Source organism: Bradyrhizobium sp. Leo114 (assembly GCF_055229415.2).
In genome coordinates, this window is the sequence record NZ_JBUYEN020000008.1 from 1 (window position 1) to 112,378 (window position 112,378).

Genomic DNA, 112,378 nt, shown 5'->3' on the forward strand with positions numbered 1-112,378 from the left:
TACCAGGTTGCGGGGGCTGCTGCGCAGCAGCCCCGCAACCTGGCCGTAACCCATCAACCCGCCCTGCCGCCTCAAGCGGCGGGCACCTGTCCCTGATTATCGTGTCTCACGATAAGGGTGCACTTCACTCTTCGCGGATAAAGTGGCCCCAGATTGCGCGGAGCCTGTCATCGGGCGCGCGTTCGCGCGACCCGCTGGCTCTCCGGGCTACGGGACCTTCCTCCGCCGTTCCCGCTTGCGCCACTCCGCAACGAACGCCACGAACGCGGCGAGCGCGGGCGGCGTTTGGCGGCGGCTCGGATAATAGAGAAACGGGCCCGGGAACGGCGCGCACCAATCGTCGAGCACGCTGACCAGCGCGCCGGATTTGACGCCGTAGCGCACATATCCCTCGAACGTGGCCCAATATCCGACGCCGTCATGGACGGCGCGCAGCGCAAGCCCGAGATAGGTTGCGATCAGCTTGGCCGGCGGCGACACCTTGACGACGCGTCCTGCTTTTTCGAACTCCCAATCGTACATCGCGCCGCTGCCGAAGCGGGTGCGGATACAGGGATGGTCGAGCAGATCCTTTGGCTGCGTCGGCCGGCCATGCTGCGCGACATAGTCGCGCGAGGCCACGACTGCGTAGCGTTGCGGCGGCCCAAGCGATACCGCGATCATGTCCTGCGCGAGATGCTCGCCATAACGCACGCCGGCATCGAACCCTTCCGCGACGATGTCGACGAACGCGCTCTCGGCGATGATTTCCAGATCGACTTGCGGATGTTTTGCCAGGAACGGCGCCACCATCGGCGCCAGCACCAGGTCGATGGCCGGCGGCGGCGCATTGATGCGCAGGCGACCTGACGGCACGCCGCGTAAGCCGCGCACCTGATCGAGCGCCGCGCCGACCTCGCGCATCGCAGGGCCCACGCGCGCGAGCAACAATTCGCCGGCCTCGGTCAGCGCCACGCTGCGCGTGGTGCGGTTCATCAGGCGCACGCCGAGCCGCTCCTCCATGTCGCGCAGCCGCTGGCTGAGGCTGGAGACCGAGACGCGCTGCTCCAGCGCCGCGCGCCGAAAATTCTGCGTGCGGGCCACAGCGAGGAAGGCTCTGAGGTCGCGAAGGTCGAAATCCTGCATTGTTCGCTATAGTGAACAAGCTATTCTCAATTGTCCAGCTTATCGAAATAATCAACGTGGCGCATATCCGCCTCGTCACGCGCGGCATCCATCCGCCGCCCATTTCGAGGAGAAGCTGCCATGGAAAAACGCAAACTCGGCTCAACTGGCCCCGAGGTCTCGGCCATCGGCCTCGGCTGCATGGGCATGTCGGATTTCTACGGCCCCGCCGACCGCAACGAGAGCATCGCGACGATCCATGCGGCGCTCGATGCCGGAATCACGCTGCTCGACACCGGCGACTTCTATGGCATAGGCCACAATGAGATGCTGATCGCCGAAGCGCTTGCCGGCCGCAGCCGCGACAATCTGCAGATCTCGGTCAAGTTCGGCGCGCTGCGCGATCCCAACCGGGGTTTTCTCGGCTACGATAGCCGGCCAGTCGCGGTGAAGAACTTTGCCGCCTATTCGCTGCAGCGGCTCCGCACCGACCATATCGACATCTACCGGCCGGCGCGGCTCGATCCCAGCGTGCCGATCGAAGAGACCGTCGGCGCGATCGCTGACCTGATCAAGGCCGGGCACGTCAGGCATATCGGCCTTTCGGAAGTCGGCTCGGAGACCATCCGCCGCGCGCACGCCGTGCATCCGATCGCCGATCTGCAGATCGAATATTCGCTTGTAGCGCGCGGCATCGAGGACGACATCCTGAAGACCTGCCGCGAGCTTGGCATCAGCATCACGGCTTACGGCGTCCTGGCGCGCGGCTTGATCAGCGGCCACTGGTCGAAAGAGCATTCCGGCCCGCAGGATTTCCGCCTGCTGAGCCCGCGTTTCCAGGCCGGCAATATCGACACCAACCTGGCGTTGGTGGATTCACTTCGCGCCATCGCCAAGGAGGTCGGCGCATCTCCGGCGCAGGTCGCGATTGCCTGGGTCGCCGCGCAGGGCAAGGATATCGTGCCGCTGGTCGGTGCCCGCCGCCGCGACCGTCTCACCGAGGCGCTCGGCGCGCTCGAGGTGAAACTGACGGATGCGCATCTCGCCGCGCTGGCAAACGCCTTTCCGCCCGGCGTCGCCGCCGGCGGCCGCTATCCGGAGGAGCACTTGAAGCACATGGACAGCGAGAAGCGCGCTTCGTGACACTCAAAGATGCCCGCTCAGATCGGTGATGACAGGGTTGTCACCGTTGAGCGGATTGGCCGGATCGCGCGCGTAACGCAGGGTCTCGAAGCGCATCGCGCGCGCATCCACCATCAAGAGGCGCCCGACCAGGCCCTCGCCGAAGCCGACGATCTCGCGGATCGCCTCCAGCGCCATCATAGAGCCCAGCATGCCGGCGAGCGCGCCCATCACGCCGGCTTCCGCGCAGGCCGGCACCGTGCCGGGCGGCGGAGGTTCGGGAAACAGGCAGCGATAGGTCGGATTGAACTCGCCGGCGGCATTCTTCTCATGCGCGCGGATCGTGGTCAGCGAGCCGTCGAATACGCCGAGCGCGGCCGTGATCAGCGGCTTGCCGGCGAGGAAGCAGGCATCGGAGACGAGATAGCGCGTCTCGAAATTGTCGGAGCCGTCGAGCACGAGGTCATAGCCGCCGATCAGCGACATCACGTTATCAGCGTCGAGCCGCACCGTATGCGCCTCGAAATTGACATGCGGGTTGAGCGCATGGATCTGCTCGGCGGCGCTGTCGACCTTGCGTTTGCCGATATCCGGCGTCGCATGGATGATCTGGCGCTGCAGATTGGAGAGCGACACGATATCGTCATCGACGACCCCGAGCGTGCCGACGCCGGCCGCCGCCAGATACATCAGCGCCGGCGCGCCAAGGCCGCCGGCGCCGATCACCAGCACCGAAGCCTCCTTCAGCGCCGCCTGCCCGGGCCCGCCGACTTCGCGCAACACGATGTGGCGGGCGTAGCGTTCGAGTTCGTCAGCAGTCAGCATTGTTGCTTACATCCTTATCGCCACCGCCAAACCCTCATGGTGAGGAGCCGCGAAGCGGCGTCTCCTGACGATGCTATCGCATCGCCGGGCGAACCATGAGGCCCGGACCTCGCCCGTGGCCCATCCTTCGAGACGGCCGCTTCGCGTCCTCCTCAGGATGAGGTCGGAGTCGTGAACCCAGGTGTGGTTGTTGCCGACCAAGCAGATGTGCATAATCGACCCACCGCGCAATAACCTCCCGGATTTGTCATGAGATCGGTGCTTTCGGCAACATTGATGGTCGTGACAATGGGGAGCGCACAGGCGCAGATGACCCCGCCGTCCACCGCCGGCGCCAAACCGAAGACAGTCGCGACCGTGCCGGTCCGCCCCGCGCTGCAGAAGCCCGAGGAGACGGCCAACGGGATGGCGCAGGCCGAGCGGCTCGCGCTGCAATCCGATCTCGCCTGGGTCGGCCAGTACAATGGCGCGATCACGGGCGATGTCAGCGAGCGCATGGTCAACGCGATCAAGGAATTCCAGAAATCGCGCGGCGGCAAGCCGACCGGCGTGCTCAACCCGCAGGAGCGTGGCGTGCTGGCCGAGACCGCGCGGCGCAAACAGGAGAGCGTCGGCTGGCGGATTGTCACCGAGCCCGGCACCGGAGCGCGGCTCGGCATTCCCTCAAAACTGGTTCCGCAACTCGCAAGCGGTGTCGACGGCGCCAAATGGACGTCACCGACGGGGACGATCCAGGTCGTGCTGGCGCGCCGCAAGGAGGCGAGCCCGACCACTGCAAAACTTGCCGAACGCGAGAAGAAGGAGCCGGGGCGGACCGTCGACTATACCGTCGTCAAGCCGGATTTCTTCGTGCTGTCGGGCCTGCAGGGGCTGAAGAAATTCTACATCCGCGGCACGTTCAAGGGCGACGAAGTTCGCATCCTCACCATCCTCTACGACCAGGCGACTGAAAATACCGTCGAGCCGGTGGTGATCGCGATGTCGAGCGCGTTCAACCCGTTCCCATCAGGTCCCCAGGTTGCAGGCCCCCCGCCGCGCAAGACGGTGGAATATGGCACTGGCGTTGTCGTCAGCGACGACGGCGCGATCGTGACCGACCGCTTGGCCACCGACGAATGCATCGCGATCACGATTGCCGGTCACGGCAATGCCGACCGGATCGCCGAAGACAAGGAACACGATCTCGCGCTGCTGCACATCTATGGCGCGCGCGGATTGAAGCCGCTGAATATCGGCGCCACTGGCGCAAAGCCGGCGCTCGACCTCACCGGCATCGCCGATCCGCAGAATCAGGGCGGCGGCAACGCCGTGAGCAGCGCCAAGGCGACAGCCATGGCTGTTGGCAGCGATGTCACGCTGACGCCGGCGCCCGCGATCGGCTTCTCCGGTGCCGCGGCGCTCGATACCGACGGCAAGTTCGCCGGTCTCGCTTTGCTGAAGCCGGTGGTCGTCGCCGGTCCGGCGAATGCGGCACCCGCGTCGCAGGCGATGCTGGCGCCGGCCGAGACGGTGCGCGGCTTCCTGAAAGCCCATGGTGTGACCGCGAATGGCACATCGACCGACGCAAAGGCCGCCGTGGTGCGCGTGATCTGCGTGCGGAAATAGCGCTCGCTCCTCCCCTCGCCCCGCTTGCGGGGAGAGGCCGGATGCGTCGGCAGATGCAATCCGGGTGAGGGGCTGACTCCGCGAACTCATCTCTTACCGAATTTGCGGAGACAGCCCCTCACCCCAACCCTCTCAGGGCGAGTTCTGCTCGTCCCGCCCCCGCAAGAGCGGCGAGAGGGAGCCGACGTCACGCCAATCTGAACCTTACCCCCGCACGCGCCAGCCCACCGGCGATCCCGATCGGCGTGCCGTCGGCGCGCCAGCAGGCGGCGCCCAGCATGCGGCCATCCTCATCAAACTCGATCGCGTTCATGCCGCCGGCGACGGAGGATACCGGCGCGACCGTGTGACCTAGGCTCGCGAGTTTCTCGCGCACGCTCTCGGGAACGGCGAGTTCGACTTCGAGCGCATTGCCCTCGGTCCATACCCGCGGCGCCTCGACCGCTTCCTGCAGGCTCATGCCGTGATCGATCAGGTTGATCAGCGCCTGCATTGCGCTGGGGAAGATGCGTTTTCCTCCGGGCAGGCCGAGCGCATATTTCAGTTTGCCATCGCGCAGCGCCATCATCGGCGACATCGAGGTGGTGACGCGCTTGCCGGCCGCCAGCGACAGCGCGTGGCCGGGACGCGGATCGAACAGATGCATGTAATTGTTCGCGATGGCACCAAGGCCGGGGATCAGGATCTTGGCGCCGAACAGATTGTTGATGGTTTGCGTGGTCGCAACCACATTGCCGAACGCATCCGCCGCCGTCAGATGCGTGGTATGCGCGCCTTCGAGCTGCGCAACGCCCGCGCCCCAGGCTTGCGCCCGATTGGGATCGATCGCACGCCGGCGCTCCTCGGCATAGGCTTTCGACGTCAGCCGCTCCACGGGCACGTTGACATAGGCGGGATCGCCGCTTGCCGCTGCGCGATCGGCGAAGGCGATCTTCAGCACTTCGGCGAGATAATGAATCGTCTCGGCGCTGCCGAAACCAAGGCTCGCGATGTCGTAGCCTTCGAGGATGTTCAGCATCTCCGCGATGTGTACGCCTGATGCGGCCGGCGGCGGCGGTCCCAGGATGGCCCAGCCGCGATAATCGGCGCGGATCGGTTGGCGCTCGACGGTCTTGTAGGCCGCGAGATCGGCGCGGCGAATGTATCCGCCATTCTTCTCCATGTAGTGGACGAGGATATCGCCGAGCGAGCCCTGATACAGCGCGGCCTCGCCGTGCTCGGCGATATGGCGCAACGTCTCCGCATATTCGGCCTGCACCACGCGTTCGCCGATCTTCAGCGGTTCGCCGTTCGGAACGTAGATCGCGGAAATCGGCTTGTCCTTGCGCATATCGGCAGCGCTCTCGCGGATGCATTCGTGCAAGTAAGGCGTCACCGCATAGCCGCGGGCGGCATGCTTGATCGCGGGCTGCATGACATCGGCAAGGCTCATGGTGCCGAATCGCCGCAGCGTCTCGCACCAGGCCATCAGCGAACCCGGCACCGCCACCGCCTTCGCACCCACGCAATTCTCATCGCCGACGGTGTCGAACACGTCATGCGCCGAACCCGGCTTCGAACTGTAGGTGTCGGGACGGACCGCGAGCGGCACGGTGCTCTGGCCGTCGATGAAGCGATGCGTGCCGTCAGCGAGACGGATATGCGCCATGCCGCCGCCGATGATGCCGACCATCATCGGCTCGACCACGGTTAGCGTGAACAATGTCGCGATCGCCGCATCGATGGCATTGCCGCCAGCGGCCAGCATCTCGGCGCCCGCGCTTGAGGCCAGCGGATGATTGCTGACCACCATACCGCGGCTGGAGATGGCTGGTTGCTTCTCGCACTCGAAATGTGTCGCCGCGCGATCTCGCCAATTCTCGCTCATGACGTCGCTCCCATTATTGTCGGTTATTTTTGGCATTTCGGGCACCAGAACGTCGAACGACCATTCTGGGTGAAGCGTTTCACGGTGCCGTCGCAGCCCAGAGTCGGGCACTTCTCGCCTTCGCGGTCGTAGACCTGGAACGAATGCTGGAAATAGCCGAGTTCGCCATTGGTCTGGCGATGGTCGCGCAACGATGAGCCGCCGGCCTTGATCGCCTGGTTCAACACATCGTGGATCGCAGTGACCAGTCGTTCTGCGTGCTCCGTCGGCTCCGCCGTCTTCTTCCTGGCAAGCGTTGCCGCCAGCCGGCGCGGCGACAGGCGTGCGCGAAACAGCGCTTCGCAGACGTAGATATTGCCGAGCCCTGCGACCACGCGCTGGTCGAGCAGCGCCGCCTTCAGGCTGGTTTTCTTGTTGGCGCAGGAGTGCGCCAGCATCGCGGCATCGAATTCGTTGCCGAGCGGTTCGGGGCCGAGGCCCTTCAACAGCGGCTCGTCCTCGATCGCGTTGCGCGCGATCACTTTCATGTAGCCGAAGCGGCGCGGGTCGTTGAAGATGATCGCAGCCCCCGACGACATGTGGAAGATCACATGATCGTGCGCGCGGTCCCGATTGCGCTCGTAATGGAAATGTCCCGGCGCGGCCTTGTCATCGTCCTTGAGCACGCGGAACGAGCCGGACATGCCCAGATGCATCAAGAGCACGTCGCCCGAGGTCAGGTCCGCCATCAGATATTTCGCGCGACGGCCGAGACCCGCGACAGTTTGCCCTTCCAGCCGCGCGACAAAGTCTTTTTGAAAGGGAAACCGCAGGTCCTTGCGGCGGGCTTCCGCTTTCAGGATTTTCGCACCCTCCATGGACGGCTGCAGGCCGCGGCGGACGGTCTCGACTTCGGGGAGCTCGGGCATGGAAAGGTCATTCACGCGGGGCGGGATCGGCAAAAGTGTAAGCGGTTTTGCGCCCCTTCGCCCGCCAAATTAACAATTTGCCAACAATCCGCCAGATCACAGCCGGTTTGGCGGATTGTGCGCGGAGGTGCTGACGTGATAGCGCCATTGCGGCGGGCGCGCTATGGTCGCGCTCCTTAAGGTAATGCGTTGATGGATCGGCGGGACCAAACCACCCATTTCGGCTACAGGGACGTTCCCCTGGGCGAGAAACAGACGCTGGTGAACGAGGTGTTCCACAGCGTGGCGTCGCGTTATGACTTGATGAACGATCTGATGTCGATCGGCCTGCACCGGGTCTGGAAGGACATCATGATCACCCAGCTCAATCCGCCGAAGAGCGAAGCGCCGTTCGCGCTGCTCGACGTCGCGGGCGGCACCGGCGATATCTCTTTCCGGGCGGCGAAGGCGGGCGGTCCCGGTTTCCGCGCCACTGTCTGCGACATCAATGCCGACATGCTCGAGGTCGGCCGCAACCGTGCTCGCGCCCAGCATCTCGATGAACGGGTCTCGTTCGTCGCCGGCAATGCCGAGGCGCTCAGCTTTCCGGACCGTTCGTTCGACGCCTACACGATCGCGTTCGGCATCCGCAACGTGCCGCGGATCGATGTCGCGCTGCGCGAGGCCTATCGCGTGCTGCGACCCGGCAGCCGCTTCCTCTGTCTTGAATTTTCCACTGTCGACGTGCCCGGCCTCGACCGGCTCTACGACATGTTCTCGTTCAGGGTGATCCCGCCGCTCGGCCGCGCCGTGACCGGCGACGCCGAGTCCTATCAGTATCTCGTCGAATCGATCCGCAAGTTTCCACGGCCCAGCGCCTTTGCCGAGATGATCACTGCCGCCGGCTTTGCGCGGGTGAAATGGGAAATCCTCTCGGGCGGCATCGTGGCGCTGCATTCGGGCTGGCGTTTGTGATCTCTGCAACAACACACATCGCGCGCCTCGCCCGCGCCGCCTACGTCTTCGCGCGCGAGGGCGTGTTCGGAGTCGTCGATCCGGCCCTGGTGCCGCCGCCGGCACAACTCCTGGTGAAGCTCGCCCGCTTGGTCGAACGGCGCGGCGCCAAATCCGGCCCACGATTGTCGCGCGCGCTGACGCGGCTCGGGCCGGCCTATCTCAAGCTCGGCCAGTTCCTGGCCACACGGCCCGACGTGGTCGGCGTAGTGTTGGCCAAGGATCTGGAGAGCCTGCAGGACCGGCTGCCGCCGTTCCCGCAGGCCGAAGCCGAAGCTGTGATCGTGCAGTCGCTGGAACGCCCGCTGGCGCAGAGTTTCGTACGGCTCGGCCCCGCAGTCGCCGCCGCCTCGATCGCGCAGGTGCATCGCGGCGAGATCGAGCGCAACGGCGTGCGCCAGCAGGTGGCCGTGAAGGTGCTGCGGCCGAACGTCGCCTCCCGCTTCCGCCGCGATCTCTCCGATTTCTTCTTTGTCGCGCACAAGGCGGAAGCCCATTCGGCCGAAGCGCGGCGCTTGCGGCTGGTCGAGGTCATCAACACGATGTCGCGCTCGGTCGCGATGGAGATGGACCTCCGCCTGGAGGCTGCCGCCCTCTCCGAGATGGCGGAAAACATCAAGGACGATCCGGATTTCCGCGTGCCGGCGGTGGACTGGGACCGCACCACCCACAACGTGCTGACGATGGAATGGGTCGACGGCATCCCGCTGAACGACCGTATCAGGCTGGAGCAAGCCGAGGTCGATCTGCCCGATCTCGGCCGCAAGGTGATCCAGAGCTTCCTGCGTCACGCGCTGCGCGACGGCTTCTTCCATGCCGACATGCATCCCGGCAATCTCTTCCTCGACGATAACGGCCGGCTGGTGGCGGTCGATTTCGGCATCATGGGCCGGCTCGGGCAGAAGGAGCGGCGCTTCCTCGCCGAGATCCTGCTCGGCTTCATCACCCGCGACTATCGCCGCGTCGCCGAGGTGCATTTCGAGGCCGGCTATGTGCCGGGGCATCACTCGGTGGAGAATTTCGCGCAGGCCATCCGCGCCATCGGCGAGCCGATCCACAATCGCACCGCCGAGGAGATCTCGATGGCGCGGCTGTTGACGCTGCTGCTCGAGGTCACCGGCCTGTTCGACATGCAGACGCGTCCCGAATTGATCCTGCTGCAGAAGACCATGGTGGTGGTCGAAGGCGTGGCGCGCGGCTTCGACCCCAAGCTCGACATCTGGAAGATCGCCGATCCCGTGGTGCGCGAATGGATCGAGCGCAATCTCGGACCGGTCGGGCGCATCCAGGGCGCGATGTCAGGGGCCGGCGAACTCGCCCGCGTGCTGGCGCATCTGCCCGACATCGCCTCGCGCGCAGTGGCGGTGCTGGGTAGTCTGGAGAAGATGACGCGCGAGGGCGTCACGCTGTCCCCGCAGACGATCGCAGCGATGGGACAGACCGAGGGCCGCAAGAACCGCTGGCGGACCGTCGCGCTCTGGATCATCGCGGCCACTTTCATCGGAATCCTGATTGCGGTCCGGAATCTCTGATTGCAATGACAGCGCGTCTGATGCTAGCATTGCTGTCAAATCGATGGTGCGGCCATGGCCAATCTGACTATTCGCAAGCTCGATGACGCCGTTCGAGACGAACTGCGCCTGCGCGCCGCCCGTAACGGGCGCTCGGTCGAGGATGAGGTACGGGTCATCTTGGGCGAGGTGGTTGCGGGGCAGCCCTCCGAGGTCCCGCTCGCAGCTTCCGCGCGCCCGCAGGCCGCTGTAGCATCGGCCAATGGCCTCGCTCGCGTCACCCTGATCATCGGCGGCGGCATCGCCGCCTACAAGGCGCTGGACTTGATTCGGCGGCTCAAGGAGCGCCAGATTCACGTCCGCTGCGTGCTGACCAAGGCGGCGCAGCAATTCGTCACCCCGCTTGCCGCCAGCGCCCTGTCGCATGAGCGCGTCTATACTGACCTGTTCGATCCCGAGAGCGAATTCGATGCCGGCCACATCCGCCTGGCACGCGAGTGCGACCTGATCGTAGTGGCGCCGGCGACCGCGGACCTGATCGCTAAAATGGCGCATGGCCATGCCGACGATCTCGCCTCCGCGATCCTGCTCGCCGCCAACCGCCCGATCCTGCTGGCGCCGGCAATGAATCCGCTGATGTGGAACAACGCCGCCACCCGCCGCAACGTGCTGCAGCTCCGCCGCGACGGCATCCTGACCGTCGGCCCCAACGCCGGCGAGATGGCGGAGGCGGGCGAAGCCGGCGTCGGGCGGATGGCCGAGCCGACGGAAATCGCCGCCGCTGCCGAACATGTCCTGCGCCCGCCGCATCGGCGCCCGCTTCAGGGCAAGCGCGTGCTGATCACCGCAGGGCCAACGCATGAGGCGATCGATCCGGTGCGCTATATCGCCAACCGCTCCTCTGGCAAGCAGGGCTTTGCCATCGCCGCCGCCGCGCGAGATGCCGGCGCCGAAGTCGTCCTGGTCTCGGGGCCGGTCGATCTCGCCGATCCCCCCGGCGTGTCGGTAATCTCTGTGGAATCCGCGCGCGACATGCTGCACCGGGTGGAAGCGGCGCTGCCGGTGGATGTCGCGATCTTCGCGGCCGCGGTCGCCGACTGGCGGGTCGCCAATGAAGGCGAGCAGAAATTGAAGAAGACCACAGCCGGCGTGCCGTCGCTGCAACTGATCGAGAACCCCGACATCCTCGCCACCATCGCCAAGCTGCAAGACAAGCGCCCGCCGCTGGTGATCGGTTTCGCGGCCGAGACCGAGCATCTGATCGACAATGCGAAGGCAAAGATCGCCCGCAAGGGCTGCGACTGGATCGTGGCCAATGATGTTTCGCCGGCCACCGGCGTGATGGGCGGGGACCGCAACACCGTCCATCTGCTGACGCGCGAGGGCGAGGATATCAGCGTCGATTCCTGGCCGGTCATGACCAAGGAACAGGTCGCCACAGAACTGGTGGCGCGGATCGCGAAGGCTGTGGAGGCGAAATCGTGAGTGCGACAATCAAGGTCGATGTCAGGCAATTGCCGCATGGCGAAGGCCTTCCGCTGCCGACCTACCAGACCGCCGATGCCGCCGGGCTCGATCTGCTCGCCGCAGTGCCCGAAGAAATGCCGCTGGTGCTCGCATCAGGCAAATATGCGATGGTTCCGACCGGGCTGACGATCGCGCTGCCGCCGGGCTATGAGGCGCAGGTGCGGCCACGCTCGGGACTTGCCGCCAAGCACGGCGTGACCGTGTTGAATTCGCCTGGTACCATCGACGCCGACTATCGCGGCGAGATCAACGTGCTCCTGATCAATCACGGCGAGGCGCCATTTTCGATCCGACGCGGCGAGCGCATCGCGCAGATGGTGATCGCACCGGTCGTGCAGGCGGAACTGGTTCCCGTGACCGTGCTGTCCAGTACCGAACGAGGCAGCGGCGGCTTCGGCTCGACCGGGCGATAAGCCATTCGAATGCGGATAAAATTTGCGCTGGCGCATGAATTGAGCCCCGCATTTTTCACAGCGTGTCTTGCGTTCACGATCTGGACTCTTACTCGCTGAGTCAGCTTGAGGATATGCTTCCTCGATTCGTGAGCACGGCGGGGGTCTGACGCCGGGCTGAAGTCGTGCGTTCTGGGGCAATTTATGTCAGGCGTGGTCGCCGCAATGCGTCGAAGCCTGCTGTCGTGCACCTCACTGGCGCGCGACGGCCTGATGGGGCTCGCCGCTACATTGGCGCTGCCCACGGGATCGGCGCGCGCCGGTGACTGGCTGTTCGAGCCGGCGATCTCGGCGTGGTTCGACCTCGATCACCAGGAATTCGTTCTTTTCACCGCCGCGGTTGCGTTGCTCGGCTTTTCCGTGGTCGCCGCGATCCTCTTGATGCGCACGCGCGCTCGCGCCAGCCGGAGCGAGGGGCGCCTGCGCGCCGAGATCGCCGATCTGCAGGCCCAATCCGATCGTCTGCGCGCGCTGCTGTTTGCCGAACCGCAGGTCCTGATTTCCTGGGCGGCCGGCAACAATCGCCCCGAGATCAGCGGCGACATCGCATTGCTGACCTCGCAGGAGGCGACCCAGACCTCGCCCCAGCGCGTGCTGGCATTCGGAACCTGGCTGCCGCCGGAACCGGCGCTGCAGATGGACCACGCCGTCGACGCGCTGCGCGAGGCCGGCCAGGGCTTTCTGCTCAACCTCACGACCGCGAACGGCCGCGCGATCGAGGCCATGGGTCGCGCCATCGGCGGCCAGGCGATCGTGCGGATGCGCGAGCTCGGCGGCTTGCGCCGCGAATTGGCCGAGGCCAATCTGCGCTACAAGATGCTGCAGGAGGAAACCGAGCTGCTGCGCGATTTCGCCGCCGCCGCACCCTGGCCGATCTGGGCCAAGAATGCGCAGGACGATCTGCGCTATGCCAATACGGCCTATCTGCGGGCGACGGAGGGCGCGAGCATCGCGGATGCAATCACCCGCAATCTCGAGCTCCTGGAGAACGATCAGCGGGTCGAGATGGCCAAGGCGCTGCACGAATATGCAACCTATGCCGCGCGACTGCCGATCGTGGTCGGCGGCGAGCGGCGGATCTACGACGTGCAGGCGATGAAGCTTGCCGGCGGCAGCGCCGGCATCGCCATCGACGCCAGCGAGGTTGCCGCCCTTCGCGCCGCGCTCACCCGGATGGCGGAAGCGCATCGCCGCACCCTCGACCAGCTCTCTTCCGGCGTCGCCGTGTTCGACGCCGACCGGCGGCTCGCCTTCTACAACGAATCCTATCGCCGCCTCTGGGATCTCGATCAGGCATTCCTCGATAGCAACCCGGACGATTCCAGCGTCCTCGATCGGCTGCGCGCCGCGCGCAAGCTGCCGGAGCAGCCGGACTTCCGCGCCTGGAAGGCCAAGCTGCACGAAGCCTATCGCGCGGTCGAATCGGAGAGCTACACGTGGTTCCTGCCGGACGGCCGCGCGGTCAGTGTCGTCACCACGCCGAATCTCGAAGGTGGCGTCACCTATCTCTTCGACAACGTCACCGAAAGCCTCGATCTGGCGCGTCGCTTCGACGGCCTGATCCGGGTCCAGCACGAGACCCTCGACAATCTGAACGAAGCAGTCGCGGTGTTCGGCAGCAATGGCCGGGTGCAGTTGTTCAACCCGGCATTTGAGAAGATGTGGCGGCTGCCGGCGGATGCGCTGCGCGAGCAGCCGCATATCGAGACCGTAGAAGCGCTGTGCAGGCCGCTGTTCGACGATCCGATCGTCTGGCGCGCGCTGCGCGAGGCGATCACTGCGATCGAGAACCGGGCCCAGGTTGCGCTGAAGCTCGAGCGCAAGGACGGCAGCGTGCTGCATTGCATGACCATGCCGCTGCCCGACGGCGCGACCATGCTGACGTTCCAGGACATCACCGACACCGAGAATGTCGAACGCGCGCTGCGCGAGCGCAACGAGGCGCTGGAAGCGGCCGACCAGATGAAGGTCGATTTCGTCCACCACGTATCCTACGAATTGCGCGCGCCGCTCACCACCATCATCGGCTTTGCGCATTTCCTGTCTGATCCCTCGACCGGACCGCTCAACGCGAAGCAGGCCGAATATCTCGACTACGTCACCAAATCGACCAACGCGTTGCTCGCGCTCACCAACAACATCCTCGATCTCGCTACCATCGATGCCGGCGCGATGACGCTCGAGCTCGGCTCCGTCGATATCGGCAAGACGATCGAGGCCGCGGCCGAAGGCATCCAGGACCGGCTCGCGACCGACCGCATCACGCTCAAGGTCGACATCGAGCCCAATATCGGCGAATTCATCGGCGACGAACGGCGCGTGGTGCAGGTGCTCTATAACCTGCTCGCCAACGCCGTCGGCTTCTCCCCGCATGACGGGACGGTCACGATCTCTGCGCGACGTGCCGACCACAGCGTCGTATTCGCGGTGACCGACACCGGCCCGGGCATCGCGCCTGAGGTCAAGGACAAGGTATTCAACTGGTTCGAGAGCCATTCCCATGGCTCGCGGCACCGTGGCGCCGGCCTCGGCCTGTCGCTGGTGCGCTCCTTCGTCGAGTTGCATGGCGGCAAGGTCCGCGTCGATTCGACTGTCGGCAACGGCACGACCGTGACCTGCATCTTCCCGGTCGACCAGAACGCGCATCGCAACGCCGCCGAATGATTGTCACCAGCACATTCTCGGTCGCACTCGCCAATGAGGCGGCGACCGCGCATCTGATGGCGGATCTCGCGCTCTTGATCGGCCCCGGCGAAGTCATCGCGCTCTCCGGCGATCTCGGCGCCGGCAAGACCGCCGCGGCCCGCGCGCTGATCCGCTATCTCGCCACCGATGATACGCTGGAAGTGCCGAGCCCGACCTTCACGCTGGCGCAAACCTACGAGTTGCCGGCGTTCCCGCTTGTTCATGCCGATCTCTACCGCATCAATGACGCGAGCGAACTCGAGGAGATCGGGCTGTCGCCTTTGCCTGACGGCGCGGTAGCGCTGATCGAATGGCCGGAGCGCGCACCGGATGCCTTGCCGCCGGATCGTATCGACATCGCGCTGAGCCACCGGCCGGCGCTGGGATCGAACGCGCGGGCGGCCGAGATCACCGGCCACGGCAAGGCCGCCGCCGTCGTCACGCGGCTGAAGGCGCTGCGCCAATTCCTCGACAATGCCGGCTACATCGACGCGCGGCGCGAGCGCATGCCGGGCGATGCCTCGACCCGCTCCTACGCCCGGCTGTTCGACGACAATGGCAGCGTCATCCTGATGAATTCGCCGCGCCGCCCCGACGGGCCGCCGATCTATGACGGCAAGTCCTACAGCGCCGCCGTCCATCTCGCCGAAGACGTCAAGCCGTTCGTCGCCATCGACAACGGACTACGCGAGCGCGGCTTCTCCGCACCCGCGATCCGCCACTCCGACATCGATCTGGGATTCCTGATCACCGAGGATTTCGGCAAGGACGGCGTCGTCGAAGGCAACCCGCCGGCGCCGATCACCGAGCGCTATGAAGCCGCGACCGACATGCTGGCAGCCTTGCATCGCGAGAAGCTGCCAGAGGAGCTGCCACTGTCGCCGCAGCTCACCTACGACATCCCCGTCTTCGACATCGATGCATGGCTGGTCGAGCTGGGCTTGATGATCGAGTGGTACCTGCCGCAGCGCGGCGTCACCCTCGCATCGGGTTTACGCAATGAATTTCTCGCGATGTGGCGAACGCTCCTGGAAAAGCCGGCCGCGGCGCCACGGACCTGGGTGCTCCGCGACTTCCACTCGCCCAACCTGATCTGGCTCGGCGAGCGCACCGGCATCCTGCGGGTCGGCCTGATCGACTTCCAGGACGCGGTGCTGGGACCTGCCACCTATGACCTGGTGTCGCTGCTCCAGGACGCGCGGATCGATGTGCCCGAGCAGCTCGAGCTCACACTGCTCTCCCGCTACATCAAGGCGCGGCGGGCCACCGAGGAGCATTTCGACGCGGCCAGCTTCGCCGAGCTCTACGCGATCATGTCGGCCCAGCGTAACACGCGTCTGCTCGGGACCTTTGCGCGGCTCAACGGGCGGGATGGCAAGCCGCATTATCTCAAGCACCAGCCGCGGATCTGGACTTACCTCACTCGTTCACTGGCTCACCCGGCACTGGCCGGCCTCCGCGAATGGTACGCGGCCCACGTTCCGCCGCCGGTTTCCTGATTTACCCCCTGTTAGCCCAAGCCGCCCTAGTGTGACACACGCTCGGGATGCAGAGCGGCTGGATCATGTTCAGGATCATGATCGAGGTTAAGGATTGAGTCGGCCATGAAAGCAGAACGGCGCCGCGGCGAGCGTGTCACCTTCGAACGCGGCATTCCCGCGCACATGATGGGGATCGATGGCACGTGGCGGCGCGACTGCACCATGGAAGACGTTTCCGAGACGGGCGCCAAACTGACGGTCGAGGGCTCCGTGGAGGGCCTGCACCTGAAGGAGTTCTTCCTGCTGCTGTCATCGACCGGGCTTGCCTATCGCCGCTGCGAATTGTCCTGGGTCAACGGCGATCAGATCGGGGTCAATTTCCTCAAGCAAGGCGACAAGAAGAAGGCGGGCAAGCGCGGCTCGCAACCCGCCGAGGTCTGAAAACTGCTGTTTTGCAGCATGATCCGGAAAAGTGGAGACCGGTTTTCCGAAAAGATCATGCTCAAACAAAGAGATGAGATCATGATCCCGATTTTGTCGAATCGGATCATGATCCAGGACGTTTTCTTTCCCGTCGCACGGGCGTCATGTCCGGCGACTATCGCGTCGACCTTATGCGCGCCCCAAATCGGCGTGATAGGATAGCGCGCGTCACGATTTGAACGGTTCGAGAGCCCGGAAGAATGTCCGTCACCCCCCGTAGAGCCATGGTCCTCGCCGCCGGTCTCGGCCTGCGCATGCGGCCTTTGACCGACCATATGCCGAAGCCGCTGGTAAGCGTGGCGGGCCAGCCGCTGCTCGATCATGTCCTGGACAAGCTTGCCGCTGCCGGCGTGAGCGAGGCCGTGGTCAACGTGCACTATCTGCCCGACCAGATCATCGAGCACGTCAAGACGCGGAAGCAGCCGCGCGTGATCATCTCGGACGAGCGTGACAACGTGCTGGGCACCGGCGGCGCGGTCGTGAAGGCGTTGCCGCTGCTCGGGCGTGAGCCGTTCTTCCACGTCAACGCCGACACCATGTGGATCGACGGCGTGCGGCCGAACCTGGCGCGGCTCGCGGAGACCTTCGATCCTGCGAAAATGGATATTCTGCTGCTGATGGCGCCAACCGCGAGCAGCATCGGCTATGGCGGCCGCGGCGACTATTCCATGCTGCCGGACGGCGCCTTGCGCAAGCGGCGGGAACAGCAGGTGGTGCCGTTCGTCTATGCCGGCGCCGCCATCATGTCGCCGTCGATCTTTGCCGACGCCCCCGCAGGCGAGTTCTCGCTGACCAGGCTGTTCGACCGCGCCAACGAGCAGGAACGGCTGTTCGGGCTCAGGCTCGACGGTGTCTGGATGCATGTCGGAACCCCCGACGCCGTGCAAGCCGCGGAAGAAGCGTTTTTGGAAAGCGTGGCCTAGGCTAAGCCAACCCCAGCAATCGTCATGCCCCGCGCAGGCGGGGCATCCAGTACGCCGCAGCCTCTCGACTTATTCACTGGTGTCTGTGGAATACTGGCTCACTCGCCTTCGCGGGTGATGACCGGTGAACGGCGGTTCGACCGCGCGGCGATGGCCGCCTATATTATTGCCTGATTCCGAATCAGGCTCCTCATGCGCGTTTTCAGCGTCCCCCTCTCCGTCCCGTTCCTGCGTACCGTCATCGCCGCGCTGGTTGACGGTCGCCTGGTCAGGGGATTCGACGCGCGCGGCAATCCCGAACGGCTGGCTGACGCGACGCTCTATCTGCCGACCCGGCGCGCGGGCCGGCTTGCGCGGGAGATGTTCCTCGATGTCCTGGACACGGATGCCGCTGTGCTGCCGCGCATCATTGCGCTTGGCGACATCGACGAGGATGAACTCGCTTTCGCGGAAGAGGCGGAACAATTCAGCGGCGCAGCGCCGCTGGAGATTCCGCCCAAGCTTGGCGAGCTCGAGCGGCGGCTGACATTGGCGAGGCTGGTCGCGGCCTGGGCCAAGAGCCCGGTGACCGCGCCGCAGGTGGTCGGCGGCCCCGCATCGACGCTGCAGCTCGCCGGCGATCTCGCGCGGCTGATGGACGACATGGTGACGCGCGGCGTCGAGTGGAGCGCGCTCGACAGGCTGGTGCCCGATCAGCTTGACCAATATTGGCAGCATTCGCTGGATTTCCTGCGGATCGCGCGCGTGGCTTGGCCAGCCTATCTCGCCGAGGTCGGCCGTATCGAGCCGGCGGCGCGGCGCGACCTCTTGATCTCGGCCGAAACCGCGCGACTGACCGCACAATCCGATGGTCCCGTGATCGCGGCGGGCTCGACCGGTTCGATGCCGACGACCGCCAAGTTTCTCCACGCGGTAGCCAAGCTGCCGCACGGCGCGGTCGTGCTGCCCGGGCTCGATACCGATCTTGATGAAGAGTCCTGGGAGACGATCGGCGGCATGCGCGATGCCAAGGGCAAATTCACCACGCCGCCCGCATCGAACCATCCGCAATTCGCCATGCACGCGCTGCTCGATCGCTTCGCGATCAAGCGCGACGAGGTGGAGATTCTGGGCGCGCCGGCACCACGCGGGCGCGAGATGCTGATGTCGGAAACGATGCGGCCGTCCAGTGCCACGGCGCAATGGCACGACCGGCTGGAGCAGCCCGAGATCGCCGAGAAGATTTCCGCCGGCACGAACGGCATCGCCGTGGTGGAGGCGCCGAATCCGGAGATGGAAGCGCTCGCCATCGCCATTGCCATGCGCGAGGCGAGGCATCTCAATAAATCCGCCGCACTGGTCACGCCGGACCGCGCGTTGGCGCGGCGGGTGATGGCGGCACTGACGCGCTGGAATCTCGAATTCGACGATTCCGGCGGTGAAGCGCTGATGGACACGCCATCGGGCGTTTTCGCCCGCCTCACCGCGGAAGCCGCGACCAAGGGATTGGAGCCACCGACGCTGCTCGCGCTCTTGAAACATCCGCTGTTCCGGCTCGGCGCCGCGCCGGGCGCCTACCTTCGCGCGACCGAAGTCGTGGAGCTGGCGCTCTTGCGCGGCACGCGGCCGCAAGCCGGCAGCGAAGGCCTTGCCCGCGACTTCGAACGCTTCCGCAGCGAACTCGCCAAGCTGCGCCGCGGCGAGACCTCATCGCTTCATGCCCTCGAACAACGGACCCGGCTCCGCGACGTCGAGCTCGACCAGGCGCAGTCGCTGATATCAAAGCTGAGGGCCGCGCTTGCACCGCTTGAAAGTCTCAGCGCATCCAAGCCGTACGATTTTGCCGAGTTGGCGCTCCGTCATCGCGAGGCTCTCACCGCGTTGTCCTGCGATCAGCACGGCATCGCCGTCGCCTTCGAAGAGCAGGCCGGTTCCGTGCTCGCATCCGCGTTCGATGATCTCGTGGGCGCCAAGAAGCTGAGCGGCGTGATGGTCCCGCTCTCCGATTATCCCGACGTCTTCCAGACTGCGTTTGCCGACCGCATGGTGCGTCGCCCGGAATCGCCGCGCGCGCAACTGCACATCTTCGGCCAGCTCGAAGCGCGACTGACGGAAACCGATCGCGTGATCCTCGGCGGGCTCGTGGAAGGCGTCTGGCCGCCGGCGCCGCGGATCGATCCCTGGCTCAGCCGGCCGATGCGGCACGAGCTCGGGCTCGACCTGCCGGAACGGCGTATCGGCCTTTCCGCCCACGACTTTGCGCAACTGCTCGGCACTGACGATGTGATCCTCACCCACTCGGCCAAGGTCGGCGGCGCGCCGGCGGTGGCCTCGCGCTTCCTGCACCGGTTTGAGGCGGTCGCGGGCGAGGCGCGCTGGAAGGCTGCGAAAGCAGCGGGCGAGACATACGTCCATTACGCCGCCGAGCTCGACCGGCCGGACAAGGTCGAGCCGATCGCACAGCCCGCGCCGAAGCCGCCGCTTGCGACCAGGCCGCTCAAGATGTCGGTGACCGCGATCGAGGACTGGCTGCGCGATCCCTATACGATCTACGCAAGATATATCCTGCGGCTCGATCCGCTCGATCCCGTCGACATGCCGCTGTCGGCGGCCGATCGCGGCTCGGCAATCCACGCGGCGCTCGGCGAATTCACGCAAAGCTTCGCCGCCGCGCTGCCGGACGATCCGCTTCGCGCCCTGCGCGAGATCGGCGGCAAGCATTTTGCGCCGTTGATGGAGCGGCCGGAAGCACGGGCGCTGTGGTGGCCGCGCTTCCAGCGCATCGCGGCATGGTTTGCCGAATGGGAGACCGCGCGGCGCGGCGCTATCGCGGCGATCAATGCCGAGATCCGTGGCGAGATCGGCATCCCCCTCGACAATGCGCGCACCTTCACGCTTTCGGCGCGCGCCGACCGGATCGAGCACCACGATGACGGCTCTTTTGCGATCCTCGACTACAAGACCGGGCAGCCGCCGACAGGCAAGCAGGTACGCATGGGGCTGTCGCCGCAGCTCACGCTGGAAGCCGCGATCCTGCGCGAGGGCGGCTTTGAGGGAATTCCGGCCGGTGCATCCGTCGGCGAGCTCACCTATGTCAGGCTCAGCGGCAACAACCCGCCGGGCGAGCAGCGGACCTTGGAATTGAAGATCAGACCAGGCGATACGCCGCAATCGCCCGACGATGCCGCCGACCACGCGCGGAAGGAGCTGGAAAAACTGATCCGTCAATTCGAGGACGAGAACCAGGCCTACACCTCGCTGAATCTCTCGATGTGGGCCAACCGCTACGGCACCTATGACGACCTCGCCCGCATCAAGGAATGGTCCGCGGCCGGCGGCCTGGGAGTAGAGGAATGGTGAAAGCGCCGCGCCCCATTCCCGACGCGGTGCGCGCCACGCAGGCGCGCGCGTCCGATCCCAAGGCGTCCGCGTTCGTGTCCGCCAATGCCGGTTCAGGCAAGACCCATGTGCTGGTGCAGCGCGTGATCCGGCTGTTGCTGGAGGGCACACCGCCGGAAAAGATCCTCTGCATCACCTTCACCAAGGCGGCCGCGGCCAACATGGCCGAGCGGGTGTTCTCCACGCTCGGCCATTGGGTCACCCTCGACGATACGGCGCTGGACGCAGCGATCCGTGAAGCCGGCATTGCCCATCCCAATGTGAGGCTCCGACGGGAAGCGCGAAAGCTGTTCGCCTGCGCGCTGGAGACGCCGGGCGGGCTGAAGGTGCAGACCATCCACGCGCTTTGCACTCGCCTGCTGCAGCAATTCCCGTTCGAGGCCAATGTGCCGGCGCGGTTCGCCGTGCTCGACGAGCGCGACCAGAACGAGATGATGGAGCGCGCCAATCTCGCGGTGCTGCTGGAAGCCTCGCGCAATCCCGATAGCGCCACCGGGCGTGCGTTGATGGTGGCGATGGCGAGCGCGGCCGACGTCACCTTCAAGGACGTGGTGCGCGAAGCCTGCCTCAGCCGCGATCATTTCATGGCCTGGACCGATGCCGCGGGCAGCGCGGTGGCCGCCGCCGGCCAGATGTCGGCAGCACTTGGCGTCGCCGCTGATGATTCGATCGAGGACGTCGAGCGCGCGATCCTGGATGGTCCCTATCTGCCACGCGCGCGCTGGGAGGACATTGCGCTCGTCCTCGACACCGGCAACAAGTCCGACCAGGACCAGGCGTCACGCCTGCGTGAGGCGCTGGTCTTCACCGGCAGCGCGCAGGTCGATGCCTATCTTGGCGTCTTCCTTACCGACGCCGACCGCACGCCGCGCAAGTCGGTGGTGACGAAGAAATTCTTCGACAACAATCCCGCCATCGGTCGGCTGTTCGAAGCAGAAAGCCAGCGCATCCATCCGCTGATCGAGCGCCGCCGCGCCGTAACGATCCGCGACCGCACCGAGGCGCTGCTGCATATCGCGACTGCGGCGGCCGCGAACTACCGCCGCGAAAAGCTGGAGCGCGGGCTGCTCGACTATGACGACCTCATCGACAAGACGCTCGAGATGCTCGACCGCGTCTCCTCGGGTTGGGTGCACTACAAGCTCGACCGCGGCGTCGATCATGTGCTGATCGACGAGGCGCAGGATACCAGTCCCAAGCAATGGGACATCGTCGCGCACATCATCTCCGAATTCACCTCCGGCGCCGGCGCGCGCGACGGTGTGGTCCGCACCGTGTTCGCGGTCGGCGACGAGAAGCAGTCGATTTTCTCGTTCCAGGGCGCGGCCCCGCATGAATTCGATCTGCGCCGCCGGGAGCTGAAGAAGAAGTTCGAGGATGCCGGGCTGAAATTCGATCCTGTTTCCTTCACCTATTCGTTCCGTTCCGGGCCGGCGATCCTGCAATCGGTCGACCACGTGTTCCGTGAGCAGGAGATCTATCGCAGCATCCATGCGGTCAAGAACGGCTATCCGCTCCACAATGCGCTCGCCGACGCCGGTCCCAGCATGATCGAACTCTGGGAGCTCGCGGAAGCCGACGACAGGCAGGACATCGAGGGCTGGCGCGCGCCGTTCGACGGCGTCTCCGTCACCAGCCCCGAAGTGAAGCTAGCGAAGCGCATCCAGGCCGAGATCAGGCGACTGGTGGAAAGCGGCACCATGACTGGCAGCCGCGGCAACCGCCGGCCGCTCGCCTACGGCGATGTGCTGGTGCTGGTGCGAAGACGCGGCAACGCGTTTGACGCCGTGATCCAGGCGCTGAAACACGCCAATATCCCGGTCGCCGGCGCCGACCGGCTGAAATTGACCGAGCACATCGCGATCATCGATTTGATGAACCTCGCGGACGCGCTGCTGCTGCCGCAGGACGATCTGGCACTGGCGGTCGCGCTGAAGAGCCCGCTGTTCGGCCTCGACGACGACGATCTGTTCAAGCTGGCCTGGGAGCGCAAGGGATCGCTGCGCCACGCGCTGGCGCTGCATGCGGCGACCGATGAGCGCCTCGCGGGCGCGCTGAAACGGCTCGAACGATGCGAGCGGCGCTTTGCGGACTCTACGCCGTTCGCCTTCTATGCCTGGCTGCTTGGCGGCGAAGGCGGGCGGGCGCGCATCCTGCGTCGCCTTGGCCATGAGGCCAATGATGCCCTCGACGAATTCCTTGAGCTTGCGCTGGCCTATGAGCGCAAGGCACCCAGCTCGCTGCAGGGCTTTGTGGCCTGGCTGCGTGCCGCCGACACCGAGGTGAAGCGCGACATGGAGATTTCGCGCGACGAGGTGCGCGTGATGACCGTGCACGGCGCCAAGGGGCTGGAAGCCTCCGTCGTGTTCCTGGTGGACACCACCACCTCGCCCGCGGACACGCAACGGCTGCGGCTGATCCATCTGCCACAGGGCAACAGCGCGCCGCACGGGCCCGGCGTCGTGGTCTGGGCCGGCCGCAAGGCCGAAGATCCCGGTCCCGTCGCCAAGGCACGCGAGGCGATGCTGGAGGAGACGGAAGACGAATATCGCCGCCTGCTGTACGTCGCGATGACCCGGGCCGCCGATCGATTGATCGTTGGCGGCTGCCTGCCCGGCAACATGAAGAAGGTCCGGACCTCCTCCTGGTATGACCTGATCGACAAGGGCCTCGCCAATTCCGACCTCAGCTTGCAGGAGATCGAGACCCCGGCGGGCCTGGTGAAGCGTTATTTCCGGCCCGATGATGCCGATGCGACGACCGGCGTCACGGTGTCGGGGGCGCCGCAGCCGATCGAACTGCCGTCCTGGCTGCAGCGGCCGGCGCCGACTGAACTCGCCGCCGACAGCCGGCTGCGGCCATCCGACCCCAGCGACGACAGCCGCCGCGTCCGGAGCGGCGAGCAGCTCGTGCTGCGTGCCCGCGCCATCCAGCGCGGCACGCTGGTGCACCGGCTGTTGCAGTCGCTGCCGGATATCGCACCCGAGCGCCGACGCGGTGCGGCGCTGGCCTATCTCGAACGCAATGCCGAGGATTGGACCGCCGAGGAGCGCGCGGCGCTGGCCGAAAGCGTGCTGGCCTTGATCGGCGATCCGCGTTTTGCCGCGGTGTTCGCCGCCGGAAGCCGGGCGGAAGTCTCCATTGTCGGCCGGCTCGAACGGCTCGGACAATCGCCGGCGCTGGTATCCGGCCAGATCGACCGGCTGGTGGTGACGCCGAACGACATCCTGATCGTCGATTTCAAGACCAACCACGCCCCGCCGAAAACTGCGGCCGAGGCCCCAAGGGGCTACATCCGGCAGCTCGCGCTCTACCGGGCCGTGCTGCGCAAGCTTTATCCCGGACGTCCTGTCCGTGCCGCCCTGCTCTGGACCGAAAGTACTGAAATGATGGAGATTTCTGCCTCCTCGCTGGACAGGGAGCTGGCATCCCATCATGCTGGCGTGACCGAGCTTGACCCGGCAGGGGTGCGTTCATAAGTTTGTCGTACGATTCCGGCGCGACTCAAATCCCGCCTTTTTCTTCCAACCGAACGAGGTACCCCATGGCCGTTGGCAAGGTTTCTGACGCCAATTTCGAAGCCGAAGTGCTCAACGCGACCGGACCTGTCGTGGTCGATTTCTGGGCCGAATGGTGCGGCCCCTGCCGCATGATCGCGCCCGCGCTGGACGAGATCGCGGGCTCGATGGGCGACAAGGTCAAGATCGTGAAGCTCAACGTCGACGAGAGCCCGAAGACGGCTTCCAAATATGGCGTGATGTCGATCCCGACCCTGATGATCTTCAAGGGCGGCGAGATGGCCTCGCGCCAGGTCGGCGCGGCGCCGAAGGCGAAGCTGCAGCAGTGGATTTCCGCTGCGGTCTGATCCGTCTCCTTAGAATAATTTTCGACAACGGCCGGCGGATAGCCGGCCGTTTGCGTTGAGGGGGGTGTGTTGCGTTTGAGCATGATCCGGAAAAGTGGAAACCGGTTTTCCGAAAAGATCATGCTCAAACAAAAGGATCTAAAGGCCCTCGCCCGTGCCGTCTCCCCGCCGAAAGACTGCTTCCAAATCCACCGCGCTGGTCGCGATGGAGGCCCGTTCGGTCGATGCGATCCCGCGCGGCGACGAGTGGCAATATGAACCGAAATGGGACGGCTTCCGCTGCCTGGTCGCGCGTCAGGGCGAAAACGTCGACCTGCGCTCCAAGTCCGGCGAAAATCTCGGCCGTTATTTCCCGGAGCTGATCGCCGCCGCGCTCGAGTTGAAGGCGACTTCGTTCCTGCTCGACGGCGAAATTGTCGTGCCGCATGGCAAGACGTTCTCGTTCGACGATCTGCTGCAGCGGATTCATCCCGCTGCCAGCCGCATCAAGAAGCTGGCGCACGAAACCCCGGCGCTGTTCATCGCCTTCGACCTGCTCGCGACGGCCACAGAGAAGAAGCTTTCCGCCGAGCCGTTGAGCCAACGACGGCCAACGCTCGAAACCTTCGCCAAAGCGCACTTCAAGTCCACTCCAACATTTCGGCTATCGCCCGTCACCACAAGCTACGCCACGGCGGTGAAGTGGCTGAAGCAATCGGGCGGCGGGTTTGACGGTGTGATCGCCAAGCGCATCGACCTGCCCTATCAGGCCGGCAACCGCGAGGGCATGCAGAAGATCAAGAAATTCCGCAGCGCCGATTGCGTCGTCGGCGGCTTTCGCTACGCGAGCAACAAGATCGACGGCCGGAACGTCGTCGGCTCGCTCCTGCTCGGCCTCTATGACGATGACGGCCTGTTGCACCATGTCGGCTTCACCTCGGCCATCAAGCGCGAGGAGAAGCTGGCGTTGACGTCAAAACTGGAGACGCTGATCGCAAAGCCCGGCTTCACCGGGAATGCGCCTGGTGGCCCGAGCCGCTGGTCGACCGACCGCTCCGCGCAATGGTGTCCGCTGAAGCCGAAACTGGTGATCGAGGTCTGCTACGATCATTTCAGCGGCGAGCGCTTCCGCCACGGCACCTCGATCCTGCGCTGGCGCCCGGATAAGGCGCCGCGGCAATGCACCTTCGAGCAGTTGAAGCAGACGGCCGTCGATCCGATGAAGCTGTTGAAGGCGCAGGAATCGTAGCCCGGATGAAGCGCAGCGCAATCCGGGGCTTTCCGCACGTGGACAGACTTCCCCCGGACTACGCTCCGCTCCATCCGGGCTACGGCATCGTGCTAGCGGATCCACCCCGTCGCCAGCGCCGATGCCAGTTCCAACTGGCCATTCTCGCGCGCCAGCGCGGCCATGGCGTCGTGATCGTAGGGCACATGGCGGAACGTCACCCGCCAGGCACCGTCGGCTAATTCCAGGATCGCGTAGCGCGCGTCGGGCGTGCCCGCCTCCACGACATGCTTGTACGGATGGACGTCGCGATAGCCAGGAGAACCGACGCTGCCAGGATTGACGATCAGGCGGCCGTCACGAAGCCGCACCGCACGCGCGAGATGGCTGTGGCCGCAGAGCATGAGCGGCTGGCTGATGCCGCCGGCAGCTTGCTCGATCGTCTCCAGCGATGCCATCCGCACCGTGCCATCAGGCCGCACTGTCTCCAGCCAATAGACTTCATCGTCGGCAGGCGTCGCATGGCAGAGAAAGACCTGATCACGGAACACCCGTGTCGGCGGCACGGTACGCAGCCAGTCGAGATGGCTTTGATCGAGTTGCGCGTACGCCGGCCGGTCCCACGAGCCCATCTTCTCCGGCGGCCGATCGATGAGATAGCGATCGTGATTGCCAAGTACGTGAACGGCACCGAGCGCCATCAGCGTGTCCATCGTCCGCCGCGCGTCCAGCGGACCGCTCGCCATGTCGCCGAGATTGACGATATCGGCAATCCCCTGCGCGCGGATATCAGCAACCACAGCTTCCAGCGCCAGATAGTTGCCGTGCACGTCGGCGATGGCGGCAAAGCGCAGCGTCATGCCGGCGGCGTGCCGTTCACGTCGAGCACATGGCCGGCGAGATAGAGCGAGCCGGTGATCAGGATGCGCGGCGGCACCTCGTAAGCAAGCTGCGAAAGCGCATGCAGCGCGGCCTCCACGCTCGCTGCGATCTCGACGCGCATGCCGAACGCGCGCGCCGCATCCGCCAGCCGCTCCGGCGGCATCGCGCCCGCACGGCCCGGAATCTCGACCGCGATGATGTGGCGCGTCAGACCGGCGAAATTGGCCAGGAAGCCGGACGCATCCTTGTTCGCCATCATGCCGGCGATCACCACCAGCGGACGCGACACGCGCTCTTCGAGATCGCCGACCGCAGTGGCCGCCACGCGCCCGCCTTCGGCATTGTGTCCGCCATCGAGCCAGATCTCGGAGCCCGGCGGCGCCAGATTGAGCAGCGCGCCCGACGCCAGACGCTGCATTCGCGCCGGCCACTCGGCATTGACGATACCGGCCTCGAACGAGGCGATCCCGATCTTGAACGCGTCGATCGCACGCAGCGTCGCGATCGCCAGCCCCGCATTGTCGAACTGGTGACGGCCGAACAGTTTTGGCGCTGCCAGATCCATCAGGCCGCGGTCATCCTGATAGACCAGCCGGCCGCGCTCGACCCCGACATGCCATTGCTGTCCGGCCACGTGCAGCGGCGCCCGTCGGCGCGCCGCCTGAGCCTCGACGACGGTCATCGCATCAGGCGACTGCTCGGCACAGATCACCGGCACGCCGCCCTTGATGATCGCGGCCTTCTCGCCTGCGATCGCGGTCAGCGTGTCGCCGAGGAATTCGGTGTGATCCATGCTGATCGGCGCGATGACGGAGGCGAGCGGCGTCTCAATCACATTGGTCGAATCCAGCCTGCCGCCGAGACCGACCTCCAGCAGCGTGACGTCGGCCGCATGCTGGGCGAACAGGCAGAACGCCGCCGCGGTCTCGATCTCGAAGATCGTGATCGGCTGGCCGTCGTTGACGCGTTCGCAATGTTCGAGCACCGCGCGCAACTCGTCGTCGCCGACCAGCGCGCCGCCGCCGGCGCGGCCAAGGCGATAGCATTCGTTCAGTCGCACCAGATAGGGCGAGGTGAAGACATGCACACGCAAGCCGGCCGCTTCCAGGATCGCACGCAAATAGGCGATCGTGGAGCCCTTGCCGTTGGTGCCGGCAACATGGATCACCGGCGGCAGCTTGCGCTCGGGATGATCGAGCCGCGCGAGCAGGGCGTGCATGCGATCGAGGCTAAGGTCGATCGTCTTCGGATGCAACGCCGACAGGCGCGCAACCAACTCGCCGAGCGGCGGCGATGGCTGGGCGGCCGGTACGCTCACGCGTGCGGCGCTGCCGGCACGGTTTCTGGTGCCGAGACGATCTGGGTGGGTGCCGTGACCTCCGGCGCAGGTTTCGAGGGCACCTGCAGCGGCGGCGATTTGGTGAGCAGGCGGCACAGCCGTGCCAGCGTCGCGCGCATGTCGTGGCGATGCACGACCATATCGACCATGCCGTGGTCGCGCAGATATTCGGCGCGCTGGAATCCGTCCGGCAGTTTCTCGCGGATGGTCTGCTCGATCACGCGCGCGCCGGCAAAGCCGATCAGCGCGCCGGGCTCGGCGATATGCACGTCTCCCAGCATCGCATAGGAGGCGGTGACGCCGCCGGTGGTCGGATTGGTCAGTACGACGATGTAGGGCTGCTTGGCTTCGCGCAACATCTGCACGCCCACGGTCGTGCGCGGCATCTGCATCAGCGACAGAATGCCTTCCTGCATCCGCGCGCCGCCCGAGGCGGCGAACACGATGAAGGGCGACTTCTTCTCGACCGCGAGCTCGAGCCCGCGCACCATCGCCTCCCCGGCAGCCATGCCGAGCGAGCCGCCCATGAAGTCGAAATCCTGCACCGCGATCACGACGCCCGCGCCCTCGAGCTTGCCGTATCCGACCTTGATCGCGTCATTGAGACTGGTCTTGGCCCGCGCATCCTTGATGCGGTCGACATATTTGCGCTCGTCGCGGAACTTCAGCGGATCGGGTGTTACGTCCGGCAGCGCCACGTCGAACCAGGTCTCATTGTCGAAGATCGACTTCAGCCGCGCCACCGCGCCCATGCGCATGTGGTAATTCGAACCGGGGATGACGAACTGGTTGGCCTCGACGTCCTTGTAGAACACGAGCTGCCCGGAATCCGGGCACTTGATCCAAAGGTTCTCCGGCGTCTCGCGCCGCAGGATGCTGCGGATCTTCGGCCGGACGACATTGGTGAGCCAGTTCATGCTTCGCTCCGAAATGCGGTCGGTTCCGCATTGGCTGAATATATGGCGGGCCGGGTAACGCCCGGCAAGCCGCCTGCAACGACGATTGCAGCCTATTCGGCCGCTTGTTTGGCGCCCCGTACGCCCTGTGACAGCGCGGCGGCAAGGTCGGCCACGGCGGTCACAGTCTTGGCGGTAGCCCGCCCCTCCGCGTCGAGGCTGCCGCGCAAGGCATCGACCAGCGCGGTGCCGACCACCGCACCATTGGCGCTTTCGGCAATGGCCCGCGCGGCTTCCGGGGTGCGGATGCCGAAACCGACGCAGACCGGCAACTTGGTATGCCGCTTGATGCGCGCCACCGCTTCGCCGACCGCCGTAGCGTCCGCCGCCGCGGCACCGGTGATGCCGGTGATCGAGACATAATAGACAAAGCCCGAGGTGTTCGCGAGCACCGCCGGCAGGCGCTTGTCGTCGGTGGTCGGCGTCGCCAGGCGGATGAAATTGAGCCCGGCGTTCATCGCCGGCAGGCACAGCTCGGTGTCCTCCTCCGGCGGCAGGTCGACGATGATCAGGCCATCAACGCCCGCGGCCTTGGCATCGGCGAGGAACTTGTCGACGCCGTAGATGTAGATCGGGTTGTAATAGCCCATCAGCACCAGCGGCGTGGCGTTATCATCCTTGCGGAAGCTGCGCACCATTTCGAGCGTCTTCTTCAGCGTCATGCCGCCCTTGAGCGCGCGCAGCCCCGCTGCCTGGATCGACGGCCCATCCGCCATCGGATCGGTGAAGGGCATGCCGATCTCGATGATATCAGCACCGGCATTCGGCAGAGCCTTGAGGATGTCGAGCGATGTCGCAGGGTCGGGATCGCCGGCCATCACGAAGGTGACAAAAGCGGAGCGGCCCTGCTTCGCAAGCTCGGCAAAACGTGCATCGATACGGGTGGTCATGGCGCGGCATTCGCTGTGCTATACCTCTCCCCTCCGGGGAGAGGTCGGCTGCGCAGCAGCCGGGTGAGGGGGATGGAGAGGTTCAAGGCAAGAGCACGAAGCCTCCGCGCGTCGCAGACCAGCGCCGAGGCCAAACTTTGGCAGGCATTGCGCAACAGGAAGCTGGCGCGATGGAAATTCCGCCGCCAGCATCCAATCGATCGGTACATCGTCGATTTCGTCACGCTCGATGGGAAATTGATCGTCGAGGTCGACGGAGCGACCCATTCCAGGGACTCAGAGATCAAGTACGACGAGGCGCGAACAAAGGTTCTCGAAGCCTGCGGCTTCCTCGTCGTGCGCGTCTCGAATACGGACGTATATGAGAATCTCGACGGGGTGCTTGAGATGATCGAAACCTCACTTCGGTTCGAGTGAGCGGAGAGACCCCTCACCCGGCTGCTGCGCAGCCGACCTCTCCCCTGCGGGGAGAGGTCAGAAAGGGAGCGGCGGCGAGAGGTCACTTGTTTCGGCCCTTCAAGATGTCGCCGACTTGCGGCACGTCCTTGTCGCCGCGGCCGGAGAGGTTGACCACCATCAGGTGATCCCTGGGCCGCTTCGGTGCGAGCTCCATCACCTTGGCGATGGCATGTGCGGGCTCGAGCGCCGGGATGATGCCTTCGAGCCGCGACAGCAACTGGAAGGCTTCCAGCGCTTCCTCATCGGTCGCCGAGAGATAGTTGACGCGGCCGGTCTCGTGTAGCCAGGCGTGCTCGGGGCCGATGCCGGGATAGTCCAAGCCGGCCGAGATCGAATGTGCCTCCTGGATCTGGCCGTCTTCGTCCATCAACAGATAGGTGCGGTTGCCATGCAGCACGCCGGGCCGGCCACCCGCGATCGACGCCGCATGCAATTGCGTCAGTCCGTGACCGGCGGCTTCGACGCCGAAGATCTCGACCGAGGGATCGTCGAGGAAGGGATGGAACAGCCCCATCGCATTGGAGCCGCCGCCGATGCAGGCGACGAGCGAATCCGGCAGGCGGCCCTCGACCTCCTGCAATTGCTGGCGCGTTTCGATGCCGATGATCGACTGGAAGTCGCGCACCATCATCGGATAGGGATGCGGGCCAGCCACCGTGCCGATGCAGTAGAATGTGTCGTGCACATTGGTGACCCAATCGCGCAGCGCATCGTTCATCGCATCCTTCAGGGTGCGCGCGCCCGACTGCACCGGGACCACCTTGGCGCCCAGCATCTCCATGCGGATCACGTTGGGCTGCTGCCGCGCGACATCGACCGCGCCCATATAGACCACGCATTCGAGCCCGAACCGCGCGCACAGCGTCGCGGTGGCGACGCCGTGCTGGCCGGCGCCCGTCTCGGCGATGATACGCTTCTTGCCCATGCGGCGCGCCAGCATGATCTGGCCAAGCACATTGTTGACCTTGTGCGAGCCGGTGTGGTTGAGCTCCTCGCGCTTGAAATAGATTTTTGCGCCGCCGAGATGCTCGGTCAGCCGCTCGGCGAAATAGAGCGGCGACGGCCGCCCGACATAGTGCTTCAGATGGCCGTCCATCTCCTTCTGGAAGGCAGGATCGGCCTTGGCCTCGGCATAGGCTTTTTCGAGGTCGAGGATCAGCGGCATCAGCGTTTCCGCGACGAAACGTCCGCCGAAAATGCCGAAATGCCCGCGCTCGTCGGGACCGCTGCGGAAAGAGTTGGGTAGTGCTGGGCTCATCGAACCATCAATTCTTCTGTGGCGCGCGCGGGCGCGCTGTCTCTACTCCCTCGCCCCGCTCTTGCGGGGAGAGGGTCGGGGTGAGGGGCTCTCGCCGCAAATTCGCTAGCAGTTGTGATCGCGGAGACTCCCCCTCACCCGGATCGCTAACGCGATCCGACCTCTCCCCGTGAACGGGGAGAGGTGAAGGGACGCCACGCGCGGCGCGGATGAAAGCGCGGATCAGCTCGGGATCCTTGATGCCGGGCGACCGTTCGACGCCGGACGAAATATCGACGCCGCCGGCACGGGTGACACGGACGGCCTCAGCGACATTGTCGGCATTGAGCCCGCCTGAGACCATGAAGGGCAATGCAAGCTCGAGCTGTTCCAGCACGTGCCAATCGAACACCGCCCCGAGCCCGCCCGGCCGGGTCGCGCCCTTCGGGGCCCGCGCGTCGAACAGGATGCGGTCGGCGACGGCGGCATAGCCTGCGAGCGGCGCGAGATCGGCCGCCGTTTCGACGGCGAGCACCTTCATCACTTGCAGGCCGAACCTCTGCTTGATGTCGCGCACGCGCGCCACCGTCTCCTTGCCGTGCAGTTGCAGGATGTCGGGCTGCAGCGTCTCGACGATGTTTTCGAGGGTGGCGTCATCCGCATCGACGGTGAGCGCCACCTTCACGGCACGGCCTTTCGCCTGCCGGCCGAGCTCCCGCGCGGTCTCGAGCGAGAGATGCCGCGGCGAGGGCGGAAAGAACACGAAGCCAACCATGTCGGCACCGGCATCGAGCGCGACGTCGAGCGTCTCGCGCGTGGACAGGCCGCAGATTTTGACGAGCAGGGACATGGTCTCTCAGGAGCGCTGCAACGGCCGAAACTTGCAGCTCCGGCACGGACGGGGCGGGTTCTACAACGTCGCGCCCTGCTTGTCTCGCCCGACGACCCCCGCTGAACCGCCATTTGATGGGGCTGTGAGGCGACGCCGTTCGGCTTGAGCTGCGGCCAAGGTCGCCCGCAGATCGGCCAGCTCCGCCCGGGCCTGCCGGGCGTCAGCCTCATGCTGTCGCGCCGCGCGGCGCCAGCGATGCTGCTGGAACCAGGTCGCCACCCCGCCCGCGAGCACGCCCAGGATCGCCACGATAATGAGCACGAGGAACAACGGCAGCGTTATCGCCACCGTCGGAGTGGTCGAATTGAACGGATCGAATGAAACCGTCACCAGGTGACGGTTCGCAACAGCGAAGATGATGAAGAACAGGCCAAGCAGGATGACGAGCAGCGTCGTGAAGAACTTTCGCATCACCATCCCTCGCATCGGCCGACAATCGCGTGCCGATCTATAGCAACCGGAGACGCGGATGCGCCAGCGAACTCCGCGAGATCAGGCGCTCGATTCCGGCGAGTTGCCGCCGCTGGCATCGCTGTCGCGGTTCAGGCGCTCGCGCATTTCCTTGCCGGTCTTGAAGAACGGAACGCTCTTCTGATCGACCGGCACATGCGCGCCCGTTCGCGGATTGCGGCCGGCCCGCGCCGGACGATGCTTCACGGAGAATGCGCCGAATCCACGCAGCTCAACCCGATCGCCGCGCGCCAGCGCAGCCACGATCTCATCGAGGATCGCATTGACGATGTTCTCGACATCCCGCTGGTAGAGATGCGGGTTGTGCTCGGCGATACGCTGAACAAGTTCGGATTTGATCATCGAGAGTGTGGCCCGGGACCTTGCGGATATCCATTTCCGTGAAAATGCCTTGAACTGTCAAGACGCTAAATCACTTTTGGCGCCGATGAAGAGCCGTGACAAATGGCCCGGGACCGGCTTTTCGCGATTCCCGCAATACGGGAGTGCGGCCGGAGACCGATTGTGCGCATCTCAATTGCTCCCCGACGGCTGCCAAAGCGCCAGCAAGCCATCCATGCCGAACCGATCGACTGCCTGGACCAGGCCGGCCTGCTCAATGCGGCGCGCAATCGCGCTCAAACCAAATGCATCAAGCGTGACCGAAGCGGCCGTGCGCAGGAATGTCAGATCACCGAAGCGCGGATTGAGCTTGTAGTCGCGGACCGGCAATTCGCTCTTGATCTTCTTCTCCTGAACCAGCCAGGCGACCGCAGCCCTCTCATCGCCGAGCTGATCGATGAGCTTCAATTCCACCGCCTGCCGGCCGGTGAAGACACGCCCGTCCGCAACCTTTTCAAGCAGGGCATCATCCATGCCGCGTCGCTCCTTCACGAGGCCGCGGAACCAGGCATAGGAATCCTTCACCAGCGCATCGATCGCGGCGCGCGCTTCCGGGCTGGTTGGCTCGAAGCCGTTGGGCGCGGCTTTCAGCGGCGAGGACTTTATCTCCTCGACCTTCACGCCCACGGTTTTCAGGAGTTCGCTGACATTCGGGAACTGGAACAACACGCCGATCGAGCCGACCAGCGAGCTCTGCTGCGCGACGATGTGGTCCGCGGCAATCGCGGTAATGTAACCGCCGGACGCCGCCAATCCCTCGACCACGACGACCAACGGCTTCTTCGCCTTCAGCCGCGTCAGCGCGTCGTAAAGCTGCTCGGAACCGGCGGTGGTGCCGCCGGGCGAATTGATATGGACGATGACGGCCGCAGCTTGCGACTTCTCGAGCCGCTCCAGCGCCTCGACACGATCCTGGTCGCTGCGGATCAGGCCCTCGATATTGATGCGCGCGATCGATCCCGCCGCCGTCAGCGAGCCGCGCCCACCCGCGACGATCACGCCGACGCCGACAAGGGCCGCGATCGCAACCACCGCGGCCGCGACGCGCCAGAAGGTCAGCTTGCGGCGAATCCGACGACGATCGACGATCACGTCTGAATCAAGCGACATCGAAAATCTCCAAAAGAGCTCAACGCGTTCTTGCAATCACAGGATGACGGAGAGGTTATCAAAATACATCAATTGCGGTGCAATATGAAGAAAACAAGGCTGGCATAGAGTTACAAGCGTAGCACGGATGGAATACGCCGAGATACGCGGCCGTAGCCCCTGAACAAAAAAGCCCCGGCCGAAGCCGGGGCTTGATGATGCGACGAAGAAAGCAAGTGCTCACTTCTCGTTGGCACGATTCTTGAGTGCAGTGCCGAGAATGTCGCCGAGCGTCGCGCCCGAATCCGAGGACCCGTACTGCGCGATGGCTTCCTTCTCTTCGGCCACTTCCAGCGCCTTGATCGAGACCTGCACCTTGCGGGCCTTCTTGTCGAACTGGATCACCCGCGCATCGACCTTCTCGCCGACGGCGAAACGTTCGGCGCGCTGATCGTTGCGGTCGCGGGCGAGTTCCGAGCGCTTGATGAAGGTGGTGAAGTCGGTGCCGGAGATCTTCACCTCGACGCCGCTCTCCTTCACTTCGAGCACTTCGCAGGTCACGACCGCGCCCTTCTTAACGTCGCCCGGCTCGGCGAAGGGATCGCCCTCGAGCTGCTTGACGCCTAGCGAGATGCGCTCCTTCTCGACATCGACGTCGAGCACGACAGCCTTCACCAGGTCGCCCTTCTTGAAGTTGTCGATCACCTGCTCGCCCGGAAGCTTCCAGTCGAGATCGGACAGGTGCACCATGCCGTCGACATCGCCTTCGAGACCCAGGAACAGGCCGAACTCGGTCTTGTTCTTGACCTCGCCCTCGACCACCGAACCGACCGGATGCTTCTCGACGAAGACTTCCCAGGGGTTGCGCATGGTCTGCTTGAGGCCGAGCGAGATGCGGCGCTTGACCGAATCGACTTCGAGCACCTGCACCTCGACTTCCTGCGAGGTGGAGACGATCTTGCCGGGATGCATGTTCTTCTTGGTCCACGACATCTCGGAGACGTGGATCAGGCCTTCGATACCAGGCTCGAGCTCGACGAACGCACCGTAGTCGGTGATGTTGGTGACGCGGCCGGTGAAGCGGGCACCAAGCGGATACTTCGCCTCGATGCCCTGCCACGGATCGTCCAGGAGCTGCTTCATGCCCAGCGAGATGCGGTGCGTCTCGTGGTTGATCTTGATGATCTTGACCTTCACGGTCTGGCCGATTGAGAGCACCTCGGTCGGGTGATTGACGCGGCGCCATGCGATATCGGTGACGTGCAGCAGGCCGTCGATGCCGCCGAGGTCCACGAACGCACCGTAATCGGTGATGTTCTTGACCACGCCGTCAATCACCTGACCCTCTTCGAGGTTCTGCACCAGCTCCTGGCGCTGCTCGGCGCGGGTCTCTTCCAGCACGGTGCGGCGGGACACCACGATGTTGCCGCGGCGGCGATCCATCTTGAGGATCTGGAACGGCTGCGAATTGTTCATCAACGGCGCGACGTCGCGGATCGGACGGATATCGACCTGCGAGCGCGGCAGGAAGGCCACCGCACCGTCGAGATCGACCGTGAAGCCGCCCTTGACCTGGTTGAAGATGACGCCGGTGACCTTCTCGTTGTTCTGGAACGCCTTCTCGAGCTTGCCCCAGCTCTCCTCACGCCGCGCCTTGTCGCGGGACAGCACCGCTTCGCCCAGCGCATTCTCGATGCGGTCGAGGAACACCTCGACCTCGTCGCCGACCTTGAGATCGCTTTCGCGGCCGGGGCCGGCGAATTCGCGCAGCGCCACGCGGCCTTCGGTCTTCAGGCCGACATCGATGACGGCCATGTCCTTTTCGATGGCAACCACCTTGCCCTTGACGACCGAGCTCTCCTGCAGATTGCCGCCGGCAAAGGATTCATCGAGCATCGCGGCGAAATCGTCGCGGGTAGGACTATAGGAAGCAGCAGTATTCGAAGCCATATGTTCTCCAGATGCGGGTGTCTTGCCGGCCGTTCGGGTTAAGGGCGCACCGCGCATGTGGTGTCAGGTCCGCAAATCCTGACGACCGCTCCTTGCGCGAGTGCGCAAAAGCGGGCCGGCAGCAAGCCACATGTTCGATACGTTGATGGCGCGCATTCCGCAAAAGTGGAAACCGGTTTTGCGAAAGAATACGCGTGACGTAGATGTCCGAGCCCGGAAACGAAGGATCGACATCAGGAACCGATGGAGCGGGCGCTCCTCCAATATCGGCCGGGACTCATACCCCGCTGCCGGCCCGCTCGGGCGGCCCCGACATAGTCGATGGCGGCACGGACCCTGCTGATATAATATCCACCGCTATTTTCGGCAAGCCGGAAATGCCCGATTTGCGGGGCTTTAATGCTGACACAAGCCTTAACAATGCCGGACTGCATTTGAACAATAATTGACTGTGTTGCGCGAAAGGCATCTGGCAGGGCTTGTGGCGGAACCCGGGCTTAAGTGAGCCCGCGCATAGTGCCGGCCCACCCAAGAGACAGGGGAACGACCATGAAAAGCGTGATCGCCCTGGCCGTCGTTGCCGCGTTCGCACTCGGCCATGCCATCGCCGCGATGCCTGGCGCGGCGGCGTCGATGCGGACCTTTTCGGCTGCACAGTCTTCCTCCGGCCTGGCTGACCAGGAATCCTCGACGCGCTAGACCAGTCCACGCGCCGCGCGCACCGCTTCGACAATGTCGATCGCGGCGCGCACGCCGGCCTCGATATCGAGATCGGAATTATCCAGCGTATGCGCATCTGGCGCCGCCTTCAGTGGGGCCACCGGGCGGTTCTTGTCGCGCTCGTCGCGCTTGAGAATATCGGCCAGCACCGCGGCCTCGTCAGCGTCCTCGCCGCGCGCGCGGGCCTCCAGCGTCCGCCGCCGCGCCCGCACACGCGGATCGGCGACGACAAAGATCTTCACATCGGCATGCGGGCAGATCACGGTCCCGATGTCGCGCCCGTCAAGCACCGCGCCGGGCGGATCGGCGGCGAACTGGCGCTGGAAATTGACCAGCGCCTCGCGCACTTTCGGGATCGCCGAGACCACGGAAGCCGCATCGCCGATCCGCTGCGTCTTCAGCTCGGGATGGCCGAATTTCTCGGGGTCGAGTTCCATCGCCGCCTTGATCGCCCGCGGCTCATCGGTGAGATCGGCACCGGCATCAAGCAGCGCCTTCGCCACTGCGCGATAAATCACCCCGGTGTCGAGATGGCGGTAGCCATAGTGGGCGGCGAGCCTCTTTCCCAGCGTACCCTTGCCGGATGCGGCCGGCCCGTCGATAGCGATGATCATGAAAACTCCGCGCCGAGCGAGCGCATCATCGGAATGAAATCCGGGAAACTGGTGGCGATGAAGGCGGTGTCGTCGATCGTCACCGGCCGGTCGGCGGCGAGCCCCATCACCAGCGCCGACATCGCGATGCGATGATCCATGTGGGTGGCGACCACGCCGCCGCCGGGCACATGGCCCTTGCCCTCGACGATCAAATCGTCGCCGGAAATCTCGACCTTGACGCCGTTGACACGCAGCATGTCGGCGGTGGCTTCGAGGCGATCGGATTCCTTGACGCGCAATTCCTGCAGGCCGCGCATGATGGTGGTGCCCTCGGCGTAAGCGGCCGCCACCGCGAGCACCAGATATTCGTCGATCATCGACGGCGCGCGTTCCGGCGGCACCTCGACCCCGCGCAATTTGGAAGCACGTACGCGCAGGCGCGCCATCGGCTCGCCGCCGTCCATGCGCAACTCGTCCTCCTCGATCGAGGCGCCCATCTCGCGCAGCGTGGTGAACAGTCCGGTGCGCAGCGGATTGGTCATGACGTCGGGCAGCACGATATCGGAGCCGCCAACGACCAGCGCCGCCACGACCGGGAACGAGGCCGAGGAGGGATCGGCGGGAACGACGACCTCGGCGCCGTGCAGTTCGCCCTGGCCGGTCAGCGCGATCCGGCGGCCGTGGCTACCTTCCTTGCTCGAGGTGAGCACGGCGCCAAAATGCTTCAGCATCAGCTCGGTGTGATCGCGGCTGGCCTCCTGCTCGATCACCGTGGTGACACCGGGCGCTGCCAGCCCCGCCAGCAGCACCGCGGACTTGATCTGGGCCGAGGCGACAGGGGTCTTGTAGACGATCGGCACCGGGTTGCGGGCGCCATGCAGCGTTAATGGCAGCCGGCCGCCCTCTCTCATGTCCCCCGCCCTCGCGCCCATCAGTTCCAAGGGATCGAGGATCCGCCGCATCGGCCGCGAGCGGAGCGAGGCATCGCCGTCGAAGATCGCCGTGATCGGACAGCCGGCAACCGCTCCCATCACCAGCCGGCAGCCGGTGCCGGAATTGCCGAAATCGAGCGGCCCGGCAGGCTCCGCGAAGCCCCCGACACCGACGCCCCGGACTGACCAGGCAAACGGGCCGGTACGCTCGACCTCGGCTCCGAGCGCCCGCATCGATTTGGCGGTATTGAGCACGTCCTCGCCCTCAAGCAGCCCGGAAATCCGGCTTTGGCCGACCGCCAGCGCGCCCAGGATCAGGGCCCGGTGGGAGATCGACTTGTCGCCGGGGACGCGGGCCTTGCCGCTCAGGGGACCGCTCGCGCGGGCCTCCAGGGGGGTCTTGGAGGGGGTTCTTTCGGGGTTCTGGTGGTCGGAATGGGCCAAGATAACGTCCTCTCGCGGCGCGGCAGGTAACATATCGAACCCCCGGCGTCACCCGGTGACAAATGCCCGCAAACCGCTATTGACAGCGGCCCCTCAACTAGCCAAGTGAAGCACCGCTTTTCAGAAAATTCCTGGGATCACCACGTGGCCAAGTCCGACCTCGGAACCAAACGCATTTGCCCGACCACGGGCAAGAAGTTCTATGATCTGAACAAGAACCCGGTTATCTCGCCTTACACCGGCGAAGTCGTGCCGATCGCCCCCGTGGCGCCGCCGCGCACAACCCGTGGCGCCAGCGCCGCTGCGGCCACCACCGCTGCGGATATGCCGGAGCCCGCGGAGGCCGAAGAATTGGTCTCGCTCGAGGAGGCCGACGCCGAGGAGAACACCGGCAAGGTCAAGGCCGTCGTTCCCGAATCCGAGGACGACATCGAGATCGACGAGACCCTCGAAGACGATGACGATGATGATTCCACCTTCATTGCCGACGAAGAAGAAGGCGATGAGGACGTCACGGACATCATTGGCGACGTCGGAGGCGATGAAGAGACTTGAGATCGATCCAGAACTGTGTTCTGGGTCTCTCCGCGCGAGTCGGATGCGGCTCGCGATCCCTTAAGGGGCCATAGCTCAGCTGGGAGAGCGCTTGCATGGCATGCAAGAGGTCGGCGGTTCGATCCCGCCTGGCTCCACCACGCTTCGCCCTTCGGGCTACGCGTGGCGCAGCCGCGCGAAGCCCGAAGGGCGAAGACGGGCTGCCCAGGACGCCGCTCGTAGACCTCCTACCAGACATTCCTGATGTGGTACGTCTACATCATCCGCAGCATCAATTTCCCGGACCAGGAATACATCGGCGCCACTGCGGATTTGAAACGGCGCTTTCCGGAACACAATGCCGGCAGGTCCGCGCACACCGCCAAGTTCAAGCCATGGCAACTGATCTGGTACTGCGCCTTCCCCGATAAGTACAAAGCGCTCGCCTTCGAGAAATATCTCAAGTCCCACTCCGGCCGAGCCTTCGCCAAGAAGCGCCTCTGATCCCCCTCACTCCCCCACCGCCGCATTCAGCCTGTCTCGCAGCGCGACGATCTCGTTCTTCATCGCCGAGAGTTCGGGGATCGAGCAGGCCGAAGCAACCAGGACCTGCTGCGGCACTGCTCTCGCCTTTTCCTTCAGCGCCTGCCCCTGCGGCGTCAGCGCGATCAGCACCTGCCGCTCGTCCTCCTTGCTACGTGTGCGCTTGATGAACTGCGCCGCTTCCAGCCGCTTGAGCAGCGGCGTCAGCGTGCCGGAATCCAGGAACAGCCGCTCGCCGATATCCTTGACCGGAACACCGTCCTTCTCCCATAGCACCAGCATCACCAGGTATTGCGGATAGGTCAGGCCGAGCCGGTCCAATAGCGGCTTGTAGACGCGGTTGAACGCGTGCGCGGCCGAATAGATCGCAAAGCAGATTTGATTGTCGAGCCGTAGCGGCTGGTCCGCGACCGCCAATTGTTTCCGTGCCATTTCTCAGCCTCGTCAGAATCTAGGTTCATTGTGGGCCGGTGCGGCCGCACATTCAATTGCGAACAATTAAATGTGAGGCCATGCGTTTTATATTGTGCGCAATCTAATTGTCTGCAATATAAGTGGCGTCGAAACCATTGATGAGGGAGACACCCCATGTCCGTGAACGTGCTCTACAAGACCAGCGCAAAGGCCACCGGCGGCCGCGACGGCCATGCCGCAACGCTCGATGGCGCGCTCGACGTCAAGCTCACCACCCCGAAGGAGCTCGGCGGTGGCGGCGGCGCCGGCAACAATCCCGAGCAGCTCTTTGCGGCCGGCTACGCCGCCTGCTTCATCGGCGCGATGAAGTTCGTGGCCTCGCAGGGCGGCCCGAAGGTGCCCGCCGACGCTTCGGTGACCTCGACGGTCGGTATCGGACCGCGCTCCGAAGGCGGCTTCGGCCTCGATATCGCGCTCGACATCTCCCTGCCCGGGCTCCCGCGCGCGGATGCAGAGGCGCTGGTGGAGAAGGCCCACCAGGTGTGCCCCTATTCCAACGCCACGCGCGGCAATGTCGATGTACGCCTGAACGTGGTGTAATCCGTATGGCGGAATAGCCCGCTGATTTTTCGCGGCGGGCTATTCGCGTTGCGATCGGTGACGGCATGCCCCCACGCGCGATAGGGCATTGCCGCCGCGTTCGAAGACCGCTAGCTCTGGCGAGCCCTCCATCTGTTTGACTTGAGGTTTCCCATGAGTTCAGAAGCGGTCGCAGGCGCGATGGCCGGCCTGCGCGTGATCGATCTGACGCGCGTGCTCGGCGGTCCCTATTGCACCCAGATTCTCGCCGACCACGGCGCCGACGTGATCAAGGTCGAGCCGCCCGCCGGCGACGAAGTGCGCGACTGGGGCCCTCCCTTTCATGAGGAGGATGCGGCCTATTTCGTCGGCATCAACCGCAACAAGCGCTCCATCGGGCTCGACCTTGCCTCCGAAGGCGGCCGTGCCGTGCTGATGAAGCTGCTCGAAGGCGCCGACGTCCTGATCGAGAATTTCAAGCCGGGCACGCTCGACAAATGGGGCATCGGCAACGACGTGCTACGCGCGAAATTCCCACGCCTGGTGCATTGCCGGATTTCCGGCTTCGGCGCCGACGGCCCGCGCGGCGGCAATCCCGGCTATGATGCGATCATCCAGGCCATGACCGGCATGATCGCCGCCACCGGCTCGCCGGAAAGCGGCCCGATGCGGATCGGCGTGCCGCTGGTCGACATCACCACCGGGCTCTATGCGGCGATCGGCATCCTGATGGCGCTGTCGGAGCGGCAGCGCTCCGGCCTCGGCCAGTTCCTCGAGACCACGCTGTATGAAACCGGCCTTGCGATCATGCATCCGCACACGGCCAACTATTTCATGCACGGCAAGCCGCCTGGCCTCACCGGCAACGAGCATCCCAATCTCGTTCCTTACGCGATCTTCCCGACCAAGACCGACAACATCTTCATCGGCGTCGGCAATGACGGCACCTTCCGCAAACTGGCCAAGGAGATCGGCAAGCCCGAGCTCGGCACTGATCCGCGCTTTGCCCGCAATAAGGATCGCATCGCCAACCGCGACGCGTTGCGTGCCGAGCTTGCCGCGGTGTTCAGCCAGTATGAGGCCGAGCCGCTGTGCAACCGCCTGCTCGCGGCCGGCCTGCCGGCGGGCCCGGTGCAGAAGATCGACCAGGCGCTGACCAACCCGCACACGATCTATCGCGGCGATATCATCGAGAAGGATTGGTACAAGGGCGTCGCCTCGCCCGTCCGGCTGGAACGCACCAAGCCCAGCCTGCGCCGCACTCCGCCGAAGTTCAGCCAGCACGCCGCCGAGGTGCTCGGCGAGTTCGGCTATTCGCAGGCAGAAGTCGAGGAGCTCATCGCCAAGGGCGTGGTCTGCGGGCCCGAGCGGAAGCGCTGATCTGTCCAGGCTACGTGCTCGTCATTCCGGGATGCGCCGAAGGCGCAGCCCCGGAATCCATCGGGCCACAAACGATGTGGATGAATGGATTCTCTGATGTGCAATTGCACATCATAGCTCACGCAGAGCCTGTCATCGGGCCGCGCCTTGCGCGGACCCGTTGGCGTGCCCAGGAATGACGGCTAAAGCCAGCGCCGGCCCCCGACGTTCGGGGCGCCGTCATCGGCGCTGTTAGTGGTTTCTACCTTTCGCCGGCTTCCCCGGTACCCTGATCTTCGCTTATAGGTCATTTGCACGTCATTCCGCGCTGTTAGCGCAACCGGCGGAGATGGCGGCTCAATGGGAGGGGTTTTGATGGCTTTTCGACAGTTCGGCGCTGCAGCGGCAATCGCGGTCGCACTGGCATTCGGCGCTTCGCCGGCATTTGCGGTGACCGAGATCCAGTGGTGGCACGCCATGACCGGCGGCAACAACGACGTCGTGGTCAAGCTCGCCAATGACTTCAATGCATCGCAAAGCGAGTACAAGGTCGTTCCGACCTACAAGGGCGGCTATGCTGATACAATGAATGCCGGCATTGCCGCGTTCCGCGCCGGCAACGCGCCCCACATCATGCAGGTCTTCGAGGTCGGCACCGCCACCATGATGGCGGCCACCGGCGCGATCAAGCCGGTCTATAAGCTGATGCAGGAGGCCGGCGAGAAATTCGATACGAGCAGCTACCTGCCTGCGATCACCGGCTACTACTCGACCTCGAAAGGCGAGATGCTGTCCTTCCCCTTCAACTCGTCCTCGACGGTGATGTGGGTCAATCTCGACGCCCTGAAGAAGGCTGATATCGCCGAGATTCCGAAGACCTGGCCGGACGTGTTCGCCGCCGCAAAAAAATTGAAGGCCGCCGGCTACAGCAATTGCGGCTTCTCCAACGCCTGGGCGACCTGGGTCAATCTCGAGCAGCTCTCGGCCTGGCACAACGTGCCGCTGGCCAGCAAGGCCAACGGGCTCGACGGCTTTGACACCGTGCTGCAGTTCAACGGACCGCTGCAGGTCAAGCATCTCGAAAATCTGGTCGAGCTGCAGAAGGACAAGACCTACGACTATTCCGGCCGCACCAACGCCGGCGAGGGCCGCTTCACGTCGGGCGAGTGCCCGATCTTCCTGACCTCGTCGGCCTTCTTCGGCAATGTGAAGTCGCAGGCCAAGTTCAACTGGACCAACGCACCGATGCCCTACTATCCCGACGCCAAGGGCGCGCCGCAAAATTCGATCATTGGCGGGGCCTCGCTGTGGGTGATGGGCGGCAAGACGCCTGCGGAATACAAGGGCGTCGCCAAGTTCCTTGCCTTCCTCTCCGATACCGACCGCCAGGTCGAGATCCACAAGGCCTCCGGCTATCTGCCGATCACCAAGGCCGCCTACGAGAAAGCGAAGGCAGAGGGCTTCTACAAGGATCAGCCTTATCTGGAGACCCCGCTGAAGGAGCTCACCAACAAGGAGCCGACCGAGAACTCGCGCGGCCTGCGCCTTGGCAACATGGTCCAGCTTCGTGACCTCTGGGCCGAAGAGATCGAGCAGGCGCTGGCCGGCAAGAAGACGGCCAAGCAGGCGCTCGATGCCGCCGTCGAGCGCGGCAACCAGATGCTCCGGCAGTTTGAAAAAACCGCTGTACGCTGAGATCTCTCGCTTCATTCTGATATCGTCGTCCCGGCCTTGAGCCGGGACGACGGCGAATCTGGGGTGTCATGCAGAAGCAGTCGGTTTTCCAGTCGAAGCTGTTGCCTTTTGCGCTGGTCGCGCCGCAGCTCGCGATCGTCCTGATCTTCTTCTATTGGCCGGCCGCGCAGGCCGTGGTGCAATCCTTCCTGCTTCAGGATGCGTTCGGGCTCTCGACCAGTTTCGTCTGGTTCGAGAACTACCAGGACATCCTGAGCCAGCCGGATTATTGGGCGGCGATCGTCAGGACTTTCGTTTTCTCCTTCGCCATCGCGTTCTCGTCGCTGTCGTTTGCGCTGCTGCTGGCTGTGATGGCCGACAAGCCGCTGCGCGGCGGAACGCTGTATCGCACGCTCCTGATCTGGCCCTATGCGGTCGCTCCGCCGGTGGTCGGCGTGCTCTGGGTGTTCATGCTGCACCCCTCGCTCGGGATCCTGGCGCGGGGATTGCGCAGCATGGGCATCGACTGGAATCCGCTGCTCGACGGCAATCAGGCCGCGCTCCTGATCATTCTCGCCGCCGCCTGGAAGCAGCTTTCCTACAATTTCCTGTTCTTCCTCGCTGGCCTGCAGAGCATTCCGAGAAGCGTGCTTGAGGCGGCCGCGATCGACGGCGCGCGCCCGATGCGGCGGTTCTGGACGGTGACGTTCCCGCTGCTGTCGCCGACCATCTTCTTCCTCCTGGTCGTCAACATCGTCTACGCCTTCTTCGACACGTTCGGCATCATCGACACGATGACGCGCGGCGGACCGGCGAAGGCCACCGAGACGATGGTGTACAAGGTCTATGTCGACGGCCTGCTCGGCGGCAACCTCGGCGGCTCGGCGGCGCAGTCGGTGATCCTCATGATCATCGTCATCGGCCTCACGGCAGTGCAGTTCCGCTTCGTCGAGCGCAAGGTGACCTACTGATGGTCGAGCAGGAAGGCATCCAGCGCTACGTCGCGCATGCGATCCTGTGGATCGGGATCGCGATCGTCGCGTTTCCGGTCTATCTCGCCATCGTTGCGTCCACCCAGGAAAACGCCGCGATCGCCAACGGCCAGATGTCGCTCCTGCCCGGCGGACATTTCCTTCAGACCTACTACCAGACCATTTTCGTCGGCACGAGCGGCTCGACCCGCGAGCCGGTCGGCACCATGCTGCTCAACTCGCTGGTGATGGCGCTCTTGATCGCATTCGGCAAGATCGCGGTCTCGATCATCTCGGCCTATGCCGTCGTCTATTTCCGCTTTCCGTTCCGGATGACGATGTTCTGGCTGATCTTCATCACGCTGATGCTGCCGGTCGAGGTGCGGATCTATCCGACCTACAAGACCGTCGCCGACCTGCATCTGCTCGACAGCTATGCCGGCCTCGCGCTGCCGCTGATCGCATCCGCCACCGCGACCCTGCTGTTCCGCCAGTTCTTCATGACCGTCCCCGAGGAGTTGCTCGAGGCGTCGCGGATCGACGGCGCAGGGCCGCTCAGGTTCTTCTGGGATACGCTGTTGCCGCTGTCGCGCACCAACATGGCGGCGCTGTTCGTCATCCTCTTCATCCTCGGCTGGAATCAATATCTCTGGCCGCTGTTGATCACCACGCGCGACGACATGCAGACGATCCAGATCGGCATCCGCAAGATGATCACCACCAGCGACGCGCTGACCGAATGGCCCGTGGTGATGGCGACTGCCGTGCTCGCGATGCTGCCGCCGGTGTTCGTGATCGTAGTGATGCAGAAGCTGTTCGTACGCGGACTGGTGGAGACGGAAAAGTGAGACATGGCTAACGTCACCCTCCGCAGCGTCCGCAAGACCTATCCGGGCGGCTTCGAAGCGATCAAGGGCATCGATTTCGAGGTCGGCGACGGCCAGTTCTGCGTGCTGGTCGGCCCGTCCGGCTGCGGCAAGTCGACGCTGCTGCGCATGGTGGCGGGACTGGAGACCATCACCGGCGGCGAGATCGACATCGGCGGCCGCGTGGTCAACCGGGTCGAGCCCGCCGATCGCGACATCGCCATGGTGTTCCAGAACTACGCGCTCTATCCGCATATGAGCGTCTACAACAACATGGCCTACGGCCTGCGCAACCGCCGCATGCCGGAGGCGGAGATCAGGACGCGCGTCGAGGAAGCCGCGCGCATCCTCGAGCTTGCCGCGATGCTCGACCGCAAACCGCGGCAGCTCTCCGGCGGCCAGCGGCAGCGCGTTGCGATGGGGCGCGCGATCGTGCGGCAGCCGAAGGTGTTCCTGTTCGACGAGCCGCTGTCGAACTTAGATGCCAAGCTGCGCATCGCGATGCGTGTCGAGATCCGCAAATTGCAGCGCCGGCTGAACACGACCTCGATCTACGTCACCCATGACCAGCTTGAGGCGATGACGCTCGCCGATATTCTCGTCGTGATGAACGGCGGCTTGGTCGAGCAGATCGGCAATCCGCTCGAAATCTACCAGAAGCCGGCAACGACCTTCGTGGCCGCCTTCATCGGCGCGCCGCCGATGAACCTGATGCCGCTGGCTTCCGAAGAGCTCAGGTCGCAGCTCGCCGGCGATATCAGTGCCGGCAAGGCCGGCATTCTCGGGATCCGGCCCGAAGACTTCGTGATCGCGAACGAATCGGTCGCCGGCGGCATCGCGCTTGGCCTCACCGTGGAGGCGATCGAGCATGTCGGCGCCGAGACCTTCGTCTACGGCACCCGCCAGCGCGAGGAACAGGGCGTGGCCGCCAACCCCGGCGAACTGCCGCCCGGCGAGGTCATCGTCCGGGTTCCCGGCGCGACCGGCCCGGCGATCGGCGAGCGCATTCGGGCGGTCGCCCCCCGCGACAAATTGCACCTGTTCACGGCCGATGGCCGGAAACGGATCGGCTGAGGCTTGGGCCGAGGTCCCCTTCCGCCGTCATTCCGGGGCCCGCGGCGGGAACCCGGAATCCATTGGGCCACGAGCCTCGCGGTGAAATGGATTCCGGGTTCATCGCTTCGCGATGCGCCGGAATGACGGCGTTTGAGGTTGGCACTGGCCCGATTAACCCCGATTCCACAGGTGCTTGAACCCACCGCGAATCGCCCCCATATTCGCTCATGACCGGAGGGCAAGAGGCCCATCGGTTGCATGGGGTGCCGCAAGGGCCCCTCAAAGTCGCTTCGAGAGGACTTTGGATGTCTCGTGTTCCAACGTTGTCCAGTCCGTTCCTTTTGGGATTCGACGAGATCGAGCGTGCGCTCGATCGGGTCGTGAAAGGCGCCGACGGCTATCCTCCATACAACATCGAGCGGTTTGACCGGTCCAACGGCCAGCCCGAACGCCTGCGCATCACGCTGGCAGTGGCGGGGTTTACCCGCGACCAACTCGATGTGACGGTTGAGGAAAACCAGCTCGTGATTCGGGGCCGCCAACAGGAGGACAAGGCTCGGCAATACATCCATCGCGGCATTGCCGCGCGCCACTTCCAGCGCACTTTCGTGCTGGCGGAGGGGATGCAGGTGCTGGGCGCCGATCTGAAGAACGGGCTGTTGTCGGTCGATCTGGCCAGGCCGGAACCTGAAAGGGTCATTAAGACAATCGCCATCAACGAACACGAATAATGGAACGAGGAGCGGACTCGACCGCTTATTCGACAGAGGAGTCGAGACCATGAGTGAAGTGAGTACGACGTTAGAACGCGATAGCGTGTCCCCGGAGGCGCTGGCCCATCTGGGCGAGGGTCATATTGCCTATGTGAAGCAGGTCCGTTCCGAGGATGTACCGGATCTCTTTCCCCAGGCGCCGAAGATTGCGCCGGGACTCAAACTCTTCGCGCTCCATGCCGCCGACGGCACGCCGATGATGCTGACCGATAGCCGGGAAGCCGCGGTCGCCAACGCCTGGAGCAACGAGCTGCAGGCCGTCAGCGTGCACTGACGCGTTGATGTCATGGCTGACTGAACGCGGCAAAATACGAATTCAAATGCGCGGGCTGTCTTCGATCGAAGATGGTCCGCGTATTTTTTTGTCTCGTGGAGAATGCGTGCGAGCGCTAAGCCGCGCTTGCCGGTGGCAGCGCGAGCACCGAGTAGATTGCCTGCGCGTCGCGGGAGGCACGCAGCTTCTTGGCGACGTCCTGATCGCGTAACAGGCGGGCGATGCGCGCCAGGGCCTTGAGGTGATCGGCGCCGGCGCCTTCGGGGGCGAGCAGGAGGAAGATGAGGTCGACCGGCTGACCATCCATCGCCTCGAAATCGATCGGGCGCTCCAGGCGCGCGAACAGGCCGAACAGCTTTTCCAGCTTCGGCAATTTACCGTGGGGAATGGCGACGCCGTAACCGACTGCGGTGGTGCCCAGCTTCTCGCGCTGCAGCAATACCTCGAAGATCGAGCGTTCGTTCTGCCCCGTAAGAGTTGCGGCCCGCGCGGCGAGCTCCTGCAGCGCCTGCTTCTTGCTGATAACTTTCAACGCCGGGAGAATCGCCTCCGGTGCGACCAGATCGGTAATCGTCATGGGGCGTTCCGAGGGTGAAGTGAACCGTCAAGTTGCGAAATAGGTTGTCAGGCGCAGGCGTCAAGAAGATGAATCGGGAAGCGGCTTTTTGGCCCAAATCCCGATCGGGCGGCTTCTACTCCAAGGCATGAGCCGTGCCAACTCCCGCCGGCTAGTTCCCTTGAGCCTATGCTTAAGGGCGGCGGACCATAGGGACGGCCACGGGGCGCGTCAATGCGGAACGGCATAACCATCATGGATTAACCATGGGGGGATCGACCCAGCCCACATTGCCGTCCGCCCGGCGGTAAATGATGTTCACACGGCCGCTCCCACCGTGCTGGAAGACCAGGCAGGCTGCGCCGGTCAGGTCCAATTCCAGCACCGCCTCGCTGACCGACAGCCGCTTCAGCGAAGTGGTCGCCTCGGCGATGATCACGGGACTGTATTCGGTGACTTCCCCTTCGCCTTCCGCCGGCGCCTCGATCACATAGCTTGGCGCATCCAGGGGGACGCCGTTGAGCTCGGCAAGGGCGGCGGAGGCCGCGTAGGCCTTGCGGGCCGAGCGGTCCTTGAGCCGGCTCTTATAGCGGCGCAGGCGCTTCTCGATCATCAGGAGCGCGGCGTCGGCGCTGGCATAGGCGTCGGGGGCGTTCGAATCCGCCTCCAGCGTGATCCCGGAATCCAGGTGCAGCGCACAGTCGGTGCGGAAGCCGAAGCCGTCCTTGCTCAGCGTGATATGGCCGGAATAGTTGCCGTCGAAATATTTCTTCAGAACCTCATCGGTGCGCTCGTTCACGCGTGCGCGAAGCGCCTCGCCGATTGAGATGCTCTTTCCCGAGATTCGAAGGGTCATTGCGTGCCTCTATGCCTATGAACCCCCCGATCGCTTCGGAGGGGTGCCAAGACTAGCGCGATTTAACGCGAACGCAATTACACCGGTGCGGTATCGCGCGACCGGTCAGGAGAGGAAGCAGGTGCTGAAAGGGCGTTTCCAAGCATGCTCTGTTTGTCGCGGCGGCGCTGCACCGAGGAAGGAATTCGCATCGCTTCGCGATACTTCGCGACGGTGCGGCGGGCGATATCAATGCCCGACGCGCGCAATCGTTCCACGATCGTATCGTCAGAGAGGATCGCGGACGGCGATTCGGCGTCGATCAACTGCTTGATGTGATGACGCACGGCTTCGGCAGAATGCGCCTCGCCGCCGTCGGCGGAGGCGATCGACGCCGTGAAGAAGTACTTGAGTTCGAAAGTGCCGCGATTGGTCGCCATATATTTGTTGGCGGTCACACGCGACACCGTCGATTCGTGCATCTGGATCGCATCCGCCACGGCTTTCAGATTGAGCGGCCGCAGGTGCGCCACGCCGTAGGTGAAGAAGCCGTCCTGCTGGCGCACGATCTCGGTTGCAACCTTGAGGATGGTGCGGGCCCGCTGATCGAGGGCGCGCACCAGCCAGGTCGCGTTCTGCAGGCAATCCGTAAAATAGGACTTGTCGCCGTCCTTCCGGATCGTCTTGGACAGTTCGGCATAATAGGTCTGGTTCACTAGGACGCGTGGCAAGGTGTCGCTGTTGAGCTCGACATGCCAGCCGCCATCGGGTCCCGGCCGCACATAGACGTCCGGCACCATGGTTTGCGTCCGCGACGTGCCGAACTTCAGGCCCGGCTTCGGATCGAGCCTGCGGATCTCGCCGATCATGTCGGTGATGTCTTCGTCATCCACGCCGCACAGCTTCCGCAGCGATGCGATGTCACGCTTGGCGAGGAGATCGAGATTTTCGACCAGGGCTTGCATCGCCGGGTCGTAGCGATCGAGTTCGCGGAGCTGGATCGCCAGGCACTCGCTCAAGTTTCGCGCGCAGACGCCGGGGGGATCGAATTTCTGCAGCACCGAGAGCACTGCATCGACCTCCTGCTGCGGCGCACCGAGCCGCTCAGCGGCCTGTCCGAGGTCAGGCGGCAGGTAGCCGGCCTCATCGACGAGGTCGATCAGATACTGCCCGATCATACGCTGCGAAGGCGAGGCGAACGCGACCGCAAGCTGCTCGGCGAGATGGTCGGCAAGCGTCAGCTCGGCGGCGACAAAGGCTTCAAGGTTGTAGTCCTCGTCGCTCGAGGCACCGCCGCCCCATTCGGTATAGGCGGTCGGAGCCGCGTCTTTTGCGGCACGTTCGGCAGCCTCCGCCGGCTCCTCGGAGAAGACATTTTCGAGCCCGGTATCAAGCGTCTGCTCGATCTCGGCGCGGCTGCCGAGATCACGATTCAGCCATTCTTCCTGGCCCGGCTCGAAGCCGTCGGCGGAACTCGCCGCCTCGCCACCGGCTTCGCCATAGCTGGAACCGTCAGGATCAGAAAATTCCTGCCGCTCCATCGCAGGCTCGCCCGGCACCGGCGGTTCCGGACCGTCGCTGCTGCGTTCCAGCAGCGGGTTCCGTTCCAGCTCCTCCTCCACGAAGGCCGAGAGGTCCAGGTTGGACAATTGCAGCAGCTTGATCGCCTGCATCAACTGCGGCGTCATTACCAGCGACTGCGACTGGCGGAACTCTAGTCTCTGGGTCAGTGCCATGGAGGCAAGAACGGTCCAAAAAAGAAGTTGGCTCGATTCTTGCTTAGCCTAGTCCAAGGCCAATGTACACGGCTTGACGGATCGGAAAGAAGGACTAGAGGCGGAATTCTTCGCCAAGGTAAAGCCGGCGGACATCCGGATTGTTGACGATCTCATCCGGACTGCCTTCCGTCAAGATTTCCCCGGCGTAGACGATGTAGGCGCGGTCGGTCAGGCCGAGTGTTTCCCGCACATTGTGGTCGGTAATCAGCACCCCGATACCGCGATTGGTCAGGTGGCGGACCAGATCCTGGATATCACCGACCGCGATCGGGTCGATGCCGGCGAAGGGCTCGTCGAGCAGCATGTAATTGGGACGCGTCGCCAATGCGCGGGCGATCTCGACGCGGCGGCGCTCGCCGCCGGATAGCGCGATCGACGGTGTCTTTCGCAACCGCGTAATGTTGAACTCGTCGAGCAGCGCATCGAGTTCCGCCTCGCGCTTCTTCCTTGAAGGCTCGACCACTTCAAGCACTGCGCGGATGTTCTGCTCGACCGACAATCCGCGGAAGATCGAGGCTTCCTGCGGAAGATATCCGATGCCGAGGCGGGCGCGCTGATACATCGGCAGTTTCGTTACATCGTGGCCATCCAGCTCGATGGCGCCGCGATCGGCCTTGATCAGCCCGGTGATCATGTAGAACACCGTGGTCTTGCCGGCGCCATTGGGGCCGAGCAGGCCGACCGCCTCGCCGCGGCGGACATAGATGCTGACGCCGCGCACGACCTGGCGGCTGCCGAAACTCTTTTCCACGCTATGCACAGCCAGATAGCCCGGGCGCCGGATCAGGCGCGGCGCCGCGCTGGCTGCCTTGGTCTTTGCGGGCTTGGCGGCGCGCGGGCGCGACCTCTCCTCCCTGGGCGGCTCGTGCGCCGGTTGCGGATGCGGCACTTCCAGGCCGGGCATCGGGGCGGCACGCGCCACCGGCGGCGTATCCCGGACAGAGCTTGTCAGCATCTCGCCAAAGGAATCGTCGAGCGCGGTGATGTCCTCACGCGAACGCGCGAAGCCGGAACTGCGTTTCGCAGGGCGCCTTCGGAACATGCCGAATATGTCCACCATCCCGCTTCGCCAGCCTTTCACGGTGTCCCCGGGGACTACGCCCGCGGCCTAATCGATTCGCTCGCGAACCTTGAATGTGCATGGATGCCGCTGCCCTGCGGAATCGCTCGCCCACCCCCTGGCGCGTTCCACCACCGGACGTCCACTCTCTGTTCGGAAAACCGGTTCCCATTTTTCCGGATCATGGCCTAGATACAGCCTCGCCCCGCCGGCTTCAACCTCGCCGCCTCAAGATATTCAGTAAGTCATTGATTTATTTCGACTTACTGGACGACGATCCGCCAGACGGGCTAGCGGGCGGGGGCGGGCAGCCCCCTTGCCCGCCGCCGCCTTGCCCGCCCTGTCCCTGCTGGATCAGGGCCTGCACCCTGCCGCTATCGGATTCCACGCGCGAGACGCCGGTCGTCATGTCCACCAGCAGCCGATCGCCGCGCAGCACGTTCTTGCACTGCGTCAGCACGACGCCGCCAAGCATGGTGATGAGATTGGCCTTGGTGTCGAAGATCGCGGTCTCCCCGGTGACGACCTGGTCTTTCTGGGTGACCACGACGTTGCCCTTGGCCTCCAGCCGCTTGATCGAGGAGCTGCCGCCCGGCCCCGGCTGGGCCGACTGCATCGGCGCAGATTTTGCGCCCTTGGCGTTCGACGGCGGCGGCGAGCTTTGTCCCGAACTCGATTCATAGAACACGACGAGCGTCTTCGACGTCATGGTGGTGTCGCCCTGTACCACCTTCACATTGCCCGAGAATGTCGCTTCCTTTTTCTTGTCGCGCATCTCGAGCGCCGCCGCCTCGATCTGGATCGGCTGGTCGCGATTCTGGGTAAAGCCCTGCATGGCGTTGGGCACGCCGGAGACTGCGCCCTGCGCGCGCACCGAACCCGGTGCGATCATCGCGAGCACGAAGGCCGCCGTTGCAACACCGCGCGAAGAAAACTGCTTCATGAAGATCATTTCGTGTTGGCGGACTTGCCTGAGCCCGAGCGCGTTTTCTGTGGTGGCGGCGGCGCAGGTGCGGGCGCCGGCTCTGGTTCAGCCTGGGCCGGCGGATTATCCATGATCAAATTCATCACGACATTGCCTTCGAAGCGCACGAGCTCGCCGTTGTTGTAGATCCGGAGCTTGTCGGCGGTCAGCGTGCCGTTCAGCAATTTGACGTCGACATGCTCGTCCGACGTCACCGTGCCCTTGTTCATATCGACGAAGGCTTGCGAGAGCTTGGCCTCATAGCCGGTCGACGATTGCAGGAAGATGTCCTTGCGCAGGTCGAGCTGCTGCTGCTTGCTGTCGAAGAAGCCGGTGCGCGCATCCAAGGTCACCGTGGTGCGGTCTTCCATCAGCATCTTTGCGCGCAGGGTCTGGAGCTCGACATGATCGGGGTCGGTGAGGTCCTGGATCGCCGCCTTGGCCCAGAGCTCGTATGGGCGCTGGTCGGTGGAGAAGCCTGCGAGGTGCGGCGATTCCATCGTGATCTTGGTGCCGGAGACGACCAGGTTGCCGATGTCGACCGGCAGCTTCGGCAATAGCATGCGGAACGGATTGAAGACCGACACCCCAACGATCGCAAGCAATGACAGCACCACCGCCGCAGGCACCGCGATGCGCAGAATCCGCACCATCCGGCTGTGGCGCTCGGCGGCGGCAAAGCGCGCCTCGAGGCCGGCTAGATAGGCTGGGGTCTGGACCGAATTCACCGCTACTCCAAGGGCGCGAAGTCTGGCAAAGGCTTACATCATTCTACCCGGGACCGCCGGATTGCGCAGCCGGGACGTCGCGTCGCGACTGCCGCACACTCGCGTTACGAGTGTGACCGAAACGGGGCGGACGGACGCCTTATCACGCCCGCCTCGGACAGGTTCAGGAATGCGCAAAAATATCTTCGGCTTCCCAGCCGCCGAGATCGAGCCGGGCGCGGGTGGGCAGGAATTCGAAACAGGCTTTCGCCAATTCGGTACGACCCTCTCGCGCCAGCATGGCATCGAGCTTTTCGCGCAGCGCATGCAAATGCAGCACGTCGGACGCGGCATAGGCAAGCTGCGCCTCGCTCAGCGTCGGCGCGCCCCAGTCGCTCGATTGTTGCTGCTTCGACAGTTCGATATTGAGCACCTCGCGCACCAGATCCTTCAGCCCGTGACGGTCGGTATAGGTGCGGCTGAGGCGGGACGCGATCTTGGTGCAGTAGACCGGTGTCGGCATCACCCCATAGGCATTGTAGAGCGCCGCAAGGTCGAACCGCGCGAAGTGGAAGATCTTCAGGATATTCGGATTGGCGAGCAGCGCCTTCAGGTTCGGCGCATCGCCGGGCGCCGTCGGCACCTGCACGACGTCGGCGGTGCCGTCGCCACCCGACATCTGCACCACGCAGAGCCGGTCGCGATGCGGATTGAGCCCCATGGTTTCGGTGTCGATCGCAACGGCATCCTTGTAGCGGGACAGGTCCGGCAAATCGCCGCGGTGCAGGCGAATGGTCATGAAAGCGTGCCTCGGTCAAAAAAGTTCGATTCGAGGCGCGACACTAGCCTCCAAAGCGCGAGGAGGCGAGCGCCGGGAGGCCCTCAGATGCATCAAAAACGACCATTTATCGGGGTTTTCCGTTGTACCAAACAGGGCAGTCGGGTGGCCAGCAAAGGATATGCCACGGCCCGCGCTTGTCCTTGTAGAAACTAGGGAATTTTGCTTCGTTTGTTGATAGGATCGAAGAGGCAGGAACCGGGTGAATATGCCGTAACCTGGGTTGCGCGCTGCGCTCCACCCGGGCCAGCGGCTGCAAGCTGGACCAACGGAGCAAACCCGTGCACAGCGAGAATCGACAGGCTCATTGGCAAAGCGTCTACACCAGCAAGTCCGAGAACGAAGTCAGCTGGTTTCAACAGAGCCCAACTCCTTCAATCGAATTGATCATGCAGGTCGGAGCGACGCGCGCCTCCGCTATCATAGACATCGGCGGCGGTGCTTCACGTTTGATCGATAACCTCATCGAGAATGGGTTCGAGGATGTGACTGTGCTCGATATATCCGAAGCTTCGCTGCAGGTTGCCAGAGCCCGTCTTGGGGACCGGGCTACAAAGGTCGATTGGATCGTCGCTGACGTCACGACGTGGGAGCCGCGAAAGACCTACGACATCTGGCATGATCGTGCCGCGTTCCACTTCCTGACGGAGCAGCGCGACCGTACCGCCTATATCGACTGCTTGAAGCAAGCGGTGAAGGTTGGAGGCCACGCGATCATCGCCACCTTTGCATTGGACGGACCGGAGCGCTGCAGTGGCTTGCCTGTGGTGCGCTATGACCCTGAAAGCCTCGGCCGGATTCTGGCTCCCGCGTTCCAGCTCACCGACCACCGACAACATAGGCATGCGACGCCATGGGGCACGCAGCAGTCGTTTCAGTTCAGCCTGTTCCGCAGGACCGACCTCGCCTGACCTTGGCAGCGTCTGGACTTTAGCTCGCCCGCTTTGTACGGACGATCTCCTCCCAAAGAGGCCGGGAGATCGGGATACGATCAGGACGATGCGCCGAATACCCAGACCGCTCCAATCGATGAAGCTCCTGCTCGCCTGGATGATGCCGCAAGGCACGTCGTTCCAGACCTATGCAACAGGGTCGAAGCTGCGCTTCTTCGTCCAGTGCCGCGACGTCATCGGCCGCCACATCGCTAAATATGGCCGGTTTGAACCGCAATTGACCGACTGGATCGGCGAGTACCTGCAAAACCGACCGAAGGGAATCGTCGTAGACGTCGGCGCCAATCTCGGCTGGCACGCGGTGCATGCGGCTCAACATGCCTCCGTCACCACCGTGGTGGCGTTTGAACCGGATGCGACCAACGCCTGGCTGCTCGATCGCAATCTCACGATCAACGACATCGACAAGGTCGTCGTCTACCCTTGCGCGGTTGGAGCCGCCGTCGGGCACGCGCACCTGCACCGTTACAAGAGGTCCAACAACGGGCGCCACTCGCTGATCAAGAACTATGGCCTGGGCTCGCGCATGGTCCCGCTGACCGACGTCGATTCCGCGCTCGACGCCCTTGGGCTGGAGCAGGACAGAATTTTATTGATGAAGATCGATGTCGAAGGCTTTGAGCCCGCGGTTCTCGCCGGCGCCGTCAAGGCACTCGAGCGCGCCGATGCCGTCATCACGGAGTACTCGCCTCAATTGAGCCGCGACGGCGATCTGTCGGTCGAAGGGATGGTCGATCGGCTGCTTGCGGCTGGATTTGTCCCGCATCAGCTTGCTGGCACGTCATCCAAGGCTGTCCGCGTTGAGCTCAAGGATCTGCGCCGCATCGAAGACCAGACCGATATCCTCTGGATCAAATTGACGACGAACGGTAGCCCGATGGCCGCATCCGCGCAGGCCGAGCCATCTGCGGGATGACGCATGCCGCGGCTGTCCCTCATCGTCATCACCAAGAACGAAGAGCACTGCATTGCGCGGTGTCTGCGTTCGGTCGATGCGGACGAGATCATCGTTGTCGACAGCGGCAGCACCGATCGAACGGTGGAGATCGCCCGCGAGATCGGCGCGCATGTCGTCGTGACATCGGATTGGCCGGGATACGGGCCGCAGAAGAGTCGCGCGCTCGAGCTGGCGCAAGGCGACTGGGTCCTGTCGCTCGACGCCGACGAATGGATCGAGCCGGAATTTGGCGAGCGGATCAAACGCGCCATCAACGCGCCAGATGCGCCTGCCGCCTACCAGACACTGCGGCGGTCGCGTTTCTGCGGCAAGGCGCTGAGATTCGGAGGCTGGTCTTCCGACTACATCGTTCGCCTATTCCAGCGCGGACAGGTCCGGTTTTCCGACGATTTGGTCCACGAGGGGCTGATCGTGGACGGCCCCATCAGGCGGATCGATGTCACCATCGAGCATGATTCGATTGAATCCTGGTCCGACGCCGAGGACAAGATCGACCGCTATTCGCGAGCCGCGGCGGAGCAGATGAACGCCCGTGGCCGCCGCGCAGGCCCGTTCGCTGCGCCTCTGCACGGTCTGGCCGCCTTCCTGAAGGTCTACGTGCTGCGCCTGGGCTTCCTGGACGGAGCCGCCGGCTGGGGCGTGGCCCAGTACAACCGGCAATATTCCTCCGCGAAATGGCGGCGTCTCGCGGAATATTCAGCGCAAGCCAAGCGTGACCGTTGATGGCAGCGAGCCGGAGAGCTTGTTCACATGCTCGGCGGCCTTGCCGTTAACGATTTGCGGCATGGCTGAGCGCGGCGCTAATTGCCTGTGCCAACCGTCCCCCGTCTCCTCGCCGCCTTCAGATCAGCGATTGCCTCGTCCATGATCGTTGTCGGCACGAAGCTTGGCGGAAACGAACGCGGCGGAAACTCCTTGAATGTGGCCACGAACTGGAAAACATCGTCCATTGCGCCGTAGACCCCACCGATCTGATTGAGATTCCAGTCCCAGTAGGTGTTGGAGGTGATGTCCGCCCGCTCGAACGGATCCTGGAACAGGTTGTAGATCTTCTGCAGGCGCAATCTCGTGAAAGGCTCGGCCCAGACCTGCAGCTGCCCCGGAGCGCGTTGCTCGGCATAGACGTATTTGTAGTCGCCCTTTCGAAAGGCGACGAGCAGACCATCATCGTCGGCGTAGAAGAACTTGTCGCGGGCGCTCTTGACGCCGTTGTTGTTTGCCGCAGTGCCGCTCACGTTGCGGAGAAATTGCGACTGATCGTAGCCGTCGAGATGCACCTTGTAGTCGATGCCGTTGGCGGTGTAGCCGGCGCGCAGCTTGTTGACGATATCGCCTTCTCCGGCGATCGCGCACAGCGTCGGTATCCAGTCGTTGTGGCTCATGAGCTCATTGGTGACCGTTCCACCCTTGATCACGCCGGGCCAGCGAACCAGGCAGGGCACGCGGAACGCGCCTTCCCAATTGGTGTTCTTTTCCGAACGAAACCAGGTCATGGCGCCATCCGGCCAGGTGTTCATGTGAGGTCCGTTGTCGCTGGTGTAGACGACGATGGTGTTGTTCGCGATGCCCATGTCGTCGAGCGCGCGGAGCAGGGCCCCGATCGTGTCATCGTGCTCGATCATGCCGTCGACATACTCGCTGTCGCCGTGCGTGTAGCGCCCGCGATGGCCGTCGCGCACATGCGTTCGCAAGTGCATGCGTGTGGAATTGAACCAGCAGAAGAAGGGCCGCCCTGCTGATTTCTGGCGCTTCATGAAATCGATCGCCGCCGCCGAGGTCTCGTCGTCGATGGTCTCCATGCGCTTCTTGGTGAGCGCGCCGGTATCCTCGATCGTCTGCTTGCCGATCCGTCCGAAGCGCGGATCGACCGTCGGATCGTCGCGGTCGGTTGCCTTGCACCTCAACACACCGCGCGGTCCGAATTTGGCGCGGTAGGCGGGATCCTTCGGATAATCGGGTAGCTCGGGCTCTTCCTCGGCGTTGAGGTGGTAGAGATTGCCGAAGAACTCGTCGAAGCCATTCACGGTCGGCAAGGTTTCGTTGCGATCGCCGACGTGATTCTTGCCGAATTGCCCGGTCGCGTAACCGAGCTGCTTGAGCAGGCCGCCGACTGAAGGATCACGCTGGCTCATTCCCATCGGCGCCCCGGGGAAGCCCACCTTCGTCAGTCCGGTCCGGATTCCATGCTGCCCGGTCAGGAAGGCCGCTCGACCTGCCGTGCAGGACTGCTCGCCATAGTAATGCAGGAATCTGATCCCCTCGCGGGCGATCCGGTCGATATTGGGCGTCTCATAGCCCATGAGACCGCCGGAATAGGCGCTGATATTCGCGATGCCGATATCGTCGCCGAAGATGACGAGAATGTTCGGCTTGCGGTCGCCGGGCAGTGGCGATGCGGCGGGAGCCGGCGCGGCGGACTTCTGGTCCTGGCCGAGCGCCTCAGAGGTCAGCGTTGCGGCGACCAGGGCCGTCCCGCTCAAAAGCAAGTTGCGGCGATCGAGAAACGACTGTTTCCTCTCCGAATTCATCGTTCACTCCCATTTCTGACTACGCACCTGAAACCGACATGGCTCGTCGACGTGTCGACCGGTTCGGCATGCCGGGCGGCGGGCCGATACCGGCGGCAATAGTTCGGCGCGCACAGATGCGAGCCGCCCTTCAAGACTTTGCGGGGGATGCGGATGTTTGGTTGACCTGGATCAAAGCTCGCGCGCTCGGGGCCGCCACGCGGATTCTGCGGAATGCAGCAAGGTTTGGCGCTGTCAGCTTCGTGACGGGCCGACCACCAGTCGGCGGTCCATTCCCAGACATTGCCGATCATGTCGTAGACGCCGTAGCCGTTCGGCGGAAATGCCGTGACGGGCGAGGTACGCGGAAAGCCGTCTTCGCAGATGTTCTGGATCGGGAAGTCGCCTTGCCAGGTGTTGGCCATGTGCCTGCCGTCAGGCGTCAGCGTGTTGCCCCAGGCGTATTCCTCACCATCCAGACCGCCGCGCGCGGCAAGCTCCCATTCGGCTTCGGTGGGAAGCTGCTTATCTATCCATTTGGCGTAAGCGAGCGCGTCGGCATACGAAACGTGCACCACCGGATGGTCGTCGAGGTCCTTGATGTTGCTTCCGGGTCCGTACGGGCGCCGCCAGTTGGCGCCCTTCATGAACGTCCACCACTGGCTCCAGTCGCGCAGATCGTGCACGCGACGCGGCGGCGAGAACACCAGCGAGCCGGCATAGATCATCTTCGGCAGGGCGCCGGGATAGTCTTTCGGGTTCGGCGGAATCTCCGCCGTGGTGACATAGCCGGTCGCGTTGACGAACGCCTTGAACGCGCGGTTGGTCACCGGCGCGCGGTCGATCCAGAAGCCGTCCACGCTTACCCGATGGCTGGGCGCCTCTTCGGGGTAATGATTGTCGGACCCCATCCGGAAAGTGGCGCCGGGAATCCAAACCATGTCACCGGCGGCGAGATCGGTCGGCCCTCGCGTGCCTTCGATGCCCGGCTCCAACATGCGCACTTCCCGACACGGATCAGCGACTACCGCCGGCACGTCCCCGAAATTCAGTCAAAGCGGTCAAGGACGTGGCGAAAATCTACCACAGGTGGCGAGCCGGAAAAATGTCACTGCTCCTGACCTACGAGCGTTGAGCAGTCAGGACCGTAGCTCGGCCGAGCCCGGTCAGGAATCAGCGGCTCGAAATCAGCGATTCAACCCCTTGCAAAGAACGGTGGTGCCCAGGAAAGGACTCGAACCTTCACGGCCGTGAGGCCACTGGCACCTGAAGCCAGCGCGTCTACCAATTCCACCACCTGGGCACGTGGCGGGGTTAGTAAGGATCGGTCGCGCGCTTGTCAAATAGACGATTGGAAACTCAAATAGTCTGTACAGGGTGACCGCGATGGCGTATCGCGACATCCGGCCCAACAGGCTCCAAAATCGCAGCTATTTCGACCCGCAGGAACTGACCCATGGCATCGAACCTGGAAACGCTCGTCACGGTTTTCGGCGGATCGGGCTTCCTGGGGCGGCACGTGGTCCGGGCGCTGTGCAAGCGGGATTACCGCATCCGCGTCGCCGTCCGGCGGCCGGAATTGGCCGGGCACCTGCAGCCGCTCGGCAAGGTCGGCCAGATCCACGCCGTCCAGGCCAATCTGCGCTACCCGGCCTCGGTGGTATCAGCGATGCGTGATTCGCACGTGGCCATCAACCTGGTCGGCATCCTCGCTGAAAGCGGCGAACAGACCTTCGAGGCGGTCCAGGCCAAGGGCGCCGAGGCGGTGGCCGCCGCTGCGAGCGCCGAGGGCGCCCGCGTGGTGCATGTCTCGGCGATCGGCGCTGATGCCGATTCGGCTTCCGCCTATGCCCGCGCCAAGGCGGCTGGCGAGAAGGCGGTGCTGGCGGCCTCGCCATCGGCCACCATCTTGCGCCCGTCGCTGGTGTTCGGGCCGGAGGATCAGTTCACCAACCGTTTCGCGGCGATGGCCCGGATGTCGCCGGCGATCCCGCTGGTCGGCGGCGGCCTGACCAAGATGCAGCCGACCTTTGTCGGCGACGTCGCCACCGCGGTGGCCGATGCCGTCGACGGCAAGACCAAGCCCGGCGCGACCTACGAATTGGGTGGCCCGGAAGTGCTGACCATGCGCGAGATCATGGAGACGATCCTTGAGATCACCGATCGCGACCGCGCGCTGGTCTCCCTGCCGTTCGGCCTTGCCAGGATCCTGGCCGCGTTCCTGCAATTCGCGCCGGGCGCGCTGAAGCTCACGGCGGATCAGGTCGAGCTGCTGCGCAAGGACAATGTAGTGTCGGATACGGCCAAGGCCGCCGGCCTCACCTTCGAGGGGCTGGGAATCACCCCCGATTCGCTGGAAGCCATCGCCCCGCAATATCTCTGGCGCTTCCGCCCGGCCGGGCAGTTCGAGCGCAAGAACGCGTATCGTCCGCCGTCCGGGGCTTGACCGGCGACGTGTAATCACAAATGTCGATGTGGCGCGAAGCTCGGGCCGCAACCTCCCGCCTCTCCCCTTGTGGGAGAGGCCGGATTTCGCGCGCCAGCGGGAAATCCGGGTGACGGGTTTCTCTCCGCGAGTGCGGCGGTCCCTTGAGACCAACCCCTCACCCGGATCGCATTCCGCTTCGCTGCATGCGCTCCGGCCTCTCCCACAAGGGGAGAGGCGGAACGGAGCAAGCGAAGAGATTCCGTACAGCCGCCTGACCCTTACCTTCCGAGCGCCAGCGCGATCAGGCCGAGCGTGCCGACGATCACGCGCCACCACGCGAACAGGGTGAAGCCGTGGCGCGTGACATAGGAGAGGAACGTCTTCACCACGACCACGGCGGTGACGAGCGAGACCACGAATCCGATTGCGACGATCCATAGATTGTCCGTCGTCATCTCGGCACGGTTCTTGTAGAAATCATAGGCGAAGGCGCCGATCATGGTCGGGATCGCCAGGAAGAACGAGAACTCCGCCGCCGCGCGCTTGTCGGAGCCGAGCAGCATCGCCGCGACGATCGAGGCGCCGGAGCGCGACACGCCCGGGATCATCGCGACGCACTGCGCCATGCCGATCCACAGATACATCAGCAGCGGATATCTCGTCGCGTCATGTTCGCGCGGCTTGAGCTCAAGCTGATCGACCCACAGCAGGATGGCGCCGCCGACGATGAGCGAGAAGCAGACGATCCATGGATTGAACAGCACGCTCTTGATGTATTTGCCGGCAATGAGGCCGACGATGACGGCGGGCAGGAACGCGACCAGCACGCCGATGACGAAGCGCCGGTCATCCGCATTGGAGAACATGCCGAGCGCGACACGCGACAATTTGCCGAAATAGAGTCCGACGATGGCAAGGATCGCGCCGAGCTGGATCAGCACGGTGAAGCTGTCCCAGAAGGCACCTTCACCGAGACCGAAGAATCGTTCCGCCAGCAGGAGGTGGCCGGTCGATGAAACGGGCAGGAACTCCGTGACGCCTTCGATTATGCCCAGAATCACCGCACGTAACGTATCGGTCATCATGATGTGGCCTGCTTTTGCTGGAGAAATCGGGTGCTTCTCGCCTATTCCCCGTTTTGCTGCAATCGCTAAAAACGCCAAACATGGGTTGCCTGATTCGTCTGATTGGCTAGAGCATGATCCGGAGAAGTGGCAGGCCGGTTCTGCGCAAAGATCATGCTCAAACAAAGACATGGGACCACGATCCGATTTCATCTGATCGCATCGTGAATTAGTGTCCCGGTCTGCCGCGGCTTCGACAAGATCAGGCCGTGAACTGCTGAAGGACTTCATGTACACGCTGTTTCATCATCCGTTCTGTCCGCATTCCCGTTTCATTCGCCTGGTGCTCGGCGAATACGGGCTCGATCTGCGGCTGGTGGAGGAACGGGTCTGGGAACGTCGCGAGGCCTATCTGGCGCTCAATCCGGCGGCAACGACGCCGACCTTGATCGCCGAGGGTTTCCCGCCGGTTCCCGGTGTCGGCGTGATCGCCGAATATCTCGACGAGGCGCATGGGCTTAATGCCGGCGACCGGCGCCTGATGCCGACCTCGATGGCCGAACGCGTCGAGGTGCGCCGGCTGATGTCGTGGTTCAACGACAAGTTCTTCGAGGAGGCCTCCAATCCGCTGGTGACCGAGCGCATCTACAAGCGTTTCATGAGCGAGGAGGATGGCGGAGGCGCGCCGAATGCGGAGGTGCTCCGCGCGGGCAAGGCCAATGTGCGCTATCATCTGACCTATATCGGCTGGCTGGCGCGGACGCGGAACTATCTCGCCGGCGACCGGCTCACTTACGCGGATCTCGCCGCTGCGGCGCATCTTTCGGCGATCGACTATCTGGGCGACGTGCCATGGAGCGAGGACGACGCAGCAAAAGCGTGGTACGCGCGGGTGAAATCCCGCCCGTCGTTCCGCCCGTTGCTCAGCGAATGGCTGGCGGGCGTGCCGGCGTCGCGGACCTATGTGGACCTCGACTTCTGACTCCACCGCCCAAGCTTTCACCGGCCGATCTCAGATCCGCGCTCGAGCACGAAGCCCGCGCGCTCGGCTTTGACTGCATCGGGGTCACCGATCCCGGCGCGATCGGCGGCGCGGCGAAATATTTCCGCGAGTTCCTCGACCTGGGCGGCCATGGCGACATGGATTGGCTCGCAGCGCATCCGGAGCGCCGCAGCGATCCCCGCGTGCTCTGGCCCGGCGTGCGCTCGATCATCATGCTCGGCGTCAACTACGGGCCAGACCAAAACCCGCTCGAGATCCTGAAGCGCCGCGACCGCGGCGCGATCTCGGCCTACGCGCAGGGCGATGATTATCACGACGTGATCAAGAAGCGGCTGAAGGCGCTGGCGCGGTGGCTGGTCGCGGCCAGCGGCGATGAAGTGAAGGTGTTCATCGACACCGCGGCCGTGATGGAAAAGCCGCTCGCGCAAACCGCCGGCCTCGGCTGGCAGGGCAAGCACACCAATCTGGTGTCGCGCGAGTTCGGCTCATGGCTGTTCCTCGGCGCGATCTTCACCGCAAGCGAGCTGCCGCGCGATGCCGCCGACATCGATCATTGCGGCTCCTGCACCGCCTGCCAGAACATCTGCCCGACCGCGGCATTTCCCGCGCCCTACAAGCTCGATGCGCGGCGCTGCATCTCCTATCTCACCATCGAGAGCAAGGGACCGATCCCGCGCGAATTCCGCAAGGCGATCGGCAATCGCATCTATGGCTGCGACGATTGCCTCGCGGTATGCCCATGGAACAAGTTCGCGCAGACCGGGCGCGAAGCGAAACTCGCAGCGCGCGAGGCATTGCGCGCGCCAGTGCTTGCCGACCTCGTGCGGCTCGACGATGCCGCGTTCCGCGCGCTGTTCTCGAAATCGCCGGTCAAGCGCATCGGCCGCGACCGCTTTGTCCGCAACGTGCTGATCGCGATCGGCAACTCCGATGATGCCGCCTTGGCCGGCGAGGCCGAGCGCTTGCTCGACGATGAAAGTCCGCTGGTTCGCGGCGCAGCGGTGTGGGCCTTGTCGCAACTGATGGAGCCACAGGCATTTGCCGCGCTGGCCTCCAAGACAGTCGATGCGGAGACCGATCAGCGCGTATGCGAAGAGTGGCGGCTCGCGGTCCTTACTTCATGAGATGCCGCGCCATTTCGGGACGCGCCTTCAGCGCGTCACCCTGCTTGGCGACGATCTTTGCGATTCGCTCCGGCGCAAAGTGCATATCGACGAAGGCAGGCGCGGTGTTGGCGACCTCGTGATATTCCGCGATGCGGCCATCGCGAAGGGTCATGATGGCGACGCCCTCGAACATCGCCCGCGCGCCACCTGCCTCCGGCAGCGTCGAGCGGTAGCTGAAGGTATATCGCGCATAGAGCGTACGGCCGTCGCTGACGGGATCATGCATGTCCCAGCGGAAATCGGACGCGGTGCGATAGAACAAATCGTCGATCATGCCAGCGATCTCGGCATGCCCCGTGAAGGCGCCATAGAACACGTCGTGATAGACGCCGTCTTCCGTGAACAAATCAGCGAATGCAGCGCCCTTCCGCTGTTCGACCGCATCGCAGAAGGCGCGAAGCAGGCTCGTTGTGTCCATTGTTATTCCTCCCTGCCCGGCAGCCTACCCCATCTCCTTCACCGCGGCGATGATCCGGGCGATGTCCTGCGGGCGCGACAGGCGGTGGTCGCCGTCCTGGATCATGGTCAGCACCACGTCCTCGCTCGGCAGCCGATGCGCCAGCGTGAACGCGTGCTGCCAGGGCACGTCGGGATCCTGCGCGCCCTGCAGGATGCGCACCGGACAGCCGACATCGATCTTGGCTCCGAGTAACAAATGATGGCGTCCCTCCTCGATCAGCGTCCGCGTGATCGGATAGGGGGTATCGCCATATTGCGACGGCCGCAGCCAGACGCCCTTGGTCTCGATCTCGGCGCGGATCTCCGGCGAGAAACCCTTCCACATCAGCTCTTCGGTGAAATCCGGCGCCGGCGCGATCAGCACCATCCCGGCGAGCGAGGCCCGGCTGTCGGCACGCCTGGCAAGCTCACGCGCCAACAGGAGCGCCATCCAGCCCCCCATGGAGGAGCCGATCACGACTTGCGGCCCGCTGCAGAACCGCGTGAATACTGCGACACTGTCCTCGAGCCAGCGCCCGATGGTGCCGTCGATGAACTTGCCGCCGGATTCGCCGTGGCCGGAATAATCGAACCGGACAAAGGCGCGTTCCTGTTCCACGGCCCACGCGTCGAGCGCGACCGCCTTGGTGCCCTTCATGTCGGAATTGAAGCCGCCGAGCCAGAATAGCCCGGGGTTACGACCTCCGTGCGCACGCACCGCAATGCGGCGGCGTGCGGCGCTGTTCCCTACCTCGATGAACTCTGGTTCCTGGTCGATCGTCGCGGAGGTGGTCATGGGATCGTCATTCTCATCAGTGCGTTTTCGATGGGCACGGGCAAACCGTGAGCAGGGAACGTGTCTCGCCTTGTAGAGTATCCGCTCACCAAATATCTGCCCTATCGCGTGACCTAAATGCCGCGCATTTGACGGTTTTAGGATGCAACTTGCGAGCACGCTTGCCCGTTGCCACGTATTGCTTCAAAATATCGCCTTCCTTCACAACTTTGGAGAGTTACCCATTCGCCGTCCCAATAGAGCCCCGCCCGCTGTCGCCAAAGACGGGCCGCGCACCAACGATGAAATCCGCAACGCGCAGATCCAGCTAATCGACCAGAACGGTACCAATATGGGCACCGTGGAAACCATGGTGGCCATCAAGATGGCCATGGAAGCCGGTATGGACCTGGTCGAGATTTCGCCGAACGTGAGTCCTCCGGTCTGCAAGATCATGGACTACGGCAAGTATAAATATTCTGCGCAGAAGAAAGCCGCCGAAGCCCGCAAGAAACAGAAGGTCGTCGAGATCAAGGAGATCAAGCTCCGTCCGATGATCGACGACCACGACTACGACGTGAAGATGCGCGCGATGCAGCGCTTCTTCGAGGAAGGCGACAAGGTCAAGATCACCTTGCGCTACCGCGGTCGTGAAATGGCGCACCAGGAAATCGGCACCAAGCTGTTGGACAAGGTCAAGGCTGACGTCGCGCAATACGCCAAGGTCGAGCAGGACGCGAAGTTCGAGGGACGTCAGGTCGTGATGGTGCTGGCGCCGCGCTGAGGCGAATTGTCGATCGATGAAAGGAAACGCCCGCCGGACCGATCCGGCGGGCGTTTCCGTTTCCCTTCCCGCAACCCTCCGCCGTCATTCCGGGGCGTCCGAAGGACGAGCCCGGAATCCATCGGGCGGCTGAGTACGCGGCTAAATGGATTCCGGGCTCGCGCTTCGCGCGCCCCGGAATGACGGCGGAGGGTGTCGGGTCCGCCGGGAGCTCGAAAACATTGACCTTCTGCGGAGGTCGCGCTTGCGGGGGAGGCAAGAGACCCCTTCGTTCCGGGATTGCCAATTCGCCCCTACTCTGCCATAAGCGCAGCCTTCGCCGCCCGGCTGATCAAGGGCTGCCGTGGCGACGTTCTGTGCGGGTTGTTTCATTTGCGAAAAACCTGAGCACATTCAACGCTCTGACGAGCATTTTAGTCGGCCGACGCCCCCCGCGGGGCGGTTTCGTGCTGGCGTTTAAGGAGAGCCAAATGCCCAAGCTGAAGACCAAATCGGGCGCCAAAAAGCGCTTCAAAGTGACCGGTACCGGCAAGGTGATGCACGCCCAGCGCGGCAAGCGCCACGGCATGATCAAGCGGACCAACAAGCAGATCCGCCAGCTGCGCGGCACCCGCGTGCTGTTCAAGACCGACGGCGACAACATCAAGAAGTACTTCTTGCCGAACGCCTGATCGCGCCTGAGCCGAGCTGCGTTCCACACAGCTCCCGTCACCACTTCAGAAATCCAAGGATTTAAGTCATGTCTCGCGTCAAACGCGGTGTGACCGCCCACGCCAAGCACAAGAAAGTCTACAAGGCCGCCAAGGGCTATTACGGCCGCCGCAAGAACACCATCCGCGTCGCCAAGCAGGCGGTCGAGAAGGCCGGCCAATATGCGTTCCGCGATCGCAAGCGCAAGAAGCGCACCTTCCGCGCGCTCTGGATCCAGCGCCTCAACGCCGCCGTCCGCCCGTTCGGCATGACCTACAGCCGCTTTATCGACGGTCTCTCCAAGTCGGGCGTCGTCGTCGACCGCAAGGTGCTGTCGGATCTCGCGATCCACGAGCCGGCCGCGTTCCAGGCGATCGCCGAGAAGGCCAAGGCCGCGCTCGCGGCCTGATCCGGCTCTTCGAAGTTTCTTGAAGTCGTCATGGCCGGGTAAGAGCGCGAGGGGCATCTTTCGCGCTTCAGCTCGGTATGACCGGCTAGGAGCGACGGCTTAGCATCCTGGCCAAGAGGGATTGCTATGACCGATCTTGCTCAACTCGAATCCCAGATCCTCGCCGACGTTTCCAACGCCGGCGACGAAGCGGCGCTGGAAACCGTGCGCGTCGCCGCGCTCGGCAAGAAAGGCTCGATCTCGGCGCTGCTTGCCACCCTCGGCAAGATGTCGCCGGAGGAGCGCAAGACACAAGGCGCGGCGATCAACCTCGCCAAGGACAAGGTTGCCCAAGCGCTCGCCGCGCGCCGCGAGGTGCTGAAGGCCGCCGCGCTCGACGCCCGGCTTGCCTCCGAGACCATCGACGTCACGCTGCCGCTGCGCGAGGCGCCGGCCGAAGCGGGCCGCATCCATCCGCTCAGCCAGGTCTGGGATGAGCTGACGGCGATCTTCGCCGATATGGGATTTTCGGTTGCCGAAGGCCCCGACATCGAGACCGACGACTACAACTTCACCAAGCTGAACTTCCCGATCGGCCATCCCGCGCGCGAGATGCACGACACCTTCTTCTTCAACCCGAAGGAGGACGGCTCGCGCATGCTGCTGCGGACCCACACCTCGCCGGTGCAGGTGCGCACGATGCTGACGCAGAAGCCGCCGATCCGCGCGATCTGCCCCGGCCGCACCTACCGCATCGATTCGGACGCGACCCATACGCCGCAATTCCATCAGGTCGAGGGGCTCGTGATCGACAAGGAGTCGCATCTCGGCCACCTCAAATGGATCCTGCATGAGTTCTGCAAGGCGTTCTTCGAGGTCGACCACATCAACATGCGCTTCCGGCCGTCGTTCTTCCCGTTCACCGAGCCGTCGCTGGAAGTCGACATCCAGTGCCGCCGCGACAAGGGCGAAATCCGCTTCGGCGAGGGCGAGGACTGGCTGGAGATTTTGGGCTGCGGCATGGTGCACCCGAACGTGCTGCGCGCCTGCGGCCTCGATCCCGACGTCTACCAGGGATTCGCCTGGGGCATGGGCATCGACCGCATCGCGATGCTGAAATACGGCATGAGCGATCTGCGCCAACTGTTCGACAGCGACGTCCGCTGGCTCAGCCACTACGGCTTCAAGCCGCTGGATCTTCCGACGCTGGCCGGAGGGTTGAGTACGTGAATCTGAGTGCTGTGCCCGAGCAATATCGGAACCTGCGCGCGTTCGCCTTCGGCGACGGCCCCGGGCTTGCCGACGAATTGCTCGAACTCGTCATCAAAGGGATCAAGACCGCGACCTGCAGCACCGAGGACGAGCCGAACACCTCGACATCGGGCGAACGCTGGATCGTGCTCGACGGCCGCGGCGAACCGGCTTGCGTCATCGAAACAACCGAAGTGACCTATCGCCGTTTTGGCGAGGTCGACGCCGCCTTTGCCTACGAAGAAGGTGAAGGTGACCGCAGCCTGCAATATTGGCGGGACGCGCACCGCCGCTATTTCGGTCGGCAGGGCAAATTCAGCGAAGACATGATGCTGATGTGCGAGCGTTTTCGTCTGGTTGAGGTTTTTCGCGATCACAGGTTGGCATCATGAAGTTCACCCTCTCCTGGCTGAAGGAACATCTCGACACCGACGAGCCCCTGGAAAAGCTCGCCGACAAGCTCACCATGATCGGGCTCGAGGTCGAGAGCATCGAGGACAAGGCAAAGGTGCTGGCGCCGTTCACCATTGCGCGGGTGATCTCGGCCGAGCAGCATCCGAATGCCGATCGTCTGCGGGTCTGCATGGTCGACACCGGCAACGGCGCTGCGCCGGTGCAGGTGGTCTGCGGCGCGCCGAATGCGCGCGCTGGCCTGATCAGCGTGTTCTCTGCCCCGGGCACCTTCATTCCCGGCAAGAACATCACGCTCGGCGTCGGTACGATTCGCGGCGTCGAGAGCCGCGGCATGCTGTGCTCGGCGGCCGAGCTTGAGATTTCCGACGATCATGACGGCATCATCGAATTGCCCGCTGATGCGCCCGTCGGCCAAGTCTATGCCGAATGGGCCGGCCTCGGCGATCCCGTCATCGAGATCAACCTGACGCCGAACCGGCAGGATTGCACCGGCGTGCACGGAATCGCGCGCGATCTTTCCGCCGCCGACATGGGCAAATTGATCGACCCCGCCATCAAGCCGATCAATGGCGAATTCCCTTCGCCCGTGACGGTGACGGTGGAAGACGCCTCGCTCTGCCCGGGCTTCGCGCTGCGGCTGGTGCGCGGCGTGAAGAACGGCCCGTCGCCGGAATGGCTGCAGAAGCGCCTGGCTTCAATCGGGCTGCGGCCGATCAATGCGCTGGTCGATATCACCAACTTCATGACCTACGATCGTGCGCGTCCGCTGCACGTGTTCGACGCCAAGAAGGTGAAGGGCAATCTGGTGGTGCGCCGCGCCCGCGACGGCGAGACCCTGCTCGCGCTCGACGGCCGCACCTATACGCTGGATTCCTCGATGTGCGTGATCGCCGACGACGCCGGCGTCGAATCGCTCGCCGGTATCATGGGTGGCGAGGCTTCCGGCTGCGACGAGAACACCACCGACGTGCTGATTGAATCGGCGCTGTGGAATGAGATCAACATCGCCCAGACCGGACGCAAGCTCGGCATCAATTCGGATGCGCGCTATCGCTTCGAGCGCGGCGTCGACCCGGCCTTCATGGTGCCGGGCCTCGAGCTTGCGACCAAGATGGTGATGGAATTGTGCGGCGGCGCGCCGTCGGAAAGCATCGTCGTCGGCAATCGCTACGGCGACGACCGCGTGATCGATTTCCCGCTGACCGAGGTCAAGCGCCTCGCCGGAATCGAAGTCCCGCTGGTCGAGACGAAGCGCATTCTCAGCCATCTCGGCTTCATGGTCGCGGGCACCGGCCCTGTGGTGAAGATCGCGGTGCCGTCCTGGCGCACCGATGTGCATGGTAAGGCCGACATCGTCGAGGAGATCGTCCGCATCGTCGGCGTCGACAAGGTGCCGATGACGCCGTTCGATCGCGGCGAGGAGCCCCGCAAGCCGGTGCTCACCTCTATCCAGCTCCGCACCCGCCGTGCCAAGCGCGCACTGGCCGCGCGCGGCATGGTCGAGGCGGTGACCTGGTCGTTCATCTCAAAGCCCGCAGCCGAATTGTTCGGCGGCGGACAGGCCGAACTGGCGCTTGCCAACCCGATTGCCTCTGATCTCTCGGACATGCGGCCGAGCCTTTTGCCTGGCTTGGTCGCAGCCGCGCAGGCGAACATCAACCGCGGCTATCCTGACGTCGCGCTGTTCGAGGTCGGCCAGGTGTTCAAGGGCGACAGGCCGGAAGACCAGTTCCTTGCCGCTTCCGGCGTGCGCCACGGCTTCGCCTCGCTGGAAGGCGTGGGGCGGAGCTGGTCCGGTTCGGCAACGGCTGACGCATTCGACGCCAAGGCCGACGCGTTCGCGGTGCTGGCTGCGGCCGGCGCGCCAGTGCAGGCGCTGCAGATTGTGCCGGGCGGGCCCGCCTGGCTGCATCCCGGCCGTTCCGGCACGATCCAGATGGGCCCGCAGAATGTGCTCGGCTATTTCGGCGAGTTGCACCCGCGTGCGCTCGAGGCGCTCGGCGCTGATGGCCCGATGATCGCGTTCGAGGTGATCCTCGACCGTATCCCGGAGGCCAAGCGCAAGCCGACCCGCGCCAAGCCCGCGCTCGAACTCTCCGCGTTCCAGCCGGTGTCGCGCGATTTTGCCTTCATCGTCGACCGCAGCGTCAAGGCGGCGGATATCGTTCGCGCCGCACTGGCCGCGGACAAGAAGCTGATCACCGATGTCACCGTGTTCGACGTCTATGAAGGCAAGGGCATGGAGGACGGCAAGAAGTCGATCGCGATCGCGGTCACCATTCAGCCGCGCGAGAAGACGCTGACCGACCAGGAGATCGATGCGGTAGCGGCCAGGATCGTCGCGGACGTCACGAAGAAGACCGGCGGCACTCTCCGGGGATGAGCCCGTTTGGCCTCATCCCTTCGGAGGTTGGCCTTAACGTTGCGCTGGCAATCTGTGCCATCGCCTTTGTCTCGGGAACGGCGCGCGGCTTTTCCGGTTTCGGCTCCGCGCTGATCTTCATGCCGCTGGCAAGCAGCATCGCCGCGCCCCGCCTGGTCGCAGCGCTGCTGCTGATCATCGACTTCGTCGCAGCGATGCCGCTGGTTCCGAACGCGTGGAAGCACGCCGATCGCAAGGCCACCGCGATCATGGTGCTCGGTGCGCTCGTCGGCGTGCCGATCGGCACCTATTTTCTCAGCGTGCTCGATCCCGTGACCACGCGCTGGATCATTTCCGGCTTCGTCGCTGCGCTGATGGTGCTGCTCTTGTCGGGCTGGCGCTACCGCGGCAAGGACCACGCGGCGCTTTCAATCGGCATCGGCGGCCTCTCCGGCTTCTGCAGCGGGCTCGCGCAAACGGGCGGTCCGCCGATCGTCGGCTACTGGCTTGGGCGCCCGATCAGTTTCACGGTGGCGCGCGCCAACATCGTGCTGTTCTTCGGCGCCTCGGATTTCTTTTCCCTCGTGAGCTATTTGTTCACCGGCCTGATCACCGCCGATTCCGTCAAGTTCTCGCTCGTGGTCGGGCCGGTCTACGCCATCGGCGTCTGGTTCGGCGCCTCCCTGTTCGGCAAGGCCAGCGAACGTGTCTTTCGCGGCATCTGCTACGCCCTGATCGCCGCCGCCGTCATCGCCGGCCTGCCCATCCTCGACGGCGTGCTGCGGGGACGATAGATTCGGGTGTTGAACGCGGGCGGAAAAAAGCCAAGGGAGAAATCCATGATCGATCGCCGGAATGCGCTGAAACTGGCGCTCGGTGGCGCCGCCGCACTTGCCGCTCCGGCTGTGCTGGCGCAGGCCACAAGGCCTCGGACGCGGATCGTGTTTCTCGGCACCAAAGGCGGCCCGCGCGTCGGCGTTGGCGCTTCAAATCCCGCCAACCTCGTTGTGGTCAACGACACGCCATTTGTCATCGATTGCGGCATGGGCGTAAGCCGTCAGCTCGTGAATGCGGGCGTGCCAATCCCTTCCATCAAATACATCCTCATCACCCACCATCATTCCGATCACAATCTCGAATACGGCAACCTCTTCTACAATGCCTGGGCCGCCGGGCTATCCACGCCGATCCATTCGTTTGGGCCGAAGGGGATCGAGGCGATGACGAAGGCGTTCTGGGAGCTGAACAAATTCGATGTCGAGACCCGGATCGAGGATGAAGGCCGGCCCGATCCGCGCAAATTGCTGATCGCGAAGGATATCGACGACGGTGTGGTGTTGAAGACATCCGAGGTGACGGTCACGGCCTTCCGCACGCCGCACCCACCCATCGTTGACAATTTTGCCTACAAGTTAGAGACGCCCGATGGCACCATCGTGTTCTCTAGCGATACTGCCTACAATCCGAAACTCGCTGAATTCGCTGAGGGAGCCGACGTGCTGGTGCATGAATGCATGTACCTGCCTGCCGTCGATCGGCTGGTCGCCAAAACGAAGAACGGCGCAACGCTGAAGAAGCATCTTCTCGAGAGTCACACCACGACCGAGGATGTCGGCCGCGTGGCGGCGGCCGCGGGAGTCAAGGTGCTGGTGATGAGCCATTTCGTCCCCGGAGACGATCCGCTGGTCACTGACGAGAATTGGACCGAAGACGTGAAGAAGAATTTTTCCGGCCGCATCGTGGTAGCAAAGGATCTGATGGAGTTGAAGCTGCCGGTGTGAGTCGCATGTCAACGGCGATCACGGTGATCGCCGACCATGCTACAGGGGTTGTGCGCAGCACAGCAAGGATATCGGCGCGACGAAGAGCCGAGCAGCACTACTGCACGAGCCGAGCGCGCAGCCGTGTAAATTCGGCGTCGCTGATCGACCCTGCCTGTTTCAGCCGACCGAGCTTTTCGATTTCATCTGCGGCGCTGAAACCAATCGCGCTCCTGAGTTCGTCGCGCGCCTGCCGAGCTTGTTGCAAGTTGCGCTCCGCCATGCCTCTTCCCTGAAAGATCAGGTACGCAAGCATGAAAATGAATGGAAATATTATCCATCCTATCACCCATAGCGCCTTGACCCAGCCGGAAATGTCGTGGCGTCGGAATAGATCGGAAGCGACGGTAATGAGCAGCCAGAACCACACGATGAAGAAGAATATGGTGAGGACGTCCAGCAGGAAATTTCGATAGGTGAAGCCCTCCTGAAAGAAGAACATTGCGATCCTCCTCTGCCTGCCACTGCGTGCAACAGTTCCAGCCGACCCGATATTGTTCCTTAAAGCGCGATCCCGCCGCCAGCGTTTGATCTAGATCAATGCACGTCGGATCGAGGATCAATCAGGCGACACCCCCGATGTCTTCAACCTATGGCTGCTTTGCCCTCAAGAACGGAAGCGGCTCGGGTACACGCCTTCCGACTAGTGCATGATCTCCGCGCAAACGCTTCGCGTTTGTCGCGAGGGAAAACCGGTCTCCACTTTTCCGGATCACCCGCTGTCATTGCGAGCCACCGGGTCGGCGCGGAATGACGATGTGGGTGCAGCGGGTGCGACAAATCAACCCGACGGGCAAATCACCCGAACGTCCGTCCAGCCCTCGCGCGAAAAATAAATCGCTTAACCCGTCGGGCAAATCAGTGATTTAACTCCGCGCATCTCACCCGAATGAGGGGCGAGTCGCGATCGTCACGAACGTTGCGGTGAGATGCGGTGGACGCGGGTGTTGCGACTGACGAGCACGCGCATCGCGGACGGCGAAGTCGTGTGGTCCTGGCGCCCCGACGCTGGCGCTAAGTCCTGGGGGATGGAAACATCCCTAAGGGGTGACGGTGGCAAGAAAGCCCGGTCACCGAGGAGAGCACGAAGGAAACCGTAAAACCATCGCGCAGGGAAAGCCGGAATGCTTCGGTTGAACCTGTGGTCCTACCCCCGTGCTTTTTGTTGCACGGGACCCACGGGTGCAACCAGCACCCGGCTTTCCCTGCGCTCTCTGATATCGAGGAGGGTGGAAAGTGAAGCAAAGCTCGGGCACGACATGCCGCGAGAATGTAGACTCACATCCTCTCTGCTGTTTGACAATTGAATCGGAAGATATGCACGTCTCGATGCGTATGCGGCTCTATCTCCTCACCCTGAGCAGACCGCGTAGCGGTCGTCTCGAAGGGCGAGGCCACCGGCGGGGCCTCATCCTTCGAGACGCTTGCTGCGCAAGCTCCTCAGGATGAGGGTCCAACAGCGAGCGCGGGTTGAACCGTGGGCACGGGACCGCACGCCTTTGCCCACCCCGCGTTGCTACGCAATCACCAGATCGCAATACGCATAACCATCGCGCTCCACCCGTTCGCCGGCGCTGACTGCGATCCGGTGCGAGAACATCGGGCCGGCCACCACACACGTATGAAACTCGCCATTCTCGCCGCATGGATCGACACCATCGGGGAGATCGGCGAGAAGCTGCGCATCGAACCGGCGGCCGGCGAATTCGGCAGGCACCCGTTTCAGGTCAACGGTCGCAAGATAGGCTTCCAGCCCGCTTGCGATCATGACTTGCGCCAGTGCCGGCGTCGGCCGCTGCCACAGCGGGAAGATCGGCGTGATGCCGGTGCCAACCAGCTTCTGCTCGCGGTAGGCCCGGATATCGGCGAGGAAGAGATCGCCGAAGATCATGTGGGTGATGCCCTCAGCGACGGCCTGCGCGACCGCTTCACCCATGCGCGCCTCATAGACGTCGTTGGGACAAGGGTATGGGATCGGCACGATTCGCTGCGGCAGCCCCGCCGCCTCGCATTGCGCGCACAAGATCTGCTGCCGCACGCCGTGGATCGCGACGCGCTCCAAGGTCTCGGTGACGGTCGTCAGCGCGCCAACGACCTCGAACTCACCCGTCTGCATCACTTCATGCAATGCGAACGCGCTGTCCTTGCCGCTGGACCAGGAGATCAGCGCCTTCTGCCGCGGCATCAGTCGAACAGCCCTCGCGGCTGAGCCGATTGCGCCGGCGGTGCGCGCCTGCGCTGCTTCTGTGGCGGCGGTGCTGCCGCCGACGGCGCTGCCGGCAATGCGCCGATCCGGCGCAGCGCCGCTTCCGCGGCCCGCTCGCCGCTCTCCCAGGCGCCGTCGACCGTGCCCCACAAGGTGTCATGCGTGGCCTCGCCGGCGAAATACATGCAGCCGACCGGATCGATTAGCGCTCTCCGTGCGGCCTGCCCGCCGGGCGCGGCCACTGACATCGCGCCCAGTATATAGGGCGAAGCGTTCCAGCGCGTGGCGCTCGACTTCTTGATGCCGGCCACCGCATCGCTGCCGAACAGCTTCTTCAGCCATTCCGTCGCGAATGCGATCATAGCCTGCTCACCCTCTGCCGACAGATCGCGGCCGAACGAGCCCGCGACGTCGATCGTGCACAAGGATGAACCGCCGACATTGGCGTAGAGCAGCGCGGTACGCGTCGAGTTGCTCTGCTCGATCAGGACATCATCGTGCGCAAGCCCGAGCGGATTGCCTGACATCTGCAGCGCGATGCGGTCGTAGCTGCCGAGGCTGAGCTTTGCGACCGCATCGACCACGCGCCTCGGAAGTTCGGAATCGAACTTGAGCTTGCCGGCCGCGAGCACATTCGTCGACACCGTGATGATGGCCGCGCGCGCGAGGATCTTGCCCGACGGCGTGTTCACCTCGACGTCGCGGTTGCTGTAGGAGATGCGGGTGGCGGGCGTCGACAATGCCACCGGCAACTGCGCGCCGAGCTTCGCGATCAGCGTGCCGAGCCCCTGCCGACAGGCGACTGCATTGTCGCGATCCTGCGCCCGCGCCTTGTCGACGACCGAGATCTCCTTGAGGTCCTTGCCGGTGAAACTGGCGCCGAGCACGAACTCCGCCGTGCCGGCCCAATCGCCAAGCTCCTTCGGCAAGACCGAGGCGCAGGATACGTCGCTTCGGCGCGCGGCATCGTCGATCGCGCGATTGGCGCGCACCAGTGCGGCCAGGAATTCCTCGGTCTCGCCGGGACGCGCATTGCGGCGGCCGATGCGGATCTTCTCGCCCGACGGCGCGGGCAGCAGCTCGAGCCCCGCGGTCCGTGCGAGGCGGAGCATCGGATTGGCCTCCGGATTGTGCACCCAGCGCGCGCCGCGATCGAACGGAACTTCGAAGGTCGAGCTGTCGGTCTGGCAACGGCCGCCGATCTGGCTTGAGGCTTCCAGCACGATCACCTTGCGGCCCGCCGCCAATACGCGCCGCGCCGCAGCAATGCCGGCGGCGCCCGCGCCGATGACCACGATGTCAGCATCGCGCGCCGGCGGCGCGGCTCCAGCGCAGCCGGCAGAAAGCGAAGTAACGGCAATGCCCGCGGACGCCGACAGGAAGTTGCGGCGGGTGATTGTCATATCATGGTTTCCGCAGGCTTGAAGCAAATGGGAACAGCCCGCGAACCTTGCCGCATCTCATGCGGCGCAGCAACCATCATGGTGAATCAATCATGATTGATCGGCTGCGTCGATGAACTAAATTGCAACCGCTCGCGACCATGATAAGGAACCAAAAAGCGGAAGGGCAAGCCGCGCAGGGGGAAGCATATGGGCGTCATGCTCGACACGATCGGCCAGGTGATCGCGGGCTACCTGCAGAAGGAGATCCCGGGCTACGAGCCGTTCACGCCGAGCGATCCGGAGCATCTGCGCGGCGTGATCCAGCCTGGCGATGTCCTGCTGGTCGAAGGCAACAACCGCATTTCCGGCATCATCAAATACCTCACGCAATCGACTTGGTCGCACGCCGCGCTCTATGTCGGTCCGGTCGACGGCGCCTGCGAGCCTGACGGCGAGCCGCATGTGCTGATCGAGGCCAATATCGGCGAGGGCGTGACGGCTGCGCCGCTGTCGAAATATTTCCCCTATCATACCCGCCTCTGCCGCCCGGTCGGCCTCTCCTACGAGGACCGCGAGACGGTGTGCCGCTACGCCATCAACCGGATCGGCTTCGGCTATGACACCAAGAACATCGTCGACCTTGCGCGCTATCTGTTCCCGCTGCCGGTGCCGCAGCGCTGGCGGCGGCGGATGATCGCCTTCGGCTCCGGCGATCCCACCAAGATCATCTGCTCGGCGCTGATCGCGCAGGCCTTCGATGCCGTGCGCTACCCGATCCTGCCCAAGATCACCCGCACCTCGAGCCGCAAGGCGCGGCGCGAGATCCTGCACATCCGCGATTCCTCGCTCTACATGCCGCGCGACTTCGATATCTCGCCCTATTTCGAAGTCGTCAAACCCACCATCGTGCACGGCTTCGACTACACTGCCCTGCACTGGGCCGACAAGCAGAAGCCGCTCGAGGAGGTGGCGGGCGAATTCAGTGTGTTTCACGAAAAGTCGCCGCGGCTTGTTCCTGAAACGATTGACCAGGAAACGCCGCTTCCGGCTGCGCCTGAGGATACGGAAGTGAAGACGCCGGAGCTCGCGGCCTAGCTTAGAAGCGCGCCGCCAGCGTCAGGCGGACCGCGAGCGGTTCGGCCGGGTGGATGTGGCGATCGGCGACGCCATCGATCGGCTCGCCCGGCAGGCGCGACAGATAATAGTATTCGATCTGGTTGGTGTTGGCATTGAAGAGATTGAGCACGTCGAGCTGCAGCCGCATGCCATTGTCGAACTGATAGCCGGCCCGGGCGTTGAAGATCAGCGAGGATTGCGAGCGCACGCTGTCATCCTCGATCAGCGGACGCGGCCCGAAATAGCGCGCGGTCAGGGCGCCAAACCAGCCGGTCTCGCGGCCGAACGTCACGGCGCCGCTGGCGATCCAGGCCGGCGCGCCCGGAATGAAGTCGCCGACAGGATCGAAATCGGTGAAGCGCGCACGGGTATAGGCGAGATCGACGTCGATGCGCATCCACGGCAACGGCCTGTACTGATTGGTCCACTCGATGCCGATGCGCCGACTCGGACGGCTCGGCTCGGTGGTGCCGGCATCGCCGACGAACAGGAGTTCGGAATCGAAGTCGAGCACGAACACCGCGAGCGAGCTGGTCAGGCGTTCGATCGCCTTGGTACGGATACCGACCTCGGCGCCCTTGGAGCGGACCAGCAGCGGCACGCGGTCGAGCGGCGTCACCTTGTCGGTGGGATCGACGGTGATCGTCGCGCCGCGGATGTCGTTCGAATGCAGGCCATAACCGGCATTGCCGTAGAATTCGGTCTTGTACCACGGGCCCAGCACGATGCCGGCCTTCGGGCTGGTCATAGCCGCCTGCGCATTGCCCGAATTTTGCGGCGTGTCGCTGAAGACATGACCCGCAAAGAAATCCTCGCGGATGCCGACCGTGGTGCGCAGCCAGTCGGTCCAGCGCGCGGTGGTGTCGGCCCACAAGCCGACATTTCCTTCCTGCACACGGTCCTGGCGCACCGTCGAGAGCGCCTCGCGCTGGAAGGTCTTGAACAGGCCGACCTCGATATCGTCGCCGCGGGTCTGCAGGCCGACACGGGTCTGGGTCTCGATGCTGGCGACGCGCGCATCGAAGGCATGGGAGGCATTGAAGCCATAGACGGTGCGGCGATCGAGCTGGCTGAACTGATCGCCATTGATGGGATCGTCGAGGAAATAGGTGAAGTTGTTGAACAGTCGCAGCGACGAACGGATCACATAGGCATTCGCGAGAGTCTGGCCGTAGTCACTCGACTGCGCCCAATTGCCGGACAGGCTGAAGCGGCTCGAGGTGCCGCCGTCGGTCGGATCGAGCGAGCCGAAACGGTTGATCAAACCCTGGTCGATCGCGCGCTGCGCCACCTGGTCGGTCGACGTCCAGCCGTTGGAATAGGCCATCGCCGACAGCGTAAACCCATCGGTCGCGGTGCCCTGGCTGTAGCGCAGCACGCCGCTCGCCTTGCGCACATCGTCCGGCACGTCCCACGGACCGTCATATTTGTTGGCCACGATCGCGCCGAGCAGCGTGCCCTCGCCGACCGCCGTGGAGCCCGCCGCCAGCGCGCGCTGATAGCCGAAACTGCCGAAGGTCACCTGGGCGATGCTCTTGGGCAGCCGGTTGACATAATCGATGCCGACGCTGCCGGCGGAGGAGAAGTCTCCAGTGTCCGCATAGTACGGGCCCTTGCGGACGTTGACGGAGCTGATCAGTTCCGGGATCAGGAAATTGACGTCGGCATAGCCCTGGCCGTGGCCATGGGTCGGCATGTTGACGGGCATGCCGTCGACCTTGATCGCAAGATCGGTGCCGTGGTCGAGATTGAAGCCGCGCAGGAAATACTGGTTGGCTTTGCCCTCGCCGGAATGCTGGGTGACAATCAAGCCGGGCACCACTTCCAGGACCTCGCCGACGCGCGACACCGGCAACGCATTCACCTCCTCGCCGCTGATGCGCATCTCGCTCGCGGCGGTCGGCAGCAGATTAGCCGCACCCACTTGTCCCGAACCGAGGGCGATGCTGCCTGCCGCCGATGCGGGCTGAGCCGATTGGACTGTGTGAGGGTTTCGCCCGCTGCGCGGACGGTGCGACTGTTCGGCCCGCTTGATCCGCTTTGGTGGCGTCGTCTGCGGCGACGTCACCGTGACCGCAGGAAGTTGATTGCCGGGCTGGCTGGCAGCCGTTTGTGCCTGCGCCGGCGACGTGAGAACAACAAGGGAGGCGGCGGGAAAAACCCACCCGACAAGTTTACGCAATGCCCATGCCCCCGCATGGCAACCTGCTACAATCCGACAGGCAACCAGTTCGACTTCAACCCAGCCCGGCGAGGCTACCAAAGCTCAGTATGACGTTACAACAAGAATATCATACTGACGCACCCGCGGCGCCAATCGGAAATACCTGATGCAACGGATCACCATCACCATCGAGGACGATCTGCTCGACGAGATCGACGCCGCGGCAAAAACGCGCGGCTACCAGAACCGCTCGGAGATCATCCGCGATCTCGCCCGCGCGGGATTGCAGCAGAGCGCGGAGGACGCGGCGCCGTCAGGGCAATGCGTGGCCGCGCTGGTGTATGTCTACGACCACGCCGCACGCGACCTTTCAAAGCGGCTGGTGCAGAACTTCCATGGTCACCACGACCTCTCGCTGGCGACGCTGCACGTCCATCTCGACGACGATAGCTGCATGGAAGTGACCGCGCTGAAAGGCGCCGCCGGCGACGTCCGCCATCTCGCCGACCACGTCATCGCCGAACGCGGCGTGCGCTATGGCCGGGTCGTGATGATCCCGACCGCACCGGACAAGAAGCCGCGCAAGCATGGGCACCGGCACGATTGAAGGCGGCGGTCCGGCTCTTGCCGAAGCCGTCGGTCATATCTAACTGTCGCAGGGGCTTTTTGGAGATAGACCCACGATGTTAGATGCCGCCGTCAAGGCGCTCACGCAAATCCTGTCGCCGCCGATGCGCTCGATCCTGTGGCGCTCGGTCGGCGTGGCGCTGGTATTGGTGACGGTGCTCGCAATCGGATTGCAGCGGCTGTTGAGCTGGTTTGCCGACTATGGCGAGGTCTGGGCCGAAGGCCTGCTCGGCCCCAACTTCCACTCCACGCTCCACGTGCTTTCCTGGATCGTATCGATCGCCGCCGGCCTCGGCGTGGTGCTCGGCGGCATCTTCCTGATGCCTGCGATCACCTCGCTGGTGGCGAGCCTGTTCGTCGACGAGGTTGCCGACCATGTCGAGCGCGAACATTATCCGGCCGAACAGCCCGGCGTCGCGCTGCCGTTCAACCTCGCCATGACCGAGGGCATCAAGACCGCGCTGCTGACGATACTGGTCTACCTGATCGCGCTGCCCTTCGTGCTGTTCGCCGGCGCCGGCTTCCTGATTTTCTTCTTCGCCACCGCCTGGCTCTTGGGCCGCGAATATTTCGAGCTTGCGGCGATGCGGTTCCGGCCGCCGGCTGAGGCCAAGGCGATGCGCCGCGACAATGCGGCAACCATATTCACCGCCGGCCTGATCATTGCCGCCTTCGTGTCGATTCCGATCGTCAACCTGGCGACGCCGCTGTTCGGCATGGCCTTCATGGTCCACATGCACAAGCGCCTGTCAGGCCCGAGGCCGGAATTGCTCGAGCCGCGGCGGCAGGGAATATCGATGCGCTAGCAGTCGACGATCAGGCCCCCGACATTCCGCACTTGCGCATCACCATCTTGGCAAAGCCGAACGGCTCCGGCGTAAACGGACCCGGCGGCGCGCGGGTAATCAGGGCGACGAAGAACAGCGCAGTCATCGCCAGCCAGAAGCACAGCCAGAAACCGTCGATATAAGCGAGCACGTTGGCCTCGCGCTGCACCAGCGCCGCCAGCGTCCCCACCGCCCGCGCCTGGGCGAGGCCGACGCCGTGTGCCGCGAATTCGTCGGCGAGCTGCTTGAGCATGCGCACGACATTGACATCGCCATTGGCGACGTGTTGCCCGATATAGTTGGAGTGGATCTGCTCGCGGACGCGCAGCCAGGTGCCCATCAGCGCCACGCCGATCTCGGCGCCGCCAAGCCGCATGATCTGGATATAGGCGGCGAACGCCGTGGCGCGGCTCGGGTCGGAATTGGCCAGCGCCATGATGATGATCGGCAATAGCGTCAGCGACTGCCCGATCGATTGCAGGAGAACGATGCCGGCAAAATCCCCCCGCGCCCAATCGTGGGTCAATTGCGTGCCCCAGAGATTGGCGGCCGCGAAGGCCGAAAATCCCAGAACAACCACCGTGCGCGGATCGAAATGCCTGAGCAGATAGATCGAGATCGGCACCAGCACGAACATCGGCAGCGCACCGTAGGTCAAGAGCAAAACGCCGCTCTGCTCCGGCCGCATCAGCGCGATCGTGCCGAGGAAGTTCGGCACCAGCGATGAATTGGACAGACTGGTGAGGGTGTAGAGCAGGATGACGACCAGCGAGAGCCCGACGTTGCGCGAGAACAGCACGTTCACATGCGCCCAAGGCTGCCGCACCATTGTCTCATTGATCACGAAGACGACGAACAGCGCCGCGCCGCCAAGCAACAGTGCCATCACCGTGCCAGATTCGAGCCAGTCGAGCCGATTGCCCTGATCGAGACCGGCATAGATCATCGACACCGAGCTGCCGAGCAGGAGCATGCCACCCCAATCCGCATCGCGAAGCAGATCCTTGTTGACGGGTTCGCTGGGCGTGCCGAGATAGACCATCAAGGCCATCAGCGGCGCGATGACGACGCCCTGCCAGTACACCCACTGCCAGCCGAGATGATCGACATAGAAGCCGACCAGCGAGGTCGAGGTATCCAGTGCGAAGCCAACCCGGATCGCGTAGATCGATATCGCCGGAATCCACCAGCGGATCGGTAGATTCCGGAACACGATCATCAGCGTCGCCGGCACGAAGGTGCCGAGCAACAGGCCATGCACGATGCTGAGCCCGATCAGCGTCGGGTAATGGTCGACGAATGGGATGACCAGCGACACCCCGGCATAGGCGAGGCTCGGGATGCCCAACACGCGGCGCAAGCCGAACACGGTGGCGAGCCAGGCGACCGCCGGCGCGATGAAGATTTGCGAGCCGATTCCTGCGGTCGAAATCCAGGCGCCCTCGTCGAAACCGAGCGAGAATGCGCCGCGCAGGTCCGGCAGGCCAACCGTGGTCAGCCGGCTGTCGACATTGGCGAGGAACGCGCCGAGCAGCACCGCGGCCACCGCAAACAGCGGCTGCCGCGCGATGCCGCCCTGCGAGACCGGTCCACGGCCGGCGTCGTCATTTGCCGCCATTCGTCCCCGCATCGGCAGTGTTGATGCTGGTGATCACCGACATGCCAGGCAACAGGCGCGAGAGCAGCGGCTGATTTTCGTCGAACCGGATACGGACCGGGATGCGCTGCACGACCTTGGTGAAATTGCCGGTGGCGTTATCCGGCGGCAATAGCGCGAATTGCGAACCGCTGGCCGGCGCAATGCGCTCGACGCGACCGCGCAATCTCTCACGCGGGAAACTGTCGACAGTGATCTCGACGGGTTGGCCCGGCCGCACCCGTGTGAGCTGGGTTTCCTTGTAGTTGGCGATCACATAGACATTTGGCAGCGGCACGACATTGATCAGGTTGGTGCCGATATTGACGTAGTCGCCCGGCTGCACCTGCCGCTCCCCGACGACGCCGTCGAACGGCGCCACGATTTTGGTGTAGCCGAGCTTGAGCTTCGCAGCGGCGAGCTGCGCCTTGGCAGCATCGAGATCGGCGGCGCGCTGCTTCTTGGTGCCCTGCAACACCTCGAGCTGATGGCGCTGCGCGGCAACCACGGCGCGGCTCGCGCGCACATCGGCCTGCGCCTTTGCATAGGCGGCGGTCGCCTGTTCGAGCCTCTGCCGCGTGCCTGCGTCGGTTTGCGACAGCGATTGCTGGCGCTCCTGCTCCTGGCGCGCCTCGACCTCCAGCGCCGCCGCGGAGACTTGCGCGGCCTCGGCCTGCGCGATCGTCGCGTATTGCAGTTCGACCTGATTGTTCAGATTGTCGAGCGCGGCCTGCGCGGCGGCGACGCCGGCTTCGGCCTGCGCAACCTGGGCCTCGTAATCGGCGGGATCGATCTGCACCAGGAGGTCTCCAGCCTTGACGTGCTGGAAATCCTTCACCGCCACCGTCAACACCTCGCCGGAGACGCGGCTGCTCAAGCGCGTCAGCTCGGCGCGGACATAGGCGTCGTTGGTGGTCTGGATCGTGGCTGCGCCGACCCATTCGTCCCAGCGCAACGTGGCGAGCGCAATGAAGGCGAAGGCGGCAAGCACGGCAAATACGGGAATGGCCAGCCGCGCCAACGTGCTCGACGGCGCGGCGGATGGCTTCGGCGGCGGAGCCGTAGGCGCCGGAGCCGGTGACGGCGCAATCCTGTTCAGGGGTGCCGGGGTGATTTGGTTTTGCTCACTCAAGGTACATTCCCCAGGTCATCCTTCTCACGCAACTACCGAGACAGCGACCGGCCGAGGGCGGCCATCATCGCTCAGACCGTCTTTTCCGGCCACCGGCAAAGATCGTTGATCAGGCATACCTCGCAGCGCGGTTTCCGCGCGAGACAGGTGTAGCGGCCGTGCAGGATAAGCCAGTGATGTGCATGCAGCATGAACTCGGCGGGAATCACTTTCTCCAGTCCGAGCTCGACTTCGAGCGGCGTCTTGCCCGGCGCAAGCCCGGTGCGGTTGGCGACGCGGAACACGTGGGTATCGACCGCCAACGTATGTTCGCCATAGGCCATGTTGAGCACAACATTGGCGGTCTTGCGGCCAGCGCCGGGCAGCGACTCGATCTCGGCGCGGGTGCGCGGCACCTGGCCACCAAAATCCGAGATCAGCTTCTCGGATAGCGCGATGACGTTCTTGGCCTTGGTGCGATAGAGACCGATGGTCCTGATATAGTCGCGCAGCTTCTCCCCACCGAGCGCGAGCATTTTCTGCGGCGTGTCGGCGACGGCAAACAGCGCCCGCGTCGCCTTGTTGACGCCGGCATCGGTCGCCTGCGCCGACAGCACGACGGCAACCAGCAGCGTATACGGATTGAGATGCTCAAGCTCCCCCTTCGGCTCCGGGTTGGCCTTGCGGAACCGTTCGAACGCTTCGCGCACTTCGGCCGGAGTCCAGGGCTTCTGGGCTTTAAGGGATTTCTTTGCCGCGCGAGCGGGTGGCCTCGCCACCGGCTTCTTTGCCGATTTTTTCGGCGACGATCGAACGGTGGGTTTCCTGGCGCGTTGAGCGCGGATGATTTTGGCCATGATCGGCCATATACTGGTGCGTCATGACTGCTAGCAACGACTTTGACCCCACGCTTGAACCAGAGCTGTTCTCGGCGCTGCTGACGCCGCACCGCTCGCTCAATCGTACCGGCTTCATCGTGCTGATGAGCATCGTCAGCGCGGTCAGTTTTGCGGCCGGCGCCGTATTCTGGTGGATGGGCGCCTGGCCGGTGTTCGGCTTCTTCGGCCTCGACGTGCTCGTCATCTACTGGGCCTTCCGCGTCAATTTCCGCACCGCCCAGGCCTGCGAGGAAATCACAGTGACGCCATCGGAATTGCGGGTGCGCCGGGTCAACCATCACGGGCATATCGCGGAATGGGTGCTCAATCCGCTCTGGGTGCAGTTCGAGCAGCAGGTCGACGCCGAGTTCGGCATCGAGCGGCTCTATCTGGTTTCCAGGGGACGCCGCGTCGACATCGGCAGCTTCCTGGGTCCAGACGAAAAAGCTAGTTTTGCCAAAGCCTTAATTGCCGCGCTGAACGCCGCCAAGCGCGGGCCGATCTACAATCCAATCCATTGAGGGTTGTCGGAAAACGGGTGGCTGAACCGCCGCATGCGCCCTAAATCAGCACCCATGATGACACTCGCCATCCACGATCAGCGTTTGGCCAAGTCGGGCCTCCAGAGTGCCGCGCAGCGCGACTACGATTCGGTACGGCGCGCGATCGCCTTCATCTCCGAGCGTTGGCGCGCGCAGCCGACCATCGAGGCGGTGGCGGACGCCGCCGGTGTGACGCCGGACGAGTTGCATCACCTGTTCCGCCGCTGGGCCGGGCTCACGCCAAAGGCGTTCATGCAGGCGCTCACCCTCGATCATGCCAAGAACCTGCTCCGCGATTCCGCGAGTGTGCTCGATGCCGCGCTCGATTCAGGACTGTCAGGCCCCGGCCGGTTGCACGATCTCTTCGTCACCCATGAAGCGATGTCGCCGGGCGAATGGAAGATTGGCGGCGCCGGCATGACGCTGCACTACGGCTTCCACCCCTCGCCATTCGGAACCGCGATCGTGATCGCCACCAGCCGCGGTCTGGCCGGTCTCGCCTTCGCCGATCCCGGCGACGAAGCAACCGCATTTGCCGACCTGCGCCGGCGCTGGCCGAACGCGACCTATGTGGAGGACGCCGAAGGCACCGCTCCGATTGCACAGCGTGTCTTCGACACGAAACTCTGGCGGCCAGACCAGCCGCTGCGCGTGGTCCTGATCGGCACCGATTTCGAGGTGCGGGTGTGGGAGACGTTGCTGAGGATCCCGATGGGGCGCGCAGTGTCGTATTCCGACATCGCCTGCAAGATCAACAGCCCGAAGGCCTCGCGCGCCGTCGGCGCCGCAGTCGGCCGCAACCCCGTGTCGTTCGTGGTGCCCTGCCATCGCGCGCTCGGCAAAAGCGGCGCGCTGACCGGCTATCATTGGGGCATCACCCGCAAGCAGGCGATGCTCGGCTGGGAAGCCGGGCAGTTGGGATTGCAGTAGTGGAGTAGCTCGCAGGATAGGCAGAGCGCAGCGAAACCCATCGCACGATCAGCGATCCAACCGCTTCCAGAACACCGCCGTGTCGCAGAGCGCGCCGTCAGGAAACAGCGCGTAGTTCGGGATGATCCCGCTCTCGGTCCAGCCGGCGCGCTTGTAGAGGCGATAGCCGTTCTCGCCCGGCACGGTGTCGAGCACGAGCAGCCAGCGGCCGCGCCTGATGGCTTCGACTTCGATCTGCGCCATTAGAGCTGCGCCGATGCCGCGCCCACGGACGGAACGGTGTACCAACATCTTTTTCAGGTCGGCGCGGTGCGGCTGGTTGGGCGGCGTGTCGAGACCCAACTGGACCGTGCCGACGATCTTGCCATCGAGCTTTGCTGCAAGCAGGATAGTCTCGCCTGACGCGACCGCGTCCGCGACCTTACGAAAGTACGCAAGCCCGTCGGCTTGCGAGAACGGCGCCATGAAGCTGACACTGGCGCCGCCCGTCGACACAATCGACGAGGACCGATGCGAGTTGCTCGAGGGCTGCGTCCGGTACGGGCGCGTCGAGAACGGAGATCTCGACGCTGCCGCTCACGCCGCCAGGTCGAGTTTGGAGGCGACGGTGGAGTCGGCGTTGAGGCGGTAGATGATTGGTGCGCCGGTCGCCAGCTCGCGCTTCACGATCTGCTCGGGCGACAGTTTCTCCAGCACCATGATCAGCGCGCGTAGCGAATTGCCGTGGGCGGCGACCAGCGTGCGCTCGCCGCGCAGCACGCAGGGCAGGATTTCCTGCACGTAATAGGGCAGCGCGCGCGCCAGCGTATCCTTCAGGCTTTCGCCGCCGGGCGGCGACACGTCGTAGGAGCGGCGCCAGATCAGGACCTGCTCTTCGCCCCACTTCTTGCGGGCGTCGTCCTTGTTGAGACCGGAGAGATCGCCGTAATCGCGTTCATTGAGCGCGACGTCCTTGAGCGTCTTCAATCCGGTCTGGCCGATTTCGGCGAGTGCCAGATCCAGCGTATGCTGCGCGCGCTTCAACACCGAAGTAAAGGCGATATCGAACGACAGTCCCTGCGCCTTCAACTTGCGCCCGGCCTCTTTTGCTTCAGCGATGCCCTGCTCGGTAAGACCGGGGTCCTTCCAACCGGTGAAGAGATTCTTCAGATTCCATTCACTCTGGCCATGGCGCACCAGCACGAGAAGACGATCGCTCATTCCAAATTCCGTTCTTGTTTGAGCATTATCATATCGGAAAACCGGTCCCGCTTTTCCGGATCATGCGTTAGACGTCGGACAGCCCCAGCACATCCATCATGGAGTATAGCCCGGGCTCCTTGCCATGTGCCCATAGCGCCGCCTTGATCGCGCCATGCGCAAAGATCATGCGGTCCTCGGCAAGGTGCGACAGCGTGATGCGCTCATGCGGTCCGGCGAAGATCACGCTGTGGTCGCCGGGCACCGTGCCGCCGCGGAGCGACGCAAAGCCGATATCGCCGGTGCGGCGCGCCCCGGTGTGGCCGTCGCGGCCGCGCACCGAGTGCTTCTCGAGCGCAACACCGCGGCCGGCGGCGGCGGCTTCGCCGAGCAGGAGAGCGGTGCCGGAGGGCGCGTCAACCTTGGCCTTGTGGTGCATCTCGACGATCTCGATGTCGAAGGCGTTGTCGAGCGATTTCGCGACCTGCTTGACGACGGCCGCCAGGATGTTGACGCCGAGGCTCATATTGCCTGATTTCACCACCACGGCGCGGTTGGTGACGCTTCGGATCACCGCGTCGTCGGACGCTGACAGCCCGGTGGTGCCGATGACATGGACGAGTCCACGCTGGACCGCGATCGCGACATTGGCGATCGTTGCCGCCGGCACGGTGAAATCCAGGATGCCGTCGGCATTGGCCGAGAGCGACCAAAGATCAGCCGATAATTTGACGCCGTTGGCCGGCAGGCCCGCGAGCACGCCGGCGTCCTCCCCGAGAAGGTCGGAGCCGGGCGCTTCCAGCGCACCGGTCAGAACCGCGCCCGGGGTCTCCGAGATGGCGCGCGTCAAGGCACGGCCCATCCGGCCGCCGGCCCCCGCAACGATCAAGCGCATATCGGCCATGGCTTATCCCTCACCACGCCCTATAGCGGGCGCAGGCCATTCCGGCAACCGAGTCTCTTGCGAGACGTTCCCATAGGCAAGCAAAAGCTGGAAACGAGGCGGGCAGAACGATAGTCCGATCTGGCCCGCCGGCGGGATCGCCGAGGCCGCCGTCCCGCGTGGCTACAGCCCTAGTTCCAACTGCTTTTCCAAGACGACCTGGCCGTCGCGTTCGACAGTATAGGTTGCCTTGTAGGTGCCGCGGCCCCAGCCGTTCGGCGGGCGCTTCTTTCCCGCAAACAACATGTACTGCGCCTTGTTGCTCTGAAGCGGCGCGGCTCGATTTTCGGCCAGAACTTGTCCCTGCGGGTCCTTGATCACCAGCCCCTGGGTGTCTCCCGCTTTCAGCCCGATGGCACGAACGAAGACAACAAGCGCGGGGGAATCGGCGGATACGGATTGCCCCTCCGCACTTGCTTCCTCGATGAGTTCCATGGTCGGCGGACCATTCATGAAGCCGGCGTTCAGCACCGCTCGTTCCTGATACGCAAGCCTGGCGCGGAGCGCGGGCTGCCAGAGCGATTCACCGCTGCCGCATGAGCCGGGAACGGCACCATAAGCGAAGGGATCGACGACGGCTCCTTTGTACCTCACAGTGAAATGCAGATGAGGATATTCGGTCAGACCCGACAGACCGATACGGCCGAGCCGCTGCCCGCGGGCGACGTCGTCGCCGGGCTTCACCGCCAGGCTGCCATTGGCCATATGGCAGTATTGGGTTTCCCAGCCGCCGGGATGTTCGATAAGGACGCCGTTGCCGCACTCGACATCGCGCACGGCCTCGCGAGCTGGCTTGCCGGTGGCGTCGGGCACGCCGTCGCGCATGCGAAGAACGCGGCCGCTTGCGGAAGCGAGCACGTCCACGCCGGATCTTTGCGCCGCGAGCGAGGGTATGCGGAAGTCCGTCCCGTTATGTGCGTCGTAGGTGAGCGTGCCGCATTTATAATCGCGGCTCGATTGCGACGGATCGTCGTCAACATAGTTCTGTATGTAGCAGGTCCGGCCAATCTCGCAGCCGACGGGCATTCCAAGCTCGATGTTCTCCGCGCGCGCGGAGCCGGCAAAGCCGACTGCGGTCGCGATCGCTGCGACGGACCGTATGAAGCTCGTGGATATGGTGGACGGCGTCGCAATCATCTGGCCGAAGCCTATCAGCTATCCAGCGCAGGGATCATTTCCTGTCGACTGTTATTCGGACAACGCGTGGCTCGTCACCTTCTTGCGAAGAAGGCCGGCTCAGGACTGGGGCGCGTCGTAGCCTTCGATGATGATGAGATCGGCGATCGAATGCGGCTGGCGGACCTTGATGTTGGCCTGGTATTCTGGCGAGCGATAGCAAGTCAGCGCCGTTTCGTAGTCGGGAAACTCGATCACGACGTTGCGGGAACGGCTCTGGCCTTCGACTGCGGTGAACTTGCCGCCGCGCACGACAAACTTGCCACCGAATTTCTGAAAGATGGCCGCGTTGGCCGCGATGTATGGCTTGTAGCCTTCCTCGTTGTGAACGTCGACGCGTCCGATCCAATATCCCTTGGCCATCCCTTTTTCTCCTTTGTTACTATCCGAGCGCCTGCGCGATCTCAGCCTGGACGGCTTCTGCGGCGGCTTTGGGGTCGGCGCCTTCCAGGATCGGCCGTCCGACCACCAGATAGTCAGCGCCGGCGGCGATTGCACGTGACGGCGTCATGATGCGCTTCTGATCGCCGCTCGCGGAACCGGCCGGGCGGATGCCTGGTGTCACCAGCTTCATCTGGTGCCCGACGATCTTGCGCAGCGAGGCCGCCTCCTCCGGCGAACTCACGAGCCCATCGACGCCGAGCACCTGCGCCTGCTGCGCGCGCGCCTCGACGAGATCGGCAACGTTGAAGCGATAGCCGGCGGCGTGGAGATCATTGTCGTCATAGGACGTCAGCACCGTGACCGCGAGAATCCTGAGGTTCGATCCCGCGCGTGCTTCGACGGCGGCCTTCATGGTCTGCGGATAGGCGTGCACGGTGAGGAAGGTCGCGCCAAGCGTCGCGATGCTCTCGACGCCGCGCGCCACCGTGTTGCCGATGTCATGCAGCTTGAGATCGACGAAGACCTTCTTGCCGGCGCTTGCGAGCGCGCGCGCCAGCGGCAGGCCGCCGGCATAAGCGAGCTGATAGCCGATCTTGTAGAAATTCACGCTGTCGCCGAGTTTGTCGATCATCGCTTCCGCTACGATGACGCTGGGCAAATCGAGGGCCACGATCAATCGGTCCTTCGGCGCGATATCGGCTGGCTGCATGTCACCTCACATCATGCGTTGAGAAAGGTCGATCAATTGCCGCACCATGGCCTGCATCGCCTCGATATCGGCGGGATGCCTTAAGCGATCCATATCGTCATAGGCATGTTCGGCAAATGACAGCGCGAGCTGGTTCGGGATCACGGGGGCCTGGCAGGCCGACAGGATGAGGCGGAGCGCCGCCAATGCGCGGCTGCCGCCGAGCCGGCCACCGGAGGCGGCAGCGATGGCGAAGACACGATCGCGAAACACCTGGCCGCGGGTCTCATGGGCATCCTGCACGCGGCTCACCCAATCGATGGTGTTCTTGACCAGCGGCGGCACCGAGGAATTATATTCCGGCGTCACGATCAGGACGCCATGATGCGCGCCGATCATGCGCTTGAGATTGATCGCGTTCTTCGGCACGCCGGATTTTGCCTGCAGGTCACCGTCGTAGATCGGCAGCGGAAAATCGGCCAAAGAGATGCGGCTGACCTCGGCGCCCGCCTGCGCGAATTCATGCGCTGCAACGGCCGCGAGCTTCGCGTTGAGCGAGCCTGATCGCAGCGACCCCGGGATCACAAGTATTTTCAGCGCAGACATTATTTTTGAATCGCGTTCGGCAGACCCGCCGCGCGACGCGCGGGTGTCACCGCCCTTTGCGATACACCCAGACCCGGGCGGGCGGAAGGTTCATCCAGATCCGCTCGGAAGCTTCTGTGGACACGCCCGGCAGCGATTTCGGGATCGGCGGGACGACCGAATAGGTGAATTGGACGAAGGGAGCGCCCGGCGCCAGGGCCGCGAAGGCGTCGCGGATCAATCTCAGGCGCGTGATCATCGGTTTGGTGACCAGCGGCAGGCCGGAGACCATCGCTGCGGCCGGCGCGGGTAAAGCGTCCCAGAGCGATTCCCGAAGCCTGTAGGCGTCGCCCTGCACCACCTTGGCCTGCGGATAGCGCTCGCGCAGCAGCGCGCAGAAGCCGGGATTGTATTCGACCAGCACGAGCCGCTTCTGATCGACGCCATGTTCGATCAGCGCGTTGGTGATCGCACCGGTCCCGGGACCAAGTTCGACGACGGGACCTTCCGATCTGACATCGACATATTGCGCCATCGTGCGCGCGAGCAACCGGCCTGACGGCATCACCGCGCCAACATGCAGCGGTTTTTCGATCCATGACCGGAGGAAGCGGACCTCGTCGTCGAGACGGGGCTTCTTCAACGGACGCACGGACGATTGCAGGGGCATGTCGCTACCAGGCGGGACCGCGCGAGCGGCTGTCAGAAAACAGTCATAAAGAGGTATAGGTCGAAGCCGTTATGGTCAAGCAGATCGCCCGCGCATCTGTTCCGCCGAACCGCAACGCAGTTCGGCGATAACGCTATGCACCAATTTGGATTTCGGCACTGTTACGCCCATCGCTTCCGCGACCACGCTAGGTACCCGTCCGAGTGCCGAAGAAGTCCTTGACCTTGGAGAAGAAACCTACCGCTTCCGGTTGCGTCGCGCCGGAGGAGAGCTTTTCGAACTCCGTCAGCAATTCCTGCTGCTTCTTGGTCAGATTCTGGGGCGTTTCGACCACGACCTGGACATACATGTCGCCGGTCTGGCGCGAGCGCAGCACCGGCATGCCCTTTGATGCAATGCGGAATCGGCGGCCGGATTGCGTTCCGGCCGGTACCTTCACCTTGGTCTTGCCCTTGTCGATGGTCGGCACATCGAACTCGCCACCCAGGGCCGCGGTGACCATCGAGATCGGCACGCGGCAGTGCAGGTCGGCGCCATCGCGCTGGAAGAACGCGTGCTGGGTCAGCGACAGGAAGATGTAGAGGTCGCCGGACGGGCCGCCGCGGACGCCGGCTTCGCCCTCGCCCGCGAGGCGAATGCGGGTGCCATCCTCGACGCCCTGGGGAATATTGACCGACAGCGTCCGCTCGCGTGTGACCCGACCGGAGCCGGAGCAAGACGGACAGGCGTCTTCGATCATCTGGCCGCGGCCCTGGCAGCCGGGGCAGGTGCGCTCCAGCGTGAAGAAGCCCTGGGCCTGGCGGATGCGGCCGGCGCCGCCGCACATCGAGCAGGTCTTCGGCTTGGTGCCGGCCTTGGCGCCGGTGCCGGAGCAGGATTCGCAGGTGACGGAGACAGGAATTTCGATCTGCGCGGTCTTGCCGAGATACGCCTCCTCGAGCGTGATCTCCATGTTGTAGCGAAGATCGGCGCCGCGCTCGCGGCCACCGCTACGCCGCTGCCCGGCCATGCCGAACAGGTCTTCGAAAATATCGGAGAAAGAAGAGGCAAAACCAGCGCCGAAGCCTGGACCGCCACCGCCCATGCCCTGCTCGAACGCGGCATGGCCGTAGCGGTCATAAGCGGCGCGCTTATCGTTGTCCTTCAGGACCTCGTAGGCTTCGTTGATTTCCTTGAACCTGACCTCGCTCGTGGCATCGCCGGGATTGCGGTCCGGATGCCATTTCATCGCGAGCTTACGGAAAGCCGATTTCAGCTTGGTTTCGTCCGCGTTCCGCTCGACCTCGAGGGTCTCGTAATAGCAGCGCTTGGTAGACATCAGTCAAACCCGCCCGAATTCATCCTCATGCCGGACCATGCGTTCGGCAAGATGCAGTGTCCGGCTTAACGAAAAATGACCCCCATCCATGGAGACGCTCGGCGCGCTCTTGGCATGGGGGTCATCATCCTACGCCCGCGTCTTAAGCAGACTTCTTGTTCTTGTCGTCGTCGACCTCGGTGAACTCCGCGTCGACGACATCATCCTTCGCAGCGTCCTTGGCGGCATCGCTTTCGGCCTGCTGTTTGTACATGGCTTCGCCGAGCTTCATCGAAGCCTGCGCCAGCGCGTTGGTCTTGGCCTTGATCGCTTCGGCATCATTGCCCTTCAAGGCTTCCTTCAGGTCGCTGACGGCGTCCTCGATGGCGCGGCGCTCGGTCTCGGCGACCTTCGAGCCATGCTCGGCCAGCGCCTTCTCGGTGGAATGCACCAGCGCGTCCGCATGATTCTTGGCGTCGACGGCCTCACGCCGCTTCTTGTCCTCGGCCGCGTTGGCCTCGGCGTCCTTGACCATCTTCTCGATGTCGGTTTCGGAGAGGCCGCCGGATGCCTGGATCCGGATCTGCTGCTCCTTGCCGGTCGCCTTGTCCTTGGCCGAGACGTTGACGATGCCGTTGGCGTCGATGTCGAAGGTCACCTCGATCTGCGGCATGCCGCGCGGGGCCGGCGGAATGCCCATCAGGTCGAACTGGCCGAGCATCTTGTTGTCGGCCGCCATTTCACGCTCGCCCTGGAAGACGCGGATGGTGACCGCGTTCTGGTTATCCTCAGCGGTCGAGAACACCTGGCTCTTCTTGGTCGGGATCGTGGTGTTGCGGTCGATGATGCGGGTGAACACGCCGCCCAGCGTCTCGATGCCGAGCGACAGCGGGGTCACGTCGAGCAGCAGGACGTCCTTGACGTCGCCCTGCAGCACGCCGGCCTGGATCGCAGCACCGATGGCGACGACCTCATCCGGGTTGACGCCCTTGTGCGGCTCCTTGCCGAACAACTGCTTCACCACTTCCTGAACCTTCGGCATGCGGGTCATGCCGCCGACCAGCACCACCTCGCCGACTTCGGCGGCGGTGAGGCCGGCATCCTTCAGCGCCTTGCGGCAGGGCTCAATGGTCTTCTGGATGAGTTCGTCAACCAGTGCCTCGAACTTGGCGCGGGTCAGCTTCATCGTCAGATGCTTCGGCCCGGTCTGGTCGGCCGTGATGAAGGGCAGGTTGATCTCGGTCTGCGTCGTCGACGACAATTCGATCTTGGCCTTCTCAGCGGCTTCCTTCAGGCGCTGCAAGGCAAGCTTGTCATTGCGCAGGTTGATGCCCTGCTCCTTCTGGAATTCGTCGGCGAGATAGCTGACGAGCCGCATGTCGAAATCTTCGCCGCCGAGGAAGGTGTCGCCGTTGGTCGACTTCACCTCGAACACGCCGTCGCCGATTTCCAGGATCGAGATATCGAAGGTGCCGCCGCCGAGGTCGTACACCGCGATGGTGCCGGACTTGGTCTTGTCGAGACCGTAAGCAAGCGCGGCCGCGGTCGGCTCGTTGATGATGCGCAGCACTTCAAGGCCCGCAATCTTGCCGGCGTCCTTGGTGGCCTGGCGTTGCGCGTCGTTGAAGTAGGCGGGAACCGTGATGACGGCCTGATCGACCTTCTGGCCGAGATGCGCTTCCGCGGTCTCCTTCATCTTCTGCAGGATGAAGGCGGAGACCTGGGAGGGCGAATAGGTCTTGCCGTCGGCCTCGACCCAGGCGTCGCCGTTCGATGCCTTGACGATCTTGTAGGGGACAAGCTTCTTGTCCTTCTCGACCATCGGGTCGTCGTAGCGGCGGCCGATGAGGCGCTTCACCGCAAAGAATGTCCGTTCAGGATTGGTCACCGCCTGGCGCTTGGCCGGCTGACCGACGAGGCGCTCGCCATCATCGGTGAGGGCGACGATCGACGGCGTCGTCCGCATGCCCTCGGAATTCTCGATGACCTTCGCGTTCTTGCCATCCATTACGGCAACGCACGAATTCGTGGTGCCGAGGTCGATCCCTATGACCTTTCCCATGATTCTGATTTCCTTCTTTCTAAGGCAGGTTGGCTGGGCCCTGACGGCGCACCGAACCGAACCCCCACACGTTCAAATGCTCGCGATATTGCGACGATGAGCCTCATATAGGAGGGGGGGTAAGGCCTGCAAGGACTGGACGCAACCTTGAGGTCTGAAAAGACTGACGTTTGAAAGATTGTGTCAGTCCGGCCCGGGACCTGTCTGGTCCTGTTTTGGTCCTAGGCTTGGTCTTGGGGCCCACATTAACGAATGCGCAAGAAAGCTGCGACATTGCACCCTGTGCCATCAGGCTGCATGGAGCCGCCCGCCCCTGTCGTCGGGCCATCAAAACCGCTAAAAGCGGGCCAACTGAACGAGGCCCGACAGCTTGCGGCCCGCACCGGCCGCCCATTGAACGGCTTCAATGCCAAACCCGGTAGATCCTTGACATGAACCCCATTCGCCTCCTCGCCGCGGTCACCCTGTTCGTTGCCGCCGCATTTCCCGCCTTTGCCGCGGACGTGGTCTTTCCGCCGGGCGCCCGGGTCGGGATGAAGCCGCTGGTGGGGCTCAATCGCGCGAAAACCTTCACCGGCTTCGAGACCGAGGACCAGGGCGTCAAGGTGCTGGTCACCGACCTGCCGGCGGAGGCCTATGGCGAGGTCGCCAACGCCTTCAAGGCGAACCCGGGCGGCACCGGCGGGATCAAGCCGGAGAGCATCGAGACCGCTGCCGGCCTTGCCTATTACACGGTCGAGAATGCCAAGGATGGCGCCGGCACCGTGCGGCGCTATTCGATGATCCTGCCCGGCCCGACCTTCTCCGGCTACATCGCCATGCAGGTCCCGGAGAATGCCGCCAGGATCTATACCGACGATGCCGTCCGCCAGATGTTTTCGACCGCCGCGATCCGGGATCAGGTTCCAGTCGACGAGCAGCTCGGGCTGATGCCGTTCAAGATGACCGAACTGGCGAACTTCAAGAACGTCCGCACGCTGGCACCCGGCGCCGCGCTGATCGTCGCCGATGGCGACGAGAAGAGCGGGTTCGAGGTGGCGCCCTTCATGATCATCGGCATCATCGGCTCGACCGCCGCCTCTCCCGATGATCGCGGCCGTTTTGCCCAGCAGATCGCGACCACGATTCCCGGCGTGCGCGACGGACGGATCACGATGTCGGAGCCGATCCGCATCGATGGCCAGCCCGGCTACGAGACACGGATCGATGCGGTGAGCGGCAAGGACAATACGCCGGTGACCATCGTACAATGGCTGCGGTTCGGTGCGCAGACCTCGCTGCGCATCATCGGCTCCTCGCCGCGCGATCAATGGTCGGCCGCATTCCCGCGCTTCCGCAGCGTGCGCGACGGAATTCAGCCGCGATAACATCTATCTCTGCCGGCCTTTGTCGAGGCCGGCATTAACAGCATTCCGTCAGCCGATGCGTTGAGCAGATTCAGTTCTGCTGTGCGGCGGAAGCCGGCGCGGTTTTTGCGCCGCCCTTGGAGACACCGACCAGCGCCGGACGCAGCACGCGATCGCCGATCGTGTAGCCGGCCTGGACCACCTGCACCACTGTGCCCGAGGGCACGGAGGGATCGGGAACCTCGTACATCGCCTGCTGAAAGTTCGGATCGAACTTCTCGCCGGTGGGATCGAACTTCTTGACGCCGTTCTTCTCCAGCGTGGCGTGCAGCGAACGCTCGGTCAATTCGACACCCTCGATCAGGGCCTTCAGCCCGGGGTCGGCGGCCGCCTTGGCCTCCGCCGGGACGGCGTCGAGGGCACGCTGCAGATTGTCGGCGATATCGAGGATGTCGCGGGCAAAGCCGGTGATGCCATAAGCGCGCGCATCCGCGATCTCGCGGCTGGTGCGCTTGCGCAGATTTTCCATCTCGGCCAGCGTGCGCAACGTCCGATCGCGCGCTTCATTGAGCTCCTTGGTCAAGGCTTCCGCCGATCCCTGTTCGGGATCGTCGGGCATGACGTAGGGCTTCGAGACCACGGGCTCGCCGGTCTGCGCCGGGTTCTCGGCGTTGTCGTTTGGCCGGTTCGGATCGGTCATGGCTTGCCTTTTCGAAAAATCACGTCTGATCAACAGTTAAGGGATTGGCTGGCCCGGATATCGTGCTTTGGGCCATGAAAATCAAGCGCAACCGGCCCCGTTTCGGGGTTAGAGCGTTTTCGAGCGAAGCATGCCCTCGGACCTGATCCGAGGGTGGACACCGGTTCGCGTGAAGAAAACGCGTCAAAACAAGAATCTAGAGCTCCGGTTCTGATTCCGTCAGAACCGGAAATGCTCTAGCCGCCGAGGATCCTGCTGACGAGGCGCGCGGCATAGTCCACGGTCGGGATCACCCGCGCATAATTCAGCCGGGTTGGCCCGATCACGCCGAGCACGCCCACGATACGGCCAGCGCCGTCGCTATAGGGCGCAACGATGGTCGAGGACCCCGAGAGCGAGAACAATTTGTTCTCCGACCCGATGAAGATCCGCACGCCATCGGCGCTTTCCGCACGCCCCAGAAGGTCGATCACGCCGCGCTTGGTCTCGAGATCATCGAACAGCGACTTGATGCGCTCGAGATCCTCGAGCGCATGCAAATCCTCCAGGAGATTGGCGTGCCCGCGCACGATGAGCTGCCGGTCTTCATTGTCGCCGCCCGACCAGCTCGCAAGCCCTGCAGAGATCACCTTCTGCGTCAATTGATCGAGCTCGGCGCGACTTTGTCCCAGCGCGGTCTCGAGTTCGAGCCGCGCTTCGGCGAGCGTACGGCCGAGGATGCGTGCATTGAGGAAGTTGGTGGCCTCGATCAGTGCCGAGGATGGAACACCCGGCGGCAAGCTCAGCACCCGGTTCTCGACCTGCCCGTCTTCGCCGACCAGCACCACCAGCGCACGTTCCGGCTCCAGCCGCACGAACTCGATATGCTTCAGCCGCGCATTGGATTTGGGCGTCAGCACCACGGCGGCGGCGCGGGTGAGGCCGGATAGCCGGATCAAGGCCTCATCGAGCGCTGCCTCGACCGACTGCGCGCGGCCGACAGTAGCCAATTGGCTCTGGATCGATTGCCGTTCCGCCTCCGTGAGATGGCCGACCTGCATCAGCGCATCGACGAAAAAGCGCAGGCCCAATTCGGTCGGCAGTCGGCCGGCGGAGGTATGCGGCGCGTAGATCAGTCCGAGCTGTTCGAGATCGGACATCACATTGCGCACCGAGGCCGGCGACAGCGGCAGCGCGATCAGGCGCGAGATGTTACGCGAGCCGACCGGCTCGCCGGTCGCCAGATAACTTTCGACGATTTGACGGAAAATGTCGCGCGAACGCTCGTTGAGCTGGGCAAGCCCGGCGTGCGGCGCGATCAAACCAACCGGTTCGTGTTGAGCCACAATAACTCCCTCACAACTGCCTCTAATTTGACCATCCACACGCCCGGTGACAAGCGTGCATTACCCGCCCGGAAGCCGGCCAAAAAGCTTGCCGCTGCGGCTGCCCGCTCCTACAAGCACCGCCAGCCATATCGCTCGAATTCCCGGAGGATTCCCATGCGGCCAAGCCGCCGTGCACCCGACGAACTGCGCCCCGTCTCATTGGAACGCGGCGTGGTCAAATATGCCGAGGGTTCCTGCATGGTGAAATTCGGCGACACCCATGTGCTGGTCACTGCGACCCTGGAAGACCGCCTGCCGCCATGGCTGAAGGGCCAGGGCCGCGGCTGGGTCACCGCCGAATACGGCATGCTGCCCCGCGCCACGCTGGAACGTACCCGGCGCGAGGCCTCCGCCGGCAAGCAGGGCGGGCGCACCATCGAGATCCAGCGCCTCATCGGCCGTTCGCTCCGCGCCACCATCGACCTGGAAGCGCTGGGCGAGCGCCAGATCACGGTCGATTGCGACGTGCTGCAGGCCGATGGCGGCACGCGCACCGCCTCGATCACCGGCGCCTGGGTCGCGCTTGCCGACTGCATCAACTGGATGAAGACCCGCAACATGCTGAAAACCAACGTGTTGCGCGACAACGTCGCGGCCATCTCCTGCGGCATCTATAATGGCACGCCGGTGCTCGACCTCGACTACGCCGAGGATTCTGAAGCCGAGACCGACGCCAATTTCGTCATGACCGGCGACGGCCGCATCATCGAGGTACAGGGCACCGCGGAAAAGACGCCGTTCTCGCAGGACGAGTTCCTGGCGCTGATGGCGCTGGCGCGCAAGGGCGTGGCGCGGCTGGTCGACTTGCAGAAAATGGCAGTGGCGTAGTCAATAGGCCATGCACCGCCGAATCACTGGAAAGCTCGTGATCGCGACCCACAATCCCGGCAAGCTTGCCGAGATGCGCGAATTGCTGGCGCCGCATGGCGTGGAGGCGATCTCGGCAGGCGATCTCGGTCTTGGCGAGCCCGAGGAGACCGGCGACAGTTTTCGCGCCAATGCCGCGATCAAGGCGATTGCGGCAGCCAAGGCCGCCGATCTCCCGGCATTTGCCGATGATTCCGGGCTGGTGGTCGACGCGCTGGACGGCGCCCCTGGCATCTATTCGGCGCGCTGGGCCGGCGAAAACAAGGATTTCATCGCCGCGATGACGCGGATCGAGCGCCTCTTGCAGGAACGTAGCGCCACGGCGCCTGACCGCCGGAGCGCTCATTTCGTCTCCGCGCTCTGCGTCGCCTGGCCGGATGGGCACCTCGAAGAGGTCGAGGCGCGTGCCGACGGAACTTTGGTGTGGCCGCCGCGCGGCACCGCGGGTTTCGGCTATGATCCCATGTTCCTGCCGGATGGCCATACCCGCACCTTCGGCGAGATGACGAGCGTCGAGAAGCACGGGCTGCCGCCGCTCGGACTCGGCCTGTCGCACCGGGCCCGTGCCTTCGTCAAATTGGCGGAGATATGCCTTGACTGACCGGGACCAGGCAGCCTTCGGCGTCTACGTGCACTGGCCGTTCTGCCTGTCGAAATGCCCGTATTGTGATTTCAACAGCCACGTCAGGCATACGCAGATCGATGAGGCGCGCTTTGCCCGTGCCTTTGCGCGCGAGATCGAGACCACCGCGGCGCGCGTCCCCGGCCGCGAAGTGTCCTCGATCTTCCTCGGCGGCGGTACGCCGTCATTGATGCAGCCGCAGACGGTCGGCGCGATCCTGGATGCGATCGGCAAGTATTGGCGCGTCGCTCCCGATGTCGAAGTGACACTGGAAGCCAATCCGACGAGCGTCGAAGCCACACGGTTTCGCGGCTATCGCGCCGCCGGCGTCAACCGCGTATCGCTCGGCGTGCAGGCGCTCGATGATGCCTCGCTGAAGGCGCTGGGGCGATTACACACTGCGCGCGAAGCGCTCGATGCGGTCGCCGTCGCCCGTCAATCTTTCGATCGCTATTCCTTCGACCTGATCTACGCCCGGCCCGATCAAACTCCCGCGATGTGGGCCGACGAACTGAAGCATGCGATCGCGGAAGCCGCCGAGCATCTGTCGCTCTATCAGCTCACGATCGAGGAAGGCACGCCGTTCTTTGGTCTGCATGCCGCAGGCAAATTGCAGACGCCGGACGAGGCGGTCGCGCGCGCGCTTTACGACGTGACGCAAGAGGTCTGTACGCAAGCAGGCCTGCCGGCCTACGAGATCTCCAATCACGCCCGCCTCGGCGCGGAGTGCCGGCACAATCTCGTCTATTGGCGTGGCGACGAATATGCCGGCATCGGCCCGGGCGCACATGGCCGCCTCGACATCAACGGCCGCCGTCACGCCACCGCGACCGAGAAGCGGCCGGAAGCCTGGGTGATGCGCGTCGAAACCAATGGCAGCGGCGTCATCACCGACGAGGTGCTCAACAGCGAGGAGCGCGCCGACGAATTCCTGCTGATGGGGCTTCGTCTCGCCGAAGGCATCGACCCCACGCGCTATGCGTCGCTCTCAGGCCGTGCACTCGACCCGCGCCGCATCGCGGTGCTGCGCGAAGAGGGCGCCATCATCGTCGACACCGACGGACGGCTACGCGTGACCAAGTCAGGTTTCCCGGTGCTGGATGCCGTGGTGGCGGATTTGGCCGCGTAGTCGACGCACAATTCGTAGCCCGGCTGGAGCGAAGCGCAATCCGGGGCCTCTCCATCCGCACGCGACAGAATCCCGGGTTGCGCTGCGCTTCACCGGGCTACAGCCGCTTCATCACGCCCCAAAACTCTTCGGTGAGCCCGCGACCGCCTGGGCGCCGCTGGTCGCAACCTTCATCACCGCAAGGCCGCGTTCGTTGGTGCCGTCAGCGCGGAAGCGGAACAGGCCGTCGATACCGGCGAAGCCGGAAGGATTGGTCAGCGTTTCCTGCTGGAAGCGCTGAGCACCTTGCGTCCGCGCCAGCGCGGCCACCAGCGCAACGCCATCATAGGCGAGCGTTGCGGTGCGCACGGGCTCGGAGCCGTATTTGCTGCGGTAACGTCCCGCGAAGGCGCGGAAGCCGGACGGATCCGGCGCGGCAAACAGACCGCCCTGCAGCGCCTGATTCGCGAACACCCGCGGATTGTCCCACAGGCCGGTGCCCAGAAGCTGGATGTTGCGCAGATTGGCGCCGGCTGCGGTCAGCGCGTCTGCCGTCGCTACCACCGAATCACCGTCATCGGCGAGCAACAGCGCATCGGCCTGGGCGAGCGACTGCGCCACCGTGCGTGCCGGCGTGGCGCGATCGGCGCCGTATTTTTCGAACGCGACGACGCGGCCCTTGCGGCCGGCCACCTGCTTGAACGCGGCCTCGACCACATTGCCATAGGCATTGTCGGGAACCAGCGCGGCGAAGGAGCGCTTTCCAATGCTCGCGGAATATTCGACGATCCGGTTGATGTCGGACTCCGGCAGGAAGCTCAGGAGATAAACGCCGCGTCCCGCCACGCTCGAATCCGTCGAGAACGCGATTACTGAGATACCGCGCCCGCGCGCCACCTGGGCGACGGCCGGCACCGACTGCGCAAACAGCGGGCCCAAAATGATTTCGGCGCCTTCGCCGATCGCCTGCTGCGCGCCCTGGGAGGCGCCCTGCGGACTGCCGCCATCGTCCTTGATCAGGAGCTGGATGTTCGGGTTCTGGAATTCCGCCAGCGCCAGTTCGGCGGCGTTCTTCATCGACTGCCCGGCAAGGCCGGCATTGCCGGCCGCCGACAGCGGCAAGATCAACCCTACTTTGACCTGCCCGTTGCCGATCGCCTGCGGCTGCTGCTGCGGTCCGGCGGGGGCTGCTTCCGGCTGCGGCGAGCCGGACGGACTGGTAAACTGGCTAAGGGTCTGCTGCACCCCCGAGCAGGCGGCCAGCAGGGGAGCACCCAGCATCAGGCCGAGTGCTGTCCGGCGGGTCGCGGCGGAACCTTGCAGACCCGGGGATTTTGGTTTGCGGCTATGCGGGCCCACCATCTCGTCTCTTCTCTTGACCGGCCGTGTTCGGGCCGGGATTCCAACTGCCGAACCAATGGAGGATGGAATCAGGCATATTGTCGGCGAATAGTTAACCAAAACAAAGGGATTATCCCCATGGTGAATTGCCCGCTGTGGACCGCGACCCCCTCACCAAGGCGCAGCACAGCCGCTCCCCCTCCGCAAGACGCAAGCGCGTTATGGCGCCGGCGCTCTCGCACTCTTCGTTCGAGCACGATCTTTCGGAAAACCGGTGTCCACTTTTCCGGATGATGCTCTAGATTGGCACTATGCGCGCAAAAGCCAGCTCAAGATACGGCGCTGACGCCGGGACGGACGTCCCCAACAGGACATTTTCCATCGGCGGTCATGTGCTGAACGCGCCAAAGCCGGTTCCCGGCCTCCATCTGGTTGCAACACCAATCGGAAATCTCGCCGACATCACCCTTCGCGCGCTGGAGACACTCGCCGGCGCGGACCTGATCGCCTGCGAGGACACCCGCATCACCCGCCGTTTGACCGAGCGTTACACGATTGCAGCCGAGCTGACCCCCTACCATGAGCACAATGCGGCCCAGGCCCGGCCAAAAATCCTGCAGCGGCTGGCCGAGGGCGCCGCGATCGCGCTGGTCTCCGATGCCGGCACGCCGCTGATCTCCGACCCTGGCTTCAAGCTGGTGCGCGAGGCCTGCGCCGCCGGGCACCACGTTGTCGCGGTGCCCGGGGCATCATCGGTACTGACGGCGCTCTCGGTCGCGGCGCTGCCGACCGACCGCTTTTTCTTCGAGGGCTTCTTGCCTGCGAAGGAACAGGCCCGGCGCACGCGGCTCTCTGAGCTCGCCAGGATCGACTCAACGCTGGTGCTGTTCGAATCCGGCAGCCGCGTGCAGGAGACGCTTGCCGACCTCGCCGCGATCATGGGCGGGCGCGACGCCGCGATCTGCCGCGAGCTGACAAAACTGCACGAAGAGATCAGGCGCGCCCCGATCGCCGAACTGGCGGCGGCCAGGGACGCGCTGGAGACGCGCGGCGAATTTGTGCTGGTGATCGGTCCGCCGCCGGCGGACGCGCAGGTGATGGGGCAGGATCAGCTCGACGAACTGCTGCGCGCGTCACTCCCGCGCGACAGCGTCAAGGATGCGGTTGCGCATGCAGTCGAGCTTTCCGGCCGGCCGCGCCGCGAGGTCTATGCCCGCGCCCTCGAACTCGCAAAGGAACTGCGGGGCGACGATGGCCAAGAGTGACGGCAGCCCGCCGCAGGAGGCGGACACAAAGCTCGCCTCGCCCGAACGGGTCGCTGCGTTCCGCACCGGGCTATCGGCGGAAAGCCGCGCCGCGGCCTATTTGATGGCCAAGGGCTATCGCATTCTCGCCAAGCGCTTCCGCACGCCCTATGGCGAGATCGACCTGGTGGTGCGCAAGCGCAACCTGCTCGCCTTCGTCGAGGTCAAGGCCCGCGCCAGCTTTGATGAGGCCGCCTATGCCGTCACGCCGCGCCAGCAACAGCGCATCATTGCTGCGGCCCAGGCCTGGCTGATGGCGCATCCCGAACATGCGGAATTCGACATGCGTTTCGACGCCATGCTGATTGCGCCCAAGCATCTGCCGCGCCATCTGTTAGCGGCGTTCGACGCCAGCGCATGACTTCCTCGAGAGACCGGACCCAAAGCCCATGAAATTGAACGTCGCCGTCCAGATGGATCCCATTGAGCGCATCAACATCCGCGGCGATTCGACGTTCGCGCTGCTGCTCGAAGCGCAGAAGCGCGGCCACGGCATTTCCTACTACACGCCTGACAAGCTCTCGCTGCGCGGCGACGCGCTGGTGGCGCCGGTGCAGGTCCTTTCCGTGCGCGACGAGATCGGCGATCACTTCACGCTCGGCGAGCCGAGGCGCGAGCCGCTGACCAATTTCGACGTGATCCTGCTGCGGCAGGATCCGCCGTTCGATCTCGCCTACATCACCTCGACGCATTTGCTCGAGCGCCTTCACCCGAAGACCCTGGTCGTCAACAATCCTGCCAGCGTCCGCGATGCGCCGGAAAAGCTGTTCGTGATGAACTTTCCGCAGCTCATGCCGCCGACATTGATCTCGCGCGACCTCGACGAGATCAATGCGTTCCGCGACGAGCATGGCGCCGTCGTCATGAAACCGTTGCACGGCCATGGCGGCGCCGCGGTGTTCCGCGTGATGCCCCAGGACATGAATTTCGGCTCGCTGTTCGACATGTTTTCGGTGACGTTCAAGGAGCCCTGGGTGATCCAGCGCTTCCTTCCCGAGGTCAAGCATGGCGACAAGCGCATCATCCTGGTCGACGGCGAATTCGCCGGCGCCGTCAATCGCGTGCCGGCGGCGGACGATTTGCGCTCCAACATGGTGCGCGGCGGCGCGGCGCAGTCGACCGAACTCTCCGACTGCGAGCGCAAGATCTGCACGACGCTCGGCCCGGCCTTGCGCGAGCGTGGCCTGTTGTTCGTCGGCATCGACGTGATCGACGGCTATCTCACCGAGATCAACGTCACCTCGCCAACCGGCATCCGCGCTATCTCGCGGCTCGGCGGTCCGGACGTGGCCGCCAGGATCTGGGACGTGATCGAATCAAAGCGCACGAAATCGTAAGGCCGTTCGTCTTCCTTCCTCTCTGAGACCTCTTGTCAGCTTGCGGCAGCGGGCGCAGCATGCCCCCGCTCGCCTTCAGGTCGCGGGGCAGGACCTGTTCGCGGGCGGCAACGCGGCGACTTGCCAAAGATAACTCGACAAAAATGTGGAGGAAAAGCATGACGATCAATGTCTCGCGAAGGTCACTGCTCGCGCTCGGCGCCGGCCTTGGTGCAAGCACGCTGCTCGGCGGCAGCGCGCTGGCACGCGCGCCGAAACTCGGCACGCAAACGCCTTATTGGCACCGCTTCATTCTCGGCGATGCCGAAGTCACCGTCGTCTCCGACGGCCCGCTGCCGCTCGGCGATCCCTCCGGCACGTTTACCGGCGTGCCGAAGGAAGAAGTGAAGAAGATGCTGTCGGACAATTTCCTGTCGCCCGACAATGTCGTGCTGGAGCAGAATTCGCCGATCGTGAACACCGGCGACAAGCTGATCCTGTTCGACACCGGCATGGGCACGTCGAAAGCGTTCGGTCCGACCACCGGCCGCCAGCAGAAGAGCATGGCGGAGGCTGGCATCAAGCCTGAGGACATCGACGCCGTCGTCTGCTCGCATGCGCATATCGACCACATCGGCGGCATCGTCGATGCCAACGACAAGCCGCTGTTCCCGAACGCGCAGGTCTATATCGCGCAGAGCGACTTCGACTACTGGACCGACGAAGGCAAGATGGGCAGCCCGCTGAAGGACTTTGTCATTCACGCGCGCAAGAATCTCGTGCCGGTCCGCGACCGCCTGGTGTTCTTCAAGGACGGCCAGGAATTCCTGCCCGGCGTGCAGGCGATCGCAGCGCCCGGCCACACTGTCGGCCACCACATCTTCATGGTGAGCTCGGCCGGCAAATCCTTCGCCTTCCTCGGCGATCTCTCGCACCACGCGGTGCTGCTGCTGGAGCGGCCGCGGATGGAATTCTCCTACGATACCGACCCGAAACAGGCGGCGGCTTCGCGGGTGAGACTGCTGGAGATGCTGGCGGCCAACAAGACCCCGGTGATGTCCTATCACTTCGCCTGGCCCGGTTACGGCCATGTCGCCAAGGTCGGCGACGGCTTCCATTATTATCCCGAACCGATGCAGATGACGCTGTAAGCCTGCCCGGGCTCTGGGACGGCCGCGCGGCAGGTCCCGGAGCCCGCGTTCCCGTAATGTTCTTGCGCTTGGCGCTGCCTTCGGCTACCCTCGATTGTGGCAAGGGGGCAGCATGGTTCAACGCGTTTCCACCGTCGCTTTCGAGGGGATCGAGGCTCGCGCGGTCGACGTGCAGGTGCAGGTCGCGCCGGGATTGCCGGCTTTTGCGATCGTGGGCCTGCCGGACAAGGCGGTTTCCGAAGCGCGGGAGCGGGTTCGCTCGGCACTGATCGCCTCAGGCCTCGCTTTGCCGGCGCGGCGGATCATCGTCAATCTGGCGCCCGCCGACCTGCCCAAGGAAGGCAGCCATTACGACCTGCCGATCGCGCTCGGGCTGATGGCGGCGATCGGGGCCATCCCGCCGGATGCGCTCAACGGCTTTACGGTGCTGGGCGAGCTCGGGTTGGACGGCTCGATCGCGGCGGTCGCGGGCGTATTGCCGGCGGCGATCGGCGCCAATTCGCGCGACGAGGGGCTGATCTGCCCGGCGGCCTGCGGCTCGGAGGCGGCGTGGGCGAGCCCGGACATCCAGATCATCGCCGCACACTCGCTGATCCAGATCGCCAATCACTTCAAGGGCACGCAGGTACTGTCGCGCCCACAGCCGAAGGTGCATGAGCAGAAGGAGACGCTGCTCGACCTCCGCGACATCAAGGGCCAGGAAAGCGCCAAGCGGGCGCTCGAGATCGCGGCGGCGGGCGGGCATCACCTCCTGATGATGGGCTCGCCCGGCGCCGGCAAATCGATGCTGGCAGCGCGGCTGCCCTCGATCCTGCCGCCGCTGTCGCCATCCGAGCTGCTGGAAGTCTCGATGATCGCCTCGGTGGCCGGCGAGATCCGCGACGGCGCCTTGACCGCGCGGCGGCCGTTCCGCAGCCCGCATCATTCCGCCAGCATGGCGGCGCTCACCGGCGGCGGCATGCGCGCCAAGCCCGGCGAGATTTCGCTCGCGCATCAGGGCGTACTGTTCCTCGACGAACTGCCGGAATTCGATCCGCGCGTACTGGATTCGCTGCGGCAGCCGCTGGAGACCGGCGAGGTTTCGGTTTCGCGCGCCAACCATCGCGTCACCTATCCGGCGCGCTTCATGCTGGTGGCGGCAATGAATCCGTGCCGCTGCGGTCATGCCTATGAGCCCGGCTATGCCTGCAAGCGCGGGCCCATCGACCGCTGCACCGCCGATTACCAGATGCGCATCTCTGGTCCGCTGATGGACCGCATCGATCTGCGGATCGAGGTGCCGGCGGTGACTGCCGCCGACCTGATCCTGCCGCCGCCTTCTGAAGGATCGGCGGAAGTGGCGGCGCGGGTTGCTGCCGCGCGCGACATCCAGCTTGCGCGCTATGCCGCCGCCGGCATGCCCAACGTCCGCACCAACGCCGAGGCACCGTCATCGCTGCTTGAGACCATCGCCCAGCCGGACGCGCAGGGGCAAAAACTGTTGCGTGATGCAGCCGAGACCATGCGCCTCACCGCGCGCGGCTATCACCGCGTGCTGCGCGTCGCGCGCACGCTCGCCGATCTCGATGGCACGGAGAAGATCGGCCGATTGCACCTCGCGGAAGCGCTGTCCTACCGCGCGCTGGCCGACGATATCAGGCGCGCGGCGTAGAGCGCGTCCAGCAGTTTCGCGTCAACGCGACGGTAACCAGTTCTCTTTACACTCCGCCAACCATAAGTCCGCGCAATTCCAGCCGGCTGCGGTTGAGTGAGTGGTGTCATGTTGCGTTTGAAGATTCTGGCCTCGGTCGTGCCGCTGGCCGCGTTCGCGCTTGTTGCCCGCGGTGAATTGCTGCCGGGCTCGCACCCCTGCATCGAGGCCGGCGGTGCCACCATCCAGATCGCATCGCTCCCCTGGCTCGCCCAGCTCCATGTCAGCTTCACGGACGATCCGGCTACCGCCACCGTGCGGGTCCAGATCTCCGATAGCGCGGAAGCCGCCGATTTCACCGTCATCGATGATGTCGATGATAGCGAGCCCGGCGCCTGCGAGAGCAGCGGCGTCCCACAACTGGTCGCGATCTCGGCCAATCCTACGGCAACCGATCCCGTGATCTATCTTTCGCAGGACGGCCCGGCCGATTACCGGATCTTCGTTCATTCAAAGAGCTTCTCGGTGCGAGATGCCGCGGCGCTGATCGTCGGCGCGCATGGTGGGCACCGCCGACTGCAGGCCGCTTCGCTGTAGCAACGATCGTTAACGCATTATCAACCCTGTTCGCATCGCGGGCCGGAACGCGACGCCGTCTCAAGCACTTTGCAAGGTCGCCGACGCATCGTCGACCCAACATGCGAGGTGGCCCAAGCTGCCAGCCTCCAAAGCAGGTGATCAGGGGATCGGCGATGACGTGGACCTATCGGCTGAAGCTCCGCCTGCTTCGGTTCGGGCGGCGTCACGCCTGGATCGTCTTCACCCTCCGCGCCTTCCTCGTGTTCGCCGCGGTCTTCACCGGTGGCTATGCATTGCTCATTGGCGCGGTTTCCGACCGTGACCCACGTTCCATCGCTGTGGGTGTCAGCTTGCTGTTCGCGCTCACATGCGTGGCGCTGGTCGTGCTGAGTGTCCGGCTGCGGCTGATGCGCGGCAAGCTGCGCATGATCGCCGAGCACAACGAGGCGCTCGCCGACCGCAATTGGGAACTGCAGGAAGCGGAGCAACGTGCCCGCAGCCTGTTCGAATCGCAAAGCGACCTGATCGTGCTGCGCGACGCCGATGGCATGATCACCTTCGTCAACGACGCCTATTGCGACCTCGCAGGAAAAACGCGCGGTGAACTGATCGGCAGCCATTTCGCCTTCGAGGTACTGGAACAGGGCAACACTGCGCTGGAGCCAAGCGGCACCCGCGTCTACGACCAGAAGATCGCGCACCGCTCCGGGCCGCGCTGGATCGCCTGGCGCGAGGGCCTCGTCCGCACCGATGCAGGACGGCCTGCGGAGATGCAAAGCGTCGGGCGTGACGTGACCGACCGCACCGAAAGCGAGCGCGCGCTCGCTGACGCGCGCGATCAGGCCGATGCGGCCAACCGCGCCAAGTCGCGCTTCCTCGCAATGGCGAGCCACGAGATCCGCACCCCGCTGAACGGCATCATCGGCATGAGTGGCCTGTTGATGGATACGCCGCTGACGCCGGAGCAGATGACCTACGCCAAGGCGGTGAAGACCTCCGGCGACGCGCTGCTGTCGCTGATCGAAGAACTGCTGGACTATTCCAAGATCGAAGCCGGCAAGATCGATCTCGAAGAGGGCCCGTTCGCGCTTTCGAAACTGATCGAGGACATCACCGAACTGCTGGCGCCAAGGGCGGAAGCCAAAGGAATCGAGATCGCCGCCTATATCGATGAGCGGTTGCCGATGGAGGTGATCGGAGACGCGGCCCGGCTGCGCCAGGTGCTGCTCAACCTCGCCGGCAACGCGATCAAGTTCACCGCGACCGGCGGCGTCGCCCTCGTCGTCGAGCCCGGCATCCGGCCGAATGAGATCAGCTTCCTGGTGCGCGACACCGGCATCGGCATTGCACCGGAAGCGCAGCAACGCATCTTCCGCGAGTTCGAGCAGGCCGATGAAGGCATCGCGCGCAGCTATGGCGGCACGGGACTGGGCCTCAGCATCAGCGACCGCATCATCAAGCGCATGGGCGGCTGCATCGTGCTTGCAAGCACGCCGGGCGCGGGCTCGACCTTCGAAGTCTCGATCCCACTCGCCGCTTCCGACGGCAACACCGCGCCCGTGTTCAGCCCGCCCGACCTTGCGGGACGATCGATCATGCTGGTCGCCCCGCAAGGCATCGAAGCCTCGCTGATATCGCGCCGCTTGCAGCGCTGGGGCGCACAGACCTGCATGGTGTCAGATACCACGGTGGCGGAGGCCTTGCTGCCCGAGCGTTCATGGCACGCCGTGCTGATCGACCATGCGCTGGGAGCGGCCGAGATCAGCCGCATCAGTGAAGTGGCGCGGCTGCATGCGACGCAGCGGATCGTGATGTTCACGCCGGCGACCCGGCAGGAGCTGCGACGGTCCGCCGACGCGCCGTTCACCGGCTATCTGGTCAAGCCGCTGCGCGCCGTCTCGCTCGCCGCTCGTCTGACTGCCACGCCCGAGGTCGCGTCGCCGAGCGTCGTCGCGGAGCCCGTTGTGGAGCCGATAGGGGACAGTTCTACGCAGGCCTCACTGTCCGATAAGAAGCTATCGATCCTGGTTGCCGAGGACAATGAGATCAACGCGCTCCTGATGCGCTCGCTGCTGACGCGTCTCGGCCACCAGGTGGTGATGACCACCAATGGCGAAGACGCGCTTCAATCCTGGTCATCGGCGAAATCCACAGGGGCGCCATACGACCTCGTGCTGATGGACGTGCAGATGCCGCAGCTCAACGGCATCGAGACCACCAAACGCATCCGGCAACTCGAAGCCGGCCAGTCCGGCCGAGCAACGCCAATCCTCGCGCTGACAGCCAATACGCTGGCTGAGGATCGCTCCGCCTGCTTCGAAGCCGGCATGGACGGCTTTCTGATCAAGCCGCTCGATCGCGAGAAGCTGGAGGAGGCGCTCGCGGGATTGGCCGCATCACGGCATCTGGCGGCATAGCCACCGCTGCTCCCGCCGTCATTGCGAGCGAAGCGAAGCAATCCATCGCACCACACATGCGGAGGCATGGATTGCTTCGCTTCGCTCGCAATGACGATGCCGGGCGACAGCGAATTATAACCGCCGCAGCGCGACCGTCTCCACCACGTGGTCGGCACCCTTCTTCAGGATCAGCGTCGCGCGCGGACGGGTCGGCAGGATGTTGTCCTCGAGATTAGCGCGGTTGGTGCGTTCCCAGATCGCGATCGCGGTGGCGGTGGCCTCTTCG

General features: G+C 64.2%; 104 protein-coding genes, 2 tRNA genes and 2 pseudogenes (1 of these 108 cut by a window edge). 57 read left to right on the top strand and 51 right to left on the bottom strand.

From position 1 onward, the window contains the following. Positions 1-207: 207 nt before the first annotated feature. Positions 208-1,125, bottom strand: coding sequence for a LysR family transcriptional regulator (locus ACZIRK_RS11390; protein WP_130226683.1), 918 nt, complete (start codon positions 1,123-1,125; stop codon positions 208-210). A gap of 120 nt (positions 1,126-1,245) precedes the next feature. Between ACZIRK_RS11390 and ACZIRK_RS11395 the strand changes: the two genes are divergently transcribed. Continuing rightward, positions 1,246-2,247: an aldo/keto reductase gene (locus tag ACZIRK_RS11395; RefSeq protein ID WP_463327369.1), complete on the top strand. Its 1,002-nt coding sequence runs from the start codon at positions 1,246-1,248 to the stop codon at positions 2,245-2,247. A 3-nt stretch (positions 2,248-2,250) separates the two neighbouring features. Here the strand turns inward: ACZIRK_RS11395 and ACZIRK_RS11400 are convergent, their stop codons facing one another. Beyond that, positions 2,251-3,051 carry a HesA/MoeB/ThiF family protein gene (locus ACZIRK_RS11400; protein ID WP_463327370.1) on the bottom strand — a complete coding sequence of 267 codons (801 nt, stop codon included), beginning with the start codon at positions 3,049-3,051 and terminating at the stop codon, positions 2,251-2,253. A gap of 249 nt (positions 3,052-3,300) precedes the next feature. Between ACZIRK_RS11400 and ACZIRK_RS11405 the strand changes: the two genes are divergently transcribed. Then, positions 3,301-4,656 (top strand): serine protease, encoded by a 1,356-nt coding sequence (locus tag ACZIRK_RS11405; RefSeq protein WP_463327371.1) that lies wholly within the window; start codon positions 3,301-3,303, stop codon positions 4,654-4,656. 187 nt (positions 4,657-4,843) lie between these two features. Here the strand turns inward: ACZIRK_RS11405 and ggt are convergent, their stop codons facing one another. Further along, a complete protein-coding gene (gene ggt / locus ACZIRK_RS11410; RefSeq protein ID WP_463327372.1) occupies positions 4,844-6,523 on the bottom strand; it encodes a gamma-glutamyltransferase in 1,680 nt (559 codons plus the stop codon). A 23-nt stretch (positions 6,524-6,546) separates the two neighbouring features. After that, positions 6,547-7,431 carry a bifunctional DNA-formamidopyrimidine glycosylase/DNA-(apurinic or apyrimidinic site) lyase gene (gene mutM, locus ACZIRK_RS11415; protein WP_463327373.1) on the bottom strand — a complete coding sequence of 295 codons (885 nt, stop codon included), beginning with the start codon at positions 7,429-7,431 and terminating at the stop codon, positions 6,547-6,549. A 192-nt stretch (positions 7,432-7,623) separates the two neighbouring features. On the opposite strand from mutM, the gene ubiE reads away from it, so the two are divergent. The 12 genes from ubiE (at position 7,624) to ACZIRK_RS11475 (ending at position 25,957) form a co-directional block, all read left to right on the top strand. Continuing rightward, on the top strand, positions 7,624-8,385 hold the full coding sequence (gene ubiE, locus ACZIRK_RS11420; protein WP_130226689.1) for a bifunctional demethylmenaquinone methyltransferase/2-methoxy-6-polyprenyl-1,4-benzoquinol methylase UbiE: 762 nt from the start codon (positions 7,624-7,626) through the stop codon (positions 8,383-8,385). Continuing rightward, positions 8,382-9,956: a 2-polyprenylphenol 6-hydroxylase gene (gene ubiB / locus ACZIRK_RS11425; RefSeq protein WP_130226690.1), complete on the top strand. Its 1,575-nt coding sequence runs from the start codon at positions 8,382-8,384 to the stop codon at positions 9,954-9,956. Before ubiE ends, ubiB begins: the two co-directional genes overlap by 4 nt. A gap of 54 nt (positions 9,957-10,010) precedes the next feature. Further along, complete coding sequence (gene coaBC / locus ACZIRK_RS11430; RefSeq protein WP_130226691.1) at positions 10,011-11,420, top strand: bifunctional phosphopantothenoylcysteine decarboxylase/phosphopantothenate--cysteine ligase CoaBC; 1,410 nt, start codon at positions 10,011-10,013, stop codon at positions 11,418-11,420. Next, positions 11,417-11,875, top strand: a complete 459-nt coding sequence (gene dut / locus ACZIRK_RS11435) for a dUTP diphosphatase (protein ID WP_130226692.1) — start codon at positions 11,417-11,419, stop codon at positions 11,873-11,875. The genes coaBC and dut overlap by 4 nt, the downstream gene beginning before the upstream one ends. 183 nt (positions 11,876-12,058) lie before the next feature. After that, complete coding sequence (locus ACZIRK_RS11440) at positions 12,059-14,578, top strand: PAS domain-containing sensor histidine kinase (RefSeq protein ID WP_130226693.1); 2,520 nt, start codon at positions 12,059-12,061, stop codon at positions 14,576-14,578. Next, positions 14,575-16,098: a tRNA (adenosine(37)-N6)-threonylcarbamoyltransferase complex ATPase subunit type 1 TsaE gene (gene tsaE, locus ACZIRK_RS11445; protein ID WP_130226694.1), complete on the top strand. Its 1,524-nt coding sequence runs from the start codon at positions 14,575-14,577 to the stop codon at positions 16,096-16,098. Before ACZIRK_RS11440 ends, tsaE begins: the two co-directional genes overlap by 4 nt. 105 nt (positions 16,099-16,203) lie before the next feature. After that, positions 16,204-16,521 carry a PilZ domain-containing protein gene (locus ACZIRK_RS11450; protein ID WP_463327374.1) on the top strand — a complete coding sequence of 106 codons (318 nt, stop codon included), beginning with the start codon at positions 16,204-16,206 and terminating at the stop codon, positions 16,519-16,521. A gap of 242 nt (positions 16,522-16,763) precedes the next feature. Next, positions 16,764-17,486 carry a nucleotidyltransferase family protein gene (locus ACZIRK_RS11455; protein WP_130226695.1) on the top strand — a complete coding sequence of 241 codons (723 nt, stop codon included), beginning with the start codon at positions 16,764-16,766 and terminating at the stop codon, positions 17,484-17,486. 192 nt (positions 17,487-17,678) lie between these two features. Then, positions 17,679-20,825 carry a double-strand break repair protein AddB gene (addB, locus tag ACZIRK_RS11460; RefSeq protein ID WP_130226696.1) on the top strand — a complete coding sequence of 1,049 codons (3,147 nt, stop codon included), beginning with the start codon at positions 17,679-17,681 and terminating at the stop codon, positions 20,823-20,825. Continuing rightward, on the top strand, positions 20,819-24,343 hold the full coding sequence (gene addA, locus ACZIRK_RS11465) for a double-strand break repair helicase AddA (protein ID WP_463327375.1): 3,525 nt from the start codon (positions 20,819-20,821) through the stop codon (positions 24,341-24,343). The genes addB and addA overlap by 7 nt, the downstream gene beginning before the upstream one ends. A 65-nt stretch (positions 24,344-24,408) precedes the next feature. Continuing rightward, entirely contained in the window at positions 24,409-24,729 is a 321-nt protein-coding gene (gene trxA, locus ACZIRK_RS11470; protein WP_027580982.1) for a thioredoxin, read from the top strand. A gap of 205 nt (positions 24,730-24,934) precedes the next feature. Beyond that, entirely contained in the window at positions 24,935-25,957 is a 1,023-nt protein-coding gene (locus ACZIRK_RS11475; RefSeq protein ID WP_130226715.1) for an ATP-dependent DNA ligase, read from the top strand. 92 nt (positions 25,958-26,049) lie between these two features. Here ACZIRK_RS11475 and ACZIRK_RS11480 read toward each other — a convergent pair whose 3' ends face one another. The 4 genes from ACZIRK_RS11480 to trpA form a co-directional block, all read right to left on the bottom strand. Then, positions 26,050-26,790 carry a metallophosphoesterase family protein gene (locus ACZIRK_RS11480; RefSeq protein ID WP_463327399.1) on the bottom strand — a complete coding sequence of 247 codons (741 nt, stop codon included), beginning with the start codon at positions 26,788-26,790 and terminating at the stop codon, positions 26,050-26,052. Between the two features lie 2 nt (positions 26,791-26,792). Next, on the bottom strand, positions 26,793-28,136 hold the full coding sequence (locus ACZIRK_RS11485; RefSeq protein WP_463327376.1) for a bifunctional folylpolyglutamate synthase/dihydrofolate synthase: 1,344 nt from the start codon (positions 28,134-28,136) through the stop codon (positions 26,793-26,795). Further along, complete coding sequence (gene accD / locus ACZIRK_RS11490; protein WP_130226699.1) at positions 28,133-29,074, bottom strand: acetyl-CoA carboxylase, carboxyltransferase subunit beta; 942 nt, start codon at positions 29,072-29,074, stop codon at positions 28,133-28,135. Before accD ends, ACZIRK_RS11485 begins: the two co-directional genes overlap by 4 nt. 92 nt (positions 29,075-29,166) lie before the next feature. Then, on the bottom strand, positions 29,167-30,003 hold the full coding sequence (gene trpA, locus ACZIRK_RS11495; protein ID WP_130226700.1) for a tryptophan synthase subunit alpha: 837 nt from the start codon (positions 30,001-30,003) through the stop codon (positions 29,167-29,169). 72 nt (positions 30,004-30,075) lie between these two features. On the opposite strand from trpA, the gene ACZIRK_RS11500 reads away from it, so the two are divergent. Further along, positions 30,076-30,420, top strand: a complete 345-nt coding sequence (locus ACZIRK_RS11500) for an endonuclease domain-containing protein (RefSeq protein WP_130226701.1) — start codon at positions 30,076-30,078, stop codon at positions 30,418-30,420. An 82-nt stretch (positions 30,421-30,502) separates the two neighbouring features. Here ACZIRK_RS11500 and trpB read toward each other — a convergent pair whose 3' ends face one another. From trpB to rpsA, 6 genes and pseudogenes are all read right to left on the bottom strand, one after another. Continuing rightward, positions 30,503-31,720 (bottom strand): tryptophan synthase subunit beta, encoded by a 1,218-nt coding sequence (gene trpB, locus ACZIRK_RS11505; protein ID WP_028167305.1) that lies wholly within the window; start codon positions 31,718-31,720, stop codon positions 30,503-30,505. Between the two features lie 196 nt (positions 31,721-31,916). Then, a pseudogene (locus ACZIRK_RS11510) lies at positions 31,917-32,549 on the bottom strand (phosphoribosylanthranilate isomerase); the annotation flags it as partial. Between the two features lie 60 nt (positions 32,550-32,609). After that, positions 32,610-33,002 (bottom strand): LapA family protein, encoded by a 393-nt coding sequence (locus ACZIRK_RS11515; RefSeq protein ID WP_130226703.1) that lies wholly within the window; start codon positions 33,000-33,002, stop codon positions 32,610-32,612. Between the two features lie 81 nt (positions 33,003-33,083). Then, entirely contained in the window at positions 33,084-33,434 is a 351-nt protein-coding gene (locus tag ACZIRK_RS11520; protein WP_283813271.1) for an integration host factor subunit beta, read from the bottom strand. A 141-nt stretch (positions 33,435-33,575) separates the two neighbouring features. Then, positions 33,576-34,553 (bottom strand): signal peptide peptidase SppA, encoded by a 978-nt coding sequence (gene sppA, locus ACZIRK_RS11525; RefSeq protein WP_130226705.1) that lies wholly within the window; start codon positions 34,551-34,553, stop codon positions 33,576-33,578. Between the two features lie 219 nt (positions 34,554-34,772). Next, positions 34,773-36,482: a 30S ribosomal protein S1 gene (gene rpsA / locus ACZIRK_RS11530; protein ID WP_028167309.1), complete on the bottom strand. Its 1,710-nt coding sequence runs from the start codon at positions 36,480-36,482 to the stop codon at positions 34,773-34,775. A 549-nt stretch (positions 36,483-37,031) separates the two neighbouring features. On the opposite strand from rpsA, the gene ACZIRK_RS11535 reads away from it, so the two are divergent. Next, positions 37,032-37,181 carry a hypothetical protein gene (locus ACZIRK_RS11535; protein WP_165435277.1) on the top strand — a complete coding sequence of 50 codons (150 nt, stop codon included), beginning with the start codon at positions 37,032-37,034 and terminating at the stop codon, positions 37,179-37,181. Here the strand turns inward: ACZIRK_RS11535 and cmk are convergent. Continuing rightward, on the bottom strand, positions 37,178-37,816 hold the full coding sequence (gene cmk, locus ACZIRK_RS11540; protein ID WP_130226706.1) for a (d)CMP kinase: 639 nt from the start codon (positions 37,814-37,816) through the stop codon (positions 37,178-37,180). The genes ACZIRK_RS11535 and cmk overlap by 4 nt on opposite strands. Further along, on the bottom strand, positions 37,813-39,207 hold the full coding sequence (gene aroA / locus ACZIRK_RS11545; RefSeq protein ID WP_463327377.1) for a 3-phosphoshikimate 1-carboxyvinyltransferase: 1,395 nt from the start codon (positions 39,205-39,207) through the stop codon (positions 37,813-37,815). The genes cmk and aroA overlap by 4 nt, the downstream gene beginning before the upstream one ends. 111 nt (positions 39,208-39,318) lie before the next feature. Here aroA and ACZIRK_RS11550 point away from each other — a divergent pair, with 111 nt between their 5' ends. From ACZIRK_RS11550 to ACZIRK_RS11560, 3 genes are all read left to right on the top strand, one after another. Beyond that, complete coding sequence (locus tag ACZIRK_RS11550) at positions 39,319-39,729, top strand: TIGR02300 family protein (RefSeq protein WP_028167312.1); 411 nt, start codon at positions 39,319-39,321, stop codon at positions 39,727-39,729. Positions 39,730-39,793: 64 nt separating this feature from the next. Continuing rightward, a tRNA-Ala gene (locus ACZIRK_RS11555) sits at positions 39,794-39,869 on the top strand. Between the two features lie 103 nt (positions 39,870-39,972). Then, on the top strand, positions 39,973-40,212 hold the full coding sequence (locus ACZIRK_RS11560; protein WP_130226708.1) for a GIY-YIG nuclease family protein: 240 nt from the start codon (positions 39,973-39,975) through the stop codon (positions 40,210-40,212). A gap of 6 nt (positions 40,213-40,218) precedes the next feature. Here the strand turns inward: ACZIRK_RS11560 and ACZIRK_RS11565 are convergent, their stop codons facing one another. Further along, on the bottom strand, positions 40,219-40,683 hold the full coding sequence (locus ACZIRK_RS11565) for a MarR family winged helix-turn-helix transcriptional regulator (protein ID WP_130226709.1): 465 nt from the start codon (positions 40,681-40,683) through the stop codon (positions 40,219-40,221). Between the two features lie 156 nt (positions 40,684-40,839). Between ACZIRK_RS11565 and ACZIRK_RS11570 the strand changes: the two genes are divergently transcribed. The 8 genes from ACZIRK_RS11570 (at position 40,840) to ACZIRK_RS11605 (ending at position 48,217) form a co-directional block, all read left to right on the top strand. Beyond that, positions 40,840-41,265, top strand: a complete 426-nt coding sequence (locus ACZIRK_RS11570) for an organic hydroperoxide resistance protein (RefSeq protein WP_028167314.1) — start codon at positions 40,840-40,842, stop codon at positions 41,263-41,265. Between the two features lie 153 nt (positions 41,266-41,418). Then, positions 41,419-42,624, top strand: a complete 1,206-nt coding sequence (locus ACZIRK_RS11575) for a CaiB/BaiF CoA transferase family protein (protein WP_130226710.1) — start codon at positions 41,419-41,421, stop codon at positions 42,622-42,624. Between the two features lie 354 nt (positions 42,625-42,978). Continuing rightward, positions 42,979-44,298 carry a sn-glycerol-3-phosphate ABC transporter substrate-binding protein UgpB gene (ugpB, locus tag ACZIRK_RS11580; RefSeq protein ID WP_130226711.1) on the top strand — a complete coding sequence of 440 codons (1,320 nt, stop codon included), beginning with the start codon at positions 42,979-42,981 and terminating at the stop codon, positions 44,296-44,298. Between the two features lie 68 nt (positions 44,299-44,366). Beyond that, positions 44,367-45,248, top strand: coding sequence for a sn-glycerol-3-phosphate ABC transporter permease UgpA (gene ugpA / locus ACZIRK_RS11585; protein WP_130226712.1), 882 nt, complete (start codon positions 44,367-44,369; stop codon positions 45,246-45,248). Then, positions 45,248-46,096 carry a sn-glycerol-3-phosphate ABC transporter permease UgpE gene (ugpE, locus tag ACZIRK_RS11590; RefSeq protein ID WP_130226713.1) on the top strand — a complete coding sequence of 283 codons (849 nt, stop codon included), beginning with the start codon at positions 45,248-45,250 and terminating at the stop codon, positions 46,094-46,096. The genes ugpA and ugpE overlap by 1 nt, the downstream gene beginning before the upstream one ends. A 3-nt stretch (positions 46,097-46,099) precedes the next feature. Beyond that, a complete protein-coding gene (locus ACZIRK_RS11595) occupies positions 46,100-47,188 on the top strand; it encodes a sn-glycerol-3-phosphate import ATP-binding protein UgpC (protein ID WP_463327378.1) in 1,089 nt (362 codons plus the stop codon). A gap of 287 nt (positions 47,189-47,475) precedes the next feature. Next, positions 47,476-47,901, top strand: coding sequence for an Hsp20 family protein (locus tag ACZIRK_RS11600; protein ID WP_130229228.1), 426 nt, complete (start codon positions 47,476-47,478; stop codon positions 47,899-47,901). Between the two features lie 49 nt (positions 47,902-47,950). Next, the gene (locus ACZIRK_RS11605) at positions 47,951-48,217 is read left to right on the top strand and encodes a BQ00720 family protein (RefSeq protein ID WP_028164846.1); all 267 of its coding nucleotides are present in this window, start codon (positions 47,951-47,953) and stop codon (positions 48,215-48,217) included. Between the two features lie 115 nt (positions 48,218-48,332). Here the strand turns inward: ACZIRK_RS11605 and ptsN are convergent, their stop codons facing one another. From ptsN to ACZIRK_RS11640, 7 genes are all read right to left on the bottom strand, one after another. Then, a complete protein-coding gene (gene ptsN / locus ACZIRK_RS11610; RefSeq protein ID WP_027581007.1) occupies positions 48,333-48,794 on the bottom strand; it encodes a PTS IIA-like nitrogen regulatory protein PtsN in 462 nt (153 codons plus the stop codon). A gap of 232 nt (positions 48,795-49,026) precedes the next feature. Then, the gene (hpf, locus tag ACZIRK_RS11615) at positions 49,027-49,629 is read right to left on the bottom strand and encodes a ribosome hibernation-promoting factor, HPF/YfiA family (RefSeq protein ID WP_130229229.1); all 603 of its coding nucleotides are present in this window, start codon (positions 49,627-49,629) and stop codon (positions 49,027-49,029) included. A 77-nt stretch (positions 49,630-49,706) separates the two neighbouring features. After that, on the bottom strand, positions 49,707-51,344 hold the full coding sequence (gene rpoN / locus ACZIRK_RS11620) for an RNA polymerase factor sigma-54 (RefSeq protein WP_028164844.1): 1,638 nt from the start codon (positions 51,342-51,344) through the stop codon (positions 49,707-49,709). 94 nt (positions 51,345-51,438) lie between these two features. After that, on the bottom strand, positions 51,439-52,446 hold the full coding sequence (lptB, locus tag ACZIRK_RS11625; RefSeq protein WP_130229230.1) for an LPS export ABC transporter ATP-binding protein: 1,008 nt from the start codon (positions 52,444-52,446) through the stop codon (positions 51,439-51,441). A 253-nt stretch (positions 52,447-52,699) separates the two neighbouring features. Then, the gene (locus tag ACZIRK_RS11630; RefSeq protein WP_463327379.1) at positions 52,700-53,398 is read right to left on the bottom strand and encodes an LptA/OstA family protein; all 699 of its coding nucleotides are present in this window, start codon (positions 53,396-53,398) and stop codon (positions 52,700-52,702) included. Beyond that, positions 53,395-54,138: an LPS export ABC transporter periplasmic protein LptC gene (gene lptC / locus ACZIRK_RS11635; RefSeq protein WP_028164841.1), complete on the bottom strand. Its 744-nt coding sequence runs from the start codon at positions 54,136-54,138 to the stop codon at positions 53,395-53,397. The genes ACZIRK_RS11630 and lptC overlap by 4 nt, the downstream gene beginning before the upstream one ends. 163 nt (positions 54,139-54,301) lie before the next feature. Then, on the bottom strand, positions 54,302-54,916 hold the full coding sequence (locus ACZIRK_RS11640; RefSeq protein WP_028164840.1) for a ribonuclease D: 615 nt from the start codon (positions 54,914-54,916) through the stop codon (positions 54,302-54,304). Between the two features lie 320 nt (positions 54,917-55,236). Here ACZIRK_RS11640 and ACZIRK_RS11645 point away from each other — a divergent pair, with 320 nt between their 5' ends. The 3 genes from ACZIRK_RS11645 (at position 55,237) to ACZIRK_RS11655 (ending at position 57,589) form a co-directional block, all read left to right on the top strand. Further along, the gene (locus ACZIRK_RS11645; protein WP_130229232.1) at positions 55,237-55,866 is read left to right on the top strand and encodes a class I SAM-dependent methyltransferase; all 630 of its coding nucleotides are present in this window, start codon (positions 55,237-55,239) and stop codon (positions 55,864-55,866) included. Positions 55,867-55,984: 118 nt separating this feature from the next. Next, the gene (locus tag ACZIRK_RS11650) at positions 55,985-56,824 is read left to right on the top strand and encodes an FkbM family methyltransferase (RefSeq protein ID WP_165435502.1); all 840 of its coding nucleotides are present in this window, start codon (positions 55,985-55,987) and stop codon (positions 56,822-56,824) included. A gap of 3 nt (positions 56,825-56,827) precedes the next feature. Beyond that, a complete protein-coding gene (locus ACZIRK_RS11655) occupies positions 56,828-57,589 on the top strand; it encodes a glycosyltransferase family 2 protein (protein WP_130229234.1) in 762 nt (253 codons plus the stop codon). A gap of 77 nt (positions 57,590-57,666) precedes the next feature. Here ACZIRK_RS11655 and ACZIRK_RS11660 read toward each other — a convergent pair whose 3' ends face one another. From ACZIRK_RS11660 to ACZIRK_RS11670, 3 genes are all read right to left on the bottom strand, one after another. Next, complete coding sequence (locus ACZIRK_RS11660) at positions 57,667-59,394, bottom strand: arylsulfatase (protein ID WP_130229235.1); 1,728 nt, start codon at positions 59,392-59,394, stop codon at positions 57,667-57,669. After that, positions 59,391-60,371: a formylglycine-generating enzyme family protein gene (locus tag ACZIRK_RS11665; protein WP_245475020.1), complete on the bottom strand. Its 981-nt coding sequence runs from the start codon at positions 60,369-60,371 to the stop codon at positions 59,391-59,393. The genes ACZIRK_RS11660 and ACZIRK_RS11665 overlap by 4 nt, the downstream gene beginning before the upstream one ends. Before the next feature lie 218 nt (positions 60,372-60,589). Next, a tRNA-Leu gene (locus ACZIRK_RS11670) sits at positions 60,590-60,676 on the bottom strand. A gap of 153 nt (positions 60,677-60,829) precedes the next feature. Here ACZIRK_RS11670 and ACZIRK_RS11675 point away from each other — a divergent pair. Next, positions 60,830-61,819 (top strand): complex I NDUFA9 subunit family protein, encoded by a 990-nt coding sequence (locus tag ACZIRK_RS11675; RefSeq protein ID WP_028164836.1) that lies wholly within the window; start codon positions 60,830-60,832, stop codon positions 61,817-61,819. A gap of 260 nt (positions 61,820-62,079) precedes the next feature. Here the strand turns inward: ACZIRK_RS11675 and ACZIRK_RS11680 are convergent, their stop codons facing one another. Continuing rightward, positions 62,080-62,886: an undecaprenyl-diphosphate phosphatase gene (locus ACZIRK_RS11680; RefSeq protein ID WP_028164835.1), complete on the bottom strand. Its 807-nt coding sequence runs from the start codon at positions 62,884-62,886 to the stop codon at positions 62,080-62,082. A 268-nt stretch (positions 62,887-63,154) separates the two neighbouring features. On the opposite strand from ACZIRK_RS11680, the gene ACZIRK_RS11685 reads away from it, so the two are divergent. Together ACZIRK_RS11685 and queG are read left to right on the top strand one after the other, a co-directional pair. Further along, positions 63,155-63,847 (top strand): glutathione S-transferase family protein, encoded by a 693-nt coding sequence (locus ACZIRK_RS11685; RefSeq protein WP_028164834.1) that lies wholly within the window; start codon positions 63,155-63,157, stop codon positions 63,845-63,847. After that, a complete protein-coding gene (queG, locus tag ACZIRK_RS11690; RefSeq protein ID WP_130229237.1) occupies positions 63,796-64,992 on the top strand; it encodes a tRNA epoxyqueuosine(34) reductase QueG in 1,197 nt (398 codons plus the stop codon). The genes ACZIRK_RS11685 and queG overlap by 52 nt, the downstream gene beginning before the upstream one ends. On the opposite strand, the gene ACZIRK_RS11695 is transcribed toward queG, so the two are convergent. Next, complete coding sequence (locus ACZIRK_RS11695; protein WP_130229238.1) at positions 64,982-65,452, bottom strand: nuclear transport factor 2 family protein; 471 nt, start codon at positions 65,450-65,452, stop codon at positions 64,982-64,984. The genes queG and ACZIRK_RS11695 overlap by 11 nt on opposite strands. Positions 65,453-65,476: 24 nt before the next feature. Beyond that, positions 65,477-66,268, bottom strand: a complete 792-nt coding sequence (locus ACZIRK_RS11700) for an alpha/beta hydrolase (protein WP_130229239.1) — start codon at positions 66,266-66,268, stop codon at positions 65,477-65,479. A gap of 223 nt (positions 66,269-66,491) precedes the next feature. Here ACZIRK_RS11700 and infC point away from each other — a divergent pair, with 223 nt between their 5' ends. The 8 genes from infC (at position 66,492) to ACZIRK_RS11740 (ending at position 73,917) form a co-directional block, all read left to right on the top strand. Then, a complete protein-coding gene (gene infC / locus ACZIRK_RS11705; RefSeq protein WP_130229242.1) occupies positions 66,492-67,031 on the top strand; it encodes a translation initiation factor IF-3 in 540 nt (179 codons plus the stop codon). A gap of 470 nt (positions 67,032-67,501) precedes the next feature. Further along, entirely contained in the window at positions 67,502-67,702 is a 201-nt protein-coding gene (rpmI, locus tag ACZIRK_RS11710; protein ID WP_028164829.1) for a 50S ribosomal protein L35, read from the top strand. 68 nt (positions 67,703-67,770) lie between these two features. Beyond that, complete coding sequence (gene rplT / locus ACZIRK_RS11715; protein WP_027581334.1) at positions 67,771-68,130, top strand: 50S ribosomal protein L20; 360 nt, start codon at positions 67,771-67,773, stop codon at positions 68,128-68,130. A 126-nt stretch (positions 68,131-68,256) separates the two neighbouring features. Then, positions 68,257-69,339 (top strand): phenylalanine--tRNA ligase subunit alpha, encoded by a 1,083-nt coding sequence (gene pheS, locus ACZIRK_RS11720; RefSeq protein WP_130231021.1) that lies wholly within the window; start codon positions 68,257-68,259, stop codon positions 69,337-69,339. A gap of 2 nt (positions 69,340-69,341) precedes the next feature. Continuing rightward, complete coding sequence (locus ACZIRK_RS11725) at positions 69,342-69,752, top strand: ASCH domain-containing protein (RefSeq protein ID WP_028164827.1); 411 nt, start codon at positions 69,342-69,344, stop codon at positions 69,750-69,752. Further along, the gene (gene pheT, locus ACZIRK_RS11730; protein WP_130231019.1) at positions 69,749-72,157 is read left to right on the top strand and encodes a phenylalanine--tRNA ligase subunit beta; all 2,409 of its coding nucleotides are present in this window, start codon (positions 69,749-69,751) and stop codon (positions 72,155-72,157) included. The genes ACZIRK_RS11725 and pheT overlap by 4 nt, the downstream gene beginning before the upstream one ends. Then, positions 72,154-72,930 carry a sulfite exporter TauE/SafE family protein gene (locus tag ACZIRK_RS11735; protein WP_130231017.1) on the top strand — a complete coding sequence of 259 codons (777 nt, stop codon included), beginning with the start codon at positions 72,154-72,156 and terminating at the stop codon, positions 72,928-72,930. The genes pheT and ACZIRK_RS11735 overlap by 4 nt, the downstream gene beginning before the upstream one ends. A gap of 45 nt (positions 72,931-72,975) precedes the next feature. After that, positions 72,976-73,917, top strand: a complete 942-nt coding sequence (locus ACZIRK_RS11740) for an MBL fold metallo-hydrolase (protein ID WP_130231015.1) — start codon at positions 72,976-72,978, stop codon at positions 73,915-73,917. A 97-nt stretch (positions 73,918-74,014) separates the two neighbouring features. Here ACZIRK_RS11740 and ACZIRK_RS11745 read toward each other — a convergent pair whose 3' ends face one another. The 3 genes from ACZIRK_RS11745 to ACZIRK_RS11755 form a co-directional block, all read right to left on the bottom strand. Next, positions 74,015-74,398: an SHOCT domain-containing protein gene (locus ACZIRK_RS11745; protein WP_028164823.1), complete on the bottom strand. Its 384-nt coding sequence runs from the start codon at positions 74,396-74,398 to the stop codon at positions 74,015-74,017. 1,074 nt (positions 74,399-75,472) lie between these two features. Next, the gene (locus tag ACZIRK_RS11750) at positions 75,473-76,141 is read right to left on the bottom strand and encodes a Dph6-related ATP pyrophosphatase (RefSeq protein WP_463327380.1); all 669 of its coding nucleotides are present in this window, start codon (positions 76,139-76,141) and stop codon (positions 75,473-75,475) included. Continuing rightward, positions 76,141-77,565 (bottom strand): flavin monoamine oxidase family protein, encoded by a 1,425-nt coding sequence (locus ACZIRK_RS11755; RefSeq protein ID WP_130225542.1) that lies wholly within the window; start codon positions 77,563-77,565, stop codon positions 76,141-76,143. Before ACZIRK_RS11755 ends, ACZIRK_RS11750 begins: the two co-directional genes overlap by 1 nt. Positions 77,566-77,754: 189 nt before the next feature. Between ACZIRK_RS11755 and ACZIRK_RS11760 the strand changes: the two genes are divergently transcribed. After that, positions 77,755-78,642: a YiiX/YebB-like N1pC/P60 family cysteine hydrolase gene (locus tag ACZIRK_RS11760; RefSeq protein WP_130225541.1), complete on the top strand. Its 888-nt coding sequence runs from the start codon at positions 77,755-77,757 to the stop codon at positions 78,640-78,642. Position 78,643: 1 nt separating this feature from the next. On the opposite strand, the gene ACZIRK_RS11765 is transcribed toward ACZIRK_RS11760, so the two are convergent. After that, positions 78,644-80,548: a TonB-dependent receptor gene (locus ACZIRK_RS11765; protein WP_463327400.1), complete on the bottom strand. Its 1,905-nt coding sequence runs from the start codon at positions 80,546-80,548 to the stop codon at positions 78,644-78,646. Between the two features lie 445 nt (positions 80,549-80,993). On the opposite strand from ACZIRK_RS11765, the gene nikR reads away from it, so the two are divergent. Together nikR and ACZIRK_RS11775 are read left to right on the top strand one after the other, a co-directional pair. Then, complete coding sequence (nikR, locus tag ACZIRK_RS11770) at positions 80,994-81,434, top strand: nickel-responsive transcriptional regulator NikR (RefSeq protein ID WP_028164820.1); 441 nt, start codon at positions 80,994-80,996, stop codon at positions 81,432-81,434. 76 nt (positions 81,435-81,510) lie between these two features. Beyond that, positions 81,511-82,260 carry a sulfate transporter family protein gene (locus ACZIRK_RS11775; protein WP_028164819.1) on the top strand — a complete coding sequence of 250 codons (750 nt, stop codon included), beginning with the start codon at positions 81,511-81,513 and terminating at the stop codon, positions 82,258-82,260. Positions 82,261-82,270: 10 nt separating this feature from the next. Here ACZIRK_RS11775 and ACZIRK_RS11780 read toward each other — a convergent pair whose 3' ends face one another. The 3 genes from ACZIRK_RS11780 to nth form a co-directional block, all read right to left on the bottom strand. After that, on the bottom strand, positions 82,271-83,899 hold the full coding sequence (locus ACZIRK_RS11780) for an MFS transporter (protein WP_130225540.1): 1,629 nt from the start codon (positions 83,897-83,899) through the stop codon (positions 82,271-82,273). After that, positions 83,886-85,049, bottom strand: coding sequence for an HlyD family secretion protein (locus ACZIRK_RS11785; RefSeq protein WP_130225539.1), 1,164 nt, complete (start codon positions 85,047-85,049; stop codon positions 83,886-83,888). The genes ACZIRK_RS11780 and ACZIRK_RS11785 overlap by 14 nt, the downstream gene beginning before the upstream one ends. 71 nt (positions 85,050-85,120) lie before the next feature. Then, positions 85,121-85,885, bottom strand: coding sequence for an endonuclease III (gene nth, locus ACZIRK_RS11790; RefSeq protein WP_130225538.1), 765 nt, complete (start codon positions 85,883-85,885; stop codon positions 85,121-85,123). A 23-nt stretch (positions 85,886-85,908) separates the two neighbouring features. Between nth and ACZIRK_RS11795 the strand changes: the two genes are divergently transcribed. After that, complete coding sequence (locus ACZIRK_RS11795) at positions 85,909-86,427, top strand: DUF2244 domain-containing protein (RefSeq protein ID WP_130225537.1); 519 nt, start codon at positions 85,909-85,911, stop codon at positions 86,425-86,427. A 54-nt stretch (positions 86,428-86,481) separates the two neighbouring features. After that, a complete protein-coding gene (locus tag ACZIRK_RS11800) occupies positions 86,482-87,378 on the top strand; it encodes a methylated-DNA--[protein]-cysteine S-methyltransferase (protein ID WP_130225536.1) in 897 nt (298 codons plus the stop codon). Positions 87,379-87,426: 48 nt separating this feature from the next. Here ACZIRK_RS11800 and ACZIRK_RS11805 read toward each other — a convergent pair. The 10 genes and pseudogenes from ACZIRK_RS11805 to dnaK form a co-directional block, all read right to left on the bottom strand. Then, positions 87,427-87,958 (bottom strand): annotated as a pseudogene (locus ACZIRK_RS11805) (N-acetyltransferase family protein). Beyond that, positions 87,955-88,578 (bottom strand): 2,3-bisphosphoglycerate-dependent phosphoglycerate mutase, encoded by a 624-nt coding sequence (locus tag ACZIRK_RS11810; protein ID WP_130225535.1) that lies wholly within the window; start codon positions 88,576-88,578, stop codon positions 87,955-87,957. Before ACZIRK_RS11810 ends, ACZIRK_RS11805 begins: the two are co-directional and overlap by 4 nt. A 67-nt stretch (positions 88,579-88,645) precedes the next feature. Next, on the bottom strand, positions 88,646-89,461 hold the full coding sequence (gene dapB, locus ACZIRK_RS11815) for a 4-hydroxy-tetrahydrodipicolinate reductase (protein ID WP_130225534.1): 816 nt from the start codon (positions 89,459-89,461) through the stop codon (positions 88,646-88,648). Positions 89,462-89,623: 162 nt separating this feature from the next. After that, positions 89,624-90,637, bottom strand: coding sequence for a M23 family metallopeptidase (locus tag ACZIRK_RS11820; protein WP_165435186.1), 1,014 nt, complete (start codon positions 90,635-90,637; stop codon positions 89,624-89,626). Between the two features lie 99 nt (positions 90,638-90,736). Next, entirely contained in the window at positions 90,737-91,039 is a 303-nt protein-coding gene (locus ACZIRK_RS11825; RefSeq protein WP_130225533.1) for a DUF1330 domain-containing protein, read from the bottom strand. 19 nt (positions 91,040-91,058) lie between these two features. After that, positions 91,059-91,769 carry an orotidine-5'-phosphate decarboxylase gene (gene pyrF, locus ACZIRK_RS11830; protein ID WP_463327381.1) on the bottom strand — a complete coding sequence of 237 codons (711 nt, stop codon included), beginning with the start codon at positions 91,767-91,769 and terminating at the stop codon, positions 91,059-91,061. A 6-nt stretch (positions 91,770-91,775) separates the two neighbouring features. Next, positions 91,776-92,354, bottom strand: a complete 579-nt coding sequence (locus ACZIRK_RS11835; RefSeq protein ID WP_130225531.1) for an NADPH-dependent FMN reductase — start codon at positions 92,352-92,354, stop codon at positions 91,776-91,778. Between the two features lie 46 nt (positions 92,355-92,400). Beyond that, the gene (locus ACZIRK_RS11840) at positions 92,401-93,003 is read right to left on the bottom strand and encodes a class I SAM-dependent methyltransferase (protein ID WP_130225530.1); all 603 of its coding nucleotides are present in this window, start codon (positions 93,001-93,003) and stop codon (positions 92,401-92,403) included. Between the two features lie 187 nt (positions 93,004-93,190). Next, the gene (gene dnaJ / locus ACZIRK_RS11845) at positions 93,191-94,321 is read right to left on the bottom strand and encodes a molecular chaperone DnaJ (RefSeq protein WP_130225529.1); all 1,131 of its coding nucleotides are present in this window, start codon (positions 94,319-94,321) and stop codon (positions 93,191-93,193) included. A gap of 142 nt (positions 94,322-94,463) precedes the next feature. Then, positions 94,464-96,362 carry a molecular chaperone DnaK gene (gene dnaK, locus ACZIRK_RS11850; protein WP_130225528.1) on the bottom strand — a complete coding sequence of 633 codons (1,899 nt, stop codon included), beginning with the start codon at positions 96,360-96,362 and terminating at the stop codon, positions 94,464-94,466. Between the two features lie 431 nt (positions 96,363-96,793). Between dnaK and ACZIRK_RS11855 the strand changes: the two genes are divergently transcribed. Further along, complete coding sequence (locus ACZIRK_RS11855; RefSeq protein WP_130225527.1) at positions 96,794-97,729, top strand: hypothetical protein; 936 nt, start codon at positions 96,794-96,796, stop codon at positions 97,727-97,729. Positions 97,730-97,799: 70 nt separating this feature from the next. Here ACZIRK_RS11855 and grpE read toward each other — a convergent pair whose 3' ends face one another. Together grpE and hrcA are read right to left on the bottom strand one after the other, a co-directional pair. Beyond that, on the bottom strand, positions 97,800-98,408 hold the full coding sequence (gene grpE / locus ACZIRK_RS11860) for a nucleotide exchange factor GrpE (RefSeq protein WP_028164802.1): 609 nt from the start codon (positions 98,406-98,408) through the stop codon (positions 97,800-97,802). Positions 98,409-98,644: 236 nt separating this feature from the next. Then, positions 98,645-99,733: a heat-inducible transcriptional repressor HrcA gene (hrcA, locus tag ACZIRK_RS11865; RefSeq protein ID WP_028164801.1), complete on the bottom strand. Its 1,089-nt coding sequence runs from the start codon at positions 99,731-99,733 to the stop codon at positions 98,645-98,647. 156 nt (positions 99,734-99,889) lie between these two features. On the opposite strand from hrcA, the gene rph reads away from it, so the two are divergent. From rph to hemW, 3 genes are read left to right on the top strand one after another with little or no spacing between them, the layout of a single operon-like run. Next, a complete protein-coding gene (rph, locus tag ACZIRK_RS11870) occupies positions 99,890-100,603 on the top strand; it encodes a ribonuclease PH (RefSeq protein WP_028164800.1) in 714 nt (237 codons plus the stop codon). 10 nt (positions 100,604-100,613) lie between these two features. Beyond that, complete coding sequence (gene rdgB, locus ACZIRK_RS11875) at positions 100,614-101,243, top strand: RdgB/HAM1 family non-canonical purine NTP pyrophosphatase (RefSeq protein WP_130225526.1); 630 nt, start codon at positions 100,614-100,616, stop codon at positions 101,241-101,243. After that, positions 101,236-102,393, top strand: coding sequence for a radical SAM family heme chaperone HemW (gene hemW / locus ACZIRK_RS11880; RefSeq protein ID WP_130225525.1), 1,158 nt, complete (start codon positions 101,236-101,238; stop codon positions 102,391-102,393). The genes rdgB and hemW overlap by 8 nt, the downstream gene beginning before the upstream one ends. Before the next feature lie 111 nt (positions 102,394-102,504). Here hemW and ACZIRK_RS11885 read toward each other — a convergent pair whose 3' ends face one another. Beyond that, positions 102,505-103,734 (bottom strand): penicillin-binding protein activator, encoded by a 1,230-nt coding sequence (locus tag ACZIRK_RS11885; protein ID WP_130225524.1) that lies wholly within the window; start codon positions 103,732-103,734, stop codon positions 102,505-102,507. A 290-nt stretch (positions 103,735-104,024) separates the two neighbouring features. Between ACZIRK_RS11885 and rsmI the strand changes: the two genes are divergently transcribed. From rsmI to ACZIRK_RS11920, 7 genes are all read left to right on the top strand, one after another. Continuing rightward, on the top strand, positions 104,025-104,978 hold the full coding sequence (gene rsmI / locus ACZIRK_RS11890; RefSeq protein WP_130225523.1) for a 16S rRNA (cytidine(1402)-2'-O)-methyltransferase: 954 nt from the start codon (positions 104,025-104,027) through the stop codon (positions 104,976-104,978). Further along, on the top strand, positions 104,965-105,378 hold the full coding sequence (locus tag ACZIRK_RS11895; RefSeq protein WP_130225522.1) for a YraN family protein: 414 nt from the start codon (positions 104,965-104,967) through the stop codon (positions 105,376-105,378). The genes rsmI and ACZIRK_RS11895 overlap by 14 nt, the downstream gene beginning before the upstream one ends. A gap of 28 nt (positions 105,379-105,406) precedes the next feature. Further along, on the top strand, positions 105,407-106,354 hold the full coding sequence (gene gshB / locus ACZIRK_RS11900) for a glutathione synthase (protein ID WP_130225521.1): 948 nt from the start codon (positions 105,407-105,409) through the stop codon (positions 106,352-106,354). Positions 106,355-106,512: 158 nt separating this feature from the next. Continuing rightward, entirely contained in the window at positions 106,513-107,484 is a 972-nt protein-coding gene (locus ACZIRK_RS11905) for an MBL fold metallo-hydrolase (protein ID WP_130225520.1), read from the top strand. Positions 107,485-107,596: 112 nt separating this feature from the next. Next, positions 107,597-109,135 carry a YifB family Mg chelatase-like AAA ATPase gene (locus tag ACZIRK_RS11910; RefSeq protein ID WP_130225519.1) on the top strand — a complete coding sequence of 513 codons (1,539 nt, stop codon included), beginning with the start codon at positions 107,597-107,599 and terminating at the stop codon, positions 109,133-109,135. A 108-nt stretch (positions 109,136-109,243) separates the two neighbouring features. Continuing rightward, positions 109,244-109,711 (top strand): hypothetical protein, encoded by a 468-nt coding sequence (locus ACZIRK_RS11915; RefSeq protein WP_130225518.1) that lies wholly within the window; start codon positions 109,244-109,246, stop codon positions 109,709-109,711. 155 nt (positions 109,712-109,866) lie between these two features. Next, on the top strand, positions 109,867-112,110 hold the full coding sequence (locus ACZIRK_RS11920) for a PAS domain-containing hybrid sensor histidine kinase/response regulator (protein WP_130225517.1): 2,244 nt from the start codon (positions 109,867-109,869) through the stop codon (positions 112,108-112,110). Positions 112,111-112,224: 114 nt separating this feature from the next. On the opposite strand, the gene coaA is transcribed toward ACZIRK_RS11920, so the two are convergent. Continuing rightward, positions 112,225-112,378: the final stretch of a type I pantothenate kinase gene (gene coaA, locus ACZIRK_RS11925; RefSeq protein ID WP_028164789.1), read on the bottom strand. It continues 803 nt past the right edge of the window; only the last 154 of its 957 coding nucleotides appear in the window; its start codon lies off the right edge, out of view; the stop codon is at positions 112,225-112,227.

Bases quoted from the DNA above. Each gene is read 5' to 3' on its own strand.
- ACZIRK_RS11390 (WP_130226683.1), bottom strand. From the start codon at position 1,125: ATGCAGGATTTCGACCTTCGCGACCTCAGAGCCTTCCTCGCTGTGGCC.
- ACZIRK_RS11395 (WP_463327369.1), top strand. From the start codon at position 1,246: ATGGAAAAACGCAAACTCGGCTCAACTGGCCCCGAGGTCTCGGCCATC.
- ACZIRK_RS11400 (WP_463327370.1), bottom strand. From the start codon at position 3,051: ATGCTGACTGCTGACGAACTCGAACGCTACGCCCGCCACATCGTGTTG.
- ACZIRK_RS11405 (WP_463327371.1), top strand. From the start codon at position 3,301: ATGAGATCGGTGCTTTCGGCAACATTGATGGTCGTGACAATGGGGAGC.
- ggt (WP_463327372.1), bottom strand. From the start codon at position 6,523: ATGAGCGAGAATTGGCGAGATCGCGCGGCGACACATTTCGAGTGCGAG.
- mutM (WP_463327373.1), bottom strand. From the start codon at position 7,431: ATGCCCGAGCTCCCCGAAGTCGAGACCGTCCGCCGCGGCCTGCAGCCG.
- ubiE (WP_130226689.1), top strand. From the start codon at position 7,624: ATGGATCGGCGGGACCAAACCACCCATTTCGGCTACAGGGACGTTCCC.
- coaBC (WP_130226691.1), top strand. From the start codon at position 10,011: ATGGCCAATCTGACTATTCGCAAGCTCGATGACGCCGTTCGAGACGAA.
- ACZIRK_RS11440 (WP_130226693.1), top strand. From the start codon at position 12,059: ATGTCAGGCGTGGTCGCCGCAATGCGTCGAAGCCTGCTGTCGTGCACC.
- tsaE (WP_130226694.1), top strand. From the start codon at position 14,575: ATGATTGTCACCAGCACATTCTCGGTCGCACTCGCCAATGAGGCGGCG.
- ACZIRK_RS11450 (WP_463327374.1), top strand. From the start codon at position 16,204: ATGAAAGCAGAACGGCGCCGCGGCGAGCGTGTCACCTTCGAACGCGGC.
- ACZIRK_RS11455 (WP_130226695.1), top strand. From the start codon at position 16,764: ATGTCCGTCACCCCCCGTAGAGCCATGGTCCTCGCCGCCGGTCTCGGC.
- addB (WP_130226696.1), top strand. From the start codon at position 17,679: ATGCGCGTTTTCAGCGTCCCCCTCTCCGTCCCGTTCCTGCGTACCGTC.
- addA (WP_463327375.1), top strand. From the start codon at position 20,819: ATGGTGAAAGCGCCGCGCCCCATTCCCGACGCGGTGCGCGCCACGCAG.
- trxA (WP_027580982.1), top strand. From the start codon at position 24,409: ATGGCCGTTGGCAAGGTTTCTGACGCCAATTTCGAAGCCGAAGTGCTC.
- ACZIRK_RS11475 (WP_130226715.1), top strand. From the start codon at position 24,935: ATGGAGGCCCGTTCGGTCGATGCGATCCCGCGCGGCGACGAGTGGCAA.
- accD (WP_130226699.1), bottom strand. From the start codon at position 29,074: ATGAACTGGCTCACCAATGTCGTCCGGCCGAAGATCCGCAGCATCCTG.
- trpA (WP_130226700.1), bottom strand. From the start codon at position 30,003: ATGACCACCCGTATCGATGCACGTTTTGCCGAGCTTGCGAAGCAGGGC.
- ACZIRK_RS11500 (WP_130226701.1), top strand. From the start codon at position 30,076: ATGGAGAGGTTCAAGGCAAGAGCACGAAGCCTCCGCGCGTCGCAGACC.
- trpB (WP_028167305.1), bottom strand. From the start codon at position 31,720: ATGAGCCCAGCACTACCCAACTCTTTCCGCAGCGGTCCCGACGAGCGC.
- ACZIRK_RS11515 (WP_130226703.1), bottom strand. From the start codon at position 33,002: ATGCGAAAGTTCTTCACGACGCTGCTCGTCATCCTGCTTGGCCTGTTC.
- sppA (WP_130226705.1), bottom strand. From the start codon at position 34,553: ATGTCGCTTGATTCAGACGTGATCGTCGATCGTCGTCGGATTCGCCGC.
- rpsA (WP_028167309.1), bottom strand. From the start codon at position 36,482: ATGGCTTCGAATACTGCTGCTTCCTATAGTCCTACCCGCGACGATTTC.
- ACZIRK_RS11535 (WP_165435277.1), top strand. From the start codon at position 37,032: ATGAAAAGCGTGATCGCCCTGGCCGTCGTTGCCGCGTTCGCACTCGGC.
- cmk (WP_130226706.1), bottom strand. From the start codon at position 37,816: ATGATCATCGCTATCGACGGGCCGGCCGCATCCGGCAAGGGTACGCTG.
- aroA (WP_463327377.1), bottom strand. From the start codon at position 39,207: ATGTTACCTGCCGCGCCGCGAGAGGACGTTATCTTGGCCCATTCCGAC.
- ACZIRK_RS11560 (WP_130226708.1), top strand. From the start codon at position 39,973: ATGTGGTACGTCTACATCATCCGCAGCATCAATTTCCCGGACCAGGAA.
- ACZIRK_RS11565 (WP_130226709.1), bottom strand. From the start codon at position 40,683: ATGGCACGGAAACAATTGGCGGTCGCGGACCAGCCGCTACGGCTCGAC.
- ACZIRK_RS11570 (WP_028167314.1), top strand. From the start codon at position 40,840: ATGTCCGTGAACGTGCTCTACAAGACCAGCGCAAAGGCCACCGGCGGC.
- ACZIRK_RS11575 (WP_130226710.1), top strand. From the start codon at position 41,419: ATGAGTTCAGAAGCGGTCGCAGGCGCGATGGCCGGCCTGCGCGTGATC.
- ugpB (WP_130226711.1), top strand. From the start codon at position 42,979: ATGGCTTTTCGACAGTTCGGCGCTGCAGCGGCAATCGCGGTCGCACTG.
- ugpA (WP_130226712.1), top strand. From the start codon at position 44,367: ATGCAGAAGCAGTCGGTTTTCCAGTCGAAGCTGTTGCCTTTTGCGCTG.
- ugpE (WP_130226713.1), top strand. From the start codon at position 45,248: ATGGTCGAGCAGGAAGGCATCCAGCGCTACGTCGCGCATGCGATCCTG.
- ACZIRK_RS11595 (WP_463327378.1), top strand. From the start codon at position 46,100: ATGGCTAACGTCACCCTCCGCAGCGTCCGCAAGACCTATCCGGGCGGC.
- ACZIRK_RS11600 (WP_130229228.1), top strand. From the start codon at position 47,476: ATGTCTCGTGTTCCAACGTTGTCCAGTCCGTTCCTTTTGGGATTCGAC.
- ACZIRK_RS11605 (WP_028164846.1), top strand. From the start codon at position 47,951: ATGAGTGAAGTGAGTACGACGTTAGAACGCGATAGCGTGTCCCCGGAG.
- ptsN (WP_027581007.1), bottom strand. From the start codon at position 48,794: ATGACGATTACCGATCTGGTCGCACCGGAGGCGATTCTCCCGGCGTTG.
- hpf (WP_130229229.1), bottom strand. From the start codon at position 49,629: ATGACCCTTCGAATCTCGGGAAAGAGCATCTCAATCGGCGAGGCGCTT.
- rpoN (WP_028164844.1), bottom strand. From the start codon at position 51,344: ATGGCACTGACCCAGAGACTAGAGTTCCGCCAGTCGCAGTCGCTGGTA.
- lptB (WP_130229230.1), bottom strand. From the start codon at position 52,446: ATGGTGGACATATTCGGCATGTTCCGAAGGCGCCCTGCGAAACGCAGT.
- ACZIRK_RS11630 (WP_463327379.1), bottom strand. From the start codon at position 53,398: ATGATCTTCATGAAGCAGTTTTCTTCGCGCGGTGTTGCAACGGCGGCC.
- ACZIRK_RS11640 (WP_028164840.1), bottom strand. From the start codon at position 54,916: ATGACCATTCGCCTGCACCGCGGCGATTTGCCGGACCTGTCCCGCTAC.
- ACZIRK_RS11650 (WP_165435502.1), top strand. From the start codon at position 55,985: ATGAAGCTCCTGCTCGCCTGGATGATGCCGCAAGGCACGTCGTTCCAG.
- ACZIRK_RS11655 (WP_130229234.1), top strand. From the start codon at position 56,828: ATGCCGCGGCTGTCCCTCATCGTCATCACCAAGAACGAAGAGCACTGC.
- ACZIRK_RS11660 (WP_130229235.1), bottom strand. From the start codon at position 59,394: ATGAATTCGGAGAGGAAACAGTCGTTTCTCGATCGCCGCAACTTGCTT.
- ACZIRK_RS11665 (WP_245475020.1), bottom strand. From the start codon at position 60,371: ATGTTGGAGCCGGGCATCGAAGGCACGCGAGGGCCGACCGATCTCGCC.
- ACZIRK_RS11675 (WP_028164836.1), top strand. From the start codon at position 60,830: ATGGCATCGAACCTGGAAACGCTCGTCACGGTTTTCGGCGGATCGGGC.
- ACZIRK_RS11680 (WP_028164835.1), bottom strand. From the start codon at position 62,886: ATGATGACCGATACGTTACGTGCGGTGATTCTGGGCATAATCGAAGGC.
- ACZIRK_RS11685 (WP_028164834.1), top strand. From the start codon at position 63,155: ATGTACACGCTGTTTCATCATCCGTTCTGTCCGCATTCCCGTTTCATT.
- queG (WP_130229237.1), top strand. From the start codon at position 63,796: ATGGCTGGCGGGCGTGCCGGCGTCGCGGACCTATGTGGACCTCGACTT.
- ACZIRK_RS11695 (WP_130229238.1), bottom strand. From the start codon at position 65,452: ATGGACACAACGAGCCTGCTTCGCGCCTTCTGCGATGCGGTCGAACAG.
- ACZIRK_RS11700 (WP_130229239.1), bottom strand. From the start codon at position 66,268: ATGACCACCTCCGCGACGATCGACCAGGAACCAGAGTTCATCGAGGTA.
- rpmI (WP_028164829.1), top strand. From the start codon at position 67,502: ATGCCCAAGCTGAAGACCAAATCGGGCGCCAAAAAGCGCTTCAAAGTG.
- rplT (WP_027581334.1), top strand. From the start codon at position 67,771: ATGTCTCGCGTCAAACGCGGTGTGACCGCCCACGCCAAGCACAAGAAA.
- pheS (WP_130231021.1), top strand. From the start codon at position 68,257: ATGACCGATCTTGCTCAACTCGAATCCCAGATCCTCGCCGACGTTTCC.
- pheT (WP_130231019.1), top strand. From the start codon at position 69,749: ATGAAGTTCACCCTCTCCTGGCTGAAGGAACATCTCGACACCGACGAG.
- ACZIRK_RS11735 (WP_130231017.1), top strand. From the start codon at position 72,154: ATGAGCCCGTTTGGCCTCATCCCTTCGGAGGTTGGCCTTAACGTTGCG.
- ACZIRK_RS11740 (WP_130231015.1), top strand. From the start codon at position 72,976: ATGATCGATCGCCGGAATGCGCTGAAACTGGCGCTCGGTGGCGCCGCC.
- ACZIRK_RS11745 (WP_028164823.1), bottom strand. From the start codon at position 74,398: ATGTTCTTCTTTCAGGAGGGCTTCACCTATCGAAATTTCCTGCTGGAC.
- ACZIRK_RS11750 (WP_463327380.1), bottom strand. From the start codon at position 76,141: ATGCCGCGGCAGAAGGCGCTGATCTCCTGGTCCAGCGGCAAGGACAGC.
- ACZIRK_RS11755 (WP_130225542.1), bottom strand. From the start codon at position 77,565: ATGACAATCACCCGCCGCAACTTCCTGTCGGCGTCCGCGGGCATTGCC.
- ACZIRK_RS11760 (WP_130225541.1), top strand. From the start codon at position 77,755: ATGGGCGTCATGCTCGACACGATCGGCCAGGTGATCGCGGGCTACCTG.
- ACZIRK_RS11765 (WP_463327400.1), bottom strand. From the start codon at position 80,548: ATGCGCATCAGCGGCGAGGAGGTGAATGCGTTGCCGGTGTCGCGCGTC.
- nikR (WP_028164820.1), top strand. From the start codon at position 80,994: ATGCAACGGATCACCATCACCATCGAGGACGATCTGCTCGACGAGATC.
- ACZIRK_RS11775 (WP_028164819.1), top strand. From the start codon at position 81,511: ATGTTAGATGCCGCCGTCAAGGCGCTCACGCAAATCCTGTCGCCGCCG.
- ACZIRK_RS11780 (WP_130225540.1), bottom strand. From the start codon at position 83,899: ATGGCGGCAAATGACGACGCCGGCCGTGGACCGGTCTCGCAGGGCGGC.
- nth (WP_130225538.1), bottom strand. From the start codon at position 85,885: ATGGCCAAAATCATCCGCGCTCAACGCGCCAGGAAACCCACCGTTCGA.
- ACZIRK_RS11795 (WP_130225537.1), top strand. From the start codon at position 85,909: ATGACTGCTAGCAACGACTTTGACCCCACGCTTGAACCAGAGCTGTTC.
- ACZIRK_RS11800 (WP_130225536.1), top strand. From the start codon at position 86,482: ATGATGACACTCGCCATCCACGATCAGCGTTTGGCCAAGTCGGGCCTC.
- ACZIRK_RS11810 (WP_130225535.1), bottom strand. From the start codon at position 88,578: ATGAGCGATCGTCTTCTCGTGCTGGTGCGCCATGGCCAGAGTGAATGG.
- dapB (WP_130225534.1), bottom strand. From the start codon at position 89,461: ATGGCCGATATGCGCTTGATCGTTGCGGGGGCCGGCGGCCGGATGGGC.
- ACZIRK_RS11820 (WP_165435186.1), bottom strand. From the start codon at position 90,637: ATGATTGCGACGCCGTCCACCATATCCACGAGCTTCATACGGTCCGTC.
- ACZIRK_RS11825 (WP_130225533.1), bottom strand. From the start codon at position 91,039: ATGGCCAAGGGATATTGGATCGGACGCGTCGACGTTCACAACGAGGAA.
- pyrF (WP_463327381.1), bottom strand. From the start codon at position 91,769: ATGCAGCCAGCCGATATCGCGCCGAAGGACCGATTGATCGTGGCCCTC.
- ACZIRK_RS11835 (WP_130225531.1), bottom strand. From the start codon at position 92,354: ATGTCTGCGCTGAAAATACTTGTGATCCCGGGGTCGCTGCGATCAGGC.
- ACZIRK_RS11840 (WP_130225530.1), bottom strand. From the start codon at position 93,003: ATGCCCCTGCAATCGTCCGTGCGTCCGTTGAAGAAGCCCCGTCTCGAC.
- dnaJ (WP_130225529.1), bottom strand. From the start codon at position 94,321: ATGTCTACCAAGCGCTGCTATTACGAGACCCTCGAGGTCGAGCGGAAC.
- dnaK (WP_130225528.1), bottom strand. From the start codon at position 96,362: ATGGGAAAGGTCATAGGGATCGACCTCGGCACCACGAATTCGTGCGTT.
- ACZIRK_RS11855 (WP_130225527.1), top strand. From the start codon at position 96,794: ATGAACCCCATTCGCCTCCTCGCCGCGGTCACCCTGTTCGTTGCCGCC.
- grpE (WP_028164802.1), bottom strand. From the start codon at position 98,408: ATGACCGATCCGAACCGGCCAAACGACAACGCCGAGAACCCGGCGCAG.
- rph (WP_028164800.1), top strand. From the start codon at position 99,890: ATGCGGCCAAGCCGCCGTGCACCCGACGAACTGCGCCCCGTCTCATTG.
- rdgB (WP_130225526.1), top strand. From the start codon at position 100,614: ATGCACCGCCGAATCACTGGAAAGCTCGTGATCGCGACCCACAATCCC.
- ACZIRK_RS11885 (WP_130225524.1), bottom strand. From the start codon at position 103,734: ATGGTGGGCCCGCATAGCCGCAAACCAAAATCCCCGGGTCTGCAAGGT.
- rsmI (WP_130225523.1), top strand. From the start codon at position 104,025: ATGCGCGCAAAAGCCAGCTCAAGATACGGCGCTGACGCCGGGACGGAC.
- ACZIRK_RS11895 (WP_130225522.1), top strand. From the start codon at position 104,965: ATGGCCAAGAGTGACGGCAGCCCGCCGCAGGAGGCGGACACAAAGCTC.
- gshB (WP_130225521.1), top strand. From the start codon at position 105,407: ATGAAATTGAACGTCGCCGTCCAGATGGATCCCATTGAGCGCATCAAC.
- ACZIRK_RS11905 (WP_130225520.1), top strand. From the start codon at position 106,513: ATGACGATCAATGTCTCGCGAAGGTCACTGCTCGCGCTCGGCGCCGGC.
- ACZIRK_RS11910 (WP_130225519.1), top strand. From the start codon at position 107,597: ATGGTTCAACGCGTTTCCACCGTCGCTTTCGAGGGGATCGAGGCTCGC.
- ACZIRK_RS11915 (WP_130225518.1), top strand. From the start codon at position 109,244: ATGTTGCGTTTGAAGATTCTGGCCTCGGTCGTGCCGCTGGCCGCGTTC.
- ACZIRK_RS11920 (WP_130225517.1), top strand. From the start codon at position 109,867: ATGACGTGGACCTATCGGCTGAAGCTCCGCCTGCTTCGGTTCGGGCGG.